General features: G+C 65.8%; 106 protein-coding genes and 1 rRNA gene (1 of these 107 only partly in view). 27 read left to right on the forward strand and 80 right to left on the reverse strand.

What is annotated here, in order from left to right; translation table 11 throughout:
• The 7 genes from OIU93_RS11635 to argH all read right to left on the reverse strand — a co-directional run.
• Positions 1–96: ribosomal RNA gene (locus OIU93_RS11635) — 16S ribosomal RNA — on the reverse strand; the annotation flags it as partial.
• A gap of 604 nt (positions 97–700) precedes the next feature.
• Positions 701–2,017 carry a tyrosine--tRNA ligase gene (gene tyrS, locus OIU93_RS11640; RefSeq protein ID WP_302262505.1) on the reverse strand — a complete coding sequence of 439 codons (1,317 nt, stop codon included), beginning with the start codon at positions 2,015–2,017 and terminating at the stop codon, positions 701–703.
• A gap of 29 nt (positions 2,018–2,046) precedes the next feature.
• Positions 2,047–4,335, reverse strand: coding sequence for a UvrD-helicase domain-containing protein (locus OIU93_RS11645; RefSeq protein ID WP_264270246.1), 2,289 nt, complete (start codon positions 4,333–4,335; stop codon positions 2,047–2,049).
• A 112-nt stretch (positions 4,336–4,447) separates the two neighbouring features.
• The gene (locus OIU93_RS11650; RefSeq protein WP_264270247.1) at positions 4,448–4,984 is read right to left on the reverse strand and encodes an adenine phosphoribosyltransferase; all 537 of its coding nucleotides are present in this window, start codon (positions 4,982–4,984) and stop codon (positions 4,448–4,450) included.
• Between the two features lie 9 nt (positions 4,985–4,993).
• The gene (locus OIU93_RS11655; protein WP_264270248.1) at positions 4,994–5,647 is read right to left on the reverse strand and encodes a DNA-3-methyladenine glycosylase; all 654 of its coding nucleotides are present in this window, start codon (positions 5,645–5,647) and stop codon (positions 4,994–4,996) included.
• Between the two features lie 32 nt (positions 5,648–5,679).
• Positions 5,680–6,417, reverse strand: a complete 738-nt coding sequence (locus tag OIU93_RS11660; RefSeq protein WP_264270249.1) for a maleylpyruvate isomerase family mycothiol-dependent enzyme — start codon at positions 6,415–6,417, stop codon at positions 5,680–5,682.
• A 91-nt stretch (positions 6,418–6,508) separates the two neighbouring features.
• Positions 6,509–7,924 carry an argininosuccinate lyase gene (argH, locus tag OIU93_RS11665; RefSeq protein WP_264270250.1) on the reverse strand — a complete coding sequence of 472 codons (1,416 nt, stop codon included), beginning with the start codon at positions 7,922–7,924 and terminating at the stop codon, positions 6,509–6,511.
• A 193-nt stretch (positions 7,925–8,117) separates the two neighbouring features.
• On the opposite strand from argH, the gene OIU93_RS11670 reads away from it, so the two are divergent.
• Both OIU93_RS11670 and OIU93_RS11675 read left to right on the forward strand, forming a co-directional pair.
• Positions 8,118–8,528 carry an ankyrin repeat domain-containing protein gene (locus OIU93_RS11670; RefSeq protein ID WP_264270251.1) on the forward strand — a complete coding sequence of 137 codons (411 nt, stop codon included), beginning with the start codon at positions 8,118–8,120 and terminating at the stop codon, positions 8,526–8,528.
• Between the two features lie 238 nt (positions 8,529–8,766).
• Positions 8,767–9,327, forward strand: coding sequence for an O-acetyl-ADP-ribose deacetylase (locus tag OIU93_RS11675; protein WP_264270252.1), 561 nt, complete (start codon positions 8,767–8,769; stop codon positions 9,325–9,327).
• A gap of 145 nt (positions 9,328–9,472) precedes the next feature.
• On the opposite strand, the gene OIU93_RS11680 is transcribed toward OIU93_RS11675, so the two are convergent.
• From OIU93_RS11680 to argC, 9 genes are read right to left on the reverse strand one after another with little or no spacing between them, the layout of a single operon-like run.
• Positions 9,473–9,793, reverse strand: a complete 321-nt coding sequence (locus OIU93_RS11680; RefSeq protein ID WP_264270253.1) for a helix-turn-helix transcriptional regulator — start codon at positions 9,791–9,793, stop codon at positions 9,473–9,475.
• Positions 9,790–10,281, reverse strand: a complete 492-nt coding sequence (locus tag OIU93_RS11685) for an ATPase (RefSeq protein ID WP_264270254.1) — start codon at positions 10,279–10,281, stop codon at positions 9,790–9,792. The genes OIU93_RS11680 and OIU93_RS11685 overlap by 4 nt, the downstream gene beginning before the upstream one ends.
• Before the next feature lie 20 nt (positions 10,282–10,301).
• Positions 10,302–10,481: a hypothetical protein gene (locus tag OIU93_RS11690; protein WP_264270255.1), complete on the reverse strand. Its 180-nt coding sequence runs from the start codon at positions 10,479–10,481 to the stop codon at positions 10,302–10,304.
• A 45-nt stretch (positions 10,482–10,526) separates the two neighbouring features.
• On the reverse strand, positions 10,527–11,042 hold the full coding sequence (locus tag OIU93_RS11695) for an arginine repressor (protein WP_264270256.1): 516 nt from the start codon (positions 11,040–11,042) through the stop codon (positions 10,527–10,529).
• The gene (argF, locus tag OIU93_RS11700; RefSeq protein ID WP_264270257.1) at positions 11,039–12,007 is read right to left on the reverse strand and encodes an ornithine carbamoyltransferase; all 969 of its coding nucleotides are present in this window, start codon (positions 12,005–12,007) and stop codon (positions 11,039–11,041) included. Before argF ends, OIU93_RS11695 begins: the two co-directional genes overlap by 4 nt.
• Positions 12,008–12,019: 12 nt before the next feature.
• On the reverse strand, positions 12,020–13,264 hold the full coding sequence (locus OIU93_RS11705) for an acetylornithine transaminase (protein WP_264270258.1): 1,245 nt from the start codon (positions 13,262–13,264) through the stop codon (positions 12,020–12,022).
• Positions 13,261–14,193, reverse strand: a complete 933-nt coding sequence (argB, locus tag OIU93_RS11710; RefSeq protein WP_372342915.1) for an acetylglutamate kinase — start codon at positions 14,191–14,193, stop codon at positions 13,261–13,263. The genes OIU93_RS11705 and argB overlap by 4 nt, the downstream gene beginning before the upstream one ends.
• 51 nt (positions 14,194–14,244) lie before the next feature.
• Positions 14,245–15,408: a bifunctional glutamate N-acetyltransferase/amino-acid acetyltransferase ArgJ gene (argJ, locus tag OIU93_RS11715; protein WP_264270362.1), complete on the reverse strand. Its 1,164-nt coding sequence runs from the start codon at positions 15,406–15,408 to the stop codon at positions 14,245–14,247.
• A gap of 11 nt (positions 15,409–15,419) precedes the next feature.
• A complete protein-coding gene (argC, locus tag OIU93_RS11720; RefSeq protein WP_264270259.1) occupies positions 15,420–16,451 on the reverse strand; it encodes an N-acetyl-gamma-glutamyl-phosphate reductase in 1,032 nt (343 codons plus the stop codon).
• A 153-nt stretch (positions 16,452–16,604) separates the two neighbouring features.
• On the opposite strand from argC, the gene OIU93_RS11725 reads away from it, so the two are divergent.
• Positions 16,605–17,573, forward strand: coding sequence for a quinone oxidoreductase (locus tag OIU93_RS11725; RefSeq protein WP_264270260.1), 969 nt, complete (start codon positions 16,605–16,607; stop codon positions 17,571–17,573).
• A gap of 180 nt (positions 17,574–17,753) precedes the next feature.
• Here the strand turns inward: OIU93_RS11725 and OIU93_RS11730 are convergent, their stop codons facing one another.
• Entirely contained in the window at positions 17,754–18,227 is a 474-nt protein-coding gene (locus tag OIU93_RS11730; protein WP_264270261.1) for a DUF1990 family protein, read from the reverse strand.
• Positions 18,228–18,338: 111 nt separating this feature from the next.
• The gene (locus OIU93_RS11735) at positions 18,339–19,136 is read right to left on the reverse strand and encodes a 4'-phosphopantetheinyl transferase superfamily protein (RefSeq protein ID WP_264270262.1); all 798 of its coding nucleotides are present in this window, start codon (positions 19,134–19,136) and stop codon (positions 18,339–18,341) included.
• Positions 19,137–19,688: 552 nt separating this feature from the next.
• Between OIU93_RS11735 and OIU93_RS11740 the strand changes: the two genes are divergently transcribed.
• The 3 genes from OIU93_RS11740 to ppk2 all read left to right on the forward strand — a co-directional run bounded on the left by OIU93_RS11740 (position 19,689) and on the right by ppk2 (position 25,913).
• On the forward strand, positions 19,689–23,492 hold the full coding sequence (locus tag OIU93_RS11740) for a Pls/PosA family non-ribosomal peptide synthetase (protein WP_264270363.1): 3,804 nt from the start codon (positions 19,689–19,691) through the stop codon (positions 23,490–23,492).
• On the forward strand, positions 23,489–24,898 hold the full coding sequence (locus tag OIU93_RS11745; RefSeq protein WP_264270263.1) for a M1 family metallopeptidase: 1,410 nt from the start codon (positions 23,489–23,491) through the stop codon (positions 24,896–24,898). Before OIU93_RS11740 ends, OIU93_RS11745 begins: the two co-directional genes overlap by 4 nt.
• 127 nt (positions 24,899–25,025) lie before the next feature.
• Complete coding sequence (gene ppk2, locus OIU93_RS11750; RefSeq protein WP_264270264.1) at positions 25,026–25,913, forward strand: polyphosphate kinase 2; 888 nt, start codon at positions 25,026–25,028, stop codon at positions 25,911–25,913.
• Between the two features lie 205 nt (positions 25,914–26,118).
• Here the strand turns inward: ppk2 and OIU93_RS11755 are convergent, their stop codons facing one another.
• Together OIU93_RS11755 and OIU93_RS11760 are read right to left on the reverse strand one after the other, a co-directional pair.
• The gene (locus tag OIU93_RS11755; protein WP_264270265.1) at positions 26,119–26,820 is read right to left on the reverse strand and encodes a class I SAM-dependent methyltransferase; all 702 of its coding nucleotides are present in this window, start codon (positions 26,818–26,820) and stop codon (positions 26,119–26,121) included.
• Positions 26,821–27,169: 349 nt separating this feature from the next.
• Entirely contained in the window at positions 27,170–27,475 is a 306-nt protein-coding gene (locus tag OIU93_RS11760) for a hypothetical protein (protein ID WP_264270266.1), read from the reverse strand.
• 73 nt (positions 27,476–27,548) lie between these two features.
• Here OIU93_RS11760 and OIU93_RS11765 point away from each other — a divergent pair, with 73 nt between their 5' ends.
• The gene (locus tag OIU93_RS11765; protein ID WP_264270267.1) at positions 27,549–28,034 is read left to right on the forward strand and encodes a hypothetical protein; all 486 of its coding nucleotides are present in this window, start codon (positions 27,549–27,551) and stop codon (positions 28,032–28,034) included.
• Between the two features lie 263 nt (positions 28,035–28,297).
• Here the strand turns inward: OIU93_RS11765 and OIU93_RS11770 are convergent, their stop codons facing one another.
• On the reverse strand, positions 28,298–29,842 hold the full coding sequence (locus OIU93_RS11770) for a hypothetical protein (protein WP_264270268.1): 1,545 nt from the start codon (positions 29,840–29,842) through the stop codon (positions 28,298–28,300).
• 633 nt (positions 29,843–30,475) lie between these two features.
• Between OIU93_RS11770 and OIU93_RS11775 the strand changes: the two genes are divergently transcribed.
• Positions 30,476–30,997 carry a tetratricopeptide repeat protein gene (locus tag OIU93_RS11775; RefSeq protein ID WP_264270269.1) on the forward strand — a complete coding sequence of 174 codons (522 nt, stop codon included), beginning with the start codon at positions 30,476–30,478 and terminating at the stop codon, positions 30,995–30,997.
• 46 nt (positions 30,998–31,043) lie between these two features.
• On the opposite strand, the gene OIU93_RS11780 is transcribed toward OIU93_RS11775, so the two are convergent.
• From OIU93_RS11780 to OIU93_RS11805, 6 genes are all read right to left on the reverse strand, one after another.
• Positions 31,044–32,507, reverse strand: a complete 1,464-nt coding sequence (locus OIU93_RS11780) for an FAD-dependent monooxygenase (protein WP_264270270.1) — start codon at positions 32,505–32,507, stop codon at positions 31,044–31,046.
• Positions 32,508–32,762: 255 nt separating this feature from the next.
• Entirely contained in the window at positions 32,763–33,263 is a 501-nt protein-coding gene (locus OIU93_RS11785; RefSeq protein WP_264270271.1) for a hypothetical protein, read from the reverse strand.
• A 230-nt stretch (positions 33,264–33,493) separates the two neighbouring features.
• A complete protein-coding gene (locus OIU93_RS11790; RefSeq protein ID WP_264270272.1) occupies positions 33,494–34,192 on the reverse strand; it encodes an alpha/beta fold hydrolase in 699 nt (232 codons plus the stop codon).
• 89 nt (positions 34,193–34,281) lie between these two features.
• Positions 34,282–34,683 carry a VOC family protein gene (locus tag OIU93_RS11795; protein ID WP_264270273.1) on the reverse strand — a complete coding sequence of 134 codons (402 nt, stop codon included), beginning with the start codon at positions 34,681–34,683 and terminating at the stop codon, positions 34,282–34,284.
• A gap of 159 nt (positions 34,684–34,842) precedes the next feature.
• Positions 34,843–35,103 (reverse strand): hypothetical protein, encoded by a 261-nt coding sequence (locus OIU93_RS11800; RefSeq protein WP_264270274.1) that lies wholly within the window; start codon positions 35,101–35,103, stop codon positions 34,843–34,845.
• 57 nt (positions 35,104–35,160) lie between these two features.
• Positions 35,161–35,793 (reverse strand): MerR family transcriptional regulator, encoded by a 633-nt coding sequence (locus OIU93_RS11805; protein WP_264270275.1) that lies wholly within the window; start codon positions 35,791–35,793, stop codon positions 35,161–35,163.
• A gap of 84 nt (positions 35,794–35,877) precedes the next feature.
• On the opposite strand from OIU93_RS11805, the gene OIU93_RS11810 reads away from it, so the two are divergent.
• Together OIU93_RS11810 and OIU93_RS11815 are read left to right on the forward strand one after the other, a co-directional pair.
• Positions 35,878–36,294, forward strand: a complete 417-nt coding sequence (locus OIU93_RS11810; RefSeq protein WP_264270276.1) for a hypothetical protein — start codon at positions 35,878–35,880, stop codon at positions 36,292–36,294.
• Between the two features lie 173 nt (positions 36,295–36,467).
• Entirely contained in the window at positions 36,468–37,667 is a 1,200-nt protein-coding gene (locus OIU93_RS11815) for a hypothetical protein (protein WP_264270277.1), read from the forward strand.
• 19 nt (positions 37,668–37,686) lie between these two features.
• Here the strand turns inward: OIU93_RS11815 and pheT are convergent, their stop codons facing one another.
• The gene (gene pheT, locus OIU93_RS11820) at positions 37,687–40,227 is read right to left on the reverse strand and encodes a phenylalanine--tRNA ligase subunit beta (RefSeq protein ID WP_264270278.1); all 2,541 of its coding nucleotides are present in this window, start codon (positions 40,225–40,227) and stop codon (positions 37,687–37,689) included.
• Between the two features lie 3 nt (positions 40,228–40,230).
• The gene (pheS, locus tag OIU93_RS11825) at positions 40,231–41,319 is read right to left on the reverse strand and encodes a phenylalanine--tRNA ligase subunit alpha (RefSeq protein ID WP_264270279.1); all 1,089 of its coding nucleotides are present in this window, start codon (positions 41,317–41,319) and stop codon (positions 40,231–40,233) included.
• Positions 41,320–41,472: 153 nt separating this feature from the next.
• On the opposite strand from pheS, the gene OIU93_RS11830 reads away from it, so the two are divergent.
• Positions 41,473–43,377 carry a penicillin-binding transpeptidase domain-containing protein gene (locus tag OIU93_RS11830; protein WP_264270280.1) on the forward strand — a complete coding sequence of 635 codons (1,905 nt, stop codon included), beginning with the start codon at positions 41,473–41,475 and terminating at the stop codon, positions 43,375–43,377.
• Between the two features lie 118 nt (positions 43,378–43,495).
• Here OIU93_RS11830 and OIU93_RS11835 read toward each other — a convergent pair whose 3' ends face one another.
• Entirely contained in the window at positions 43,496–44,152 is a 657-nt protein-coding gene (locus OIU93_RS11835) for a hypothetical protein (protein WP_264270281.1), read from the reverse strand.
• A gap of 147 nt (positions 44,153–44,299) precedes the next feature.
• Here OIU93_RS11835 and OIU93_RS11840 point away from each other — a divergent pair, with 147 nt between their 5' ends.
• Both OIU93_RS11840 and OIU93_RS11845 read left to right on the forward strand, forming a co-directional pair.
• Positions 44,300–44,797 (forward strand): DUF4157 domain-containing protein, encoded by a 498-nt coding sequence (locus tag OIU93_RS11840; RefSeq protein WP_264270282.1) that lies wholly within the window; start codon positions 44,300–44,302, stop codon positions 44,795–44,797.
• Entirely contained in the window at positions 44,794–45,450 is a 657-nt protein-coding gene (locus OIU93_RS11845; protein ID WP_264270283.1) for an SIMPL domain-containing protein, read from the forward strand. Before OIU93_RS11840 ends, OIU93_RS11845 begins: the two co-directional genes overlap by 4 nt.
• On the opposite strand, the gene OIU93_RS11850 is transcribed toward OIU93_RS11845, so the two are convergent.
• The 6 genes from OIU93_RS11850 to infC form a co-directional block, all read right to left on the reverse strand.
• On the reverse strand, positions 45,447–46,079 hold the full coding sequence (locus OIU93_RS11850; protein ID WP_264270284.1) for a pyroglutamyl-peptidase I: 633 nt from the start codon (positions 46,077–46,079) through the stop codon (positions 45,447–45,449). The two genes, OIU93_RS11845 and OIU93_RS11850, sit on opposite strands and share 4 nt — an antisense overlap.
• Positions 46,076–46,510 (reverse strand): (deoxy)nucleoside triphosphate pyrophosphohydrolase, encoded by a 435-nt coding sequence (locus OIU93_RS11855; protein WP_264270285.1) that lies wholly within the window; start codon positions 46,508–46,510, stop codon positions 46,076–46,078. Before OIU93_RS11855 ends, OIU93_RS11850 begins: the two co-directional genes overlap by 4 nt.
• A gap of 127 nt (positions 46,511–46,637) precedes the next feature.
• The gene (locus tag OIU93_RS11860; protein WP_264270286.1) at positions 46,638–47,546 is read right to left on the reverse strand and encodes an RNA methyltransferase; all 909 of its coding nucleotides are present in this window, start codon (positions 47,544–47,546) and stop codon (positions 46,638–46,640) included.
• Positions 47,547–47,632: 86 nt separating this feature from the next.
• Positions 47,633–48,322 carry a 50S ribosomal protein L20 gene (gene rplT, locus OIU93_RS11865; RefSeq protein ID WP_264270287.1) on the reverse strand — a complete coding sequence of 230 codons (690 nt, stop codon included), beginning with the start codon at positions 48,320–48,322 and terminating at the stop codon, positions 47,633–47,635.
• 106 nt (positions 48,323–48,428) lie between these two features.
• Positions 48,429–48,623 (reverse strand): 50S ribosomal protein L35, encoded by a 195-nt coding sequence (gene rpmI, locus OIU93_RS11870; protein ID WP_217390565.1) that lies wholly within the window; start codon positions 48,621–48,623, stop codon positions 48,429–48,431.
• Positions 48,624–48,746: 123 nt separating this feature from the next.
• Positions 48,747–49,715 (reverse strand): translation initiation factor IF-3, encoded by a 969-nt coding sequence (gene infC, locus OIU93_RS11875; protein WP_372342916.1) that lies wholly within the window; start codon positions 49,713–49,715, stop codon positions 48,747–48,749.
• Between the two features lie 326 nt (positions 49,716–50,041).
• On the opposite strand from infC, the gene OIU93_RS11880 reads away from it, so the two are divergent.
• Entirely contained in the window at positions 50,042–50,407 is a 366-nt protein-coding gene (locus tag OIU93_RS11880; RefSeq protein ID WP_264270288.1) for a DUF1844 domain-containing protein, read from the forward strand.
• A 152-nt stretch (positions 50,408–50,559) separates the two neighbouring features.
• On the opposite strand, the gene OIU93_RS11885 is transcribed toward OIU93_RS11880, so the two are convergent.
• From OIU93_RS11885 to OIU93_RS11920, 8 genes are all read right to left on the reverse strand, one after another.
• Positions 50,560–51,903: an MFS transporter gene (locus OIU93_RS11885; protein ID WP_264270289.1), complete on the reverse strand. Its 1,344-nt coding sequence runs from the start codon at positions 51,901–51,903 to the stop codon at positions 50,560–50,562.
• Entirely contained in the window at positions 51,900–52,814 is a 915-nt protein-coding gene (locus tag OIU93_RS11890) for an SseB family protein (RefSeq protein WP_264270290.1), read from the reverse strand. Before OIU93_RS11890 ends, OIU93_RS11885 begins: the two co-directional genes overlap by 4 nt.
• A 215-nt stretch (positions 52,815–53,029) precedes the next feature.
• Positions 53,030–53,773 carry a bifunctional 1-(5-phosphoribosyl)-5-((5-phosphoribosylamino)methylideneamino)imidazole-4-carboxamide isomerase/phosphoribosylanthranilate isomerase PriA gene (gene priA / locus OIU93_RS11895; protein ID WP_264270291.1) on the reverse strand — a complete coding sequence of 248 codons (744 nt, stop codon included), beginning with the start codon at positions 53,771–53,773 and terminating at the stop codon, positions 53,030–53,032.
• Between the two features lie 92 nt (positions 53,774–53,865).
• A complete protein-coding gene (locus OIU93_RS11900) occupies positions 53,866–54,015 on the reverse strand; it encodes a hypothetical protein (protein ID WP_264270292.1) in 150 nt (49 codons plus the stop codon).
• 3 nt (positions 54,016–54,018) lie between these two features.
• The gene (gene hisH / locus OIU93_RS11905) at positions 54,019–54,654 is read right to left on the reverse strand and encodes an imidazole glycerol phosphate synthase subunit HisH (protein WP_264270293.1); all 636 of its coding nucleotides are present in this window, start codon (positions 54,652–54,654) and stop codon (positions 54,019–54,021) included.
• Complete coding sequence (gene hisB, locus OIU93_RS11910) at positions 54,655–55,275, reverse strand: imidazoleglycerol-phosphate dehydratase HisB (RefSeq protein WP_264270294.1); 621 nt, start codon at positions 55,273–55,275, stop codon at positions 54,655–54,657.
• A gap of 113 nt (positions 55,276–55,388) precedes the next feature.
• Positions 55,389–56,510, reverse strand: a complete 1,122-nt coding sequence (locus OIU93_RS11915; RefSeq protein WP_264270295.1) for a histidinol-phosphate transaminase — start codon at positions 56,508–56,510, stop codon at positions 55,389–55,391.
• Positions 56,511–56,622: 112 nt separating this feature from the next.
• Complete coding sequence (locus tag OIU93_RS11920) at positions 56,623–57,009, reverse strand: LysM peptidoglycan-binding domain-containing protein (RefSeq protein WP_264270296.1); 387 nt, start codon at positions 57,007–57,009, stop codon at positions 56,623–56,625.
• Between the two features lie 288 nt (positions 57,010–57,297).
• Here OIU93_RS11920 and lexA point away from each other — a divergent pair, with 288 nt between their 5' ends.
• Entirely contained in the window at positions 57,298–58,017 is a 720-nt protein-coding gene (gene lexA / locus OIU93_RS11925) for a transcriptional repressor LexA (RefSeq protein WP_264270297.1), read from the forward strand.
• 117 nt (positions 58,018–58,134) lie between these two features.
• Here the strand turns inward: lexA and OIU93_RS11930 are convergent, their stop codons facing one another.
• Positions 58,135–60,141 carry an ATP-dependent DNA helicase gene (locus OIU93_RS11930; protein ID WP_264270298.1) on the reverse strand — a complete coding sequence of 669 codons (2,007 nt, stop codon included), beginning with the start codon at positions 60,139–60,141 and terminating at the stop codon, positions 58,135–58,137.
• Entirely contained in the window at positions 60,134–61,705 is a 1,572-nt protein-coding gene (gene hflX / locus OIU93_RS11935) for a GTPase HflX (RefSeq protein WP_264270299.1), read from the reverse strand. Before hflX ends, OIU93_RS11930 begins: the two co-directional genes overlap by 8 nt.
• 573 nt (positions 61,706–62,278) lie before the next feature.
• Between hflX and OIU93_RS11940 the strand changes: the two genes are divergently transcribed.
• A complete protein-coding gene (locus tag OIU93_RS11940; protein WP_264270300.1) occupies positions 62,279–62,896 on the forward strand; it encodes a class I SAM-dependent methyltransferase in 618 nt (205 codons plus the stop codon).
• A gap of 54 nt (positions 62,897–62,950) precedes the next feature.
• On the opposite strand, the gene dapF is transcribed toward OIU93_RS11940, so the two are convergent.
• The 16 genes from dapF to OIU93_RS12020 all read right to left on the reverse strand — a co-directional run bounded on the left by dapF (position 62,951) and on the right by OIU93_RS12020 (position 85,095).
• Positions 62,951–63,907 (reverse strand): diaminopimelate epimerase, encoded by a 957-nt coding sequence (gene dapF / locus OIU93_RS11945; RefSeq protein ID WP_264270301.1) that lies wholly within the window; start codon positions 63,905–63,907, stop codon positions 62,951–62,953.
• 67 nt (positions 63,908–63,974) lie between these two features.
• Positions 63,975–64,883 carry a tRNA (adenosine(37)-N6)-dimethylallyltransferase MiaA gene (miaA, locus tag OIU93_RS11950; RefSeq protein WP_264270302.1) on the reverse strand — a complete coding sequence of 303 codons (909 nt, stop codon included), beginning with the start codon at positions 64,881–64,883 and terminating at the stop codon, positions 63,975–63,977.
• A 4-nt stretch (positions 64,884–64,887) separates the two neighbouring features.
• On the reverse strand, positions 64,888–66,399 hold the full coding sequence (gene miaB / locus OIU93_RS11955) for a tRNA (N6-isopentenyl adenosine(37)-C2)-methylthiotransferase MiaB (RefSeq protein ID WP_264270365.1): 1,512 nt from the start codon (positions 66,397–66,399) through the stop codon (positions 64,888–64,890).
• 503 nt (positions 66,400–66,902) lie between these two features.
• Positions 66,903–68,969 (reverse strand): hypothetical protein, encoded by a 2,067-nt coding sequence (locus tag OIU93_RS11960; protein WP_264270303.1) that lies wholly within the window; start codon positions 68,967–68,969, stop codon positions 66,903–66,905.
• 186 nt (positions 68,970–69,155) lie between these two features.
• Positions 69,156–70,055: a hypothetical protein gene (locus OIU93_RS11965; RefSeq protein ID WP_264270304.1), complete on the reverse strand. Its 900-nt coding sequence runs from the start codon at positions 70,053–70,055 to the stop codon at positions 69,156–69,158.
• Complete coding sequence (locus OIU93_RS11970) at positions 70,052–75,520, reverse strand: DUF6531 domain-containing protein (RefSeq protein WP_264270305.1); 5,469 nt, start codon at positions 75,518–75,520, stop codon at positions 70,052–70,054. Before OIU93_RS11970 ends, OIU93_RS11965 begins: the two co-directional genes overlap by 4 nt.
• 145 nt (positions 75,521–75,665) lie before the next feature.
• A complete protein-coding gene (locus OIU93_RS11975; protein ID WP_264270307.1) occupies positions 75,666–75,947 on the reverse strand; it encodes a pyrophosphorylase in 282 nt (93 codons plus the stop codon).
• Between the two features lie 187 nt (positions 75,948–76,134).
• Positions 76,135–76,998, reverse strand: coding sequence for a regulatory protein RecX (locus OIU93_RS11980; protein WP_264270308.1), 864 nt, complete (start codon positions 76,996–76,998; stop codon positions 76,135–76,137).
• 4 nt (positions 76,999–77,002) lie between these two features.
• Entirely contained in the window at positions 77,003–78,049 is a 1,047-nt protein-coding gene (gene recA / locus OIU93_RS11985) for a recombinase RecA (RefSeq protein WP_217390544.1), read from the reverse strand.
• A 210-nt stretch (positions 78,050–78,259) separates the two neighbouring features.
• Positions 78,260–78,484: a DUF3046 domain-containing protein gene (locus OIU93_RS11990; protein WP_264270309.1), complete on the reverse strand. Its 225-nt coding sequence runs from the start codon at positions 78,482–78,484 to the stop codon at positions 78,260–78,262.
• A 137-nt stretch (positions 78,485–78,621) separates the two neighbouring features.
• Positions 78,622–79,047 (reverse strand): helix-turn-helix domain-containing protein, encoded by a 426-nt coding sequence (locus OIU93_RS11995; RefSeq protein WP_217390542.1) that lies wholly within the window; start codon positions 79,045–79,047, stop codon positions 78,622–78,624.
• Between the two features lie 219 nt (positions 79,048–79,266).
• On the reverse strand, positions 79,267–79,767 hold the full coding sequence (locus OIU93_RS12000) for a CinA family protein (protein ID WP_264270310.1): 501 nt from the start codon (positions 79,765–79,767) through the stop codon (positions 79,267–79,269).
• A 31-nt stretch (positions 79,768–79,798) separates the two neighbouring features.
• The gene (pgsA, locus tag OIU93_RS12005; protein ID WP_264270311.1) at positions 79,799–80,398 is read right to left on the reverse strand and encodes a CDP-diacylglycerol--glycerol-3-phosphate 3-phosphatidyltransferase; all 600 of its coding nucleotides are present in this window, start codon (positions 80,396–80,398) and stop codon (positions 79,799–79,801) included.
• Between the two features lie 9 nt (positions 80,399–80,407).
• Entirely contained in the window at positions 80,408–83,308 is a 2,901-nt protein-coding gene (locus tag OIU93_RS12010) for a DNA translocase FtsK (protein WP_264270312.1), read from the reverse strand.
• Between the two features lie 119 nt (positions 83,309–83,427).
• A complete protein-coding gene (locus OIU93_RS12015; RefSeq protein ID WP_264270313.1) occupies positions 83,428–83,769 on the reverse strand; it encodes a TM2 domain-containing protein in 342 nt (113 codons plus the stop codon).
• Between the two features lie 159 nt (positions 83,770–83,928).
• Positions 83,929–85,095 carry a CdaR family transcriptional regulator gene (locus tag OIU93_RS12020; protein WP_264270314.1) on the reverse strand — a complete coding sequence of 389 codons (1,167 nt, stop codon included), beginning with the start codon at positions 85,093–85,095 and terminating at the stop codon, positions 83,929–83,931.
• 163 nt (positions 85,096–85,258) lie between these two features.
• On the opposite strand from OIU93_RS12020, the gene OIU93_RS12025 reads away from it, so the two are divergent.
• A complete protein-coding gene (locus tag OIU93_RS12025; protein WP_264270315.1) occupies positions 85,259–86,482 on the forward strand; it encodes an FAD-dependent monooxygenase in 1,224 nt (407 codons plus the stop codon).
• Positions 86,483–86,857: 375 nt separating this feature from the next.
• On the opposite strand, the gene OIU93_RS12030 is transcribed toward OIU93_RS12025, so the two are convergent.
• The gene (locus OIU93_RS12030) at positions 86,858–87,799 is read right to left on the reverse strand and encodes a DMT family transporter (RefSeq protein ID WP_264270316.1); all 942 of its coding nucleotides are present in this window, start codon (positions 87,797–87,799) and stop codon (positions 86,858–86,860) included.
• On the reverse strand, positions 87,796–88,377 hold the full coding sequence (locus tag OIU93_RS12035; RefSeq protein ID WP_264270317.1) for a TetR/AcrR family transcriptional regulator: 582 nt from the start codon (positions 88,375–88,377) through the stop codon (positions 87,796–87,798). Before OIU93_RS12035 ends, OIU93_RS12030 begins: the two co-directional genes overlap by 4 nt.
• A 320-nt stretch (positions 88,378–88,697) precedes the next feature.
• Here OIU93_RS12035 and OIU93_RS12040 point away from each other — a divergent pair, with 320 nt between their 5' ends.
• Both OIU93_RS12040 and OIU93_RS12045 read left to right on the forward strand, forming a co-directional pair.
• Positions 88,698–89,513 (forward strand): hypothetical protein, encoded by an 816-nt coding sequence (locus tag OIU93_RS12040; RefSeq protein WP_264270318.1) that lies wholly within the window; start codon positions 88,698–88,700, stop codon positions 89,511–89,513.
• 553 nt (positions 89,514–90,066) lie between these two features.
• A complete protein-coding gene (locus OIU93_RS12045) occupies positions 90,067–91,362 on the forward strand; it encodes an MFS transporter (RefSeq protein ID WP_264270319.1) in 1,296 nt (431 codons plus the stop codon).
• A gap of 69 nt (positions 91,363–91,431) precedes the next feature.
• On the opposite strand, the gene OIU93_RS12050 is transcribed toward OIU93_RS12045, so the two are convergent.
• The 9 genes from OIU93_RS12050 to dapA all read right to left on the reverse strand — a co-directional run bounded on the left by OIU93_RS12050 (position 91,432) and on the right by dapA (position 101,678).
• Positions 91,432–92,223, reverse strand: a complete 792-nt coding sequence (locus OIU93_RS12050; RefSeq protein ID WP_264270320.1) for an ABC transporter ATP-binding protein — start codon at positions 92,221–92,223, stop codon at positions 91,432–91,434.
• Between the two features lie 28 nt (positions 92,224–92,251).
• Positions 92,252–93,382, reverse strand: a complete 1,131-nt coding sequence (locus OIU93_RS12055) for an iron ABC transporter permease (protein WP_264270321.1) — start codon at positions 93,380–93,382, stop codon at positions 92,252–92,254.
• Complete coding sequence (locus tag OIU93_RS12060; protein WP_264270322.1) at positions 93,379–94,614, reverse strand: MFS transporter; 1,236 nt, start codon at positions 94,612–94,614, stop codon at positions 93,379–93,381. Before OIU93_RS12060 ends, OIU93_RS12055 begins: the two co-directional genes overlap by 4 nt.
• The gene (locus tag OIU93_RS12065; protein ID WP_264270323.1) at positions 94,611–95,906 is read right to left on the reverse strand and encodes an opine metallophore biosynthesis dehydrogenase; all 1,296 of its coding nucleotides are present in this window, start codon (positions 95,904–95,906) and stop codon (positions 94,611–94,613) included. Before OIU93_RS12065 ends, OIU93_RS12060 begins: the two co-directional genes overlap by 4 nt.
• Before the next feature lie 3 nt (positions 95,907–95,909).
• Positions 95,910–96,755 carry a class I SAM-dependent methyltransferase gene (locus tag OIU93_RS12070; protein ID WP_264270324.1) on the reverse strand — a complete coding sequence of 282 codons (846 nt, stop codon included), beginning with the start codon at positions 96,753–96,755 and terminating at the stop codon, positions 95,910–95,912.
• Positions 96,748–97,674 (reverse strand): hypothetical protein, encoded by a 927-nt coding sequence (locus OIU93_RS12075; RefSeq protein ID WP_264270325.1) that lies wholly within the window; start codon positions 97,672–97,674, stop codon positions 96,748–96,750. Before OIU93_RS12075 ends, OIU93_RS12070 begins: the two co-directional genes overlap by 8 nt.
• Positions 97,671–98,693 (reverse strand): ABC transporter substrate-binding protein, encoded by a 1,023-nt coding sequence (locus OIU93_RS12080; RefSeq protein ID WP_264270326.1) that lies wholly within the window; start codon positions 98,691–98,693, stop codon positions 97,671–97,673. Before OIU93_RS12080 ends, OIU93_RS12075 begins: the two co-directional genes overlap by 4 nt.
• Before the next feature lie 345 nt (positions 98,694–99,038).
• Positions 99,039–100,745, reverse strand: a complete 1,707-nt coding sequence (locus OIU93_RS12085; protein WP_264270327.1) for a ribonuclease J — start codon at positions 100,743–100,745, stop codon at positions 99,039–99,041.
• Positions 100,746–100,760: 15 nt separating this feature from the next.
• The gene (gene dapA, locus OIU93_RS12090; protein WP_264270328.1) at positions 100,761–101,678 is read right to left on the reverse strand and encodes a 4-hydroxy-tetrahydrodipicolinate synthase; all 918 of its coding nucleotides are present in this window, start codon (positions 101,676–101,678) and stop codon (positions 100,761–100,763) included.
• Between the two features lie 64 nt (positions 101,679–101,742).
• Between dapA and OIU93_RS12095 the strand changes: the two genes are divergently transcribed.
• From OIU93_RS12095 to OIU93_RS12110, 4 genes are all read left to right on the forward strand, one after another.
• Positions 101,743–102,987, forward strand: coding sequence for a DUF1624 domain-containing protein (locus OIU93_RS12095; RefSeq protein WP_264270329.1), 1,245 nt, complete (start codon positions 101,743–101,745; stop codon positions 102,985–102,987).
• 85 nt (positions 102,988–103,072) lie between these two features.
• Complete coding sequence (locus tag OIU93_RS12100) at positions 103,073–103,645, forward strand: GNAT family N-acetyltransferase (protein WP_264270330.1); 573 nt, start codon at positions 103,073–103,075, stop codon at positions 103,643–103,645.
• Between the two features lie 114 nt (positions 103,646–103,759).
• Positions 103,760–104,227 carry a hypothetical protein gene (locus tag OIU93_RS12105; RefSeq protein WP_264270331.1) on the forward strand — a complete coding sequence of 156 codons (468 nt, stop codon included), beginning with the start codon at positions 103,760–103,762 and terminating at the stop codon, positions 104,225–104,227.
• Between the two features lie 122 nt (positions 104,228–104,349).
• Positions 104,350–104,733, forward strand: a complete 384-nt coding sequence (locus tag OIU93_RS12110; RefSeq protein WP_264270332.1) for a hypothetical protein — start codon at positions 104,350–104,352, stop codon at positions 104,731–104,733.
• Positions 104,734–104,858: 125 nt separating this feature from the next.
• Here OIU93_RS12110 and OIU93_RS12115 read toward each other — a convergent pair whose 3' ends face one another.
• The 7 genes from OIU93_RS12115 to OIU93_RS12145 all read right to left on the reverse strand — a co-directional run bounded on the left by OIU93_RS12115 (position 104,859) and on the right by OIU93_RS12145 (position 110,429).
• Positions 104,859–105,359 carry a GNAT family N-acetyltransferase gene (locus OIU93_RS12115; RefSeq protein WP_264270333.1) on the reverse strand — a complete coding sequence of 167 codons (501 nt, stop codon included), beginning with the start codon at positions 105,357–105,359 and terminating at the stop codon, positions 104,859–104,861.
• A 58-nt stretch (positions 105,360–105,417) separates the two neighbouring features.
• Positions 105,418–105,711, reverse strand: a complete 294-nt coding sequence (locus tag OIU93_RS12120) for a hypothetical protein (protein ID WP_264270334.1) — start codon at positions 105,709–105,711, stop codon at positions 105,418–105,420.
• Positions 105,708–106,088, reverse strand: coding sequence for a DUF952 domain-containing protein (locus tag OIU93_RS12125; protein WP_264270335.1), 381 nt, complete (start codon positions 106,086–106,088; stop codon positions 105,708–105,710). The genes OIU93_RS12120 and OIU93_RS12125 overlap by 4 nt, the downstream gene beginning before the upstream one ends.
• 100 nt (positions 106,089–106,188) lie before the next feature.
• Positions 106,189–108,108 carry an ExeM/NucH family extracellular endonuclease gene (locus OIU93_RS12130; protein WP_264270336.1) on the reverse strand — a complete coding sequence of 640 codons (1,920 nt, stop codon included), beginning with the start codon at positions 108,106–108,108 and terminating at the stop codon, positions 106,189–106,191.
• A gap of 256 nt (positions 108,109–108,364) precedes the next feature.
• Positions 108,365–108,811: a tetratricopeptide repeat protein gene (locus tag OIU93_RS12135; protein WP_264270337.1), complete on the reverse strand. Its 447-nt coding sequence runs from the start codon at positions 108,809–108,811 to the stop codon at positions 108,365–108,367.
• A 6-nt stretch (positions 108,812–108,817) separates the two neighbouring features.
• Positions 108,818–109,576: a 4-hydroxy-tetrahydrodipicolinate reductase gene (dapB, locus tag OIU93_RS12140; protein WP_264270338.1), complete on the reverse strand. Its 759-nt coding sequence runs from the start codon at positions 109,574–109,576 to the stop codon at positions 108,818–108,820.
• 88 nt (positions 109,577–109,664) lie between these two features.
• Positions 109,665–110,429 (reverse strand): GntR family transcriptional regulator, encoded by a 765-nt coding sequence (locus OIU93_RS12145; RefSeq protein WP_264270339.1) that lies wholly within the window; start codon positions 110,427–110,429, stop codon positions 109,665–109,667.
• Positions 110,430–110,818: 389 nt separating this feature from the next.
• Here OIU93_RS12145 and ehuB point away from each other — a divergent pair, with 389 nt between their 5' ends.
• From ehuB to ehuA, 4 genes are all read left to right on the forward strand, one after another.
• Positions 110,819–111,754, forward strand: coding sequence for an ectoine/hydroxyectoine ABC transporter substrate-binding protein EhuB (gene ehuB, locus OIU93_RS12150; RefSeq protein ID WP_264270340.1), 936 nt, complete (start codon positions 110,819–110,821; stop codon positions 111,752–111,754).
• A gap of 101 nt (positions 111,755–111,855) precedes the next feature.
• The gene (ehuC, locus tag OIU93_RS12155) at positions 111,856–112,584 is read left to right on the forward strand and encodes an ectoine/hydroxyectoine ABC transporter permease subunit EhuC (RefSeq protein ID WP_264270341.1); all 729 of its coding nucleotides are present in this window, start codon (positions 111,856–111,858) and stop codon (positions 112,582–112,584) included.
• Positions 112,581–113,249, forward strand: a complete 669-nt coding sequence (gene ehuD, locus OIU93_RS12160; protein ID WP_264270342.1) for an ectoine/hydroxyectoine ABC transporter permease subunit EhuD — start codon at positions 112,581–112,583, stop codon at positions 113,247–113,249. Before ehuC ends, ehuD begins: the two co-directional genes overlap by 4 nt.
• Positions 113,233–113,763, forward strand: the 5' portion of a protein-coding gene (gene ehuA, locus OIU93_RS12165) for an ectoine/hydroxyectoine ABC transporter ATP-binding protein EhuA (RefSeq protein ID WP_372342917.1). Its footprint extends 318 nt past the window's final position; the window shows 531 of its 849 coding nt (coding positions 1–531); the start codon lies at positions 113,233–113,235; its stop codon lies off the right edge, out of view. Before ehuD ends, ehuA begins: the two co-directional genes overlap by 17 nt.

Raw genomic sequence — 113,763 nt, forward strand, 5'->3', positions numbered from 1 at the left:
AATCATTCTGTGCAAGCACAAAAGTCATCGTTCGACTTGCATGTGTTAAGCACGCCGCCAGCGTTCATCCTGAGCCAGGATCAAACTCTCCGTAAAAAAATACAGACACAACCAACACGCCGACTGGAAAAAATCGACCGGGCTGCACCAAGCAAAACATCCTGGCAAATTGCCCCAGGCATCCACACGGGGGTGCGGACCCTGAAACCATTCACCAATAAAATAAATAAATTGGTATCAACAAACTTGGCACACTATTGAGTTCTCAAACAACAGACACTTCCAACACCCACAACCGGACTAACAATTCCTACCGGCGCTTCGCTCTGGAGCAACTTGAATAATTTATTACATGTTCTTCGCTTTGTCAAACCGGCTTATCGTCGATCTAATTTGCTAAAAACACATCTTTCCTTCAACGAATAAACGTTGTTAGAAGAATTCTTTTGTCATTCGCGGCTGGTAGCTTTTCGCTTGCCTTGGCCGCGGCGACTTAGAAAACAATACACACGTTTCCGCGTCCCGGCAAATCGACGGATCCTGCACACCATGACCCCGGATTCCCCCGAAACAACCGGGATTAGGCGCAAATCGGAGCCCAAAAGGCAAAAACCGGGGCGAGGTCGTCGCCGTGATTCACAGCACTCCCCCGCCCCGGTTCAAATTGCGTTGTCAGCAAGCCGGAAATTCATTTCCCTATTTAGGAGACCTCAACAACTGCCAGGTTCTTTTTCCCGCGGCGTACCAAAAGGTAGCGACCGTGCAATAGGTCCTCTCGGCTAACGACTGCTTCGTGGTCCGAGTACTTCACGTTGTTCACGTAGGCGCCGCCTTCACTGATCGTGCGCCGGGCGGCCGACTTCGATTCGGAAAGACCGGAAGCCATCAATACCGAGATAATATCCAGATCCTCCCCGGTAACAGTGGTGCTTTTTAGCTCCTGGGTCGCGGCCCTGAGCGTCGCTTCGTCCATATCGCCCAATTCGCCCTGGCCAAAAAGGGCGGCCGAAGCTGCGATGACCTTTTCCGTGGCATCCACACCGTGGACCAACGATGTCACGAGGTAAGCCAGTTCCTTCTGGGCCTTGCGGGCGAAGGGACGCTCGGCAACTTCTTTTTCGAGTGCCTCGATCTCTGCACGGGAAAGGAAAGTGAAGACCTTCAAGCGCGAAATGGCATCGGCATCCGCGGTGTTCAGCCAGAACTGGTAGAAGGTGTACGGGCTGCACATCTCTGCATCCAGCCAAATGGCGTTGCCCTCGGACTTGCCGAACTTGGTGCCGTCGGAGTTGGTGATCAACGGGGTTCCGTAGGCGTAGGCGCTCTTGCCCTCGGCCTTGCGGATCAAGTCGGTGCCGCTGGTGAGGTTGCCCCACTGGTCGGAGCCGCCGGTCTGCAGCGTGCAACCGTAAAGCTGGTGCAGCTTCAGGTAGTCGTAACCCTGCAGCACCTGGTAGCTGAACTCCGTGTAGCTGATGCCCTCGTCCGAGTTCAGACGGGCGGCAACGGTTTCTTTCTTGATCATGGTGCCCACCCGGAAGTACTTGCCAACCTCGCGCAGGAAATCGATGGCACTCAGGTTGGCGGTCCAGTCCAGGTTATTGACCATGCGGGCCGCGTTCTCGCCCTCAAAGGAGAGGAAGCGGGAAACCTGCGACTCGAGCTTGCCCACCCATTCGGCAACCGTTTCCTTGGTGTTCAGCACACGCTCGGCCGTCTGGCGCGGATCACCGATCAGGCCGGTGGAGCCGCCAACCAAGCCCAGGGGCTTGTGGCCGGCCAACTGCAGGCGGCGCATGTTCAACAGCTGTACCAGGTTGCCCAGGTGCAGGGACGGGGCGGTGGGATCGAAACCGCAGTAATACGTAATGCTCTCTCCGGAGAGGACCTTTTCCAGCTCGGTTTCCTCGGTGGACACGTGGACCAGGCCACGCCACTTCAGTTCCTGCCAGACGTTTTCAAAGGACGGATCATTACGTTGTCCCGACAGTGCGGGATTCTGCTCAATTTCAGACACCCTACTAAATTAGCAGTCTCGGCCCCGAATTACGCTTCCGAGTCAATGCCCGCAGGAATCGAGCCCTCGGCCAGGATTCGCAGGCGCTGCGTGGTGCGGGTCATCGCAACATACAGATCACCGACGCTGCCCTCGACTTCGTCGATCAACTCCTGCGGTTCCAAGACAACCACCACATCGAATTCCAGGCCCTTGGCCTCGCGTGCACCCAGCACCACGATGTCCTGGCTCAAGCCACCGGACCCGCTTCCCACACGGCGGCCGAATTGCTCGACCACGGCGGAGCGAACCTGGGCCAGACGCGGCTCGGGCACGATGACGGCCAACAGGCCGCCGTCGGCGATCGCGACTTCCCCGGGTAGAACCTCACGGAGCTTGGGCAGCAACTGCCCCGGTTCCAGCCGGTCCACCAGCGGCGGCCACTGGCCCTCGCGCACTGCCTTCGGCGTGGAGATCTTCAGTCCCGCGGCGTGGGCAACCCTGGTCGCGGCAGCGGCGATCTGCATGGGGGTGCGGTAGTTGACCGTTAGTTCCTCCAGGGTGAAGCGCTCGGCCACGAACGGCTTCATGGCCTGCGCCCAGCTGTTGGCGCCCGAGGCCGAGGAGGTCTGGGCGATGTCGCCGACCACCGTGAAGGACTTCAGGGGGCAGCGGCGCATCAGCAGTCGCCACTGCATCGGGGACAACTCCTGGGCCTCGTCGACCACCACGTGCCCGTAGGCCCAGTTGCGGTCGGCCACGGCACGCTCGGCTGCCGTCTGGCGTGCCTCGGTCTCCTGGTTCATATCTGCCAGGTCCTGGGCCTCGACGAGCCCGTCGATGCCGGCGTTGAAGAGCATCTCGTTGACGTTGCGCAGGGTCGCCTCGGCGTTTTCCAGGTCCCGCTTGAGCTGCGCCTCGACACCGGCGTCCTTGTTGCCCACGGCCTTGAAGTCGCCCAGCAGTTCGGCTGCCTCATCCAGCAGCGGCACATCGGACTCGGTCCAGGGCGCCCCGGGCTTCCGGTGCAGCGCCTTGAGCTCGCGGGCGTTCAGCTGCGGAGCGGCCGCGGCGAGCAGGTCTTCCTTGGCGAAGAGTTCCTCCAGCAGGGACTGCGGTGTCAGCGGCATCCAGCACAGGTTCAGGGCAATGCGGACATCGCGTGATTCGCGCACTTCCTGGACCAGGTAGCTGCGGTCCACGGCATTGCCGTTGCCCGAGGAATCTTCAAGGACCTGCTGCAGCTGCGTGGCCAACTCGCGCACCAGGATCTTGGTGAACACCTCGCGGGCCTCGTTGTGCGGCTTGCGGGAGGCCCGCGCCTTTTCACGCGCATGACGCACCTGGCCGCGGGTCAGCACCAGCCGGGTACCCTCGACCACGACGCGGCGGTCCTCGGCCAGCAGTCGCTGGCGGTTGGAAACCGCCTTGGCCACGACCTTTGCCATGAAGGCCTTGCCCTTGATGCGGGCGGCCTCCCGGCTGTGCTCGGGCACGGCACGCAGGCCCGGATACAGCTCGCCGACCGAGGACATGACCACGCCGGTCTCGCCCAGGGAGGGCAGCACGCGCTCGATGTAGCGCATGAACGATGATGAGGGGCCGACCAGCAACACGCCGGCGCTCTTGAGCCGCTCACGGTGTTCGTAGAGCAGGAAGGCGGCACGGTGCAGTGCCACCGCAGTCTTGCCGGTGCCAGGTCCACCCTGGACCACCAACACTCCGGCCAGCGGGGAGCGGATAATGCGGTCCTGCTCGGCCTGGATGGTGCCCACGATGTCGCCCATGCGCCCGGTGCGCTTCTGCGTCAGGGCGGCCATGAGAGCGCCCTCTCCCTGCAGGTTGTCGTTTTCGCCGAAGAGTTCGGTGTCCAGGACCTCGTCGTCGATGCCCAGCACGGTGCGCCCGCGCAGCATCAGGTGCCGGCGGCGGCGCACTCCCTGCCGGTGCAGCGCGGTGGCCTGGTAGAAGGCGGCGGCCTCCGGGGCGCGCCAGTCGACCATCAGGCGCGTCAGGTCCTCGTCGGTCATGCCGATGCGGCCGATGTAGCGCGGGGCGCCGGGTTCCTCCCCGGAACGGTTCATGTCATCGTCAAGGTCCAGCCGGCCGAACACCAAGCGGTCCTCAACGGCATTCAGCTGCGCCAGGCGGTCTTCGTACAGGGCGGCAAAGGAGTCGCGTTCGGACACGTTCTGGATGGATCCCTGCGCCCCGCCGCGGCGGGTGCGGGTGAGCTGCTCGAGCTTTTCGGCGCGCAGCTCATCCAAGCGGGTATAGAGCATCGAAACGTAGTTGCGTTCGGCGTCGAGCTCCGGTTGAACGGTCGTGGACTCTGACATTCAGCACTCCCTGATGGAACAAATCGTGGACAGACCAGTTTACGCTCTGCGGCACCGAGCATTTGACCGAACGCCTTGGGGCGACCGATGCGGATACGGCAGGCGGGTGTTGCTAGACGAGCTGGAGCGAATGGACGTGCAGGCCGGAGAGCTTTTCGCGCCCGCCCAGGCCCTGGAGCTCAAGGACCACGCCGACCCCGATGACCTGTGCGCCGACCATTTCCAGCAAACGGGCGGCGGAGCCGACCGTGCCGCCGGTGGCCAGCACGTCATCGAGAATCAGCACCCGGGTGCCGGGCGCGACATCGTCGCGGTGCAATTCCAGGGTCCCGGTCCCGTATTCCAGGGTGTATTCGTCGCGGTGCACCTCACGGGGAAGCTTTCCGGCCTTGCGCACCGTGACCATGCCGGTGCCCGTGGCGTAGGCGGCGGCCGCGGCCAGCACGAATCCGCGGGCCTCGAGCCCGGCAATGACGTCGAATTGGCCGGAAAAGGGGGCGACGATCTCATCGACCATGCGGCGCAGTCCCGCCGCGTCGGCAAAGGCCGGGGTCAAGTCCTTGAAGGAAATCCCTGCGCTGGGGTAATCGGGAACGATTTCGCACAGTCGGTCAAGGAGGTCGCTTATGGTTTCAGGCTCTGGATTCACCCGACAAGTCTAGTCCCTTCCGCCGCGCACCTTGCGCGGTGCCGCCTTCCGGTACGGCGAGACGCTGGGCTCGCCCGGGAGCCAGAACCGGTACGGGTATTCTTCCCCGCCGCCGTCCCCCGCCACCCCGGTGCGCGGACCGGCCAGGTAGCCGGCCGGGGCGATGGCCAGGTTCCCCAACGCCAGGTCGGGTCCCGGCGGCACGGCGGTGCCGTCGCGGAAGCGCGCCAGGTTGTGTTCCAGCGTCAGCCCCAGCCCCTGGGCCAACCGGGCAGGCCCGCTGAGTAGCTGTGCCTCGGGTCCTTTCGGGTTTCCCCGTCTGGCCAACACCGTGTCCAGGCCCGAAACGACTTCCCCGGCGCGCATCAGCACGGCCGAGGCTGTTCCCTCCTGCCCGCACACCACATTGGCGCAGAAGTGCATCCCGTAGGTGAAGTACACATACGCGGTGCCCGGTGGGCCGAAGAGCCCGGCATTGCGGGCGGTCTTGCCCCGGTAGGCATGGGAGCCGGGATCCTGGTGCCCGTCGTAGGCCTCGACCTCGGTCAGTCGCACCACGACCAGCCGCCCGCCGATGAAGGTGGAGACATGGGCGCCGAGCAGGTGCGGTGCCAGTTCCAGCGACGGCAGACCTAGCAACCCAACGCGGTCCGGGCTGTTCACGACGCCCCCCTCCTTCCGGATATCCCGGTTGCCTAGTTGTCGGCCTTCAGCTTGACGGCCCAGGGTCCGAGCTCGGGCAGGTCGGTGCCGTCGGCGGCGGCGGTGGCCTGGACCGGTCCCAGCGGCTGGCGGCCGGCGAGCCAGGCGGCCAGGTCGAAGGCGGTGCCGCTGAGCACCGTGGTCGCCTCGCCCTGTCCCAGGGTGATGCGCTGGGCACCGTGGGGCTGGAGGATGTAGCGGCGGGATTCGGGCACCCGGGCCTCGAGCGCGTCGAAGAGGTGCGCACAGAATTCCGGTTCCCAGTCGGCGACGGAGTTGCCCAGGGCAAGGTCCGAGGTGTGGATGACCAGCTCGCGCCAGATGGCATGGAAGAGGTCTTCCACACTGCCTCCCTCACGGAACCCTGTTGCCAGGGCCCACTCCGCCGGGCTGATGCCGCGGATGCTGGATTCCAGTGCGTCGAGGGACTCGGTGACGCGGGCCACCAGCGCCTCGGGGCGCATCAACGCGGTGATCTCGATGGAGTCGTCGCGGGCCTCCATTCCACCGTCGTACATGGGGAAGGGTTCCTGGGCACCAGCGGTGTCCAGCTGGCGCGCTGCGGCACGGCTGAACCCGTCCAGGTGGGCGAGCACGTGTGCACGGCTCCACCCGGGAAGGGCGCTCGGCTCGGCGGCGGCCGCATCGTCGACGGTGGCCATGGTCTCGCGAAGGGTCGACAAGGCGGAGAGGATCCGAGTCGTCAGGTCCTGTTGTGTGAGCTCACTCATACTGACCACCTTATCCGGCCCGGTAGCCGGAAATCACGCAGGCGGGGCCCCCCGAATGGTGGGCCCCGCCTGCGAGGGAACTGCGGGCTTGCTAGCCGGCGTACGTGCGCACCGGAACCAGCGCGTCCTTCAATGCGGCCAGCTGCGCCGCAACGGCCGAGGGTGCGGTTCCGCCCTGTGCCGAACGGGAGTTCAACGAGCCCTCGGTGGAGAGCACGGTGCGGACCTCAGGGGTCAGGTGCCCGGAAATCCCGGCGTATTCGGCGTCGGAGAGGTCCCAGAGCTCCACGCCCTTGGACTCGGCGAGCTTCACGGCCGCGCCGGAGAGCTCATGGGCCTCGCGGAACGGCACGCCCTGGCGGACGAGCCACTCGGCGATGTCGGTGGCCAGGGCGAAGCCCAGCGGTGCGAGCTCGGCCATGCGCTCGGTGTTGAACTTCAGCGTGGCGATCATGCCGGAGACCGCGGGGAGCAGCAGTTCGAGGGTGTCGGTCGCGTCGAAGACCGGCTCCTTGTCTTCCTGCAGGTCGCGGTTGTAGGCCAGCGGCAGTGCCTTGAGCGTGGCCAGCAGCCCGGTCAGGTTGCCGATCAGGCGCCCGGCCTTGCCGCGGGCCAGTTCGGCCACATCCGGGTTTTTCTTCTGCGGCATGATCGAGGAGCCGGTGGAGAAGGCGTCGTCGAGGGTGACGAAGGAGAATTCCTTGGTGGCCCAAAGAATGATTTCCTCCGAGACGCGGGAGAGGTCCACCCCGATCATGGCTGCCACCCAGGCGTATTCGGCGAACACGTCGCGGGCGGCGGTGCCGTCGATCGAGTTCCACGCGGCGGAGTCGAAGCCGAGTTCGGCGGCCACGGCGTTGGGGTCCAGGCCCAGCGAGGAACCGGCCAGGGCACCGGAGCCGTAGGGGGAAACAGCGGCGCGCTTGTCCCAGTCCGCCAGGCGCTGCACGTCGCGCAGCATCGCCCAGGCGTGGGCCAGCAAGTGGTGGGAGAGCAAGATGGGCTGGGCGTGCTGCAGGTGGGTGCGGCCGGGCATCGCGGCGTTGGGGTGTGCCTCGGCCTGTTCGATGAGCGCGTCGATGGTTGCGACCACACCGCGGGCAATGATGCGGGCGTGGTCGCGCAGGAACATGCGGCCGAGCGTCGCAATCTGGTCGTTGCGCGAGCGGCCGGCGCGCAGCTTGCCGCCCAGTGCGGTTCCGGCGCGCTCGATCAGCCCGCGCTCGAGGGAACCATGGACGTCCTCGTCGGAGTCGGAGGCGACGTAGGCACCGGAGACGACATCGGCCTCGAGGGTGTCCAGCGCCTTGATCATGCCGCCGAGTTCGGCTTCGTCCAAGAGTCCGGCGGTGTGCAGCACGCGGGCGTGGGCGCGGGATCCGGCAATGTCGTAGCGGGCAAGCCGCCAGTCAAAGTGCGTGGACTTGCTCAGCGCCGCCAGGGCGTCCGCCGGGCCTCCGGCAAATCGTCCGCCCCAGAGTGCACCTTCGTTTGTTGCCGATCCCATGTTCATCCTTCCGTGTACCCGTCCCGGGCACCGGTTCGAGAGGTGTCCAAATCCAGTGTCCATCCTAGTGCAGGGCGGTTCCCCGGCCCCGGACGCAACACCCGATATCTAATACTTATTCACTAGTCTACATAATTATTCATCTACGATGTCACCGCCATTCCCCTGGCGGCAGCCCGGTACGATTTGGGGTATGACCGATTCGAACACCCCCGACGCGCTTTCCGATGAAGAGCTCGCGTTCCTGCACTCCATTTTCGACCTGGCCCGCGAGGGAAAAACCGAGAAGCTGATGGCCATCCTCGACCAGGGAATCCCGGCGGACCTGACCGACGCCAAGGGCGACACCCTGATGATCCTGGCTGCCTACAACGGCCACGACGAGACCGTCTCCGGCCTTCTCGAGCGCGGCGCCGACATCAACCGCCTCAACGACAAGGGCCAGGGTGCCTTGACCTGCGCCGTGTTCCGCAAGAACGAACCACTGACCCGGATGCTGCTGGCCAACGGCGCGGACCCCCACTTAGGTGCCCAAAACGCCTTGGCCGTCGCCCAAATGTTCGACCTGCCCGAGTTCAAGGCAGTCATCGAGGAATATCTCTAGGACAGGTCCCGCGGACATTGCCTTTCCGGCTTCGGGCACCGCGCTGAGACGGATCTAGATTCCGTCCGCGCGGTTCCCGCCGGTGCCACACCAATCCCCCAAGCCCTTGCTTTTGGCCTCCTGATCAGCTTTGCGCTAGTCACGCCTGAGAATCCGCTGTATGCCCCTCCACAAGATCAGGACTGGCGCGTATCGTGGTGCTTATCAGGTGTTCTGGATCACTGACAGGAGCAAAGAAATGCATATCGACATCGTGCGTGGAGACATCACCGAACAAAAGGTCGATGCGATCGTCAATGCTGCAAATCCATCCCTGCTCGGTGGCGGTGGTGTCGACGATGCCATCCATGCGGCCGCTGGCCCCGCCTTGTTGGCCGAATGCCGGAAGCTCAGGGCCACGACCCACCCCGACGGCCTCGCCTCCGGCCTTGCCTTGGCCACCGGAGCCGGCGACCTACCCGCCCGCTGGGTCATCCATTCCCCCGGGCCAAACCGGCACGTCGGGCAGACCAACCCCAAGACGCTTTCGCAGTGCTTCACCAATTCCTTGTACGTTGCCTCGCGCCTCGGTGCCACCAGCGTGGCGTTTCCGGCCATTGGTGCCGGTGCATACGGCTGGGACCCGGAGGACGTTGCCTCGATCGCCGCCCACGCCATCCACGAATGGTTTGAGACGTACCTGCATTCGACATCGATCCACCGCGTCGTGCTGGTTGCCTACAACGACAAGGTTGAATCCGCATTCCGCAAGGCCTTCAACACGCCGCGCACCGATAGCGAACTGGTCCACGGGCCGTAGCATGCCGGCGCGCACGCCGCGCGCGATCCTGCATTCGGGGCACCCCGCGAATTTTGCGCGCGGTGCCCCGAATTTTGCGCGCGGTCCCAACAAGACCCAAGCACTCGGTGCCCTTACCGTGGCAAGAGAAGCGGCGGGTGCGGCCTCAGCCCGATTCTGACGCCTTGGCCGACATCCCGCCCACGCCGGCCTGCAATCCGCCGATGTAGTCGGTCGCCGGGCCCCATCCGCCCGGGACCAATTCGAAGACTATCTCCCTGCCGTCGCGGCGCCGTCTGGCGAGGCCGGCGTCCAGAAGGATCCCGAGATGCCTGGCCGCGGCCTGCCTGCTGATGCCCAACGGTTCACTGAGTCGCGACGCACTGCTCGCCTTCTCACCTAGTAGCACGAGCATCTCTCGCCGCGTAGGGTCGGAGAGCGCTGCAAAAATCAATTGGGTGGAAGCCGGTTCAGGCTGCCCGGTCATTTTCCGTCCAAATAACGCTGCGCCGCCAGCATCTCCGCTTTCCAGCCCTGGGTGTTGGCGCTGATGGCGTGAGCATGCTCATCGGCACCGAAGTCAGCGAATCCGCTTTCCATGACGCGCAACCTCACGGCTCCGGAATGTGTGGGTTCGATCCAGAATTCAACGAGGGTGTTGGGGACGGGATCGTCCCATGCATGACCCCCCAGGGAACGGAACGCGGCATAGCGGGGCGCCTCGAGGGTGATTGTCTCGAATTCGAATTTTCCATAGATCGCATCGTAAACGGTTGAGAATGCACCGTCGGTTTCGATCCGATGCGTCGTGATGGCACCGCCGTTGATGAACCATCCCGGTTCACTGATCAGTTCCCAGACGGATGCGCCCGTGGCATTGATGTCGATGGATGCCTCGATGGCATCCTGACGTTTGACGTCCATGTGTTTTCCCCTCAAAACGAGAAGCCCTTGTGCAACAGAATGGTTGCACAAGGGCTGTGGTTGCACAAGGGTTACCGGCCGGTAGTCGCAAGGCCCTCCGGCATTCCGCGACCGTCCGCGGAAAAGACCTCTCCGCCGCCGGGACCGGCGATCATGCCGCTTGTTCCGACGATGACACCGATGAGGATCGCCAGCAAGAGAAGCGTTACCAGGATTGCACCTAGCATCGCCGCCTTCTTGGAAGGACCCATTCCAGGCTCCTGGGACTCCTGCGACCGTGCGACTGGTCGACCTGGCTACTGCGGGTCGGCCAGAGCCAGGAAGCGCGCTGCAACCTCGGCCCCACCGTTGACGTCGCGGGTCACCAGCATGACGGTGTCGTCCCCGGCGATGCACCCCAGGATCTGCGGCATCGTGGAATGGTCGATGGACAGGGCCAGGAAATTTGCCGCACCTGGCGGGGTGCGCAAAACCACGATGTTGCCCGAGGCCTCGGCGGTAATCAGCAATTCAGCGCACTGCTTGGCCAGCTTGGCATCGTGCACCTCCGGGCTGACCCCAACCTGGGGGCTGCGGTCACCGCCCTCCTGGCGTACCGCATAGACCAGTCCCCCGTCGGCCCCGCGCACACGCACCGCGCCGAGCTCCACCAGGTCCCGCGACAACGTTGCCTGGGTGACGGCCATGCCTTCCTCAGCCAGCAGGACCACCAACTCGGCCTGCGAACGCACAGTGCGGGTGGACAGGATGGCACCCACCCGCGCCTGGCGCGCGATCTTTGTTGTGGGCTGGAACGAGGCGGGGGTGCTCATCGGTTCGAGTTCACTCCCGGCACCTCGGCCAGGTTGGACTTGGCCATCAACCAGCCCATGATGGCCTTCTGGGCGTGGACGCGGTTTTCGGCCTCGTCGAAGACCACCGACTGGGGTCCGTCAATGACATCGGCAGCGATTTCGTAGCCGCGGTAGGCCGGCAGGCAGTGCAGGACGATGGCGTCCTTGTCAGCGTGCGCCATGGCGGCCGAATCCACGGCGTAGTCGCGGAAGAGTTCCATGCGCTGCGCCTTCTCGTCTTCCTGGCCCATGGAAACCCAGGTGTCGGTGGCCACCACGTCGGCGCCGGCCAGTGCGGCAGCGGCATCGGTGGTGACAGTCACCGAACCGCCGGTTTCGGCCGCGCGCTTCTCGGCAGCCGCAATGATGTCAGCACTCGGCAGATAGCCCTCCGGTCCGCAGATGCGCACGTGCATCCCGGCGGTGACGCCGGCCAGCAGGTAGGAGTTGGCCATGTTGTTGGCCGAGTCGCCCAGGTAGGCCATGGACAGGCCGGCAAGCGTGCCCTTGTGCTCGCGCACGGTCAGCAGGTCCGCCAGCAGCTGGCAGGGGTGGTAGTCGTCTGAGAGGGCGTTGATGACCGGGACGTTGGAGTTCTCGGCCATTTCCTCCAGGCCGGCCTGTTCGTAGGTGCGCCACACGATGGTGGAGACCATGCGCTCAAGGACCTTGGCGGAATCGGATATGGACTCCTTGTGGCCCAACTGGGATTCGCCGGAGTTGATGATCAGCGGGGAACCGCCGAGCTCGGCAATGCCGGCGGCGAAGGACACCCGGGTGCGGGTGGAGGTCTTGTCGAAGAAGACGACAACCGTCTGCGGGCCGGCATACGGCTTGTATCCGTACTTGTCCTTCTTCATGGCCAGGGCCAGGTCAAGGACCTCGGTCTGTTCGGCCTGCGTGAGGTCAAGGTCGGTCAGGAAGTGGCGAACTGTGTTGGTCATGGTGCTGTGGTCCTATTCCTGGGTGCCGGCAACGGCCGCGGCATATATCGCGGGCAACGCTGCTACGAAGGTGTCGAGTTGTTCGGTGGTGATGATCAGGGGAGGTGCCAGGCGCAGCGTGTTGGGGCCCGGGGCGTTGATGATGAACCCCGCCGCCAATGCGGCGGTGACAACCGCCGGGGCCACGGCGGCCGCCAGGTCGAAACCGATGAGCAGCCCCTGGCCGCGGACAGCCGTGACGAAGTCGAGCGCGGCGAGCTTGGTCCGGATCTCCTGGCCCACGCTTCGCACCTGCGCCAGCAGGTCCTGGGATTCTATGACATGCAGGGTGGCCAGGGCCGCGGCGGTGGCCACGGGGTTGCCGCCGAACGTCGTTCCGTGCTGGCCCGGGGTGAGCAGCCCGGTGGCCTCGGTGCCGAAGACGACCATCGCGCCAATCGGGAATCCGCCGCCCAGGCCCTTGGCCAGTGTCATGGCGTCGGGGATGACCCCGGCGGAGGCGAACCAGTCGCCGGTGCGGCCGATGCCCGTCTGGACCTCGTCAAAGACCAGCAGCGCGCCGGCGGCCTCGGTGATCTCCCGTGCCTCACGCAGGTATCCGGTGCCGAATTCGATGACCCCGGCCTCCCCCTGGATGGGTTCGATGAAGACCGCGGCGGTGGTTTCATCCACCGCTGCGCGCAGCGCCTCGATGTCCCCGGCCGGGATCCATTCGACCCCGCCCGGAAGCGGCTCGAACGGCTCGCGGTAGGCCTGCTTCCAGGTCAGCGCGAGCGCGCCCATGGTGCGGCCGTGGAAGGCTTGCTCCAGGGCAATGATCTTGGTACGCGGTGCTTCGGGCGTGCCCGCGTTGCGGCGGGCCAGCTTGAAGGCAGCTTCATTGGCCTCTGTGCCGGAGTTGGTGAAGAACACCTTGGAGCCCTCCGGTGCCGAGCTGAGCTCCAGGAGCTTTTCCGCCAGCGCGATCTGCGTGGGGCTGGTGAAGAAGTTGGAGATGTGTCCCAGGGTGGCCAGCTGCGAGGAAATCACCGAGGTGAGCAGCGGGTGGGCGTGGCCCAGGGCGTTGACGGCGATCCCGGAGAGCAGGTCGAGGTATTCCTTGCCGTCGGCGTCCCACACGTGGCAGCCTGCCCCGCGCACCAGAACCTGTTGCGGGGTGCCGAAGACACCCAGCAACGAGTGGTTGTAGCGGGCGAGCAATTCGCTGCCCTGCAGGGCGCCCAGGGCGCCCGTTTCCTGTTCAATGATCTCGTTCATGCCTTGTCCTTGGGAATGACTTGGGTTCCGACGCCGGCGGAGGTAAAGACCTCCAGCAGCATGGAGTGTGGTTGGCGGCCGTCGACGATGTGGGCCTGGCCCACGCCCTCGTCCACGGCCTTGAGGCAGGCCGCCATCTTGGGGATCATCCCCGATTCGAGCTTGGGCATCAGGGCGCGCAGCTGCTCGGCGTCCATCGATGAGATCAGCGAGGACCTGTCCGGCCAGGCCGCGTACAGCCCCTCCACGTCGGTGAGGATCACCAACTTGGAGGCGCCCAGGGCGCTGGCCAGTGCCGCCGCGGCGGTGTCGGCGTTGACGTTGAGCACCTGTCCGGTGGGGTTGTCCTTCTCGTCGACCTCCGGGGCCACGGTGGAGACCACCGGAATCTTGCCGGCGGCCAGCAGGTCGAGGATCTGGTCGGGCTTGACCCCCGTCACCTCTCCCACCAGTCCAAGGTCCACGTGCTGCCCGGCAATGTAGGTCCCGGTGCGCACTGCCCGCAGCAGGGCTCCGTCCTCGCCGGAAAGTCCCACCGCGTAGGGTCCGTGGGAGTTGATCAGGCCGATCAGTTCGCGCTGCACCTGCCCGGTGAGCACCATGCGGACCACGTCCATGGCCTCGGGGGTGGTGACGCGCAGCCCGCCCTTGAATTCGGACTCGATGCCCAGGCGGCTGAGCATGGAGTTGATCTGCGGGCCTCCCCCGTGCACGACCACGGGGTTGATGCCCACGTGGCGCAGGAACACGATGTCTTCGGCAAAGGCGCGCCGCAGGTCCTCGTTGATCATGGCGTTGCCGCCGTACTTGATGACCATGGTGGTTCCGGCGAAGCGCTGGATCCAGGGCAGGGCCTCGATCAGGGCTTCGGCCTTGCGCTGTGCCACGTCCATGGGCGTTGGCGTTGGCGTGGGTTTGTTCTCAGACATGCTCTTAGGTGCTTCCTCACTGAAACGATTGAGCCGGGGCACTTGCGTCGCCTAGCTGCTGTAGGCCGAATTCTCGTGGACGTAGTCGTGGGTCAGGTCGTTGGTCCACAGGCTGGCTTCCTGCATGCCCGCGTTGAGGTCGATTTCCACCAGGACGTTGCGCCCGGAAAGGTCCACGAGGTTGCGGTCATCGCCCACCCCGCCCTTGCGGCATACCTGGACGCCGTTGATGGACACGTTCAGCTCGTCCGGCTCGAAGGCCGCCTTGGTCGTTCCCACCGCGGAGAGCACGCGTCCCCAGTTGGGGTCCTGGCCGAAGATCGCGGTCTTGAAGAGGTTGGACCGGGCCACGGTGCGCGAAACCTCGACGGCGTCGTCCTCGGTGGCGGCGTTGAAGGTGCGGATGGTGATTTCATGGGCGGCGCCCTCGGCATCGGAGATCAGCGCCTTGGCCAGCTCGACGCAGACCTCGGTGAGCCCGGCGGTGAATTCCGCGACGTCGGGCGTCGTTTCGCTGGCGCCGGAGGACATCAGGATCACGGTGTCGTTGGTCGACATGCAGCCGTCGGAATCCGCCCGGTCGAAGCTGACGCGGGTGGCCTCGCGCAGTGCGGCATCCAACTGCGCCGGTTCCAGCACCGCATCGGTGGTGATGACCACCAGCATCGTGGCCAGCCCGGGGGCGAGCATGCCTGCGCCCTTGGCCATGGCGCCGATGGAGTACCCGGATCCGGCGAACCCCGCCTGCTTGGACACCGTGTCGGTGGTCATGATGGCGGTGGCTGCAGCAGCTCCCCCGTCGAATTCATTGCCGGAGCCCAGTGCCGCGGCGGCCGCGTCCACGCCGGGCAGGATCTTGTCCATGGGCAGTTGCTCGCCGATCAGCCCGGTGGAGCAGACCAACACGTCCCCGCTGGAAACGCCCAGGACCGTGGCCACGTGTTCGGCGGTGGCGTGGGTGTTGGCGAAGCCCTCGGGGCCGGTGCAGGCGTTGGCGCCGCCGGAGTTCAGCACCACGGCGTCGGCCCGGCCGTCGGAGATCACCTGGCGCGACCAGTGCACCGGGGCCGCCGCCACGCGGTTGGAGGTGAACACGGCTGCCGCGTCAAAGCGCGGGCCGTTGTTGCGCACCAGGGCAAGGTCCGGGTTTCCCGAGGCCTTGAGCCCGGCGGTGATACCCGAGGCGCTGAAGCCGCCGGGGTAGGTGATTCCCATGGGTGCGTTGCTCACGGTGCTACTCCTTCAAGTGCCAGGCCGGCGGTTTCCTTCAGGCCCAGGGCGATGTTCATGGATTGGACGGCTCCGCCTGCGGTGCCCTTGGTGAGGTTGTCGATGACCGCGGAGACGATCACGCGGTTGGCGTGCGGGTCGAAGGCCAGCTGGATCTGCGCGTGGTTCGAGCCCATGACCGACGAGGTTGCGGGCCACTGGCCTTCGGGCAGCAAATGCACGAATGGTTCGTCCTGGTAGGCAGCCGTCCACGCAGCGCGCAGCATTGCCTCGTCCACACCGGGCTTGACCCTGGCGGTGGCGGTGGTGAGGATGCCGCGCGGCATCGGCGCCAGGGTCGGGGTGAAGGAGACAGTCACCGGGACGCCGGCGGCCTTGGAGAGACCTTGTTCCATTTCCGGGGTGTGGCGATGGGAGCCGCCCACGCCGTAGGGGTTCATGGAGCCCATCACCTCGGAGCCAATGAGGTTCACCTTGGCGCTCTTACCCGCTCCCGAGGTTCCGGAGGCGGAAACCACGACCACGTCCTCGGGTTCCAGCAGGTCGGCCGCGAAGCCAGGCACGAGGGCCAATTGGACCGAGGTCGGGTAGCATCCGGGCACCGCAATGCGCTTGGCGCCGACGAGCAGTTCCCGGGCTCCGGGCAGCTCCGGCAAGCCGTAGGGCCAGGTTCCGGCATGGGAGGAGCCGTAGAACTTTTCCCAGGCCTCCGGGGATTCCAGGCGGTGATCGGCCCCGGCGTCGATGACGAGGGTGTCGGCGGGTAGTTGGGCAGCGATCTCGGCGCTGGCGCCATGTGGCAGGGCCAGGAAGACGACGTCATGTCCGCGCAGTTGCTCGACCGTGGTTTCCACCAGGACCCTGTCGGCCAGCGAATGCAGGTGCGGGGCGAGCTCGCCCAGTCGCTGGCCGGCATTCGAGTGGGCGGTGATCGCACCGATGGTCACGTCGGGGTGGTTGGACAGCAGGCGCAGGACCTCGCCGCCGGCATACCCACTGGCTCCGGATACAGCTACTGAAATCGTCATAACCCAACCCTACTACGCATTTATGCATGATAGCTAATAAATATTCATTTGTTTGGTCCCGCAACGCAACATCGGGACCCTGGTCACGGGCCCCTGGGGGCCCGAACGCTATGGTGGAAACAAAGCCAAGCGCCGACCCAAGGAGTCCAGCACGTGAGTTCCCATGCAATTATCGCCCGTCAGGCCGGAGGACCCGAAGTATTCGACTATGTTGCGTCGCCGATGCCCTCCCCCGGGCCCGGACAACTGCTGGTCAAGGTCGCTGCCGTTGGCGTGAATTTCATTGAGACGTACCAGCGCTCGGGCGTCTACAACGTCAAGTATCCCTTCACCCCGGGCAGCGAGTGCGCCGGCACCGTCGAGGCCGTTGGCGCGGGCGTCACCGATTTCGCCGTCGGGGACCGGGTGGCCACCACTGAAGGCTCGCGCACCTATGCCACCCACACGCTGCTGGATGCCGAGAAGGCACTGCCCGTCCCGGAGAATGTGTCGCTGGAAACCGCCGGCGCGCTGCCGCTGCAGGGCATCACGGCCCACTACCTGGTCAATTCCAGCTACAACGTGCAGCAGGGCGACACCGTGCTCACCTATGCCGGCGCCGGTGGCGTCGGCCTGCTGTTGATCCAGCTGCTGAAGCTGCGCGGGGCCACCGTCATCACCACCACTTCGACTCCGGAAAAGGCGGAACTGGCGCGCGCCGCCGGCGCGGACCATGTCCTTTCCTACGACGAAGTGCCGGTGCGCGTCCGAGAAATCACCGGCGGCAAGGGCGTCGATGTCGTGTACGACGGCATCGGCAAGGACACCTTCGAAGGGTCACTCGAAGCCCTCAAGATCCGCGGCACCCTGGTGCTCTTTGGCGGAGCCTCGGGCCAGGTGCCGCCCTTTGACTTGCAGCGCCTCAACGCCCATGGTTCACTGACCGTGACCCGACCCAAGGTCGCCGACTTCCTGCTTGATGCCGAGGAGCGACGCTGGCGTTCCGGCGAGCTTTTTGAATTGGTCTCGCTCGGCAGGCTCGACGTCCGCATCGGGGCACGCTTCCCGCTGGCCGAGGCGGGCAACGCCCACACCGCCCTTGAATCCCGAGCGACCACCGGTAAAACCATCCTCATCCCGTAGCCACGATCCAATCGTTGCCGAACCACCACGGGCCGCCACCCCGGAGGACAGACTCCCACGTGGCGGCCCGCGCCGTGCTTACCCGGAATCAGCGGCCGCCCGCTGATGCCCGAGTGTGTTCAGGAATCGGTTTTCATCCTCTGGCTGTTGTGGCCGCACCGCGATGCCTTGCCGAAGTCGTCAGCGGAGTGCGCGCAGGTATCTCCGGCGTACGATTCGCTGCGCGACAAGAATCAACGGGTACAGCGCTCGCCACGGTTGCCGCGATGCCGCCCGGGTGAGGGATCGTACGGTGAGTCGCACGTCATCGCCGTGACGGCTCACGATAAATGCTTCCTCGCCGCAAACGGGGTGCCCCGGCAGCGTGCGATACGCAAACCCGACCCGATCCGGGCTATCCACGACTGCGACAACTTCCACGGGCTCAAGGACGGTGGCACCGAACAGGTGCACCGTGACGTCCACGCGGTCGCCCTGTCTCACCGGAGCAGCTGAACTCACCGTAAACCCGCTCGCTGTCTTCACCTTCCAGCGCAGCACGTCCGCGATGACGCGTTCCCACACCAGATCCCCGGTTCCAATGAACGACGAGAATTCCGCGCGACGATACTTACCGTCGCCCGGCGGCCAATGGGCAAGATCCGGACTGGTCACGCGCCACTCTCCTCACAATCCAAACAGATGCCGGGCAAGTTGGGTCTGGGTCCATTCCTACTACAGTCCCGTACCCAAAAGAAGCCGCCCGTGGACAATCCCAACAGCACATCAGGCGATTCCCACCGCCCCACCTACTCGATTTTCCCAGGCCTCCGGGCCAGGGGCCCAAACGAGGCTGCCCACCAAATGGGGAGGAAGCATGGCACCCAGGGAGTCGAGGCTTTCTGGATCAAGATCCAGCACGCGGAGTCCGGGGCTATGCAACAACGGGTGAACGTTTTTCCCGGCAACCACGGGAATGCCGGCCTCACCGGCCAGGCCCTCCCCGCTGGCCTTGGCGACCGCTTCCTTCAGGGCCCACCATCTGGCCCGAAGCCGCTGCCGTTCGGACTCCGGCAACAGTTCGAGTCGTTCTCGTTCTTCCCGCGCGTAGGCATAATCCTCGAGCATGCCGCCGTCTCCGGAGGAAAACGCCCTGTCGTCCAGGTCGGCCAGGTCAACGCCCAGCCGACTGTTCGCCGGGGCCAGCGCAAGCAGCAGCCAGCCAGCAGTCCGTGCGTAGGAGAGGGAAAAAGACTGCCCGGTCTTCGCCATCCGGAGCTTCGGGGTCCCGTGCGCCACCGACGCGCATTGCTGACAATACTGGGTGAGCTCCAGCTCGCCCGGACGAATCTCGCGACCCGAAGGCATCGCACGATTCAACAGGTCCGCCGCCAATACCCGGACAAGGATCCGTCCTGCCACAAAGTCGTCGCGTGGTCGCCCGGCAAGGTATCCGCCGGCACGGGCGAGTTCGTCGGGCAGCAATCGGACCTCGGGATGCGTCGCGGCCTCCGCCAACGGGGCGGCCGCCCACAAAGGGGCCGAGAGTCCCGCCTCAAGACTCTTGCCCGGTACGTCGTGCATTCGGATTGCGCTCCTTGTTCTGCCGGTTCGACTGCATCGAGTATCCCGCATCAGGGCTCGAAGCCGGAACCAATTCCGATACACACAGTGGGCACTGCGCCACATATTGGTTTGGGCTCCCGCGCCCGGCTTCAACCCGACCGGCGCTCCTGCCCAGGCCCGGGCATTGGCCCCGCTGGCAGGGATCGCCGGATTCCCAAGCGGGTGGACGGCAGCTCCCTCCAACCAAGTTGGTGAGGCATCACACGGCCCTGTGATTCCCGCCCCAAGACACCTCCCGTTAACCTCCCGGTCCACCTGCCGTTCACCTGCCGTGACTACGGTGGGCGCGTACGTGCCGGCCGGGCGGCGGCGGACGCCTTGTCGGCGTACCGCCGGAGCATGGTTGGGCTCCATCGTCCTGGTCCGTCCCCTACAGGGGGCTGGGCCGAGCACCACTTCCAGAAAGCCACAGTGGAAACGACTCCCAGCATTGCCGACAATGGATCCACCGCCCCCTTGTTCCTGCCGCAGTACCCGGGCAGCGAATTGGCACCGAAGCCCCGCACCCTCATGGACATCCTTGAGGCCAGCGCGGCGGCCCACCCCGAAGCCCCCGCACTTGATGACGGCGAGCGCTCGCTGACCTACGCGGAACTGCTCGTGGCCGTCGACGAGATGGCCGGGCGACTGCGCGCAGCCGGACTCGGCGCCGGGGACCACATCGGCATCCGCATCCCCTCGGGAACGCGCGAACTCTACATCGGCATCCTGGCCACGATGAGGATCGGCGCAGCCTACGTTCCCGTCGATGCCGACGATCCGGAGGAACGCGCCCAACTGGTCTTTTCCGAGGCCAAGGTCGCCGCCGTCGTGGGCGAAAAGGGCAAGATCGCTTCCCTGCGCGAGACGGCAAACCCGGCGCCGGCCCGGGACGCCGCGCTGGGCGACGACGCCTGGATCATCTTCACCTCCGGATCCACCGGGACTCCCAAGGGCGTTGCCATCACGCAGCGCTCGGCGGCCGCCTTCGTCGACGCCGAGGCCAGGATCTTCCTGACAAGTGAGCCCCTGGGCGCCGAGGACCGCGTGCTTGCCGGCCTGTCCGTGGCCTTCGATGCCTCCTGCGAGGAAATGTGGCTGGCCTGGCGCCATGCCGCCTGCCTGGTGCCGGCCCCGCGTGCCCTGGTTCGTTCGGGCATGGACCTGGGTCCCTGGCTGGTGACCCGCGGGGTCACCGTGGTCTCCACCGTCCCCACACTCGCAGCCCTCTGGCCGGCCGAGGCCCTGGAAAACGTGCGCCTGCTGATCTTCGGCGGCGAAGCCTGCCCGCCCGAGCTTGCCGCCCGCCTTGCGGTTCCGGGGCGCGAGGTCTGGAACACCTATGGTCCGACCGAGGCGACCGTTGTGGCCTGTGCCGCGCAGATGGACGGCACGGATCCGGTGCGCATCGGCTTGCCGCTCGATGGCTGGGACCTTGCCGTCGTCGACGCCTCGGGCTTCCCCGTGGCCCCCGGTCAGAGCGGGGAACTGATCATCGGCGGCGTCGGACTCGGTCGCTACCTGGACCCGGCCAAGGACGCCGAGAAATACGCGCCCTTCGAAACCCTGGGCTGGGAGCGCGCCTACCGCTCGGGTGACCTGGTGCAGGCCGACCCCGAGGGTCTGGTCTTCCTGGGCCGGATGGACGAACAGGTCAAGCTCGGCGGCCGACGCATCGAATTGGGCGAAATCGATGCCGCGCTCCAGTCCCTGCCCGAGGTCTCCGGCGCCGCGGCAGCGGTGAAGACCACCGCCGCCGGAAACCAGATCCTCGTCGGCTACCTGGCCGCCGATCCCGCCTACGACACCTCGGCTGCGCGCGGGCGGCTGGCGGACATGCTTCCGGCACCGCTGATCCCGCTGCTGGCAATCGTCGACACCTTGCCCACCAAGACCAGCGGCAAGGTCGACCGCAACGCGCTGCCCTGGCCGCTGCCCGGAGCCACCGCCACCGGGCCCGAAGGGGTGCTGCCGGATCTCGGCCAGGACGCTGCATGGGTGATCGAGCAGTGGACCCGCGTGCTGGGGACCCCTGTCGGCAGCCTTGACACAGATTTCTTCGTCTCCGGCGGCGGTTCGCTCTCGGCCGCCCAGCTGGTCTCCGCCCTGCGCGTGCGCTACCGCACCGTCACGGTGGCCGAGATCTATTCCCACCCGCGCATCGGGTCCCTGCTCGAGGCCCTGGGCACCAGTTCCGGCGCCGAACCCGAGACCCGAATCGTCGAGCGCACCACCCGGCGCGCCCAGGTCTTCCAGACGCTGATGGGCATCCCCACCTTCATCCTGGTGGGCATGCGCTGGCTCGTGTACCTGGCCGCCGGCAACAACGTGCTCGGCGCCCTGGGGGTCTTCACCGACGCACCCAGGCTCTCCTGGTGGGCGGTGGCCGCCCTTTGGCTTGTCTTCGTCTCCTCCCCGGGGCGCATGGCGCTTTCGGTCATCGCGGCCCGGATGCTGTTGCGCAATCTCAAGCCCGGGAACTACCCGCGCTCGGGCAAGGTGCACCTGCGGCTGTGGATGGCCCAGCAGATCGCCGATCTGGTTGATCCCGTCTCGCTCGGCAACGCGCACTGGATCCAGTTCTACGCCCGCGCCCTGGGCGCGAAGATCGGCGCCGACGTCCAGCTGCACTCGATCCCGCCGGTCACCGGCCTGCTCACCGTGGGCCGCGGCGCCAGCATCGAACCCGAGGTCGATCTCACCGGCTACTGGATCGACGGGGACCGTGTCCATGTGGGCACCGTCGAGGTCGGTGCCGAGGCCACGGTCGGGGCACGCAGCACGTTGATGCCCGGCTCCGTGGTCGCCGACGGGGTGGAGCTGGCAGCAGGCTCCGCCCTTGCCGGAAGCACCAAGGCCTTCTCCTCCTACTCCGGCTCCCCCGCAGAACGCAGCGGCAAGTCCAAGCCCTCCTGGCCGCGGGAGCCGTTGCGTACCCGCCGGGTGCGCAACGCGATGTTCGCCGTGGCCTCCTCGGCCCTGGGCGCAATTCCCCTGCTCTCCATCCTGGGAGCCATCATCGCCGCTGCCTTGCTGCTGCGCGGCCAGGCCTCGCTGCACGAATCCCTGCTCCGGCTCACGCTGGCCGTCCCGGTGGCGGCACTGGCGTGGTTCGGCCTGAACATGCTGCTGGTGCTGGTGGCCACGCGCCTGCTGGGAATTCGCCTGCGCGAGGGCTGGCACCGGGTCGACAGCAGGATCGGCTGGCAGGTCTGGGCCACCGAACGCCTGCTGGACATGGCCCGCGACCTCCTCTTCCCCATTTACGCCTCGCTCTTCACACCCGTGTGGCTGCGCCTGCTCGGCGCCAAGGTCGGACGCAACGTCGAGGCCTCCACGGTGCTGCTGATCCCCAAGATGACCACCATCGGTGCCGGGGCCTTCCTGGCCGACGACACCATGGTCGCCACCTACGAACTCGGCGGCGGCTGGATGAAGGTGGGCCGGGCCAAGATCGGCAAACGCGCCTTCCTGGGCAACTCCGGCATCGCCGGAGCCGGGCGCCGCGTGCCGCGCAACGGCCTGGTCGCGGTGCTCTCGGCCACCCCCGCCAAGGCCAAGGCCGGGACCTCCTGGCTGGGCAGCCCGCCGGTGCGCCTGCGCCGCACCGCGGTGTCCTCCGACGATTTGCTCACCTACGCGCCGCCGCTGCGCCTGAAGTTTGCCCGCGCCCTGTGGGAAATCTGCCGGATCGTGCCCGTCGTGGTCACCGTCGGCGTCGCCGCGCTGGTGCTGGCGCTGCTGGACTTCCTGGCCGCCGAATACGGCTATCTGGCCGCGGCACTGCTCAGCGGCGCGGTGATGCTTGCCGCAGGTGCCGTCGCGGCAACCTCCGCGGTCGTCGCCAAGTGGCTGCTGGTGGGCCCCATCCGCCCGGGCGAACACGCCCTGTGGAGCTCCTTCATCTGGCGCAACGAGGTAGTTGACACGTTCATCGAAATGGTCTGCGCCCCGTGGTTCGCCCACTCCGCCGCCGGCTCCCCGGCCCTGGTCTGGTGGCTGCGGGCCCTGGGCGCGAAGATCGGCCACGGCGTCTGGTGCGAAAGCTACTGGCTGCCCGAGGCCGACCTGGTCACCCTCGGGGACTCCTCGACCGTCAACCGCGGCACGGTGGTCCAGACCCACCTCTTCCACGACCGGGTCATGGCAATTGATACGGTGGAACTCTCCGCTGGATCCACGATGGGCCCGCACGGGGTCATCCTGCCGGCAGCATCCCTGTCGGAAGGCGCCACCGTGGGCCCCGGTTCGCTGGTGATGCGCGGAGAATCCGTTCCCCCTTCAAGCTACTGGATGGGCAACCCCGTCCAACCCTGGAGCCAGCCGCGCGCATGAGCCACACCCAACAGACCGACACCTCCGCCGCCACCGAGGCTTCCTTCATCCCGGATGCCTACGTGCCCCGCTCCGGCAGCGCCGACTACCGTGTCACGCACTACGACCTGGACCTGGACTGCAAGCTCGGGGGCAACCGGCTCGACGGCAGGGCCACCATCACCGCCGTGGCCCTGGTCGAGCTGCACCGCATCAGCCTGGACCTGTCCGGGCTGCGGGCCTCCCGCTGCCAGGTCAACGGTGCCAAGGTGGCCCGGTCCACGCAGAAGGCCGGCAAGCTGGAGCTCCACCTGGTGACCCCGGTGCCCGCCGGGGAGCAGTTCACCGTGGAGATCCGCTACGGCGGGGTCCCGAATGTGCGCGATGGCATCTGGGGCGAGGTCGGCTGGGAGGAACTCACCGACGGGGTGCTCGTGGCCGGACAGCCCAACGGGGCCCCCACCTGGTTCCCCTGCAACGACCACCCCAGCCAAAAGGCAAGCTACAGGATCTCCGTCAACACCGACGCCGGGTACCGCCCGGTCTGCAACGGAAAACTCGTTGACCGCCAGCGGCGCTCCAGCCGCGAACGTTGGACCTACGAGGTCCACGAGCCCATGGCCACCTACCTGGCGACCATGCAGATCGGCCGCTACGAGCTGCGCTCCCTGGCCGGCACCGAAGCCGGTGCCGCACCACTGGGCGGACGGCATGCAGGTGCCCCGGTCCCGGTGCCCCAGCTGGTTGCCTCGAACACCTCCCAGCTGCGCCGGGTCTCCTCCGCATTGGCCGACCAGCCGCGGATGATGGAAACCTTCATCGAGGCCTTCGGCCCCTACCCCTTCGAGGACTACACCGTGGTGGTCACGGAGGACGACCTGGAAATCCCGCTGGAGGCGCATGGGATTTCCATCCTGGGCAACAACCACCTGCTCCCGGGATGGGAGCAGCAGCGATTGATCGCCCACGAGCTGTCCCACCAGTGGTTCGGGAACTCGCTGACCGTCGGGTCGTGGGAGGACATCTGGCTGCATGAGGGCTTCGCCTGCTATGCCGAATGGATCTGGTCCGAGGCCTCCGGCGGCCCGAGCGCCGATTCACGCGCCAGGGACGCTTGGGCGATGATTGAATCCCTGGAGCAGGACATCACCATCGGGGCCCCCGGGCCCAAGGACATGTTCGACGACCGGGTCTACAAGCGCGGTGCGCTGACGCTGCACGCCCTGCGGCTGGCATCGGGCGATCGTGCGTTTTTCGCGATGTTGCGGGCCTGGACCGGGGCCCGGCGCCACGGGACGGTCACCTACCGGCTCTTCCGGGACCACGTGGACGCGCACCTGCCCACCGCACTCTCCGCCGAGGCGTTCCTGAAACCCTGGCTCTTTGAAAAGGCGTTGCCGGCACTGCCTGCCCCGGCGGCAAACTGACAGCGGAGGGGGCTCGGCCCCACCGCCGTCGCGGTGCTCTTTTCACCGTATAGAGCCTGGTCACAAACCCCCTTCCGGGCACCCAATGTTCATCTTCCGTTCAGGGCGCGCGGATACGGTCAACCCCATGCAATTGCTTGATTTGGCCGCCCACGGCTACTCCGTCCGCGACGACGATGATGATGACGACCCGGTCCTGTTGACCTCCACCGGCGAAGTCGTGGACACCTGGCGGGAGGGCTACCCGTACTCCTCGCGCATGGACCGTGCCCAGTACGACCTGGAAAAGCGGCTGTTGCAGATCGAGCTGCTCAAGCTGCAGGTCTGGGTCAAAGCCACCGGGCGCCGACTCGTGGTGCTCTTCGAGGGCCGCGACGCCGCCGGCAAGGGCGGGACCATCAAGAGGTTCACCGAGCATTTGAACCCGCGCGGGGCCCGCGTCGTGGCGTTGGAAAAGCCCAGTGAACGCGAATCCACCCAGTGGTTCTTCCAGCGCTACATCGCCCACCTGCCGGCCGCCGGGGAAATGGTCCTCTTCGACCGCTCCTGGTACAACCGTTCCGGCGTCGAACGCGTGATGCGCTTCTGCACCCGGGAGCAATTCGACAGGTTCATGCACCAGGCACCTGCCTTCGAGCGGCAGCTGGTTGATGACGGGATCGTTCTGGTGAAGTTCTGGTTCTCGGTTTCCCGCCGCGAACAGCTCACCCGCTTCACCATCCGCCAGATCGACCCGGTTCGGCAGTGGAAGCTTTCCCCCACCGACCTCGCCTCGCTGGACAAGTGGGACGCCTACACCGAGGCCAAGGAAGAGACCTTCCGCAGCACGGATACCGATTGGGCACCGTGGACCGTGGTGAAGTCCAATGACAAGAAGCGCGCCAGGCTCGAGGCAATGCGCCACGTGCTGAGCCTCTTCGACTACGAGGGCAAGGATCACGAGCTCGTGGGGACCCCCGACCCGCACATCGTCGGACCCGCCTCGGCAGTCGTCGCCGACGGTGAGGAATTCTAGGGTTCGGTTTCCCCCGCTGGGATGCGGCGCTGGCCTGCAATTCGTGTGCGGTAAGTAGCGCCCTCGGTGGTCCGGTCCCGCGTGACACCGTATTTTCCTGCGAATCAGAACTTCTTAAGTATCGGGGCCTTGAGGGTTCGGTTCCGTTATCCGAATCCCAAGGGAGTTCTTGGTTCCCACTTGCCGAAGCTTGAGAGAATCACCGTCATTTCGCACGCAGCACGAAGAAAATAAAGCTCAAGAACGATTCCCTGCCTTCGAATTGAGGCGGGACGAGTTCCGGGGGCGCATCGGCAGAGAACGGTGGTTCACTGACTACCTCGATCTGGAATCCGGCCTTGGCAAATGCGTCCGTCATTTCGTGCAATGGTCGATGCCAATATGTGAGGATCGCCGGTTGGCCATTGAACGTGTGCTCATCTGAATACTTCGTGAGCTTGAAGTAGTCGGAACCGGGGTTGGTCCATGGGTAGAGGATCGGATGGTTGACAGACATGATGAGTCGGCCTCCGGGTCGCAGTACTCGCCGTATCTCCTGTAGCGGACTCAGCCAGTCTTGCAAATAGTGAAAAACCAGCGAGGAAACCACGTCATCGAACGTTTCCTCGGCGAATGGCAGCGGCTGGCCGAGGTCGGCTGTCAGCAGATCTGCTTCCGCACCAAGTCTTTTCCGGGCAAGGCTGATCATTGCTTCACTGGAGTCAAATCCTGTCACGCTGGCGCCGCGATCACGGAGCGCCTTCGTCAGCGGCCCGGAACCGCAGCCAGCATCTAGAATTCGACGATTACGGACATCCCCTGCGAGTTTTATCATCGCCGGCCGTTCGTAGAATCCATTGATCAGACTGGTTTCATTTTCAGTCGAGTACGCTTCGGCAAAGCTGTCGTAATCGGTGTCCTGCGTCATAAACCAATTCCTCCGGACCTCAGAATGGGGGGCTCATTTATATGAGGCTAACAGCCTTCCCGCATTCCCACGGATAAAAATAGAAACGACACACTCACCTGAAATTAAGCTTTCGGGACGATCCTCTTTCAATATTCTGAAAGTCCAATTCCTCCCACTGGTTCCCGTTACAGGACGGCCATGGCGCATGACTGGGTTCCTTGCGACACCGTGATTGGGCGGATGGATCATGACACGACAGCAACGCCGTCGATTCCGGTTCGTCCCGGCCTGGTCAGTGATCCCCGATTCCGCCGGACCCTCCCCGTGCAAGTCGTCAATTCAATTTGCGAAGAGTCTCATCATCTCGTCAAGAGTTGCGCAGGAACCAGGAACGCCCACGCCGGAGGCCCTTGGCCAACCTGTCGACCGCGTGAGCCGACTCGGCCGACCCGACGTCGGAAAACGACCCCGTCCCGCCATACAAGCTGAAGGCTTTTGCAGTGGCCGCACGGAGATCGCGCCTGTCCGCGACGCCGACGAACAGCTCGTGGAGCCAGCCGGCAGCGTGGCTCCGCTGCTTGTCGCTTTCGGAGCGAGCAACGGTGCGGACTTCGGCGATTGCGGAGAGGATTTCATCGCGGACAGTTTCAACAGCCCATCGTTTGCTACTCATGGAACAATCCTACGGATCACACCGAGCTGGGATGCTACATTCGGCGTCGAAAACCACACGCTAGGGTGGTCACATGATGACAATCATTTCAGCCCCAGGGGATCTCATCGTGGCAACCAAGGATGGTGTCGACGTGCGGTTCGCCGGGGTTGAGTCGATTGCCGACGCTCCGTTTTCCGCAACTGAATGGTTGGGAAAACAGGGAATAAGACTCCACCTCGAAGGGATCCGCAGTCCCGAAACCCAGCGCCGCGACGAACACCACGTCAAGGAAATATCGCAGTGGGCAAACCTGAGGGAACGTGATGGGGCGGAAGCAGCCGGAGACGCACCGGCGATGCCCGGTCAGCTAGTTCTTGGCCCTGTTGGAGCGGATATCTCGGATGATTTAGGAACCATCTATCGATGGTCTGCCGGACAAGTCGCAGGAAGCGGGTCCGATTGGGATGCCACCTGGGTGTATCTTCCGGAACCTCCTGCTGCTGCCCGATTCCTACGCATTGAGTTCACTCTCGATGGAGAACCAACGGGAAAAATATGCAAGGTGCAGCTTGGTTAACGTCCAAAAATCTTTCGACAAGTGTTCCTGGCGTCGACGCCAAAGGCAACCAGACAAATAGGATTCGCTGTGCTGGCGGGGTGCTTTCTCGCAGCATTCTGCCTTGGTGCGGCCCTGTTGATTTCGGGTTTGGCGGTCGCCGTTGTTGGTGTCATTGCTTTTTGCTTCGCCCCCCGAATACATTCGAAGCTGGCGGGCAGGGACTGGAAATGCCATCCGAAACTTTTCTCTGGAAGGCCCCCCTCCGGGTGTGATCGTACGGCCTACTGGTAGGAAACGAACCACGGCTTCGGATCTATGTCGAAGGTCTGCTTCGGTGTGAACGTCGGGGAGTCCTCGTCGATGAAGTTCTTCCACGCCATCCTGATGCCGTCGGGCAGGTCACGGCGCAGGCTCTTCCACGTCTCCATCTTCATCCCCGGCGTGCCGTTGCCGTCTGCATGCAAGACCATCGCAAGTTCGGGGTGCGAAGTATCCAGTGCGGATCGGTTGCGGATCATGCTCAACTTGAACTGGTGCAGGATGACGACCTTCTGCGGCAGGTGGTGCTTGCGCGTCAGCGCAGCCAACCAATCGTTGGTGCGGTTGAGCTCAGCGGCATCCACGGAACCGATTTGGACCATGTGACGCTGGCCGGGCTTGAGCCGCCACTCGGGGTCGTAGGCAATGCCGACGTTGGGGTAGACCAGCAACTTTTCATAGTGCTTGGCCTGGGTCAGGAAGTCGTTGCGACCAGGTTGCAGGTCAAGAACCACATATACCCCTGCCTTCTCGGCCGCCTTCACCCATGACTCGAGTCGTTCGAGGGGAACGTAGCTGGAGTACTTCCCGTCCTTGCCCGCGGACGCCGCGGCGACGGTCGAGATGATCTCGAAGGCCGGCACGACCTTCTCCTTGCTAAAGGGCTGGTACTCCGCGGCGTACTTTTTGGCGAGCTTGATGGCCCCATCGACGTCCTGTTCGCCGAGCAGACCCAGTGAAGCCGTCCCGGGCGTCCCGTACAGCGCGACCATGCGCCGGTCCGGAAACACGATCTGCCCGCCGCCTGGAAGTTGCATTCCTCCGGCAGCCGTTGCCGCCAGGGCAGAGAATTCCGCGGCTTTCCCGAAGCCGACGCCGATCGCGTACAGCTCCGAGTCCGCGTGTTCCTGGAAAAATTTCTGGTTCTTCGCAGCCCGTGGGTCAGGCGAGGCCATGGTGTGGAGCTCGGCCCCCGCGGCTTGGGCCGTGACCAGTGCCGGACCTGCCGCTTCCGCGGCTTCTTCCCCCGAGCGAACGACGACGGCGAAGCCGGAATCCGTGTTTCCCTCGACCGGGTCAATGTCTGGCAGATCGGCATCGGGTGCCGCCCCGTCGACAACTTCCAGACTCCCCGCCAGTGAATCCGGCACAGTTCCGTGGGCAATGAGGGTACGTGCGCCCAGACGCTCCAGCTCGGCGGAGAAATCTTGCCGCTCCGTTGCTTCGTCCGGTGCGTCGCCAGGTGCCACGAGCAGCGGGACGCCGAGTGCGCGGGCCTGACCGGCGGCGGCTTCCTGCCCGCCGTCATTGCCCAGCACGACGACTGCGGGTGCCTTTTCGAAGAACACCTCGCTGGCTTTCAGCGCCATCTCCGCGGGGTTGCCGCCGATCTGGCCGATGCCAGCCTCGGCCCCGGCCAACACCACGCTGTCTTGGTTCTCCTGAGCCTTGGCACCGACAGCGCCGGCGTCGTCCCCCGGATCCGCTGCGGTGCACCCGGCCGCGACCAGGGCAAGAACCAGCCCGGAAGCAACCGCAGCGAGGCGTCCCCTTGCCCGAATCGTCATATTTTTACCCCCGCGTCGATCATCAGCCAAAGATTTTCACCGGCATCGTTTTATCGTTCCTTCAACAGAAAGCGCCCTCGAAACCGTTGGAGAGGCTTCAACGACGACAACCACTAAAGGAGAACGATCACCATTAATGACACTAGCAACAACTTCCGTTGTTACCCCAACGAGCTGGCTGGCACAAGATCCGGTAAAACTTGAGCCGGTGGATAGGAGGCCTTGGCCATGCTCTTACGCCGAGGGTGGGACGACTGACTCTCTGGAGCGCGGGCTGGACGGGGCCATCGCGAATCAGGACTCGGCGTCCGCCGCGTCAAAGGAATTGTTCTTGAGGATGGGTAACGTCCCGTGTAACAAGGGGACAAGCAGTTCCATATTGGCCAACATAGATTGAAGGCCCGGCCAATGGGCCAGCGGGCATCCTGCCACCGCACCGAGTCGCATGGCGATTCTGTCCCGCTCCCACGAGATGCTTTCCATTTGAGGCTCGCGTCACGCGGTGGGTTTTGTCCTGCAGAAGGTTCCGCTATCGGAATTCCACAATCTATAGATCCCGGCGTCTCCCGGTCGCCAAGGGGTGATTCGGTCGCCCACAGACCAGCGGATGCTGCATGTGCAAGACTGAGCGGCATGACTTTAGACAAGAAGCTGGACAGGATCTTCGCTGCCCGAGACCGGGCGAACATGCAGCCGACCATCGATGCGTTGCTTCCCCTGCTTGCTTCGAATCCCGGGAATGCGCGAGTGCTCTACGAAGTCGGAGGGGCATATGACACTGCTGGCAAGGAAGAAACAGCCCTTGGATTTTACGAGAACGCCCTCGCTGCTGGCCTCAAGGGCGATCTGCTCCGCCGTTGCTATGTCCAATACGGGTCAACCTTGCGAAACGTGGGACAGTACGCAAAGTCCAGCGCGGTCTTCGCGACAGCTCGCACTGAGTTTCCCGGGTCCCCATCGCTGGGGGTGTTCGAAGCAATCACCCTCCACGCAGCAGGCCGACCAGATGAAGCCATTGCTTCGCTGCTTGATGTGGTGGTGGACTTCGTTCGCTCTCCGGACATCGATAGATACAAGTCGGCGATCAGTGGGAACGCGGCCTATCTCCGCTCGCTGGATGGACGAGGTACACCCCCGGTAGTTGAGTCCCGCTGAAGGATCCCGAGGGCAAACTCGCGCTACCTGGTCCGTGAAACGATCGTTAGCGCGCTGGCAGCCCAGGGCCGAACCAGCGGCATAGCGCGTCCGTCAGGTCCTGGGCAGTTCCTTGCCCAACCCAGGCAACATATCCGTCCGGGCGGATGAGCACGGCGGTAGGAGGCCTCACGTCACCCAGGAGGGGCAGTCGCCACGGGCCGGTATACCGGGCCTCGACCTGTTGGACGTGATCGGCCCAGGGTTCGATCTCGAAGTGGCTCAGACCGTCGAGTGTTAGCAGGACCGGCTTTGCATCGTGGAGCAGCGTGAAGACACGGGTCGGACCGTTTGCCGTATCGAGATCAAGATCCGGCATGCGGCGTCCGAGAAGCGGGTGCCCCTCCCCTAAGTCGTAGGTGATGTCGAGTCCGTGGATCAGTGCGGCAACGTGCCGCCGAGGCTCATCCATCGACATGAGTTCCTCGACGGTCTCGGCGAGCGCCGCGGTTCGGGCATCGGCGCGTTGCAGGGCTGTTTGCGCCATCGAATGCTTGAGCGCGCGACCACCGACGGGGTGTCGCTCCGCGTGGTAAGTGTCCAGAAGGGACTCGGGTGAGAGGCCATTGACCACCTGTGCGAGCTTCCACCCAAGGTTGACTGCGTCCTGCAAGCCCAAGCCGATCCCCTGGCCGCCTGCGGGATAGTGAACGTGAGCGGCGTCCCCGACCAGCAGCACCCGGCCCTTGCGATAGGTCGCGGCCTGCCGTGTGGCGTCGGTGAATCTGGAGATAGAGGTCGGTGTATGCACTCCGAAGTCTGTTCCATACGCCCAGGTCAGGGAATCGCTCAGGTCACCCAGGGTGGGATCCTGCCGCGAACCGACCTGTCGCTCCGTCGTGATGACACGATAGGTACGCCCGTCCGGCATCAAACTAAAGCCGTGGACCCCGGACTCATCCAAGTGCGTACCGGAGGGTACTTCATCGGTTGCTTCCACTTCGGCGATCAGGTTGCTCCGGGTCGCGTCCCAGCCGGGGAAGTCGATACCGGCGCACTTGCGGACCACGCTGCGGCCACCGTCCGCGCCGACAAGAAACGCGGCCCGGATCTTTGCGCCGTCGGCGGTCTCGACTTCGACGCCGGTCTCGTCCTGGATGAAGCCAACCACCTCATGACGGCGATGGACGGGCACCCCGAGCTCCTTGATCCAGTCTTCGAGGATTGGTTGGATGCGGCTCTGCCACAGGCCGAGCCCGTAAGGGTGCCGCGTCGGAAAGTCGCTGATATCCAGAACCGACTTTCCGAATCGGGCCGTCTGCACGGTCGTGCCCTCGTCCAGGAATCGACCGGCGATGCCCCGCTGGTCAAGGATCTCAATGGTGCGACAGTGAAAGCCGCCCGCACGGGATTCCGTCAAGGCCCCTGTCGGAAGCCGCTCCATGATCGCCCCGTCAATACCAGCCAGTGCCAACTCACCAGCCAGCATCATGCCGGCCGGTCCACTTCCCACGATGATTACGTCTGCCATCCCATCCTCTTCTCGTGATGCTGTGCTGACGGGCACGCCCGAGCAGTGTATTCCACAGCACGGGTCTTGCTGCAAGACCCCCTCGCGGCGCTATCTTGAAGGCGGGAGGGGTTGCTACCCTTCCTGGAAAACTGTCGTCGCATTTCCAAAATTGCCTTTGCAGATCCTCGCCGAGCGGGGCAGGGTCTTCCCTTGCGGGCGGACCAATGCGGACGCGAACGTTTTGCCGTGCGCGGCATTCAGCGGAGACGCGTTTTAGGCGCGGGCCTGGACGAGATTGGCGAACGGCAACCTACCGTGCAATTGGCGGAACTCGGCATGGTAGTTCGCCTGGGCCGCATTGAGCTCCTCCGCAGGTAGCTCCTTCCATGCCATGAGAAGGGCTCCTGTTTCCGCCAACTGCCAGATCAGCCGGCCGTCCCAGTGTCCCGGCGGCTTTCCATTTCCAAAGTCCAAAAATTCTTGGATCTGGCGTCGAAGCCCGCGGTTGCCCTTACTGCCGGGGCTGGCCTTGCCAATGAAGAGGACATCTGCGTCCTCAACCCATTCAGCGGTGAGCCCGGCCATGGGCAGGGATGGATTCTTCTTCTTGAAAATTCCGGCCGTGCTTTTGGTGAGGAACCGCGGCTCAAACCCCTCGGGCCGCAACACAACGAATATCCCCTGACGCTGCGGAATCCGATTGATTTCAAGGTCTGTGATGGGGCGGAATCCGGTGAATCCGTCGTCTTTGAGCGTTTTTTTGTTGAACGGCATCGGATTCCTTGGATCTTGGCGGCGGGAATGTTGCGGGGCACTCTCCCGGAGGTGCCATGATTCGCACCTCCGATGCTACCCGGCCGGGCAATGAACGCGTTTCCCCGATGCCACGCGGGAGGTGTTCGTCCCGATCTTGCAGGGCGCCGCGTCCGGGGGCCTCCCCCGCGGAAAATGGTTTGCACATCCGCTGGATGTCGGTGAAAGGGCAGCGTCCGTGGGATAGCAACCTACACGGCCGGCCCGTGGTTCGGGAAAATGGTGCCCTTCAACCACCGCAGGACAGTGTCGGCAAATTCGCTCGGACGCGTCTCGTGAACGTTGTGACCAGTGGGTATGGTGACGAGAGTGCACTCGGGGATGAGCCCTGCGACCTCCACGAGTAGGTCCTGTGGAACAGGGCTGGTGGGACCGCCTCCGATGAGCAACGTGGGAGATGTGATATCGGGCAGTCGCCTCCACCAGCGGCGAGTGGGGTCGTTAACCTGTTCAACGATGGCCGGCACGACCGCCCAATCGAACCCCAGGACTCCCTCGGGGCGTTCGGGAACCGGCCGTGTCCGGGGGAACGGCGGCGGGACATCCTCGACCACGAGCCGCGCGATGCGACCAGGCTGCGCTTGGGCAACCATATATGCGACAGCGCCGCCCATCGAGTGGCCGATCAGCACCACGTCGCGCAGATCCATGATGTCAAGGACCTCGATGACGTCCTCGCGCATGAGTTCGAACGAGTAGGCGCCCGGCCGATCGCTGTCGCCATGCCCGCGCAAATCCAGATTGACTACTCGAAACAGCGAAGCGAACCGCGTCTCGACCCCGGACCAACTCGCTGCTTGTTCCCCGAGCGCGTGCAACAGGACCATCGGCGGCCCACCGGCGGGGCCGGAAATGCGGCAGCCGATTCGGATTCCGCTGCCGAGATCCACCAACCGCTTTTCCACCTGCGAACCGCGGCCGCGGCGCCATGAATATTCGTGGCCGCCCGGAGAGGGATTGCTCGTTGAGTGTTGGTCCCTCACGAATCCGGCTCGTATCCGATGAGCCAGTGCAGCCCGTGGCGGTCGATGACCTGGCCGTCGGAGGCTCCCCAGGGTTTGGGGGAAAGTGGGTCCAGCACCGTCCCGCCAACTGCGAGTTTGTCGAACCACTCGTGGAGGACGGACGGTCCGGCGGTCCCCAGCAACGAGAGCATGAGTCCTTCGAACCTGACGCTCTTTCCTCCCGGGGCAGCATCCGATCCGGCCAATGCCACTACGCCGTCGAGAACGCCATGGGCGATGGATTCCGGCGGACCGTCCTTTCGGCCAAATTCTTCATAGGTGTACAAGGAGAGTTTTCCGCCGAAGACGTCCGCATAGAAGCCGAGCGCTTCACGCGCCGTGCCGGGGAAACTGACATAGATCTGGGGAGCAGCCATGGGCATAGCCTACGAAAACTGTTCTCCTTCCGCTACAGGTCGATCGGGGCCAGGGGCGCGAGCGGGGCCACGGCCCCGGCCCAGGATCGGTGCCGGTGAACCGATCGATCGTGGCCGGCCTCGGGGTTGGCCCGCCGAACCGAGCCCAGGCGGTCGTTCTCACAGCGGCCGCCCGTAGGGATAATCAACCCAGGCCCCGGTGCCCTCCTTCGGACATGCCTTTTCGGCGCCCTTCCGGGTGCTCCACGCATCCGCTGGATAGCTTGCACCCTGGAGCACCTTGTCCAAACTCTCGACTTGTTCCTCACGCCCGTCGGCGTATCTGACGTCGAATCGAAAAGAGCGATATGGAATCTTCAGCCAGCGGGACTTGGTCCACACGGACGTGGCACGGGCGGCAACCGGGATTTCTGCGCTCATTCCCCCATCTTGGCACGAACGAATGTGCGCCGGCGCTTCGAACCCGGCCACCGATGCCTACCGGGTCTGGTCCCCCGCGCTTCCGCCCAGCATCCGACTTGCCAGGTCCTGGTGGGCCAGGCGCCGCATCGCGGCAAAGATCGGATCGTAGAGCGCCGTTCCGAGCACCGAGTACTCCACGGCCCGCGATGTGTCGGCTCCGGGCAGTTCCGCCATGTCGATCTCGGCGATCGCCATGATGTGCCGTGCGTAGCCGTGCAGCCGTTCGCGCCCCATGGGCAGGCCGGCCGCTTCGGCGGCGGCCAAGGCGCGTTCGAGCTGGGCGACGGCCGCGTAGCCGGGGTCGCAGAGCTGGCCGATCTCCGCCAACGCCGCCCGGGCCCGCGGATAGTCACCGTGTGCGTCCGCCTCCACGGCCGGCGGCAGCACGGCGATCGCTCGTCCCAAAGTACTGTAACGGTCGGCCTGCGGTTCGTCGATGAGTCCAACGATGGTGCGCACCCCTGCCAGCGGCAGTCCCACGACCTCGGTGAGCGCGCGGATCAGCGCCAGCCGGCGCACATGCTCTTCGCCGTAGTCGGCCATTGTTGCACCGACCGACTCTCCGGGGGCCAGCAGGCCCTCGCGCAGGTAGTATTTCACGGTCGCCAGCGGCATCCCGGAGCGCTTGAGAAGTTCGGACATTCGCATGCGGCAACCCCTTGTGTTGGATAGTTAAGGTATCTATGTTGGATAGTACAGCTATCCAAGCGGGTTCGAAAGGAAACACCCCCCATGGAACCGAGCACGTTGGTCCTCGCCGGAATTCTGCTTCTGGCCCTCATCACTGTCGAATCAGGCGGCGCCTTCCTCGTCCGCGTCGCCGCCGGCGGGGTTCCCGCCAACGACCTGCAGAAGTCTTGGTACCGGGCAGGGCACGCCCATGCAGCGGTCCTGCTGGTTCTGTCCTTGGCGATCCTAGCCTTCGCCGACCACCTCGACGTCCCGACCTGGGTCGACTGGATCGCCCGCTCAGGCGTCCCGGTCGCCGCTATCTTGATGCCCGCCGGCTTCTTTCTCTCGGTGCTCGGGAAAAACCCCGAGAAGCCCAACCGACTGTCGCTGCTGATCGGCCTCGGCGCCGCCTCACTTACCGCGGGGCTGTTGGCCGCGGGGATCGGGGCGATCGCCACCGGGGCCGGGAGCGCCTGAGGATACGCCGCAGGCCGGCAACACGCCCCCAGTTCGCGGGGGTGCGGGCGGTTTGTTCCCGGGGCTTCGACCGGGCGGATTGGCGACTTTTCCACAGCCCTGCAGGCCACGGGTCCACCAACCCGCGGATCGGTCCATGCTGGGATTCCCGCACCGAATCCCCAAGGATGGCCATGACCACGACGAGCAAGCAATTGCGCCGAAAACACCGCAAATCACCGAAAGCACGGCGACCCGGCCCCCACCCGTCGCGCGCCTCGGGAATCGAACGGCTCCACGGGCTGGAACCTGCCTACATCGCCTGGAGATCCCGCACCGTGACGCACGGCCAGGCCCACGACGACTGGGACGGGCTGCTTGTCCTCCTGGAGTCCTACGCCAATGTCTGGCCATTCAACGCACCCGACGCGTTGGCCCCGCGATCAGTCGCCACCATGATCAAGTCCATCCGCCGGCTGCCCGGTGATGCCGCCTGCCAGGCCCTGAACCGTCTGGATGGCTACCTGCATTTCCTGCAAGACAACGGCCGTTGGACGGCCGGAAGCGAGGACTTCGACCTGTTGCACCTGCTGGTGCTGATGCGCATTCCTGGCTCTGCCCATCGACGAACCCCCCGCGAATGCCCGATCGACATCCCCGCCAGGCACGGCCACGGCATAGCGCTCGTGCAGTGGGCCGCCTATCTCCTGGACGAGATGATTGAGGGGAAATTCATCCCGAATTCCACCGAATCGCTGGCGCTTCCGGTCACGGATCCTGCGGGCCCCATCCTGCTGGCCCCGGGACTCTACCCGCTTCCGCTCACGATCTTCATGGACCTTTTCACCGCCATGGACGAAGCGGAGCTCTTCGAAACCGCTGGAGACGAATGCACCTGGGACGAGGACGAATATGTCGGGGAAGTTTCGGAGAACAGCGGCGAGCTCTATCCCACGCATGCGGGGATTGCCTTGCTGGATGACGGGCATCCACGAAACCAGGATGCCATCCGCAGCCTGCTGGCCGCCTACCTCAAGATCAAGATCTGGGCCGAGGCCAAGCCCGCGGTCGGCTTGGCAGGCCTTCGACGGGCCGAGGAGCGCTTGGCCCTCCTTGCTGACGTCTCCAAGCAACCATCCGTTGAACGGGCCACCACGGAAACGAACATGTTGACCCTCGGCGAAGACATCCAGGACCGGCTAGCGGAACGGTATGGCGAATTATCCGCCTCCATCTTTGTTTGGCTGGAAGCCGGGGTCTTGGAATACACCGCCGGAACCCTCGTCGCGCAGCCTATTGTCCGCGAGGCCATCAAGGATCTACACGACGAATACAACGAACGCCGAAGGCCGGCCACCGCCCGCGATTTCGCGGGAGGTGGCCGGCCTTCGTAGTCCGTGTTGCCGGCGGGCGTTAGCGCTGCACGGCTCCGAACCGCTCGGCGGCAAGTGCCACCGCGGCGGCACGCGCCTCGGAAGCTTCGTCGGCTGTCAGCGTGCGGTCCGCGGCACGGAAGCGCAGGCCGAAGGCCAGCGACTTCTTGCCTTCCGGAATCCCGGTGCCCGAGTACACGTCGAAGAGTGCAAGGTCCTCGAGCAGTTCCCCGGCGCCTTCGCGCAGGGTCTCGAGCACCTCTGCCGCCACCACGTGCGCATCAACCACCAGGGCCACGTCCTGGGTGGAGATCGGGAAGGTGGAGATCTCCTTGGCCACGATCACGTCGGCAGCGGCCTCGAAGAGCTCGTCCGCGTTGATTTCCATCGCGACGGTGCGCTCGGGCAAGTCCAGCTCGGCCAACAGCTTCGGGTGCAGTTCGCCGGCGTAGCCGACGTGCGTGCCGTTGCGAAGCGCCAGGGCCGCGGTGCGTCCCGGGTGGAATGCCTGGTGCGAACCCTGCGAGACGACGACCTCGACGCCCAGCACGTCACCGACCAGCTTGGCGGTGTCCAGCGCATCGGCCCAGTCGTAGACGCGCGGGACGTGTGCGGCGGCAACCGGCGAATCGTGTCCGGTGAGCACCGCGGCAATGTGCGTCGGCTGGTGCGGCAGGCCGTTGTACAGCGCCTCGAGTTCCTCCTCGGAGGGGCGCTCCCCCAGCGGCGGGATCGTGGCGGTGCCCAGGGTCTCGCCGGGCAGGAAGACCTGGCCGGCCTCGTACAGCGCCAGGTCGCGGAAGCCGCGGCCGTGGTTGCGGCGGGCAATGCCCAGCAGGCCCGGCAGGATCGAGGTGCGCATGAACCCGAACTCGCTGGACATCGGGTTGTTCAGCTTCACGGCCGCAACCTCCCCGGCCTCGGGGGCACCGAAGGTGTTGTTCTGCACCTTGGTGACGAACGGGTAGGAAAGCACCTCGGTCAGGCCCGCGTCGGCCAGTGCCGCCACGACGCGGCGGCGCTGGCCCTGCACGCGGGAGAAGCCGCGGCCCGGAGGGGCCGTGGGCAGCGTCGCCGGGATCAGGTGGTAGCCGACCAGGCGGGCGATTTCCTCCACCAGGTCCTGCTTGGTGGCCAGGTCGGGGCGCCATGACGGCGCGGTGACGCGGTAGCCTGACTCGACGTTCTGAATCTCCGCGCCGATCTCGCCCAGCGCCCAGGTGATCTGCTCCTCGGTGTAGTCGATGCCGATCAATGCCGAGGCGAACCCGGCGGGCAGGTCGATGACCACGGCTTCGGGCGCGGTGCCCTCGTCGGTGATCTCGGTGGTGGCGGTGCCGCCGGCCAGCTGGACCAGCAGGTCCACGGCGCGCTGGGCGGCCACGTCGGCGATGTTCCAGTCCACGCCGCGCTCGAAGCGCTTCGAGGCCTCGGAGGGCAGCTTGTGGCGGCGGCGCGAACGCGCAATCGAGATCGGCTCGAAGTGCGCCGCCTCGATGAGCACCGTGGACGTCGCGTCGGAGACCTCGGTGGCCGACCCGCCCATGACCCCGGCAACGCCGATGGCCCCGGATTCGTCGGTGATCAACAGGTCCTCGGCGTGCAGCTTGCGCTCCTTGCCGTCGAGGGTCTTCAGCGTCTCATCCGGGTTCGCGCGGCGCACGGTGATGGTGCCGGTGAGCTTGTCCGCGTCGTAGAAGTGCAGCGGCTGGCCAAGCTCCAGCATCACGTAGTTGGAAATGTCGACGACCAGCGAGATCGAGCGCATCCCTGCCAGATTGAGACGGCTGGCCATCCACGGCGGGGTGGGCAGTGCCGGATTCACGCCGGTGACCTTGCGGGTGAGGAACCTGTCGCAGCCGTCCTTGCCGTAGATGCCGGCGGCATCGGCAAGCTTGACCGGGTGGCCCGGTGCGGTGGCAGCATCCACCGTGACCAGCGAGGCAGGGTCGGTGTAGGGGGTGCCCGTGGCATGTGCGTATTCGCGGGCCACCCCGCGGATGGAGAACGCGTAGGAGCGGTCCGGGGTGACGTTGATTTCCGCCGCCTGGTCGTAGAGACCCAGCAGTCCCATCGCGTCGGTGCCGGTCTCCGGATCAAGGCCAAGGCGAGAGAGCACGATGATGCCGTCGTGGTCGTCCCCGATGCCCAGCTCGCGGGAGGAGGCGATCATCCCGGCCGAGACGTGGCCGTAGGTTTTGCGCGGGGTGATCCGGAAATCGCCCGGAAGCACGGCGCCGGGCAGGGTCACCACGACCTTGTCGCCCTCGACGAAGTTGTGGGCGCCGCAAATGATGCCCTGCACACCCGAGGGGTCGATGCCCTCGTTCGTCAGGGTCTGAGTGGCACCTTCGGGCACCACGCGGACCTGGCACCAGTTGATGGTCTTGCCGTTGGTCTGCTCCTCCTTGACGATGGACAGGACCTGGCCCACCACGATGGGGCCGGAGATCTCGTCGGTGGGACGGTGCACGTCTTCTTCCTCGAGGCCTACCTTGACCAGCTCGGCCATGACGTCTTCGGCCGAGGCATCGGCCGGTACCTGCGCGTATTCGCGCAGCCATGAAAGTGGAATACGCATGTCTTAGATCTCCATCCCGAAGTGCTCGCTGAACCGAATGTCGCCCTCGATCATGTCGTGCATGTCGGGGACCTCGTTGCGGAACATCAGGGTCCGCTCCACGCCCATGCCGAAGGCGAACCCGGAGTATTCCTCCGGGTCGATGCCAGCGGCACGCAGCACGTTGGGGTTGACCATGCCGCAGCCGCCCCACTCGATCCAGCGCGGGCCGCCCTTGGCACCCGGGTGCCAGATGTCCAGCTCGGCCGAGGGTTCGGTGAACGGGAAGAAGTTCGGGCGCAGGCGGATGGAGGCGTCCTCGCCGAACATCTGCCGGGCGAAGTGCTCCAGGGTGCCGCGCAGATCGGCCATGGTCAGGTTTTTGTCGATGGCCAGGCCCTCGAACTGGTGGAAGACAGGGGTGTGCGTGGCATCCAGCTCGTCGGTGCGGTAGACCCGTCCCGGGCACAGCACGTAGATTGGCAGCTCGCGCTCGAGCATCGAACGCACCTGGACCGGTGAGGTGTGGGTGCGCAGCAGGAGGTGCGAATCGGCGGGTTCGATGAAGAAGGTGTCCTGCATTTCGCGGGCCGGGTGGTCCGGGGCGAAGTTCAGCGCGTCGAAGTTGAACCACTCGGATTCGATCTCCGGGCCTTCGGCGATTTCCCAGCCCATGCCCACGAAGATGTCGGACACGCGGTCCTGCAGCGTGGAGAGCGGGTGGCGGGCACCTGCACGGCGGCGGCGCGGGGCGGCGGTGACGTCAACCGTCTCCTCGACGAGGATGCGGGCGGCGTCCTCGGCTTCCAGCACGGCGGTGCGTCCGGCCAGGGCCTTGTTGACGCGGCCGCGGGAAGCGCCCAGGAGCTTGCCTGCGACTGCCTTTTCGCTCTTGTCGAGGCGGCCGATTTCCCGGTTGGCCAAGGACAGCGGGGACTTCTCCCCGGTGTGTGCCAGGCGTGCCGCCTTCAGCTCGTCCAGGTTCTTCGCGGCGGCAAAGGCGGCCAGCGCGGCTTGCACAGCAATGTCGATGCCGGCCTCGTCGGTGGGATGCGGGACAACCGGCGCGTGGCTGTCAATGACATCCACTTCCGGGCTCGTGGGTTCAGACATGGGGTTCTACGGCCCTTTTCACTGTTGATGGTGTCTCTGGTTCTGCATCCCATTCTAGGTGCTAGCCCCGATGGGTTTGGAATCGCAACTGGCTCCCCCCCTTCCGGGCGCGGTTGTGGACATCCAAGGGAAGGTTGGGCAATAGTTAGTCCCATGTCCCGAGTAATTCGAACCCTTGCCCTGCCTGCCGCCGCCCTGCTGATGATCGGCTCCCTCGGGGCGTGTTCCGCGCCACCCGCGCCCAATGCCACCGCCGAACTCCTGGCCGGTTCGCTGGCGGACCTGGACCTCGCCTCGGTCCCGCTGGCGGGCAGCGACGCAGCCACCGCGAGCGCCGAGCTGGCGGAATCGCTCAAGCCGCTCGAATCGATCCCCCGCACAGTCACCCTCGCCTCTGTCACCGAGGACGAGGGCTCTGATGCGCCCAAGACCGCCACGGCCGTGTACAACACCGTGTGGGACGTCGATGCCTCCGACACCGACTGGACCTACCAGACGCAGGCAACGCTGGAACTCGATGACGAAACCAAGACCTGGGCGGTGCGCTACTCCCCCTCGATGGCCGTGCCCGGGCTGGAATCCGGTCAGTACGTCGCCAAGCGCAACTCCCCGGCCAAGCGCGGGGAGATCCTGGGCAACAACGCCCAAACCCTGGTGACGGACCGCCCGGTGCTCCGCATCGGGATCAACAAGGAGGCCATCGGGGAGACGGAATGGGAGGTCTCGGCCACCAAGCTCGCCAAGGTATTGGAGATCGATGCCGAACCGTATGCCGAGAGGGTTGCAGCTTCCGGCCCGCGGGCGTTCGTCCAGGCCATCACCCTGCGCGACGATGCCGACCGCACCGTCACCGATCAGCAATTGAAGGCGATCCCCGGCGTGCTGGCGCAGCCCGATACCCAGCCGCTGGCCCCGAGCCGGAGTTTTGCCCGGGCCATCCTCGGGTCGGTGGGCGAGGCCACGGCGGAAATCGTCGCAGATTCCAAGGGCAGCGTTGCCTCCGGGGACCGGGTCGGACTGTCGGGCCTGCAAAAGGCCTACCAGGACGAGTTGGCGGGCACCCGGGGCTACAGCATCAACATCTACAACCAGGACAAGGCCGAAGTCTCAACCCCGGTGACGCGGGAAGCGGTGGACGGCAAGGATCTGAAAACCACGCTGGACCGGAACCTGCAGGAACTTGCCGAGTCGTTGATCGCCGACTCGGACAGCGACGCCGCGCTGGTCGCGGTGCGTCCCTCCGACGGGGCCATCCTGGCCGCCGCCGCCGGGCCCGCCGACAACGCCCAGAACACCGCGTTGTTGGGCAAGTACGCCCCGGGCTCCACCTTCAAGGTCATCACAGCACTGGCCATGCTCCGTTCCGGAGATACCCCGACAACGAGCGTGGATTGCCCGGCGACCATGAGCGTGGACGGCAAGGCGTTCAAGAACTACGACGGCTACCCCTCCAGCGCGCTGGGAAGCATCCCGCTCTCCGAGGCCGTGGCGCAATCGTGCAACACCGTCTTCCTTGAGGGCGCCTCCAAGGTCAAGGCACCTGCCCTCGCCGACGCTGCGGCCTCCCTGGGCCTGAACTTGAGCCCCGCCACGGGCGCTGCATCCTTCCTTGGGTCGGTGCCGGAGGACTCCACGGGCACCGAGCTGGCTGCCAACGGCATCGGCCAGGGAGTGGTCCAGGCCTCGGCGCTGGGCATGGCCACGGTGGCAGCCTCGGTCCAAAACGGCGCCACCGTCAGCCCCCGCCTGGTGGTAGACCCCAAGCCGGATGCCGCCGCCAAGCCCAAGAACCCGTTGACGGCTGCCGAGGCCAAGGCGCTTTCGGGCATGATGGCCCAGGTCGTCGACCACGGCACGCTGAAGGACCTCAAGTCCGTCCCCGGCCCCGCGATCATCGGCAAGAGCGGCACGGCGGAATACGATGCCGAACGCAATGCCCACGCATGGTCCATCGCCGCGCAGGGAGATCTCGCGGTGGCCGTGTTTGTGGGCGACGGCAGCGGCGGGGCGCAGACGGCCGGCCCCATCCTTGCCGAATTCCTGACCGACGCCCAGTAGGCGCCGCTCCGCCGCACACCCCAGGCATGACAAAGGGACCGACAAACCCGGTTTTTTCCGGACTGTCGGTCCCCTTGGCGTTCAGCGGCCGAACCCCGAAGTTCGGCGTTGCGCGGTATTAGGCGTGCACGTCTTCGGTGCGCTCGGGGCGGCGCATCGTGCCGACGGCGACTACGGCACCCAGCAGGGCCAGGGCGCCGAAACCGAGAGACAGGTAGATCGGAGTGTTGTCCTTGGGCTTGGCCACGGCTGTCATCTCGCCGGTGGCTTCGCGCATGTCGAAGCTCACGGTGTTGCCCTCGATGTGTGCCCCGGCGCTGGCGGAGGTGACCTCCCCCGGGAAGGTGACGGTCATCGTGGACTCGCTCAGGCTCGAGGTGTCGGTCCCGGCAAGTCCCCGGGCGGAGAAGTGGTACAGGTCGTCGCGGTATTCGATGTTGACCTTCGGGCCAAGCCTGCCGGAAAGGTCGCCCAACTTGGTCAGCGATTGGTTCTCGATGCTGAAGACGTAGCCCTTGAAGTTTTCCTCGTCGTATGGCGCCTTCTGTGCCTCCGCGGGGATGCCCAGGAAGAATTCCTCCTCGGTGGTACCCATCTGGGTCATGAGCTCCTCGACCGAGATGTCGCCGGCAACGCGCTTGTCGAATGCCACCACCATGTCGAGGCTGGCCTCTTCCGGACTCGAGACGACCAGATCCACATCCATCTTTATGCACCCGGTCAGGCTCAACATCAGCGCCACCATGATTCCAATGACGGATACGATCTTCTTCATGTATTCTCCTCCACGTTCGGGGCATTGATCTGCAACGATGCTCCCGGTTCAATAGTCAACACTAATGGTTGGATTGCCTTGGCCGAGAATTGCCTCATGGGCTCCCCACCCGCCTTTGCGTAGGCTCCGGGATTACACTGGGGAACCATGGACACCTGGGAGCGCACACGCGAGGTCGCCAACTGGCTGAACCTGAGCACCATCAGCGGCCTGCTGCTGGCCGCCGGCACCGGATGCAACATCGAAGGCGGTGCGCGGGGAATCCTCTATGCGCGCAACTACACTCCGGTGCTTCCCAAGGCGGGAGCCTTCACCGTGGGCAACGTGGTATTTTTCCGCCCTTCCCTTGGCACGCCGGCCCAGCGCCCCGCGTTGCTGTCCCACGAGGAAACACATGCCACCCAATACGCCTTGTGCCTGGGGCTTCCCTTCATCCCCCTGTACTTTGCGGCGGCCGGCTATTCCTGGCTGCGCACCTCGGATCCGGCATCGCGGAACATCTTTGAACGCGCCGCCGATCTGCAGGCCGGCGGCTATCGTGAACGGCCGGTACGCAAGCTGCTCCCCGTGGTGGCAGCCGGCCTGCGACGGGGTCTTCGCCTCGCAACGGCAACTGCACGCACGACCAGGGGAACTTCGGCATGAGGCGCACACCGGCCGTCACGGTGCGCGGGACAGCCTCCGCGACTGCAGTACCCGACGTCATGGGCATCTCCCTCACCGTCCAGGTTCACCATGCGCAAGCTGCGGAGGCCTTCGGGCTTGCCTCGGAGCGTGCCAGGGACGTCATCGAGGCAGTGTTGGTTGCCGCCCCGGGGGCAAACCTGGCAACCACGGGAATCGCACTGGCCGCCCGCAACTCCTGGCGCAACGAGGAATCCGTGCTGGATGGCTACGATGCCGAAACCAACATCGAGGCCTCCGACCTGACGACGGACAACGTGACCTGGGTGTTGGCGGCCGCCGTGGCCGCCGGCGGGGACGCGTTGCGGATCCACTCGATGAATGCCGAGGTTTCCGACGCCGCCGACGCCCTGCGGGCCGCCAGGGAATCGGCTTTCGCCGATGCCCGTTCCAAGGCAGAGCACCTGGCCTCGCTCGCCGGAGCACGGCTCGGGCCCGTGCTACTGGTCCGAGAGGTCGCCGGCGAACCAGTGCTGCCGCTACAACGCACCAAGTCCACCCAATTTGCGGCGGAGTCCATGCCGGTGGTTGCCGGCCGGCGGCAGCTCTCGGTGACGCTCGAAATCCGCTGGGAACTCAGCGCCGATGACCCATCGCCGGACTCGGGTGCCTAATACTCCGTGCCGGCGCCAAGCCTTGGTTCGGTGGCACCGGCCAAGGCCAGCTGTGCCACGCATGCCACGGCCCGGGCATGGATCGCGATCCGGGGGGAGGCGGGATCCATCCAGGGAACATGGATGAACCCTGCGCGGAGCCCCGGCGCCCTTCCGGCGTGGTGCATCAGGGAATAGAACACCTGGTTGCAGACAAAGGTCCCGGCGGAATAGGAGATCTCGGCCTCGACGTCGCCGAGTTCGATGGACGGGTCCCGCAGTGCCTGAAGGGCGGCTTTCAGCGGAAGGCCCGAGAAGTACGCGACCGGCCCTCCCGCCAACACCGGCAGGTCGATGGGTTGGTCCCCGGCGTTGTCTGCGATCCGGGCGTCCAGGTGGTTGATGGCGACCTTTTCCAGACCCAGTGCTCCGCGGCCCTCGGCGAGCCCGAGGCTGATCACCACGCGTGGCTGCCAGGTGGCCAACAGCTCTTCGAGCATCGCCGGGGCCGTGGCAAACACGCAGGGCAGTTCCGCGGCAATGGTCGCAATCCCCTGCTGCTCCAGAATGCCCGCGGCTTGGCGTGCGATGGACATCGAGGGGTTTGAGTCCCTGCCGCCGAAGGGTTCAAAACCGGTGAACAGGATCACCGGGTGGCACCTGCCAGGGTGTCGGCCAGGACCGCGCGGACGATGGGAAGGTCTGCAGGTATCCATTTCAGGGCCTCGAGTGCCTCGTGTTCCAATGCGACCCAGGCCAGCTGGTCGTGGTCCTCGAGCGTGTCCGGGGTTCCGGCGGTGACCTCGGCAAACCAGACGCGCATCGCTGCACGTTCGCTGAGCACCCATCCCTCGGGGACCGGACCGAAGACCTCGCTGCCCAGGGCCACTTCGATGCCGAGCTCCTCGGCCAGTTCGCGCTTCACCCCGTCTTCACAGGTCTCATCGGGTTCGAGCTTGCCTCCGGGAAATTCCCACATTCCCGCCAGCTCCGGCGGCGCGGTGCGTCGCGCGGCCAGCAGCCGGCTCGGGGTCACGAGCGAGTCCAGGATCGCGGCGGCGACTATCTGTTTGTAGGCCATGGTCTTTATCCTTCGTTGGGAAGCGTCGCGGAAGCCCGGGGATGTCGGGTTCGATGTGAATCACGCACGGGAGCGGAACGGCGCTCGGATGCGTGTTTCGCCGTAGCGCAGTTGCGCGGCCGGCGACCTAGCCGCGTCGTTGCGCCCGTGCCGAGGCATAGAGGCACATCGTCGCAGCGGTTCCCACGTTGAGCGATTCGGCGATCCCGTACAGCGGCACAGCCACGCGGTGGTCGGCACCTGCAAGTTCGGCTTCGTCCAGGCCCTGGCCCTCGTTTCCGAAAAGCCACACCGTCTGGTCTTCCAGCGCCGGTTCCCCTTCGGGCGCGGCTGCCCCGGCCCCGGCGCGCCGTGCGGCGCTGGCATCCTGGAGCGCATCCAAATCAGCGGCAGCGTAGCCGTCGGCTGCAAGAACGGTGCTGCCCTGGCCCTTGAACGCGGCAAGGATTTCACCCAAATCGACATTGGTGACGATAGGCAGGTGGAAGACGGAACCGACGGTGGAACGCACGGCCTTGGGGTTGTAGATATCCACGCTTCCCCCGGTCAGCACCACTGCGTCGGCGCCCGCTGCGTCCGCTGCCCGGATGATCGTGCCGGCGTTGCCCGGATCCTGCACGCGGCACAATACGGCCACGAGGCGGGGCTTGCCGGCAGCTACCTCCTGCAGGCTGGTTTCGGGGATGATGCACACGGCCACGATTCCCTGTGGTGTCACGGTGTCGGCCATCGCCGCCAAGACTTCCTGGCTGACCAGTCGAGTATGGATGCCATCGGCCTTGTTGGACATGACCTCGAGTTCCGGATAGCGGTCCAGGCAGTCTTCGGTGGCATAGACGGCCCGAACAACGGGTGCCCGGCCATGTTCGGCATTTTCAAGGTGGAGTCGCAAGGCCTCGCGGACGGCCTGTGGGCCTTCGGTCAGGAACTCGCCGCTGCGGGCGCGTCCCGTGCGGGTGGCCAGTCGGGCCACTTCGCGAACCTTTTCGGCACGAACATTGGTCATGGTCACTTCGTTGTCTCCGGCAAGATTCATGGGAATGACTTTACCGGGGATACGCCAAAGGGACGGAATCGCAAACGATTCCGTCCCTTTGGACTAGAGCTTTATGAGCTCAAGGACTAGGCGTCCTTGATCTGCTGGCGGGATTCGCCGCCTGCAGGCTCGAAGCCGGCTGCCTTGGCAGACTCAATGCTGTTGAACCAGTATTCGGCAACAGTCTGGTCGAACCAGGTCGAACCCGGGACGTGGTACTTGTTGGAACCGGCGTTGCCCTTGATGATGAATCCGGCCGGAGCCTCTTCACCCTCGACACCCTTGACGGCACCGGCGGCCTCGGCCTTTTCGGCCGGGGTACCCTCTGCTGCCGGGGCTGCAACGGCAACCTTCTTGGCCGGAGCCTTCTTGGCCGGTGCAACCGGAGCTGCGGCGGCGGCCTTGGGGGCGTTGACATCGGCCGGGAGGGCCTGCTTGGCAACTGCAACCAGTACGGCGAAAGCCTTGGCATCCGAAACGGCCAGCTCGGCCAGCATGCGGCGGTCAACCTCGACCGACGCAGCCTTCAGGCCCTGGATCAGGCGGTTGTAGGTCAGGTCGTTGGCGCGGGATGCAGCGTTGATGCGCTGGATCCAGAGGCGACGGAAGTCACCCTTGCGCTTGCGGCGGTCGCCGTAGCTGTAAACGAACGAGTGGAGCAGCTGCTCCTTGGCCTTGCGGTACAAGCGCGAACGCTGACCGCGGTAGCCCTTGGCGCGTTCAAGAATGACGCGACGCTTCTTATGGGCGTTTACTGCCCGCTTCACACGTGCCACGTGTGTACTCCTTTGTTTCTGTTCCGCCTGGCCTCAAATATTGGGCCGGCAAAAAATCTTTATGTGGTCGGGAATCCAGGATCAGGATTCCCAAGACGGACTGGTGTTAGAGACCGAGCATCCGCTTGATGGTCTTGACGTCCGCCTTGGCGACCAACTGGTCAGATGCCAGGCGACGGGTGATGCGGGAGGACTTGTGCTCCAGGTAGTGGCGGCGGTTGGCCTGCTGGCGCACGAGCTTGCCGCTACCGGTGAGCTTGAAGCGCTTCTTGGCGCCACTGTGGGTCTTGAACTTCGGCATATCCGCCGTTCTCCTTACTTGCTCCCGGGATCCTTTCGGACCGGGGGATCGTGCGGACTCCCGCGTTTGGGGGAATCCGTGGTTCTGGTGTTGCTCTTGCGAGCTGCCCTGCTCGGGGCGACCTTACTTGGTCGTCCCGGGCTTGGGCGCGCGGGTTGCGGGCTTCGGACCCGGCTTGCCCGCAGGCTTTGGTGGCATGGCCATTGGCTTGGGAACGGCCATTGGCTTCGGTGCCGCTGCCGGCTTGGCTGCGACGGCTGGCTTGGGGGCCGCTGCCGCTGCCGGCTTGCTGACCGCCGGACGTGCTGCTGCCGGTGCCTTTGAGGCTGCCGGACGGCTGGAAGCCTCGCGGGCGGGTGCCGACCTGACAGGGGCCTTGGCCGCTGCTGGGGCTGTCCTGACCGGGGCGACCTTTGGTGCCGCGGCTGCTGCGGCCTCTTCAGCCGCTGCCTCCGCACGTACCTTGGCAAGCTTTTCCATGATGTCCGACTCGATGACATCGGCAACGGAGCCGCCGATCTCGCCCTGGGGCTCCGAGGTGTCCATCTTGGCCTTCGGGTTGGCTGCCTTGGCCTTGTCGGCATCGCGCTGTTCCAAGCGACGGGCTTCGGCCTTGGCCTCTGCCTTGTTCTTGAGAGGCCCGACAACCATGACCATGTTTCGGCCATCGATACGTGGCGTCGACTCAACCAAGCCAACCTCGGCAACTGCCTCGGCAAACTTGTTCAACAGACGAATGCCCATTTCCGGACGCTGCTGTTCGCGGCCACGGAACTGGATCATGGCCTTGACCTTGTCACCGGCGCCCAGGAAGCGAAGGGCGTGTCCGACCTTGGTTTCGTAGTCGTGCGTGTCGATCTTCAGACGGAAACGAATTTCCTTCAGCACGGTGTTCGTCTGGTTCTTGCGCGTTTCACGTGCCTTGACTGCAGCCTCGTACTTGTACTTTCCGAAGTCCATCAACTTGCACACGGGAGGCTTGGCGGTAGGCGCCACCTCCACGAGATCAAGGTCGGACTCGACGGCAAGACGAAGTGCATCCTCAATACGGACAATGCCAACCTGTTCACCGGCAGGGCCGACAAGCCGCACCTCTGGGACGCGGATTCGATCATTAATGCGTGGATCGCTAATGTGTTGCTCCTGAGTAGTTCGAAGTTCGAGGCCACCGCAGCAAAAGGAAAGGCCCTCGGCTGCATGTGCAGGCGAAGGCCCCAGATTCGATCGATGAAAATTCATCCAGCCAACGAACCCCGCGGGGTCATCGGCACCGAACTTACCCGGCCGCCTGATTCGGCTGCTGCGGGTGGGAGTGGCCTCCACTTGCGTACTGGTTCCATGGCTCCTTGGTCACATCCACCCGGTGGGCGGCGCATCCAAGTACACGGATTCAGTCGGTCTATGGAAAGCTTAGCAGTATGAGCACCCCTGAAACCAATCCGGACTCCAACAACGCCACCAACGAGATCCGCGACATCGCCGAGGTGGCAGCCGTTGAAATCATCACCACCGCCGCCGTCCACCTCATGAGCGCCGCCGCCGTCAAATGCGGACTGGCCGAGGGCAACGACGCCGAAGAGCTGAAGGACCTTGACGAGGCCCGCAAGCTCATCACCGCCCTTGCAGGTTTGGTCGTCTCCGCATCCCCGGAAATCGGCTCCCAGCACGCCGGTCCGTTGCGCGACGGCCTGCGTTCGCTGCAGCTTGCCTTCCGCGAAGCCTCGACCTTCCCGGACGAGCCGGGCAAGGGCCCGGGCGAAAAGCTCACCGGCCCGGTGAACTAACACCCGCGTAACACTGCAAGATTTTGGCGGCTTGCGGTCGAGAGGTTGATCACAGAGCGGTTCCGGGCAGCCGGCACCGACTTGTTCCTCCCGGCCGCAGTGCCGAAAAATGCCCCGCTTCACGGCGGGGCATTTTTTGTTTGTCCCCCGGCTTATGCGTCTTGGATGAGAGTGCGTGCCCGGGTCGTGGCCCGGCGCCGGCGCACCTGCTGTGCCACCAAGGCCACCGCGCACACCACGGCGGCAATGGCACCGACCACGATGAATCCCGCGTTTGCACCGAACGAGTCCACGGTGGCACCGGTGATGGGCGAACCCAGTGCCGTGCCGGTGGTCAATGCCGAGCCGTACCAGCCCATGGCCTCCCCGCGCCGCTTTTCCGCCACCAGGTCGGTCAACCATTCCGAGGCCGCCGAGAGCACCGGCGCGCACAGCATGCCGGGCAGGATCGAGAGCAGGGCCAGTGACCAGGTGCCGGTGGCGAACGCCATCGGGACGGTGAGCACCGCCATGGCCAGCAGCAGCACAATCGGTGAGATGCGCCGGTTCTGGCTGCCGTAGATGAGCCCGCCCACCAGCGAGGCGCCGCACCAGAACAGGAAAACGATTCCCAGCTGGCCCTCGCTGTGCTGCGCGTCGAGCAGCGAAATGATGCCGACCTCGGTGCCCGAGAGCAGCAGCCCCGCGCCTGAGGCTGCAATGAACACCGCGATCACGGAGGCACTGACCCATCCGAACTTGTGACGGAAGCCGCGTCCGCGGGCGGAGATGCGCGCCCGCGTCGACTTGGCCCCGGCCAGGATCAACTCGCCCTCGACCTCTGCCAGGCCGCCGGGTCCGGCGGCGATCAGCGAGGCCTCGGCCCCGAGACGTTCCTCGTGCGGGTTGGCCTGGGTGGCCACGGCTCCGGGCTGGCCGGACCGGGTGGGCGGATTCAGGATCATCAGCGCCACGCCGCTGAGCGATGCCGCAGCGGCGATCCCGATCATCCCAACGGTGGTGTCCAGTGATGTGGCCACGATCCCCGCTGTTGCCGGTCCGACGATGAAAACCAGTTCGGTGCCCATCGCATCCAAGGCGAATGCCGACCGCCGGGTCTCCCCCGTGGTCATCACGCCCAGGGCGGTGCGGACCACTGAGAAGACCGGCAGGGAAAAGAGCCCGCCGAGGAACACGAGTGGCAGCACCCAGGTGAAAGAGACCTGGGGAACGATGCTCCACACCACGGCTTCGGCGATGATGGAGGGAATCAGCGCCCGACGCAGCCCGTACATGTCCACCACGTGTCCGCGCCAAGGTGCGCCCAGGGCGATGCCAATGGTCATCAGACCGACCACGAGACCGGCCGGGCCCCAGTCAAGTCCCAGTTCGTTGACCAGGTGCAGCAACAGGAGCAGGCCGACCGTGGCGTGCGGAAGCCGGGCCACCATGCCGATCAGCAGCAGCGGAGCCACACCCGGTTGCCGCAGCAACTGGCCGTAGCGACCGAATTTCATGCCGGCGTACCGGGATCCGAGGTTGGTCCTGCCTTCAGGGCAACCTCGAGCGAATCGACATTGTGGGCAAAGTCCGAGTTGGCCGACAACCGCGCGTGGATCCGCGAGACGCACTCGCGGGCCCCTGCCTCGTCGATACCCGGGCGGAAGGTGAATTCAAGGCGCAGTTCCGGTCCGGACCCCCCACCGGGCACGGACGTGCCTGCGGCGGTGCGCGAGCCCACCCCGCGTCCCGGTGCCATGTGGATCGCGGCGAGTGCCGCTTCGCTCGCTGCCTGTTCGGCAACCACGGCTGCCAGCTCCTCGCTGAGGTAGCTGGGGGTCCAGTCCTCTTGCCGGGCAAGGGCCCACATGCCCGGACGGCGCAGCACGAAGGTGAAGTCGGCGCCGGGGTCCAGGACCAGCATTTGGGCTTCCTCGCTCACGGCCGAAAGTGCAGCCCGCGGGGCGTAGACGGCCACGGGGCGCGCCTCGGCATGCCAGGCCTGGAGGTTCTCGACACTGCTGAACACCGGCAGGGCCTTCCGGCCGTCGGGAGCCGTGAGGGTGACCAGGGCCATGTCGGCTTCCTTGTCCTCGGCAAAGCCGTGTTCCCCCATGCCGCCTTCGGCCAGCTGGGCCACGACGGCGATGTAGACGCGGGCCCCTGCAAGGGCGGCATGGACCTGTTGCTCGGTGCCGCTTCCGGCGATGAGGCCCTCGAGGGCCGCCTTGAGCTGCGCGTCGATCAGGCCGTTGTCGTTGTCGAAGTTGTGCAGCGGGTTTCCCTCGCCGCCGAGGTCCCGGCCTTCCCAGCTTTGCCCCGCGGAATCTCCGGACCCGCCGGCGCGTGCCAGGGCGGCGGCGATATGTCCGGGCAGGTGGCGCTCTGCGCCTTGTCCGGCGGGGGAAGAAGGAGAATTCGTGCTCATATGCACATGCTATCTTGCGCCCACGTCAGGGGTGGATCGCGGGATTCGGTGCCTGTGGCCCGGGCGCCCATGTGCCGGGCCGATTCGTTGGGTGCCGGCGCCCCGGCGGTGTGGTGAAGCTCGCTCGGAGACACGGATGGGGGCAGTGCCGCAACGCGGCAGTGCCCCCATCCGATCGATGCCTGTTGCCGCCCGAAAGCGGCGGCCGCTGGATCCTAGCGGCGGCCTGCCACGTCCAGTGCTTCGGCCATGGTGAACTTGCCGGCGTACAGCGCCTTGCCCACGATCGCGCCTTCAACGCCGTTGGGGACCAGTTCGCGCAAAACGCGCAGGTCCTCAAGGCTGGAGATGCCGCCGGAAGCGATGACCGGCTTGTCGGTGCGCTTGCACATTTCGGCGAGCAGTTCGACGTTGGGTCCGCGCAGCGTTCCGTCCTTGGTCACGTCGGTGACCACGTAACGGGCGCATCCGGCATCTTCGAGGCGAGCCAGGACCTCCCAGATGTCCCCGCCCTCCTTGGTCCAGCCGCGGCCGGACAGCGTGGTTCCGCGCACGTCCAGGCCCACGGCGATCTTGTCGCCGTGGCGGGCGATGGCCCGTGCGGTCCACTCCGGGTTTTCCAGGGCGGCGGTGCCCAGATTGACACGGGTGGCGCCGAATTCCAGGGCGCGGTCGAGGGACTCGTCGTCGCGGATGCCGCCGGAGAGCTCGACCTTGATGGTCAGTTCCTTGGCAATGCGGCCCAGGATCTCGGTGTTGTGGCCGCGGCCGAAGGCAGCGTCCAGGTCCACCAGGTGCACCCATTCGGCTCCTGCGTTCTGCCACGCAAGTGCTGCCTCAAGCGGGTCGCCGTATCCGGTTTCGGATCCGGCCTCGCCCTGGACCAGGCGCACGGCCTGGCCGTCGGCCACGTCCACGGCGGGCAGCAATTCCAGGATGTTGTTTTGGTTCTCGATCATGATCATTCCTTGGTTTTTCCGGGCCGGCGCATTGGGGCCGGGTGATGCGAGGCGGGGCCGGCAACGATCGTGCCGGCCGGTGGGGGTGCCGGTTAAAGCGTCAGGGCGTAGGCTGCGAAGAGCGCCATCCCGGCCAGCACCCAGGCGGCGATGATCCAGGAGATATGGGCGCGTTGCTGGCGCAGCGAGAGCGCTCCGCCGGCCAGCAGGCCGGCGACCGCCATGAGGATGATGGACCACATGGTCTAGAGGGTCCCCAACCAGTTGCGCAGCAATTTGGCCCCGGCCTCGCCGGACTTCTCCGGGTGGAATTGCAGGGCGCACAGGGGCCCGTTCTCGATCCCGGCAATGAAGGGAACGCCGTGTTCGGCCCAGGTGACTTGCGGCGGGACCATCTTGGGCTGGGCGACGTCGAAGTTCCATTCCTGCACCGCGTAGGAGTGCACGAAGTAGAAGCGCTCGTCCTCGATACCGGCAAAGAGCTTGCTTCCGGCCGGCGGGGTAACGGTGTTCCATCCCATGTGCGGGACGACCGGGGCCTTGAGCAGCTCCACGGTGCCGGGCCATTCGGCCAGTCCCGGGGTGCGGATCCCGTGTTCCACTCCCTCGTCGAAGAAGACCTGGTGTCCGACGCAGACGCCGAGCACCGGGCGACCGCCGGCGATGCGGCGTCCGATCCAGCGGATGGCACCGACGTCCTTCAGTGCCTGCATGACGGCGGCAAAGGCACCGACCCCGGGAACGAAGAGCCCGTCGCATTCCAGGATGTCCTCGGGCTTGGCCGAGAGCTTGACCTCGGCGCCGGCTGCCTCAAGGGCCCTGACGGCCGAGCGGACGTTGCCGGAACCGTAGTCAAGGACGGTGACTGTCTTGGCCGCCATCTACAGCGCACCCTTCGTGGACGGGATGGCGTCGCCGATGCGGGCATCGGGTTGCACGGCTTCGCGCAGGGCGCGGGCAAATGCCTTGAACTGGGCCTCGACGATGTGGTGCGGGTCGCGTCCGGAAAGCACCTCGATGTGGGCGCAGATCTGGGCGTGGAAGGTCAGCGCCTCGAAGACGTGCCGGGTCATCGACCCCGTGAAGTGGCCGCCGATCAGGTGGTATTCCTGGCCTGCGGGCTCGCCGCCGTGGACCAGGTAGGGGCGCCCGGAGATGTCGACAACGGCGCGTGCCAGAGCCTCGTCCAGCGGGGCATAGGCGGTGCCGAAGCGGGTGATGCCCGCCTTGTTTCCCAGGGCGGTGCGCAGCACCTCGCCAATGGTGATGGCGGTGTCTTCGACGGTGTGGTGCACGTCGATGTGGATGTCTCCGGTGGCGCGCACCGTCAGGTCGATCAGCGAATGCTTCGAAAGCGCGGTCAGCATGTGGTCGTAGAACGGGACGCCGGTGCTGATTTCCGAGCGGCCGGTGCCGTCCAGATCAAGTTCGACAAAGACGGAGGACTCGCTGGTGATGCGTTCGAGGCGAGCGCGACGACCCGTGAGTTTTTCGGCAGACATGCACATTCCTTTAGATCAGGCGTTGAGACGAGGATGTGGTGCGGCGGCTGGCTCGTGCGCGACCGGGCATTTCGTGAAATTCGCCCGCCGCGTCCAGCGCCACCCCACCAAGTTTAGCGTGAGTGCGTGTGAGGACCCTGATCGAGCAGTTCCTCGAGACGGACAAGGAATGCGGTGGTTTCGTCCTCGGTGCCCGCGGTGACCCGAAGGTGGCCGGGAATCCCGACATCCCTGATGATCACTCCGGCCTCCAGCAGGCCCTCCCAGATGGCCTTGGTGTCCTTGACTCCCCCGAAGAACACGAAGTTCGAATCGCTGGAGGCAGGGCGCAGCCCCATGCGCGTGAGCTCGTTGACGATCCGGTCCCGCTGGACCTTGATGGCCTCGACGTTGGCCAGCAGGATGTCAGAGTGCTTCAACGCCGCATTCGCGGTCGCCTGGGTGACCGCCGAAAGGTGGTACGGCAGGCGCACCAGGCGGATCGCGTCGGTGACCTCCGGGGCCGCGGCAAGGTAGCCGAGGCGTGCTCCGGCCAAGGCGAAGGCCTTGGACATGGTGCGCGAGACAATGAGCCGCTCGCGATCGGGCAGCAGGGACAACGCCGAAGGCGTCCCGGTGTGGGCAAACTCCGCGTAGGCCTCGTCAACGATCACGATGGCGTTGCTGGCCCGGCCGGCTTCGTAGACGGCTTCGACGACGTCGAGTCCCAACGCGGTACCGGTGGGATTGTTGGGCGAACACAGGATGACAATGTTCGGCGCGGCCTCACGAACCTGTGCCGCCGCATCCTCCGCCGAAAGTCCATAGTCCTCGGAACGGATTCCCGCAACGTAGGTGGTGTCGGTCCCGGCTGCCAGCAGCGGATACATGGAGTAGGTGGGAGGGAAACTCAGGACGGTGCGGCCCGGCCCGCCGAAGGCCTGCAGGATTTGCTGGAGCACTTCGTTGGATCCGTTGGCTGCCCAGATGTTGTCCGCTTCGAGCCCGTGGCCCAGGAACGCGGCAAGACGTTCACGCAATTCGGTGAATTCACGGTCGGGATAACGGTTCAATCCCACGGCGGCCGCGGAGACTTCTTCGACAATGGCGCGATGCACTTCCGCGGGTAGCGGGTGGGTGTTTTCATTGACGTTCAACTGAATCGGTACGTCAATTTGGGGAGCACCGTAGGGTTCGAGACCTTGAAGATTTTCTCGCAGGGGCAGATTTGCCAGGCGATTTAGCCGTTCATTCACGGGCCAAGTCTACGGCGGTGGCAGGTGGGGCCAAGAATCTTCGCCGGCGCAGAGGGTAATAATCGGTTCGCAATGCCTTGTATCGGCGCCCATGGGAGCGCCGGTGCGGGGGCTAGCTTCCGGTGGGAACGAAGAGTTCGGCACCGGGGTGCAGCACCGAGCTGTTGAGGTTGTTGAGGTCGCCGATCTGTTGAACCGCATCGCGGGGCTCGAGCTGCGGAGCGAACTCGCGGGCAATCCCCCACAGCGTGTCCCCTTCGATGACGGTGACGCTGACCGCGTCAACGCCCAGGGGCACTTCCGCCGATGCGTTGGCCGGGGAAAGGAACAGGCCCAGGAGCATCAGTGCTGCGGCACTCACCACGAAGATGGGAAGCCCGATCAACACGAACTTTCCGCGACGGGTGAGCCGCAGGGGTGCCAGCGTTGGCTGGGATTCGGGCAGATAGTCGTTGGATGTTACAAGGTGGAGCGGGGCCGAGAAAGCAGTGTTTGCCACGTCTTTGCCTTTCCTCTGAATTCACGTGGTCGGCCGGGACCCTCGGGCGCCGAGTCGAACACGTGACGATTATTCGAACGCATCTTTCGAACATGTGTTCGTAGTGCGTATCTTATTTCTAGCACTTTTCGACGACACGTGTCCAGATCTGTTCGAACAAATCTTTGAAAGCAGTGACTTTGTCTACTAGGATGTCGGTTGTGAAGCGATGTATTTACTACATCAACCCACACCGACAATTTGCGGCACGCGCGGGCAACCGGCGACGATCGGGATGAGGCATTGACAATGACGACCGAACAACGAACCCCTCGACGCGACGCGAAGAGCCTGACCATTCGCCAGAAGAAGGTCCTGGAGACCATCCAGCGCTCCGTGAGCAGCAACGGCTACCCGCCGTCGATGCGTGAAATCGGGGACGCCGTGGGACTTGCCAGCCTCTCGAGCGTGACCCACCAGCTCAGCCAGCTCGAGAAACTTGGCTACATCAGGCGCGATCCGCGCCGCCCGCGCGCCATGGAGATCCTGCTGCCGTTGCAGCTCAAGAGCGAGGCCAAGCTCGAGGTGGTAGAGGGCCAGTCGGATCTCAGGGCAGCCAACGGCATGAACGTCTCGGAACTGACAACCTCCGCGGACACCGCCATGGTCCCCCTGGTGGGGCGCATTGCCGCCGGCGGACCGATCCTGGCCGACCAGGCGATCGAGGACGTTTTCGCCTTGCCGCGCCAGCTGGTGGGGCATGGCGAGCTCTTCATGCTCAAGGTCAGCGGCGACTCCATGATCGATGCCGCCATCTGCGACGGCGACTGGGTTGTCGTGAGACGCCAGCCGACGGCGAACAACGGCGACATCGTCGCCGCTTTGCTCGAGGACGAAGCCACGGTGAAGACCTTCCGCCAGCGCGATGGCCACACCTGGCTTTTGCCGCAGAACTCCCGATACGAACCGATCCTTGGTGACGCCGCAACCGTCATGGGCAAGGTCGTATCGGTCATGCGCTCCGTCTAGGTCCGCAGCCACTACTCATCCCGCAACACAGCGAGGGCCGATCATCGGATCGGCCCTCGCTGTTGTTTGCGCACCCTGCACATCTCCCGCGACCGGGATGCCGTCAAGGCAACGTACTCAGCCCTCGCTGAGCCTTTCGAGCGCGGAAATAACGGTGGCCTTGTTCGGTGTTGCCCACAGCGGTGGCAGGGATGCCCGCAGGAACGTTCCGTAGCGTTCGGTGGCCAGGCGCGAGTCGAGCACCGCGACCACGCCCTTGTCGTTGACCGAGCGGATCAGGCGGCCCGCACCCTGTGCCAGACGCACCGCCGCATGGCTTGCGGCCACGGCCATGAAACCGTTTCCGCCGTGCTTGGCGACATCGCGGCTGCGTGCCGAGGAGAGCGGATCATCCGGACGCGGGAACGGGATCTTGTCGATGATGACCAAGCGGCAGGCGTTGCCCGGCACATCGACGCCCTGCCACAGCGTCATCGTCCCAAAGAGGCAGGTATCGGGCTCCGCCGAGAACTGGTCGACCAGCGCCTTCATGCTGGACTCGCCCTGGCACAGGATGGGGATGTCCAGGCGTGCGCGCAGGATCTCCGCAGCGTCCTCGGCCGCGCGGCGGGAGGTAAACAGCGCCAGCGCCCCGCCGTTGGAGGCCTTGATGAGATCCTCGATCTCTGCCAGCGTCTCCTGGGACATTTGGCGCCCGGGCTTGGGCAGGTGCTTGGCAACGTAGAGGATGCCCTGCTTGGGATAGTCGAAGGGACTGCCGACGTCGACGCCGTTCCAGGTCGGCGCCCCGTCCCCCACGAGGCCCAGGGATCCTGCCACGGGCTCGAAGGCTGCACCGATGGCCAGGGTTGCGCTCGTGAGGATGACGGTGCGGCCGTCGAAGAGCCCTTCCCTGAGCTTTCCCGCCACCGAGAGCGGTGCAACCATCAAAGTCGGCTGGCTTGACTCGTCCGGTTGGACATAGCCCTCCCCGGGGCTGAAGTGGCCGGGCCGAGAGGCCCAGATCACCTCGCGCTCCTCGGTCATTTCAAGCATCTTGGTGCATTGCTCCACCAGGTACATGACCTGGGAACGGGCCATCTGGCGTCCCCCGTCCGCAGGGGCGTTGGCCTCGGGCTTGGAGTCGGAGAGCACCACGCGTGCGGCTTCGGCGATCTGGTTGATCGCGGCTTCCTGGTCCTCGTTCAGGCCGCGGGCCATGAGCCCGGTGGGCACTCCCTCCAGCGCACGCTGCAGGGCCTTGGCGCCCTGGTTCAGCGCGTCCACGCTCACCGAGCAGTGCTTGCGGGCAGCCGAAGCGGCGGTCTGGACCATGTTGACCGACAGCGGCCGCGTCACCGAGCTGGTCACGCGGTCCTGCAGTTCGTGGGCCTCGTCAATGATGACGGTGTCGAAGTCCGGCAGCACGGCCAGGCCCTCGAAGGCCGAGACGGCCAGCATGGCGTGGTTGGTGATCACCACGTCGGCGTCGGCCGCTCGGGCGCGTGCCAGTTCGCTGAAACATTCGGCGGCCATGGGGCACTTTTGCGCGCCCAGGCAGTCCATCGCGCTGACCGAAACCTGGCGCCAGGCCTTGTCGCTGACCCCCGGGGTCAGGTCGTCGCGGTCACCGCTGTCGGTTCGTTCGGCCCACTGCCGCAGGCGCACCACTTCCTGGCCCAGGGCAGAGCCGGGGCCCTCGGAGGAACCACCGAGAACGGGGGTGCCGGATTCCATGGAAAACAGGGCGCCCTCGTCGTCGTCCGGGTATCCGCCGCTGAGCTTGTACTGGCACACGTAGTTGGAGCGGCCCTTGACCAGGGCCACTTCCATCTCGCGTGGCAGCTTGTCCTTCAGGGACGTCAACAGGCGCGGCACATCGCGCCCGACGATCTGTGCCTGCAGCGCGAGGGTTGCGGTGGAAATCACCACAGGTTTTTCGGATCCCAGCGCGTGCGCCAGCGCCGGAACCAGATAGGCCATGGACTTGCCGGTTCCGGTTCCTGCCTGCACCAGCAGGTGTTCACCGGTTTCCATGGCGCGCACGACCTGGCGTGTCATCTCGTGCTGGCCCGGACGGCTTTGCCCGCCCATGCTGGACACTGCTTCGTCCAACAGGGCGATGACCTCTGATTCCTCAGCCATGAATACTAAATTGCTCCACTTCTGCGGCCATGCTTTCGCGGACCTTGACCATCATGCGGGTTCCCGTTTCGGTGTGTTCGACGGCCAGGATCTCGGCCTCGGCGCCGTGGAGCTTGTTGACCACGTCGCCTCGATCATAGGGAATCATCAATTCTAGTTGGACATTGGGCCTCGGGATTGCGGCGCTGATCCGGGCCTGCAATTCGTCGATGCCTTCGCCGGTGCGCGCCGAGACGATGACGTGGTTCGGCTCGCGCTGGCGCAGGCGCTCGACCACGAACGGGTCGGCGACATCCGCCTTGTTCAAGACGATGATCTCCGGGATGTTGCGCGCGTCGACGTCGTTGAGCACCTCGCGCACGGCCTGGATCTGTCCTTCCGGGTCCGGGTGCGACGCATCCACGACGTGCAGGATCAAATCGGCGTCGGCCACTTCCTCCAAGGTGGAGCGGAAGGCCTCGATCAGCTGGGTGGGCAGCGACTTCACGAAGCCGACGGTGTCAGCGAGCGTATAGGTCAGCCCGTCGCTGGTTTCGGCCTGGCGGACCGTGGGATCCAGCGTTGCGAACAAGGCGTTTTCGACCAGTGCCCCGGCATCCGTGAGCCGGTTGAGCAACGAGGACTTGCCGGCATTGGTGTACCCGGCAATGGCCACCGACGGCACCGCATTGCGCTTGCGGTTCGCGCGCTTGGACTCGCGGGCCGGGAGCATTCCCTTGATCTCCTTGCGGAGCTTTGCCATGCGGTCGCGAATGCGCCGGCGGTCCAGTTCGATCTTGGTTTCACCCGGGCCGCGGGATCCGATGCCGCCGCCTGCAGCACCCACGCGGCCACCGGCCTGGCGGGACATCGAGTCGCCCCAGCCGCGCAGGCGCGGCAGGAGGTATTCGAGCTGGGCGAGTTCGACCTGGGCGCGGCCCTCGTGGCTTTTGGCATGCTGGGCAAAGATGTCCAGGATCAAGGCGGTGCGGTCAATGACCTTGACCTTGACAACGTCTTCCAGGGCGCGGCGCTGCGACGGGGCGAGTTCGGTGTCGATGATGACGGTGTCGGCACCGGTGGCCGCCACGATTTCGCGCAATTCCAAGGCCTTGCCCGATCCCAGGTACGTGCCGGGATCCGGCTTTGCACGGCGCTGCACCATTCCGTCGAGTACTTCCGAACCCGCGGTCTCGGCCAGTGCCGCCAACTCGCGCAGCGAGTTTTCCGCATCCTGGGCAGTCCCCTCGTTCCAAATGCCGGCCAGCACGACGCGCTCGAGGCGCAGCTGGCGGTATTCGACCTCGGTGACGTCCTCGAGTTCGGTTGAAAGGCTGGCGCCGCGCCTCAGGGCTCGGCGTTCGGCCAACTCCTGCTGGTCGCCGTCGGAGGAGGAATGCTCGCCGGTGAGCTTGCTCAGGGCCTGGGCCCGTCCGGAGAGCACGCCCTCGTCTTCGGGTGCGCCGAAGTGGCTGCTCTTGCTGGCCGCGGCCTTGTCGCTGGCGAGGATCCGTTCGATGGCGGCTTGGAGCTTGGCCTCGTCCATCTCGTTGTCCTGCGGGCCGGAAGTTTGTGGATTGGTCATGTTCCCCTTAGTTTGCTGTATTCCAGAATAGTGCCCCGCACCCACAGAAGCGGCGTTGTGCGTGGATTGGTTGCTTGGATGTCCGGGTTCGGTGAATGGATGCATGGTTTGCTCCTTGGGCTGGATGCCGCGCGCGGGTCGGCAAGCGCCGAATTTGGTGTCAGTGTCAGTGGCACGATCGAGTCGGAGTCTCGCTCGTGCTGGGAATGGCGATTGCGTGGGGCCGGCGCCTGCCTAGGCGGCGCGGGCCATGTCGATCGCGAAAAGTGATGCGCCCTCGCGCGAACAGGATCTTGGAAACGTTGTGGTTTCGAAGGTTCGCCTCGGCGGAATGACTTTTCGGCGCGACAGCCAATCGCCCTCAGGGGGCCGCCTTCCAGCCAATGAGCCTGCAGCTCTAGTGGGGGAAGGACCCGGGGTCGATGGTGTGCTTGATGCGTCTTACAGGAAAGTCATAGGGAAAACTCTATCACTTGCCCCGGCTTGGCGCATTGAGGCATCTCACACACTTCCAGCGCCCGAATTCGTGCCTCGGGTTTGGGTTTGCCGCCCCCGGGCGGTTAACCTGCCAAGATGAGCCCGGAACATTATTTCAGCGCCCAGCCTTCCACCCCAGAGAAGCGGCGCCACATCAGCGTCGAGTTGCGCGGCGCCGTGCACAAGGTGCAAACCTCCGGCGGCATCTTCAGCCCGGACAGAATCGACAAGGGAACCGCCATTCTCCTGGACGGCGTTCCCGATCCCTCGGTCAGCGGAAACCTCCTGGACATCGGCTGCGGCTGGGGACCGATTGCGCTCTCGATGGCCATGGCCTCCCCGGAGGCGACGGTGTACGGGATTGATGTGAATGAGCGAAGCCTCGGCCTGACCCGTGACAATGCCGCAGCCCTGGGATTGAAAAACGTGGTCGTGGCGCTTCCCGAAGCAATCGACCCGGATCTGACATTCGACACGATGTGGTCGAATCCTCCGATCCGCATCGGCAAAGAGGCCCTGCACGAGCTTTTGCTGCTGTGGCTTCCGCGACTGGCCCCGGGCGGGATCGCCTGGATGGTGGTCCAGAAGAACCTCGGCGCCGATTCCCTGCAGAAGTGGCTGGGCACTGTCCTGCCCCAGGACTGGGACATCGAGCGGGTCTCGACGGACAAGGCCTTCCGCATCCTGCGCGTGGCGCGCCCCGAGGCCTCCTAGCCCTCTTTACGCCAATGGCCGGATTCCCCTTGAGGGAATCCGGCCATTGCTGTCTCAGATCTCGGTGATCCGGCCGCGGGAGACCAGGACTGCGGGCCCGCTGAGCACCACGTGTTCGCGTCCCGTGGCTCCCCGGGTGAACTCGATGCCCACCTCGCCGCCGGGCACCTGGACCTTCCAGTTTCGGGTGTCCTGGGCCTGGGCCCAGTGTCGGGTGGCAGCGGCGGCGGCGCAGGCCCCGGTGCCGCACGACAGGGTCTCCCCCACGCCGCGTTCGTGCACGCGCATGCGCAAGGACCCGACACCGTCTTGGACCACCGGGTCTGCGGCAAGGACGTATTCGACGTTGGTGCCGTGCGGGGGCAGCGGCTGCACCTCGGGGATCGCAAAGAGCTCCAGGTTTTCCAATTCACCGGCGTTGGCCAGTGCCACGACGGTGTGGGGGTTGCCCATGGAAATGCTCAGGGCACCGCGGGCATTGCCCAGTCCGGCGGTGGAAACCTTCGAATCCAGCCCGTTTTGCTTGGCTGCCTGCTCGAAGATGAACTCCCAGGGACCCATGTCCACGGCATATCCGTCCTCAAGGCGGGTCACCAGCTTCACTCCGGCCCGCGTGCCAATGGCCAGCTGCTCCCCCACCGGAAGCTCCACCAGCTTTTCGCTCAGCAGGAAATGGACGAACACGCGCACGCCATTGCCGCACATCTCCGACACGGAGCCGTCCCCGTTGCGGTAGTCCATGAACCAATAGGCCTCGGGGCTCGTTTCCAGGACTGCCCTGCCCTCCGCCAGCGCGCTGGAGGGAACCGCGCGGATCAAGCCGTCGGCGCCAATGCCGCGGTGCCTGTCACAAAGCGCGGCGACCTGTTCGGCCTCGAGCCGGTGATCATCCGCCGGGTCGGAAATGAGGACGAAATCGTTTCCGGTTCCGTGTCCCTTGGCATAGCTCAGGCCACCCACGATGGACTGCAGGGTTGGCGTGGTCGTCATGGCGGGTTTGCTCGCACTCATGCCTCCAAGGATACGGGGATCCAGGCCGCGGCACCTATTTCCGGCCAGCCCCCGCCAAGGCCGCGGATCAAGGTTTCCGGATAGTCTCCAGGACCCTCGGCAGCATGTGGGGATCCGTCGGGTCAAACCAGTTCACCCGGTCATCGGCCCCGAACCAGGTGACCTGCCGGCGCGCAAATTGGCGCGTGGCAATCACCGTCTTTTCCGTGGCTTCCTTCACCGACATGGTGCCGTCGAGCACCGCCAGGAACTGGGCGTAGCCGATGGCCCGCGAGGCGGTCTTCCCATCCCGAAGCCCCTGGGCATCAAGCCGGCGCACCTCCTCCAGCAGACCGAGCTCGACCATCTTGCCCACCCGTGCCGCCAACCGATCGTGCAACAGGGCACGGTCGAGGTTCAGTCCGATCTGGAGCGCAGGGACGTGGTACTGCCGCCGGGGCATGAAGGAGCTGAACGGCTTGCCGCTGATTTCGTGGACTTCCAGGGCCCGGATCAGTCGCCGGTCATCAAGGTTCCTGGCGGCTGACTCGGGATCGACCTCAGCCAGGCGTGCTGCCAACGGGGCAATGCCCGCCTGCGCCGCCTCGGATTCCAGCCGCCGGCGAACGTCCGGGTCGGTCGGCGGGAAATCAATCTCGTCCAGGGCAGCACGTACATACAGGCCGGACCCGCCGACCAGGATGGGCACCAACCCGCGGGCGCGGATCTCGCCGAAGACCTGGCGTGCCTCGGCCTGGAAACGTGCCACGCTGGCCTCTTGGCGGACATCCATGATGTCGAGCAGGTGGTGCGGTACCCCGCCGCGTTCGGCCGGCGGAAGCTTGGCGGTGCCGATGTCCATCCCGCGGTAGAACTGCAGGGCATCGGCGTTGACTATTTCCCCGCCCAGTTCCTTGGCAAGGGCGATCGCCAGATCGGACTTTCCCGTCCCGGTGGGGCCAACGACCGCCAGGACCGGCAACTGCTCGGAGGCCATGCCCCTAGCCGCGGACCATCAGGGAGGGCATGCCCAGGTTGGTCTTGCTCCCGGTCGGGCCCGAACCGGGGGTGGGAACCCCGCAGCTTTCGGCTTGGGCGCGGTCCCACGCGTCGCCGGCGCGCGAGCGGCGCAGCGAGTACTGGTCGGTGGTCGGGTCGGAGACCAGGTGGAAGGCTGCGGCCCCGGTGACCGGCACAGTGACCAAGTCGCCCGGACGCGGTGCCTCGGCGCCGGCCGGCACGGAGAAGTGCACCAGGCGCTGGTCGGTGGTCCTGCCGGAGAGACGGTGGGTTTCCCCGGCCTTGCGGCCGGACTGCTCGGTCACCAACACCTCGACGGTGCGCCCGACCTGCTTGGCGTTCTCTTCCTTGGCGATGCGGTCCTGCAACGCAGTGAGCCGTTCGTAGCGTTCCTGCACCACGGCCTTGGGCAGCTGGTCCGGCAGGTCGGCGGCCGGGGTGCCAGGGCGCTTGGAGTACTGGAAGGTGAAGGCGGTGGAGAAGCGGGAGGCCTCGACCACGTCCAAGGTCCCTTGGAAGTCCTCTTCGGTCTCGCCCGGGAACCCGACGATGATGTCGGTGGTGATGGCAGCGTGCGGGATGCGCTCACGCACCTTGTCCAGGATGCCCAGGAACTTCTTCGAGCGGTAGGAGCGGCGCATGTCCTTGAGGACCTTGTCCGAGCCGGACTGCAACGGCATGTGCAGCTGCGGCATCACGTTGGGGGTCTCGGCCATGGCGTCGATGACGTCGTCGGTGAAGGCGGCCGGGTGCGGGCTGGTGAAGCGCACGCGCTCCAGGCCCTCGATCTGTCCGCAGGCGCGCAGCAGTTTTCCGAAGGCGAGCTTGTCGCCGAATTCGACGCCGTAGGAGTTCACGTTCTGACCCAGCAGGGTGACCTCGATCGCGCCGTCCGCCACCAGCGCCTCGATCTCTGCGAGGATCTCGCCGGGTCGGCGGTCCCTCTCCTTGCCGCGCAGCGAGGGCACGATGCAGAAGGTACAGGTGTTGTTGCAGCCCACGGAGATCGACACCCAGCCGGCGTACACCGACTCGCGGCGCGTGGGCAGGGTCGAGGGGAAGACGTCCAGGGACTCAAGGATCTCCAGCTCGGCCTGCTTGTTGTGGCGCGAGCGGGCGAGCAGGGTGGGCAGCGAACCGATGTTGTGGGTGCCAAAGACAACGTCGACCCAGGGGGCCTTCTTCAGGATGGTGTCGCGGTCCTTCTGGGCCAGGCACCCGCCGACGGCGATCTGCATGTTCGGGCGTTCGCGCTTCAGCGGTGCAAGCATGCCCAGGTTGCCGTAGAGCTTGTTGTCAGCGTTCTCTCGCACGGCGCAGGTGTTGAACACGACCACGTCGGCGACCTCGCCGGTCAAGGCTGCGTCCTTGCGCTCCAGCCCGGCGTCCTCCAGCAGGCCGGAGAGGCGTTCGGAATCATGCACGTTCATCTGGCAGCCGTAGGTGCGCACCTCGTAGGTGCGGGGCAGCTCTTCGCCGTCAATCTGGGTCATCGGTTCGCGCTCAGTCACCGTTCAAGGTTACCCAAAGTTTCGGGGAGCAACATCTTGGGTCATGGGCAGCTCCTGGGAATGGCGGGTTCCCGCTCTCTGCCCCCTCATTCGCCGGTGTACCTTCGGTGGCGGAACGGCGAGTTCCCGGACGGTGCCGGGAAAAACGAAGCCCAACGGTACCGGATCCCGTCGTCCACCCGAACCCTGCAGCGCTTCGATCGGCGGGGCGCCGAACGCCACGAACGCCAAGGTGCCGTCAAGGACCAAGGCAGCAAGTATCGTTCCGAACAGTTGCACCATGTCCTGTTGCCCTCCCAAGAGGAGGCCGACGACTGCGATCACCAGCACCATGGGAAGCACAATGCAGCGAGCCATGACATCCGAACGGCTTAATGGCGCATACTGCTAGGCCGATTCAGGCCTCATAATCATTGAAAAGATCCAAGAAATATCCGGTTCGACACCGACAACGGCACCTGGGAGCGCGGGCGCCCCCGGTCGAGTCAGTCCCGATACTGTTCGGGCACCTTCCCATAGCTGTACCAGACCACTGCGTCCCCGGCCGCGTTGTCGTAAGCCAGACGGGGCACGTCGAGCGACTGGCCCTGGTAGACCAGGTTGCCGATGGCGCATTCGCCGGGTTGCAGGGCCTGTTCACGCAGCTGGTTCCCGCTGTCGACCAGACGTGCCTCGAGGTAGTCGTCGTTGAGCATCCCGAAGTCCTTCGGGGATACCCGGCGCTGGGCATCGGGTGCCAGGTCGCCGATCCGGGTGTCCCCGCCGGCACAGAAATTCACTTCCACGTTGACCACGTATTCGCTTTGGTCGATCGTCGGGTGCTGGATGTCGAACCGCGTGGCCGTGATCGTGGTCCCGTTGTCCAGCGTGGCCGTTTCGGAAATGTTGATCCAGTCGCGAATTGGCTCCGCCCTATCGCCCTGCACCACCGCCATCGCGACCAGGCCTCCCAAGAGCGCCGCCACGAGGCCCGTCGCAATGCCGACCGAGCGGCGCCGACGCCGACGCCACTCGGCCACATCGGATGCCGTGCGCTTGGACTTCATCCTCAGTCGCGGCGCTCCGGCCAGGCGCTGGTCCAACGCCCTGCGCAGGGCCTTGGACCTGAAGTACAGGTCCGGGTAGATCATGGCCATGCGCAGCTTGTCGTCCAGCACAAAGAGGTTGCCCAGGCCGTCTTCGAGGACCGCCAGCAGGTTGTTCGCATCGGCAGCGTGTCCGGCAGTGGCCCCCGGCACCCGCAACTGCTGCCACTGCTCGATGAAGATGGCTTCCCGGCCAATGACCAGTGCCGGGATGACGGGCTGGGGAGCGCCTTGAAAACCTCGGGGCGCCCAGGACTTGTATCTGCGGCTGTAGCCTCCGATGGGCAGCCTGAGTTCGTTGATGGCCGCCGTGTTGGTCCCTGCCGACCGCTCGTTGGCCCGCTGCCTGCCTCTGGCACCCGGAGCCACCGGATCGACGGCCAGGTGCAGGCTGGAGGATGAGCGCGCCACGGCGGCCCGGATGTCGGCGACATCGGGTGCGGGGTCGGCACCGAGCCCCACGAGGGCACGCTCGCGTTGCAGCCGATCGGATCCCCCGGTGCCGGCGTACGCCAAGATGTCGCCAATCCAGGCGTCGGGAATCTGCGTCATCGACGTGGCGAAGTCTTCGAGCAGGAGCCGCCGTTCCCGCTCCGGCAGCATCTCCTCGCTCAGGAAAACGGCACAAAACTCGGCGCCTGCACCGATGAATTCCACCCCGGATTTGAAGGTTCCGCTGACGATGCCGCCGCGTCGGTGCGCCAGCTGGCGATTGAGCAACTGCGCGGCCAGGAATCCCGCCGAGGAGCGCGGCACCATGACCGAAAGCAACACCGGGATGTTGTTCCCCAGCACCACGCCCGGGGCGTTGTCCACGGCAGTAGTGGACAACGGATCCGTGGCTGCCGGCCCTGTGTGGAAACCGTGCATCGCAGAGCGTTTGGGGGTGCCGTCGGCCCATGTCTCGGCCAAGGGTGCGCCGTCGTTCTGCTTCACCGGGTACACGTGCCCGATCAGCGACTGGTCGTTGGTGAAGAACACCGCGCGGGTTCGACCGGCGGAAGGATCCAGCTGCGCGAGGACGGTTCGGGCCCGATCATGCAGATTTTCGGGATACACGTAGAAGGACGTGAACGCGGCCGCATTCGAACCGGTGCGTTGCACCAGGTCGGCGGGCCAGAACGATTCCTCGACATGGATGGGGTCGGTGTTCTCGGGGATGCTCCCGGACCTGAACAGTGCCGGGAGCCGGTTCCAGGACGCGGCCACTGCAGCGGTCGTCCCGCGGACGGTCACGGTTGCGGTATCACTCCCCAGCAGTGCCGTGACCTCGGGAAGTGCCACCTGCCCCGGGCTCAATTCGACGGGTCGGGCCAGTTCGGTGCGCAGTGCCGCCAGCGCTGCGGACAGCGTCCCCGCCGCCTCGACCTGCTCATCGAGCAGCCCCATCCCGAAGCTCACGCCAAGGCACGCCTGGGTGTCCTCGCCATTGACCAGTTGCCAATTGCATCCACTCCAAACGGGCATGCTGCTCCTAACGTGTGACCGGCTGGATTCATTCTCGATGAGAACGGGACCGCCCGGTGTTTGCCTGACTCCGGGACTGAGACCGGCGTGGGTGAGATGGTGGACTGCAGAAACTACCCGGATGTGCCCTCAGGCTCAACGAGCCCCCTTGAGCTAGTGTCTGCTCTCATGCATGCCAGCAGACCGTCAGATATTGTCCTGGGGAAATAGGGAGATCCATCTGGGTTCCTCGTTAAACCGGTCATCAGCCATTTGAATATTTACTTCACTGCCGAATTCCCGGCCGAGCAACGACTCGATAAGGGCACTGCTTTTGTCCACCGTCCTCGTCCACTCCGGAACGGACGTCCCTCGGGGCGTGAACTCAATTTCACACAAGCGTTGCTTTACGGTCTGGGGTGCACCCAGCCACCGAACCCGTACGCGGGGAACATCCACGAGTTCCGCCCACGACCAGGCCCGGTCATCGCTCGGGACCAGACCCTCGACTGGCCCAAGAAGGTCCTTGTTCATGCCCGCCCGGTCGGCCAAACGCCTCATCGCCTCGAGATACCTGCGTGGAACCGCGATTTCTTCATCGACAGCCGCCGTGGCCAGTGCCTGAATCGCATCCTGTGGCCGCCCTTCGGCAACCAATGCGTAAACCCGTTGCGTGACCGGTGCCGAGACGAGATGGCTGAACCACTCGGCAACCCATTGCGCCGCCATGAGTAGGCTGCGCTCCGGCCCTTCAGGCACTGGCGACACCACGGACGGTGCCCTGTCATGAGTGGCCACCCAGGGTGAGGTGCGTTCACTCCTGGGCAAGAGGTGGCTTGATGGAACAGACGCTGCCTGCCCTCGACGAAGCAGGTCCTGGGCGGCTTGCTCGTCCAGCTGGTTGCCCTTTCCCAGCAAAACAGCCGGCCAGCTGTTTCCGGTCATGAATGCCACAGGGAAGGGCGTGCGAACGCTGAAGGCCGCAACTTCGGCCCCTTGCGGCACTCCGGCAATTTCAAATAATCTGATCGACCTGAACAGCCTTCGCGGAAGCACGATCTCCCGCAGTGCATAGGCCACGCCATGGTCCGCCCGCAGCTGACTCAATTTCCGCCCCTCAGGTCAACCGCCGGAAGATAGTTCTCCTCATACCTTGGATATCCCGAAACCATTTGGGTCTCGAGATTGTAGAAGTCGCTGTCAGTACTCGGTTGACCGATATCCACAATCCTCTTGCCCTGTTTCATCTGGTGCGCGATCCATAGTTTATTGAACTGCAAGTCGACGCTATCGGTAAATTCCTTGGAACCATGCTCCAGCAAATAATTGTGGAGGCGTTCGGGCGTCGCATTGTAGTAACCGTATTCGTTTGCATTTGCGAAGGGCTTGACACGCCCCTCCATCCAACGGCCCATCACGACGGTGTCGGCCTGTGGACGGGTAGTCAGCGGTGCAAGGAGCCGCCCGGTGATCTTCTGGCCAACGCCGCCACCGGCCCCGCCCATGATTCCGCCGCCGAGGGTACCCAGCGTGGTGGATTGCAGGAAGCCTCCCGGCGTATGCGGGCCCGGCCCGCTTGCATAGGTGTACGCGCTTCCGGCACCGCCGGACGCCGCACCGGAGGCAACCCCCTCTGCGACCGCCGCCCTCATGCCGGTTACGCCGGCAGCACCGAGGCGTCCAACCGCCATGGCACCGCCCAGGCCGCCGGTGACAGCCATGACCGCGGTCTGCCCCCAGTTCACGTCGCCCGTGGTCGCTTTCTGGATAATGACGTCGGCACCGGCACCGATAAGCGCCATGCCCACGGGACCGCCCACACCGGTGGCCATCAGCACGCCGCCGGCCACGACCATGGCCCCGCCGGCAAAGTATTCCCAGTGCTCGCCCATCCAGTCCCCGGCCGCGGCCAGGGCGCCGTTGTTCGATTCCCGGTAGGCCGTCAGCTCGGCCTCGGTCACCGGGCGCAGGCCCAAGGGGTCGATGGCGTGCAGCGGGTCGTTGCCCGCGTAGGAGTAGGGGTTGGATGCCCAGCCTGCGCCGGCCACCGGATCCAGCGGATCCACGGAGAGGAACCCGCGCGTGGATGGGTCGTAGGCGCGGGCGCCGAGCCAGTCAAGGCCCGCCACCTGCACCCCGCCGTTGGCCCCGATGCCCAGGCCCTCTGGCAGGCCCGGCACGGTGCCGGCGGCCATGGCCCAGGGGGTTGTCGCCTCGGTCGGGTGCGCGCCGCGCCACCCGGCACCCAGCAGGGTGCCGTCCACCGCGGCCAGGCCGCCTGGCAGGGCGGTGACCGAGCGGTCGCCGACGGAGACCACGCGCGGGGCGTATTCCGCGGTATCCCACCAAAGCGCGGTGCCATCCACCTCGGCCAGTTCGCCCAGTGCATCCACCCACAGCGTGTGCAGCGTTCCGGGGCCCTGCGGACCGGTGTGCTCCACCGTGCGCAGGGTGCCCAGGCCGGACCACCCATATCGGGTGGTGCCTTCCGGTCCCGTGCCGGCGGTGCGCCGGCCCGAGGCGTCATAGGTGTATTCGGTCGTCCCCGCGTCGGTGGCGGTGGCCAACAGCTGGCCGGCCGCGTCGTAGGTGGAGGCGGTGGTGCGCCCGTTGACGGTCTCGGCGGCAAGCCGGCCCGCCGCGTCGTAGCGCCACGTGGTCACGGTTCCGTCGGCGCCCTGCATGCGTTCCAGCTGGCAGGCGCCGTCATAGGCGTAGCGCGTCTCGGTCCCGCCGGCGCGGATCGCGGCGATGCGCCCGTCCGCATCGCGCACCAGCTCGGTTGCCTCGACCCCGTCGGGGGTGGTCACCGTGTGGCGCACCAGCGCGCCGGCCTCGTAGTCCCAGCCCTGCAGGATCTCCCCGGCACTGGCGCCCAGGAGCTTCCCGGCCGAGTCGTAGGCGTAGGTGATGGTGCCGAACACGGGATGGTCGACGGCCGCCAGGCGGCCCGCGGCGTCGTGCCGGTACCCGGTGCGTGCGCCCTGCGGATCCAACAGTGCGGTGCGCCGCCCGTCAGCGTCGTATTCCCAGGCCACGCCGGCACCGTCGCGGGTGCGGGCGACCAGCTGGCCTCGCCGGTTGAAGCGCAGCTCGTGCAGGGCGGCCGTTCCGTTGGGGCGGGTGCTGTCGGTGATGCGCACGCTGCGCTCGCGCGCATCGCGCTCGATCCGGACCAGGGTTCGCCCGTCCAGCGAAGTGGTGGCAAGCCGCCCCGCCGCGTCGTAACCCCACGCGATGCGCTGTCCGTCGGGGGCCTGCTGCCAGAGCGGCCGGCCGGCCGCGTCGTAGCCGGCCGTCGTGGTGCGGCCCAGCGGGTCGGTTTCGGACACGACCCGGTCCCCCTGGTCGTAGGCGCGGCGCACCACCGATCCCAGCGGGTCGGTGGTGGATACCAGGCGGCCGCGTTCGTCGTAGTCGTATCTGGTCACCCCGCCGAGCCCGTTCACGGCCTCGGTGAGCTGGCCCGCGGCGTCGTAACGGAAGCGGCGGAGACCGAACACCGCGTCGGCGGCCCCGATGAGCCGGCCTGCCTTGTCGTAGTCGTAGCGGGCGGTGCCGCGCGAGGGCAGGCTGCGGGAGATGACCCGGCCCATCGCGTCGTAGCGGATCCGCTCGGCCTGCCCGTCGGGGAAGGTGCGGGCGATGATGCGGGAATCAGCGTCATAGGCCAGGGTGGTGCGCGCCCCGGAGGCGTCGATGTTGGCGCACGCGCGTCCGGCAGCGTCGTATTCGATGCGGGTCACTGCCCCGGTCGGTGACACCTGTGCCGTCACCCGGCCGGCTGCGTCGCGTTCGAGCCGGGTGAGCCCGCCCTCGCCGTCGACGAGCTCGACCACGCGTCCGCACATGTCATAGGTGGCCAGCTCGCTGCTGCCGTCGGCTTGCTCGGAGGCGACCGGGCGGCCGTATTCGTCGCAGCGCAGCGTGCCGCGCTCAAATTCGTCGGCCACGCTGAACGCGCCGGCGGCCGGGTCCGCGGAGAACTCCTGGCGCACCCCGGTGGGATCGAGAACCGCGGCCAGCTCCCCGTTCACCCCGTACTCGCGTGCCCAGGTGTTGCCCTCCGGGTCGGTGATCCCGGTCAGCCGGGAGAGCGTGTCGTGGGCGAACCGCCATTCGGCGCCGTCGGAAAGCGCCAGGGAGGCCACTCTGCCCAGGTCGTCGAACCGGCGGGTGACCGCCCGGCCCAGCGGATCCACGGTGCGTTCCAGCGCGCCGTGGGCACCGTGCTCCATCACCGTGCGTCCCCCCAGCGGGTCGGTGATGACGGCCAGGGCGCCGCCGGGCGCGTACTCGAAGCGCCACAGCGCACCGTCCGCGTCGCGACGCGACGTCAGCCGCCCGGAGCCGTCATAGAGGTAAGAGGTGCGGGCACCGCCCGGGGAGACGGCCTCGGTGACCCGGCCGGCCTCATCGCGGTGCAGCCGTGCGGTGTTTCCGAAGGCGTTGGTGATGCCCTTCAGGTCCCCGAATCGGTCGTGGGCGAAGTCCAACATGACCCCGGTCGGGTCGGTGATGCGCACCAGCAGCCCGTCGCGCCAGTCGAGCTCGGTGCGCCCGCCCTCCGGGTCGATGACCGCGTTCGGGTTGCGCGCGGGGTCATCCGCATATTCGTACGTCACGACCGCGCCGGTGCCGCTGACCACGGTCAGGGGCCGGTCCGCGGCATCGTAGCCAAAGTTGAATTCCGCCCCGGTCGGGGTCAGGGTGCGGATGCGCCGGCCGCGCTCGTCATAGGCGTGCACGCTCAGGCTGCCGTCGCGTTCGGTGGCGGAAACCAGGTTCCCCCACCGGTCATAAGCCATCGACTGGCGTTTGTCCTGCCCGTCGATGACCCCGACGAGCCGGCCCTTGGCATCGGCAATCCAGGTGTTGGAGCGGCTTCCGTCTTGGTCCGAGACCACTGTCAGCCGGCCGGGCAAGTAGGCAAAGCGGGTGGTGCGCCCGAAGGCCGAGACCTGGGTGAGCACCCGGCGCCGGGCGTCGTAGGTGTTCACGGCCTCGGCTACCCCGGCGGCATCGATGACGGCTTCGATCAGCCCGGCTTCGTTCCACCGGTAGGTGCGGGTTCCGCCCGGGCCGGCCGCGGCGACCAATTTCCCGGAGGCGTCGTAGGAGAAGTCCACACGGCGTCCATCCGAGGCCTCGAGCTGGATGATCCGCCCGCCGGCATCCGGCTCGCCGGAGTAATCGGCACGGACCCAGCGGCCGCGTTCATGCTCAAGCCCCGTGACGCGTCCATGGGCGTCGTGGTGTGCGGTGATGCCGGTGCCCGGACCGCGGTCCGTGGACAGCCAGGTGCCGGAGGCGGTGAATACCCATCGGCCCCCTGCATTGTCCGAGGCAACCAGTACTCCGGCCGGCTCCACGTGTTGGGTTTCGGTGCCCTCATTGGCCGGAGCGCCGGAGGTGGCCCAAGCTTGGCGTTGGAGCCACCAGTTCTCCCCGTCCGCCCGGTCCCAGCCCTCGCCCAGCCGCGGAAAACGCACCTCGCGCCCGTCGGGCAGGACCAAGGAGGCACCCTCGTCGCCAAGGTCCAGGCGCACCTCGAAGATCGAGGCCCAGCCCGGGCCGAAGACGCCGGTGGCCTCGGAGAGGGAGTTGTACATCCGGGACGCGGCCAGGCTTGACGCCGCCCCGGCGAAACCGAGGTCCACCTCGGGTTCCAGGAAGTTGCCGGTCGAGGTGTTGACCGGATCGTTCGAATAGCCGGTCGTCGGCGGACCGCCGTAGGCCTGCGCCGGAGTGATGGTCAGGTCTTGGCGGGACGCGCCGACCCCTTGGGAAGCCAGCGCCGCCAACAGCGAGGCGTCCGACAGCTGCGAGACGTTGCCTTCCCCGCCCGCGGCGGCAAACGCGTTGGCGATGGTGCGCGCCCACAACACGTCCTGCTCGTTGGCGTCAAGCCACTTTTCGAATCCGCGAACCACCGGACCGGCGCTGAGCCGGCCGTATGAGCAGCGGGCCGAGAAGTCGGCCAGGTGCCCGCGCAGGGAGCCGGGCAGGCCGGCCAGGTTCGAGTTCAGGTTCGCTGATCCGGTGGCGAAGGACCGCAGGTCGCTGGGCCGGGCTGCCGAGGTTCCGCCACCGCCTCCGCCGCCGTTGCCCGGATTCGGGTTTTGGCGCACTCCAGTCTGCGGCTCGGATGCCCGTACCGAGACCGGGGCGGACGGCGGGCCGACCGGTGGATCTTCCTCCCCGAAGACCGCGTCCACGGCGTTGAAGAAGATATTGGCGTCGCGTTCATCCTTCCGCTGTTTCCATTCCCTGGCCAGGCGCCGGCGCTCGTTTTCGCTGCTTGCCTGCTCTTTCAGCTGCTTCGCACCATCGGCGGCCTCCCGGAGCCGCGCAGCCAGTTCGATCGCGTCGGATGAGGCAACGCTGGCATTGTCTGCAAACAACTGGGAGAAATGGCCCTTGAAGTCCGTGCGTGCCGTGGCCACCAGAGATGACCGCGATCCGGCCTGCCCCTCGATCTTCGACGCCGCGGCTCGGAACGCGCCAATCAACGCATCGGCGGTACCGAAATCAAATGCAACGTCATGCTCAAAGGCCCCCAGATCGGCCACGTAAAACTCCCTCATCAGCCCGCGGGACCAGGCAGTCCCCCGAAAACACTACCCGAGGCACCATCGATACCCCGGAAAAATATTGAATACGCCCCCGTCGTCAATGCGGCACTGCCGGTGACAACGGGGGCGAAGGAAAACCAGGCTAGTTGCCGCCACCTGCGGTGAAGATGTTCGTCGAGATCTGGTTCAGCTGACCACGCAGCTCCTCGAGTTCAGTCCGGGCCTTGTCCAGCGCGGCCTTTGTCTCCGGCCACGTGGCACCTCGGAATTGGGCTGCCAGCGGGCCATCCCACACGTTTGGATCCGAGAGGAGGCGTCCCTGGGCATCCAGCTGGCTGATCTGGTCGGTAAAGCCGCCGTTGATGATCGCCTGGATCTGCTGAATGGCGGTTTTTGCCTGCTCTGTTGATAGGACACGCGACATGAAATCCTCCAAGGATTCGTGGGGGTCAGTAATTCCGGCGCCGTGGCCGGGGACTCGAACGTGAATAACTCTAACAAGATGACAAGGGATTTTCCAAGGATTGCAGGCCGTGGGAACCGCCTTGGGCCAAACGCGACAGACGCGAGACAGTGGCCTTCCTGCCGAGGCACCGGAGAAAGTCCGTGTACTAGCCCTGCTCTTCGAAGCGGACGTCCCATTCCTCGCGCGCGATGCGGAATGCCATCGAACCGCCGTAGCCCTTGCGCGCAAGCATCCCCACGAGTCGGCGCAGCGCCTTGTCGCGGTCAGCGCCCATCGATTCGGGACGGAGCTTGGTGCGCACCAATTCCCGGGCACGTTCTTCCTCGTCGCCGTCGTCGATCTGCTCCAGGGCCTGCTGGGCTGTCTCGTCGTCCACGCCCTTTTCCCGCAGCTCGCGCTTGATCGCCCCGCGGGCCAGGCCGCGATTGCGCGCGCGGGAGCGCACCCAGCCGTCGGCAAAGGCCTCGTCGTCAACGAGCTGGATCTCCTCGAAACGATCCAAGAGGTCCTCGGAGATGTTCTCGGGGATCTCCTTTTCCAGCAGCTTGGTTTTCAGCTGAGCCCGGCTCTTGGCCGAGCCGGTGAGCTGCCGCAAAAGGATGGCGCGCCCCTTGGTGGCATATTGCTCGTCCGTGAGCTCGGCGGGTTCCGAGGCATCCGCGGGCCGCTTCTCCCGGGTCCGGGGTGTCCGGGTCGAGGCGCGCTTGGAACCGGAGTTGGCCGATCGTCCGCCGCCCCACGATCCCGTGCCGCCGGCGCCGCGCTTGGAGGTGCGCGCCGAGCTGCGACCGGCATATCCGGCTCGCTCCCCGAAGGCGGGCTTCACCTCGGGGGGTCCGGGTGCCTCCTCGGGCGGCGGGGCCGCCGAGGCCGCCTCGCTATGCGCCCAGGCGGGGATCTCGGACACGTCGCCCCAGTCGGAATTGCCGTCGGCCGGGAACGACCAAAGCGGCCGTTCGGCTCCCTGTGGGAAGCCGGACGAACCGCCTTGGTGTTTGGTGGTGCCCACGGAACTAGGACTCCTTGACCACGCGCAAGGTCTCGCCGTCCTTGTCCTCGGCGGCCTGGCCAATGCCAAGCTTCTCGAGGATCTGGCGTTCGAGTTCGTTGGCGAGGTCCGGGTTGTCGCGCAGGAACTTGCGCGCGTTTTCCTTGCCCTGGCCCAGCTGGTCCCCGTCGTAGGTGAACCAGGCGCCAGATTTCTTCACGAAGCCCTGGTCCACGCCGATGTCGATGAGACTGCCTTCGCGGGAGATGCCCTGGCCGTAGATGATGTCGAACTCGGCCTGCTTGAACGGCGGGGCCATCTTGTTCTTCACGATCTTGGCACGCGTGCGGTTGCCGACCGGGACGGTGCCTTCCTTGAGCGTTTCGATGCGGCGGACGTCAATGCGGATGGACGCATAGAACTTCAGCGCCTTGCCACCGGTGGTGGTTTCCGGGCTGCCGAACATCACACCGATCTTTTCACGCAGCTGGTTGATGAAAATGGCAGTGGTGCGTGTCTGGCTGAGGCGCCCGGTGATCTTGCGCAGCGCCTGGCTCATCAGGCGGGCCTGCAGGCCAACGTGGCTGTCGCCCATCTCGCCTTCAATTTCGGCCCGGGGCACGAGTGCCGCCACGGAGTCGATCACGACGATGTCGACGGATCCGGAGCCCACGAGCATGTCCATGATTTCCAGGGCTTGCTCGCCGGTGTCCGGCTGGGAAACCAGAAGTGCGTCGGTGTCGACGCCCAGCTTCTTGGCGTATTCGGGATCCAGCGCGTGCTCTGCGTCGATGAAGGCGGCAATGCCGCCCATGCGCTGTGCACTGGCCACGGCGTGAAGGGCAACCGTGGTCTTGCCGGAGGATTCCGGACCGTAGATTTCCACCACGCGGCCGCGCGGCAGGCCGCCAATGCCCAGGGCGATGTCCAGGGCCACCGACCCGGTGGGGATGGCGGCAATCGGCGCAACGGTCTTGTCGCCCAGTCGCATGACCGAACCCTTGCCGTATTGCTTGTCGATCTGTGCAAGTGCAGCTTCGAGTGCCTTCTCGCGATCTTTACCAACGGCCATTGTTCACCTCGGTTGTTAGGGCCATCCGATGAGGGGTCTGGCCGGTACTCTTTGTCTATCCACGAGCGTACGACGGTTGGCCGACACTTTGGTTTCGAGGTGTAGTTGCTGTGGAAAAACCAGCCACGTTCACCTCGACGAACTCTCATTGAGAACTCTACACTCTTCCGAACAGATATTCGAAGATGGTGGGTGTGTCCCTCGAATATTCTACTTCTCCTTGATCGGTTGGTCCCTGCCCAACCGGCGCTCGGGCGGCACGTCCTGCATCTCGCATACCGCCAGCCACACCTCCCGCGGAGCGACCCCTTTGGCCAGCGCTTCTTGCGCAGTCACCCCGCCCACGGCAGCGAGCACCAGGGAAGAAGCCAATGTGCGGGAATAGCCCGCACCGAACTCGTCGTCCATCAGACGCCAAAAATCACTCAATCGCACCCTCGCAATTGTGCCACGGGATGCTTGGCGCTTAAGCAAAAAACCCCCGCACCGGAGTCCTGTTCATCATGAACGGACACCCGCACGGGGGTCATGGCCGCGGAACCGGGTACACCACCGGGACCGCGTCTGGATGATTAGTGGCTCGGGGCCAGTCGCTTGCCGAGTTCAACCGGATATTCGCCGGCGAATTCGCTGGTGAGGTCCACGGGGACCGTATCCGGAATGGTGATGCCCTCTGCGATGGCAACGCGGTCGCTGACCTCGCGGAGCATCAGTGAAAGCGGAACCTCGAGGGCGCCACAGATTGAGGAGAGAAGCTCGGATGAAGCTTCCTTCTGTCCACGCTCGACCTCGGAAAGGTATCCCAAGGAGACGCGGGCGCTGTGGGAGACTTCGCGCAAGGTGCGACCTTGGCGTTGGCGGACATCGCGGAGGACGTCGCCGATTTCGTGTCGAAGGACTACCATTTTGCGCTCCTCTTTGTCGCGGCGGACCTCGCTCTGTAGGCCCACATCACGCCAACGGACCACACCGTTTACCGATACTGGTTGCTTGACCATGTGCATTGCCCTTTGTTCTCCGGTCCTATTGCCTTGTGGGGCGATCGGTGCGGGTCACTTTTTTGTGCCCGTCATGGGTAATAACTGCCGGGAGTCGGTTTTTGTTCCCCGCCACCCACCTTAGCGACTGCTGTGTGTGATTATCCACAACACCCGCAAATCATTCCGCATTGCTGTCACAAAACGATTCATAGCCACCTTGCCCCATTAAGCTGTGCGCTAGCTGGGCGGCAGATGGGCGGAAAACAATTCGAGTGCCGCCAGGGTGCTTGAAAGTCGGATCCGTGCCCTGTCACCGGCAAAATGGTGCTCGACGAAACCACTGCCCGACGCCGTGGCATAGCCAAGGAAAACTGTGCCCACGCCTTTGCCGTCGTGGGCATCCGGACCGGCCACGCCCGTGGCGGAGACCGCCAGGTCGGCATCGCAGGCCCGCCTGGCGCCCTCTGCCATTTGCCTGGCAACGTCCCCGTCGACGGATCCGCGCTCGGCCAGCAGCCGGGGATCGACCCCCAGCACCTTGGCCTTGACGCCGCCGGAGTAACTCACCACCCCGCCCTGCAGCACCGCCGAGGCGCCCGGCACCTCGGCAAGCGTTGCCGCAATCATGCCGGCGGTCAGCGACTCGGCCGTGGCCAGGGTAGTCCCTGACGCGATGGCCGCGGCGATCACCCGGCCGGCCAGCTCGGAGCCGGGGCTTGCATCCAGGGGCACTGTCATGTCCATCGGTCCTCGGAGGTTGGCGTTTCGGTTAGTCGCGGGTGGCTGCTGCGCGCAGCTGCCAGGCCTTCAGGAGGTAGTCAAGGCCCGTCACCACGGTGACCGCCAGGGCCAGCAGCATCACGATGAACGCCACAACTCCCAGCCAGTCAAGCGTGTGGGTCCAGGGCAGGAGGTACAGCACGATGGCCACCGTCTGCATCACGGTCTTGAGCTTGCCGCCCCGCGAGGCAGCCATCACCCCGTAACGGATGACCACGAAGCGGATGAGCGTGATGCCCCATTCGCGCACCAGGATCACGATGGTGATCCACCAGGGCAGCTCGGCGAGGATCGAGAACATCACCAGCGCGGAGCCGGTGAGCAGCTTGTCTGCGATCGGGTCGGCGATCTTGCCGAAGTTGGTGATCAACCCGCGGCTGCGGGCCAGGTCCCCGTCGAGCTTGTCGGTGTACATGGCCACCGCGAAAAGCGCCACCGCCACCCAGCGCATGAGCCCGTATTCCTTCTCGTCGGCCACCAGGGCCCAGATGAAGAACGGGACCATGAGGATGCGCAGGGTGGTGAGCACATTGGCGATGTTCAGGGTCGGCACGTGGGCCGGTTGCGGGTTCGCTGGGGTTTCAGTCACTCTTCTAGGCTACCGTCCGGTCAGGTTCCAGGCGTCTTCCGAGCCCTCGTCGTCAGCGCCGTCGTGGTAGTCAACGGCCTGTTCGAAGCCGTCGAGGTCCTCGGCGACCAGGTCCGTGCCGTAGTGGTTGGCGTTGGCATTCTCCGCCAGCGCGGCCTCGGTCGCGGTGGGAACCACGTCCTGGGCGGAGCCCTCGTCCCCGCGCATCGCGGCCAGCACCTCGGGCAGGTCGTCGGGCTTGACCAGCACGTCGCGGGCCTTGGAGCCCTCGGAGGGGCCGACCACGCCGCGGGACTCCAGCAGGTCCATGAGCCGGCCGGCCTTGGCGAAGCCCACTCGCAGCTTGCGCTGCAGCATCGAGGTGGAACCGAACTGCGTGGTGACGACCAACTCGGTGGCCTGCAGCAACAGCTCCAGGTCGTCCCCGATGTCGTCGTCGATCTGCTTCTTGGGCGCCTCGACGGCGACGTCGTTGCGGTATTCGGCCTTCAGCTGGCCCTTGACGTGCTCGACGACCGAGTGGATCTCGGATTCGGTGACCCAGGCACCCTGCACGCGCATGGGCTTGGAGGTGCCCATCGGCAGGAAGAGCGCGTCGCCCTGGCCCAGCAGTTTCTCGGCGCCCGGCTGGTCCAGGACCACGCGGGAGTCGGTGACCGATGAGGTCGCGAACGCCATGCGCGAGGGCACGTTGGCCTTGATCAGGCCGGTGACGACGTCCACGGACGGGCGCTGGGTGGCCAGCACCAGGTGGATGCCGGCGGCGCGCGCGAGCTGGGTGATGCGCACGATCGAGTCCTCGACGTCGCGCGGGGCGACCATCATCAGGTCGGCGAGCTCATCGACGATGACCAGCAGGTACGGGTAGGGCTTCAGGATGCGCTTGGAGCCTTCGGGCACCACGACCTTGCCGTTGCGCACCGCCTTGTTGAAGTCGTCCACGTGCTTGAAGCCGAAGTTCGCCAGGTCGTCGTAGCGGGTGTCCATTTCCTTCACCACCCACTGCAGTGCCTCGGCGGCCTTCTTCGGGTTGGTGATGATGGGGGTGATCAGGTGGGGTACGCCCTCGTAGGCGGTGAGCTCCACGCGCTTGGGGTCGACCATGACCATGCGGACCTCGTCCGGGGTGGCGCGCATCAGGATCGAGGTGATCATCGAGTTCACGAACGAGGACTTGCCCGCTCCGGTGGCACCGGCCACCAGCAGGTGCGGCATCTTGGCGAGGTTCGCCACGACGAAGCCGCCCTCGACGTCCTTGCCCACGCCCATGACCATGGGGTGCTCGGTCTTGCGGGCGTTGTGGCTGCGCAGCACGTCGCCCAGCACGACGATTTCCTTGTCGGCGTTGGGGATCTCGATGCCGATCGCGGACTTGCCGGGGATCGGCGAGAGGATGCGCACGTCCGAGGAGGCCACGGCGTAGGAGATGTTCTTGGACAGGGCGGTGACCTTCTCCACCTTGGTGCCCGGGGCCAGCTCGATCTCATAGCGGGTGACCGTGGGGCCGCGGGAGAAGCCGGTGACCTTCGCGTCGACCTTGAACTGCTGCAGCGTGTTGGTCAGCGCCGCGACCACCGCGTCGTTGGCCTCGGAGCGTTCCTTGGACGGCGGGCCGGCAGGCAGGAAGTCGGAGGACGGCAGCGTGTAGGCCACGTCCCCGGAGAGCTGGAGCTGTTCGGTGCGTGCGGGGATCGGCGGCAGCGGGGCCGCGGAGGGCCGCGAGGGGACCTGCGGAATCGCGGAGGTGGCGGCGTCCTCGGTGTCGTAGGAGGTGAGGTCGATGGCGCTCATGGCCTGGGTGTCGGCCTCGGGTTCCCTGCCCAGTCCGACGGCGTCCATGATCGCGGCGCGCTCGCGTTCATCCTTGGTGGGGCGGCGCACGCCCGGGCGAATGGCCGGTTCCTCGTGCGCTGCGTCGACCGCCTCGTCGTAGAGGTCCACCGGGTTGGACCCGGGTGCGATGGTGTGGTCGTAGGCGTCGGTGATGACCGCCTGGTCGTAGGCGCCCTCGCCGGAGTTGCCCAGCAGGTCCTCGGCGGCAATGGCCTCGGCGTCCTTGTCCTTGCCGAAGAGCCGCATCTTCTTGCGCGGCTTTTTCTCCGGTTGCTCGTCGTAGAGGTAGGACTGGTCGTGCTCGTCGCCCGTCAGTTCCGTGTGGCTTGCGCGGCGGGCGGATTCCGGGTGCTGGCCCATGAGTTTTTCATAGCCCTCGCGGAAGCGCGCCGGTATGTGCCTGAAGGGGGTGGCGGTGAGGATCATCAGGCTCAGCAGCCCGAGTGCGATCATCACGGCCATGGCGCCGGGACCGGAAATGAGCCCCGCCAGCGGGACCGAAACCAGGGCGCCGAGCATGCCGCCGGCCGCCCAGAGTTCGTCGAAGGGCGCGGAGACCGGGGGCAGTCCCCCGACCACGTGGGAGATCCCGGAACCGGCCAGCGACAGCAGGGCCAGGCCGATGCCCACGCGGTTGTTGGCGCGGTGCTCCTCGGGCCAGCGGAAGAGCCTGATGGCCCCGATGAGCAGGATCGGGGGCATGAGCACTGCCATGAACCCGAAGGTTCCGCCGGCCACCGCATGCACGAACCCGCCGTAGCCGCCCGTCCCGCGCAGCCCCCACCACTCCACCGAGGCAACGACGATGGCGATGATGACCAGGAAAAGGCCGGTGCCGTCGCGGCGCACCTCGTAGGGAGGGTGCACGTCGCGGCCGATCTTGCGGAAGGCGCCGCCGGTGACCCGCGCGATGCCCATCCAGAAGGAGCGCACCATGCGCACCGGCAGCGGGAAGTCGTGTTCAACCGGTGCGGGTGTGCTCTTGGAGCTTCTGGTCGTCTTGGCAGAGGAGCTCGACGCACGCGGTTTGCGCGTGGTCGTTTTCCCCTCGCCTTGCGAAGAGGTACGTGGGGCCATGGCTCTAGGGTATCGCCCAAGGGCGCCCGTGCCCCGTATGTACACGGTCCGTCGGGGAACCGGTGCCGTGGAGAACCATCACAGCCGGTGCGGGCAAAGGCAGGAAGGCCGGGAGCAGATCAGTACCGGATGGCGGCTGTCCGATGGTTGGCCGCGGCGACGGCCCCGGGAATCGTGAACAAATCGATGACCAGCATCATCCAAAGGACCGCCAGGATGGCCCAGCCGATGAACAAGACGGTGGTGGCCCAGCCGACGATGCCCAACAGCAGGTAGGTGATGCCCATGCCGGTCTTGTTCAGGTAGAACTTGTGGATGCCCAGCTGTCCCAGGAAGAACCAGAGCAAGTAGGCCACCGCCATGCTCTTCTGTTGGACGATGACGACATGGTTGGTGATGTGGACCGGCTGCCCGGAATGCTGCGGCGGTGTTGTACCCGGTGTGGTGTTTTCCTCGGTCATGGGGTCCCCCTGAAGGTGTCAACGCGTCCAGGACGCGAGGTGGGCGTGGTGTGGAACCTCCCAATCTACCCGAGCCCGGGGACGGTTCTCCTGGCTCGATGGCTGCCTGACATGGGCCATGCCGGTTCCCGTCACCCGTCATGGCTCCTAACCGGCTGGTTACTCGAGGAACCCTGCCAGCCGGGCAAGCCTGAGGCCGAGGTGCAGGTCGCGCTGGACGGTGCCCAGCCGCAGGTCAACGCCGGCGACTTCGGTGAGTCTCTCCAGCCGGTAGTAGATGGTGGAGCGGTGCACGTTGAGCACCTGGGCGGTGGCCTGGATATCTCCCGCGTTCTCGAGGAAGGCCTCCAGCGTTTTCGCCCAGTGCCGGGTCTTGCGCTCCTGCAGGATGCGCCTTACCGGGGAGGGCAGGTCCGCCACCCCAAGGCCGTCCAACGGCAAGGTGGCCAGTATGCCGTCGGCACCGGTGTCGGCCCAGTGCACCGCCACCGGGTGGTCGGCCGGCGCCAGGCTGGTGGCACGAAGGGCCCAGCCCGCCCGCCGATAGGAAAAATGCAGTCCGTCCAGGGGCGCCAGCGGACCGATGCCCGCCCGGGCCGGGGCGAGTTGGGGACGGGTGAGAATTCGTGCCAGGCGAGGGGCAACCACCGGGCGGGGGAAAATCAGCACACCGTTGCCTTCCTCGGCAACGCCGCCAATCACGCTGGCCGTCGAGGTGTCGTTGACGAAGCGGATGGTTTGCGCGACGGCCTGTTCCACCCGGCCCTTGGCAGCCGCGTCGGCATCCACTGCCCCGGGCCCGACCGCGACCGCGCAATAGTGCTCGGAGGCCCCGAAAATCCCCTCGCCGAGCAGGGTTGCCGCCGCGCTCTCCCGCCGTTCGTCCTCGTGGGAGACCAGGTCCAGGGCCAGTGCACCCGAGCGGTCCAGCAGTGCCCGAAGACCGGCGTCCCGCGACTCCAGAAGCCGGCTGATGCGATCGAGCGAGTGCCCGGCGACGACGTCCCCCAAAGGGTCGGCAGCAGTGCCCTCGGCAGGAGTCAGCAGCAGGTGCCCGACGAAATGCCGGTCGGCGCCCAGCAGCCGGTGCATCACGACGGACCCGATGCCTTCCAGGTCGTGGACGGCACTCCCCTGGTTCATTGTGGCCGGCGCCTCCCACGAATCGCTGTGGGCCAGGATGCGGGAGAGGCTCAGACGGTCCTGGGGGGACTCGTGGATTGAATAGGCGATGACCCGCATGGTGCGATCCAGCACGACCAGTCGCCGGCCCATTGCCTCGGAGAGGTCCTGGATGGCGTCGTGGAGTTCCGGCATGCGGTTCATCCGCCCATGGTAGGCCGCAGACTGCGGTCAAAACCAATAAATTGCGACATTGTGTCGCAAATGCGGAACCCAAACTGCAACCGCATGCCGATGTGGTCGGCATCACCCGCTACGTAGGGTGGACGGGACGCACAAGCACCGTTTCCACCAGAAGGATTTTTCCATGCACACCACCATCAACCAGCCACGCGGCCGCCGCATTGCCATCCTCGGTGCCGGCATCAGCGGGCTGACCCTGGCCATCGAACTGCGCCGCCGCGGCCTGGAACCACTGGTCTTCGACCGGGTGGCGGAGTTGCGGGAGGTGGGCGCGGCCGTTGCCCTCTCCGCCAATGCGACCCGCTACCTGATTGAGCGAACCGGCATCGGCGCCGGTCTGGCTACGGCGGCTGCCAGCGTGGACGGCCTGGTGTTCCGCGACGGCCGCGACGGCCGGGTCATCGGCAGGGTTTCCTCCCGCGAGGAATACCAAGCCACGTGCGGCGCGCCGTACTACGGCATCCACCGGGCAGACTTGCAGAAGCTGCTGGTGGACCGCCTGGGCGGTGAAGGCCTGCACGTTTCCAAGGCCTGCGAGCGGATCGAGGAAACCGCCGACGCCGTGCGCCTGCACTTCACCGACGGCGACGTCGTCGAGGCCGACCTCGTGATCGGCGCGGACGGCGCCCGCTCGACGCTGCGCCGCCATGTCGTCGGATACGACGATGCCCAGTTCTCCGGCTGTTCCGGTTGGCGCGGGATCGTCTCCCCCGAGGCCCTGGCGGACCTGCCGGATCCCGAGGCCATCCAGTTCTGGATGGGCCCCGGCGGCCACCTCCTGCACTACCCGATCGGCAGCGGAGAGCAGAACTACTTGTTGGTCCGCCGGCACGACGGACCGTGGGAAGGCCCTGCCTGGGCCACCGCAGATGAAGAGGGAGCCCACCTCAAGGCCTTCGAGGGCTGGCACCCTGCGGTGCAGCAGATGATCGGCGCAGCGCCGACCGGAGACCGCTGGGCACTGTTCCAGCGTCCGCCGCTGCACCAGTGGAGCCGCGGGCGGGTGACCCTCATGGGAGATGCCGCCCACGCTCTGGTGCCCCACCATGGGCAGGGCGCCAACCAGTCCATCGAGGATGCCATCGTTTTGGCGGACTGCCTCATCCAGTCACTGGAAGACGGCTCTGGCTGGGACGCGGCACGCCAGCGCTACCAGGACGTGCGGATCGAGCGCACCCGAAAGGTTCAGATCGCCTCTGCGACGACCGCCGATGTCCTGCACCTGCCCGACGGGGAACGCGCCGATGCGCGGAATGCCCGGCTTGCAGCGCCTGATGCGTGGGAACGCCACCTGGGCTGGATCCATGAATTCCAGGCAGCACGTTCCCTTCAGTCTGCCTCGGCCTAGTGGGTTCCCGCGCGGTCTGGAACCATACGCATCGGCAGCTGGAAGCCGTGATCGAACAGACGCGTCCGTGCTCGACAGCGGTTGCCCCGCTTCCCCGAAGCTAAATCGGGCTTGTGCTGGTGTTCCGTTTCGCGCCCCGTCACCGGACGTTTCACCGGACAGGTCTTACGGAACACCCGACTTTCCTGTGAATCCGAGAAACTTCGAACATTCAGGTCAGGCCCTGGTGCGTTCCGGTAGCCCACCCCCTTGCGGAACGCCTCCGAACGCCTACCCGGACAATCCCCTTGCGGGACCGTGAGACCCTTCCCCACCGGGAATTGGTTCCTGTGCAAGGCAGGTGGACTCGTAGCAGTGGGGTTCCATTTTCGACCGCTACCCCACTGCCTGCATTTTGCCTTGGTTGCCGATCTTTGTTGCGGCACTTCCCGTATTGATAGGTGCGATTGCCAGGACGGCCAGGGCCATGGCGATAATCCCCAGACCCGTCCAACCTAGGCCGCTGAGGCGTTCACCGACAATGACCACAGCCAGGACCGCCGCGATGGCCGGTTCACTTAGGGTGATGGTGGTTGCCGTACTGGCGCTGAGTCTGGAGAGGCCGTATCCAAAAAGCAGGTATCCCAGGAACATGGGGACCAACGCCATGTACGCAGCGACGGTGAACGCCTGGGGAGTGGCGAGAAGCGGGGCACCTGTTAGGAATAGCACTGGCATGAGGAAAGCGCCGCCGGTCCCGAATACTGCACCCATCGAGGCGGAGCGACTAACGCCCTGGCCCATGAGCCGTTGTGCACACCAGGAATAGGTAGCATACGTGGCTCCGGCGACGAGGCCGAGGGCGATGCCGGCAAGTGTAGTTCCTACATCTGCGGGGTCGTGGGTCATTTTGGAAAGGCACAGCAGGGCGCTGCCGCTGACGCCCAGTCCGGCGGCGAGCATCCACCACCGACTCAGCGGGGCACCCTCCACAAAACGCTCCAGCACGCCGGAAGCCAAGGGGGCAGACGCCAGGGAAACCACTGATCCAAGCGCCACCCCGGCCAGATGCATCGAGCTGTAAAAAGCCAACGGATAGATCGCCACAGCCACCGCCCCCAAAGCTATCGAGGGAACATTGGCACGCAACTGTGTGCGGCTGGCGCGCAGCGCTGGGACGGCGATGAGGGCTTGCAGGATGCCGCCGATCCCTAGAGCGGCGGCGCCAATCGCCAACGGCCCCGCGTTTGGCGCGAATGTTGCAGCGGTACCCGTGGTGCCCCACAGGATTGAAGTGATGGTAATTGCCCCGAAGGCCAGCAGCCTCTGGCGCTTCACACCGCGTCCACCAGCGAGGCGGCGATCGCCCGGGCGTGGACCAACCGCTCTGCCGAACCCTCAAGCCCGGCGCGTGCTACCGCGCCTTCGAGCACGAACGCCAGCTGCTCCGCGAGGTCGGCGGCCCGGTCCGGGGCGAAGACCTTGGCCAATCCGGCGCTCAGGATCGACTCAACCTGTTCCTTGTGCTCCCGCACTGCCACACGACCGGGGGCTCCGGCAGGTAGCTCGGCGGCCGCGTTAAGCAACCCGCACCCGCGGAACCCGTGGACGTAGGCGGCATTGGCATGGTCGATATACGCATCGAAAACAGCCAGCACCCGGTCGCTTGCAGATTCCGCTGTGCTGGCCCGCAGCTCGTACAAGTCCAGCCACTCCTGGTGCCGGTCCCGAATGTAGGCGAGCACCAGATCGTCCTTGGAGGCGAAATTGTTATAGAGACTCTTGCGCGCAACACCTGCCCTCTCGGTGATCGAATCTATCCCAGTCGCTGCGATCCCTTGCGCATAAAACAATTCCGCAGCGGCCTTCATTAAGCGACCACGCGCCGGACGTTCCCGGCCAAGACTCTGATTCATCGCACCCAACTTCCAGTAAGTAGACCAGTCTACCTACTGTGTCGGGATTTCACCAGACACCATCAGGTCCGGATCACCCATTACAGCCCACGTGCCTAAAAGGTCGATTTGCGGACGGCAACAAGTCACCCTGTTCACACGTCGACCCTCGCGAACAGTGACTCGAAGTGTCCCGCGGTGCCTTCGGCTTACTGGCGGCGCTGAGATAGTCGACACCCCACCTGGGCTCAATGACTTTGTCTCGGTGCCCGGGAGGAGCGTGCGTAATCTGTAGGATCGACTAGGGTCGCCACCGGCCCAGAACTGGGGACAAACAGGCGATGATGACCGAAACCGACGCTAACTACGAGACCCGGTCGATTCGCGTCGTACGCGGCATGGAACCTCGCACGATCAAAAAGTGGGAGGACGACGGCTGGGAAATCGTGTCCCAGTCGCCAGGGAAGCTCCGCACAGAGATTACGCTTCGGCGCCCGAAGGCGAAGTCTCGTCGTCTGCTAAGGGCCGTCGGCGCTGTCGTCTTTGCTACCGTCCTGACGGTCATCATCACTATCGGTGTGATCAGCGAGCGGAGCGCAACGCCCGATGTGGTTGAGTCTCCGGCGTCAACTGCAACAGCTCCTGCGAGAACTAGCGAAGAAAGCTCCCCGACTCCGACGCCCAGTGTGAACGCGACCACCGACTGTTCTATGTTGGGGGCCTCGGCGGATTGCACGTTTGGGCAGACCGTGAACTACACCGACACCACGCGCGAGGGAGCCGTTGCACTCGAAATCACCGTGCTGGATCCGGTTGAGTTCACGCCGAGTGTCAGCGCGACCTTCTGGAATAGCCGAGCCCACGAGATGCCCCGGCTGCCCGTAAACATCTACTTTCCCGTGACAATCAAGAACGTCTCAGGCCAAGCTCGCGACAGTAGCTTCATCTTTACTCATGCAACGAATACTACGGAGGGGGAAAGTGATGTCCTCTCTGTGAGCGACGACACCGTGAGCGATGGTTTGAGCTTTGACACGCTTGCACCTGGGGAGACTTACGAATTCAAGGATGGGTGGAGTATGTCGAACTTGGGTGGCGTCGAGTTCGAGATCAGTATCGACGGGCTGTCCGGCGGCAGGGTGACCTTTACGAAGTAGAAGATGCTGGCGCGGCTGTCCGGTGAGCGTTCCCCAAACGACCACGCAATCGCCGTGCAAACGACTTCTGACATTCCGTGCAGTCGACTCGTGAAAGTAACGGCAGCCGGTCTACTGAGCAATTGAGACCGCCCAGTCGAACGGTCCCGGTCACGGTCCTCCAGTAGGCACTAATTTTTTGCCTGTAACCGAAGTTTGATGCCATAAGTCCCGGGAATACAATGTCGAAGCACACAAATGGAGCTTCCAAGGGGGAAGCACCATTTTTTGTTCAGGGCCGAGTTGTGGTCCTACTTGCTCCTACGCAACCGCAAAATCTCCCGGATGCCAGCGATGCCGAGTGCAATCCCACCCCCAGCGAGGAGGAGGGTGTAAAGAATCTGACCTGTCATTTGAAGCACGCATTCCTAATCGATGTGACGCCTTTGATGTCAGCGCCAAGAGCCATACGTCTTTGGGACGCGATGATCTTGAGTGTCGAGAAACTTCCCACCCCTAACACTGGCATACTCGGTGACCTATGACACCAAGCCACGAGTGGAGCCGTTGAACCGTGAATAGCGTCAGAGAAGCCTCGGCTGTTCTGCACCACCGACAGTTTCGATCCTTTTGGGTCGGACGAGTAGTTTCCTCGATCGGTTCGGCCGCGGCCCCGATAGCTGTCGCGTTTGCGGCCCTTGAGGCAGGTGGCGGGGTCGAATGGTTGGGCTTCATCCTCGCCCTTAACATCGCTCCACAAGTGTTCCTGCTTCTCGTCGGTGGCGTGCTGGGAGACAGGGTCCGGCGTGACCGAGTGATGGTCATTGCGAACACCGTTTCCGGAGTCGTGCAGTTGGCAATAGCCATCCTGATTCTGACCGGCGTGGCTGAGCTATGGATGCTGGTCGCCTCCGTCTTTCTCTTGGGTGTGGCCTCGGCTTTCTTCCAACCAGCTTCTCAGGGATCAATCGTCCAGTTGGTCCCCGCGGAACTACGGGTGGCTGCGAACGCGGTACTTCGTCTTCCCTTGAACGTCGCGAAGGTGCTCGGTCCGGCACTCGGTGGTCTGGTTGTCGCGCTGATCGGCCCGGCGTGGGCACTGGCATTCAATGCTTCCACTTTTCTCTTGTCAGTATTCTTTCTCGCTTCGATCCAATTGCCCCAGCCAATCAAGAGCAAGACCTCTGCCCTATCAGCCTTCCGAACCGGCTGGAAAGAATTCAGTGCTAGGCGTTGGTACGTCATCATGGTGGCGCAGTCCGCCGTCACGGTCTTGATGTGGCTGGTGGGATTCCAGCTTTTCGGACCAGTCGTTTCCCACTCATCACTGGGAGGTGCGTTCGCTTGGGGATTGATCAGCGGCGGCTTCGCTTTCGGACTGGTCGGAGGCTCACTGGTCGCCGTTGCGGTCCGGCCCCGACGAGTGGGCATCACGGTATCTCTCTGCTTGGCTACCCAAGCGCTGCCGCTTGTGGCCCTGGCTTTTGTCGCCCCGCTCGGGGTGATCGTCGGTGCCGCCGTCCTGGCGGGCATTGCCCTGGATATCTCGATCGTGTCCTGGTCGGCATACTTCCAAGAGCAAATTCCAGAAGGTTTGCAGTCACGCCTGTCTTCGATCAGTACGTTCGGGCAGCTTCTCCCCGTCCCAATCGGTTACGTATTGTTCGGGTTGCTCAGCGAGTACTTCAGCAACACCATCATGGTGAGCCTCATGTCGGGAATGCTCGTCGTCGCGGCATTGCTGCCACTCCTACTGCCTTCCATTCGCCAATTGCGGCTTGGACAGATCGTCGATGAGTCCATTGCTGGAGAGAATGACGATCTGCTTCCCGACTTGCTTGCGAAGGGAGTCAAAGGTGAAGCCACCTAAGCGCCCGGCCTCGGCTCCCCTTCCGCTGCGGGCCGGCGCACGCCATCAAGACGTCGGCGCAAGGGTCGTTTAGCCAGCTGCCCCCGACTGCGCCATGGCCGGATCATCCGCCATGCTGAAGACCAGCTGCAGGCAGCCGCGCACGGAGACCGGTTCGACGTGGATCCCGTACACCCGCAGCAGCATCTCGGGGGTCAGCACCTCCTCGGGCGTTCCGCTGGCCACCGCCTGGCCATCCTCGAGCATGACCAGCTTGGTGCAGTAGCGGGCTGCCAGGTTCAGGTCGTGCAGCACGACCACGGTGGTGACGCCCAGCTGCCCGACCATGCGCAGCAGCTCGTGCTGGTAACGGATGTCCAGATGGTTGGTCGGTTCGTCCAGCAGCAGGTGATCCGCCTGCTGGGCCAGAGTGCGGGCCACCAGCACGCGCTGCTTCTCCCCTCCCGAGAGCGTGGAGTAGGGGCGGTCGGCCAGGTCACGGGCGCCGACCCGGCTCAGCGCGGCGGCCACCGCCTGGTGGTCCTCGCGGGTGAAGGCAGCCAGCGCCTTGCGGTGCGGCGCGCGGCCGAGCAACACCATGTCCGCGACGCTTACCGGCAGGTCGGTGGGAGTTTCCTGGGCGACGACGGCCACCCGCCGGGCCAGCTCGGTGCCGCGCAGCGCCGTGACCGGCTGCCCGTCGAGGACGACCAGCCCGGCCCGCGGGCGCAGGGCCGCGTACAGGGTGCGCAGGAAGGTGGACTTGCCGCTGCCGTTCGGGCCGATCAGCCCGACGACCTCCCCCGGTCCGGCGTGCAGCCCGACGGATTTCACTACCAGCTTCCCGCCGTAGCCGACGGAAACATCGGTGGCTGTGATCATGCTTTGGGCCCCCTTGGGCTGTTGGTTGTCATTGGGTCGGGTTCAGCTTGCGCACCAGCACGAAGAGTAGCGGGGCGCCGAGCAGGGCGGTGACGATGCCCAGCGGCAGCTCCTGCGGGGCCAGGGCCGTCCGGGCGAGCACGTCGGCCCAGACCAGGAAGATCGCCCCGAGCAGCGCCGCCACCGGCAACAGCTTGCGGTGCGTGGAGCCCACGCAGAGCCGCGCGATGTGCGGGATGATCAGCCCGACGAATCCGATGCCGCCGGAGGCCGCGACCAGCGCGCCCACGCACAGCGCGGTCACCACCATCACCGCCGCGCGCAGCTTTGCCGGGGAGATCCCCATCGTCCGGGCCGTGCTGTCGCCGATGGCCAACGCGTCCAGCGGGCGGGACCAGAGCAGCAGCAGCGCGGCGGTGCCCAGCACCACCGCCCAGGTGACCAGCGCGGACTGGCCGGTGGCCTGGGTCAGCGAGCCGAGCGTCCAGAAGAGCACCGAACGGCCCGCGTTCGGGTCATCGGAAGCGAAGATCAGCAGCGAGGTGAGCGCGTGCAGCACGTAGCCCACTGACACCCCGGCGAGCACCAGCCGGGTGGAGGTCATCTGCGAACCGACCCGGGCGAGCAGGAAGACAGCTATCCCGGCGGCCAGCGCCCCGGCGAAGGCGCTGCCGGCCAGCGAGGCCGAGCCGATGCTCACCGAGGCCCCGAAGAGGATCGAGGCCGCCGACAGGGTCGAGGCCCCGGAGGTCACGCCCAGCAGGTAGGGTTCGGCCAGGATGTTGCGCGTCAAGGCCTGCAGGGCCACCCCGGCCAGTGCCAGCCCGGCGCCGACGGCGGCGCCCAGCAGCACCCGGGGCACGCGCAGCAGCAACACGATGGATTCCTCGGAGTTGGTCCAGCTGCCGAGCGGCTCGCCGCCAAACAGGTGCCCGCGCAGGATTTGGAGCACCGTGCCCGCTTCGATGGCCACCGGACCGAGGCCCACGGCCACCGGCAGGGTGATCAGCAGCGCGGCCAGCAGAGCGGCGAGCCACAGTGCGGTGTGCCGGGTGCGCTGATCGTGCTCCAGGTCGTCGCCGGAGAAGACCAGCGGCGCCGGTGGTGGTGGTGGTGTGCTGCGCGGTTCGCGAAGCACGGGGTCCAGCTGGGTCATCATGGCCTCTTTATCGATGGGTCGTCGGTTGCGGTGCGCAGGGTGAGCGCGGCACCGAGGGCAAGCAGGGTGAATCCGCCGAGCACCGCGGCCGCGGCCAGGTAGCCCGCCGTGCCCAGTGCCGCCCCGGCGGCGCCCGCGCCGAGGAACAACCCCAGGGACATGCCCGCGGCGTTCAGGCTCAGCGCGGTGCCGCGCACCTGCCCGCAGCGGCGCACCAGCAGCGTCATCACCGCCGCGGATACCACCGCATGGCTGGCTGAGAGCACCGCGGTGCCCAGCATCGCCAGCGGCAGCACCGGGGAAAGGTACACCCCGAGCAGGGCCAGCAGGCCGGTGCCCAGGCAGATGGCCATCACGGCCCGGGTGCGCCCCTCGGAGTCCTCGGCGTTCAGCATCCGCCCGGCGAGCAGGTGCCCGAGGAAGAAGGAACCTCCGCTCAGGGACCAGACGAAGGCGAACCAGCCTGCTGTGAGCTGGAACTTCTCCGCATACAGCGGGGCAAGGAAGGCCAGGTGCCCCATCAGCGCGCCGGCCCGCCCGAAGGAGACCAGCAGCAGGGCGCGAGCCCCGGGGATGGCGGCCAGCGTGCGGAATGCGGCTACATATCCCAGCCGCGGGGCCGGCTCTCCCGCGCCGGGGTTGGCGCGGCCGTAGCGCACCAGTGCTGGTGCCAGCGCGAGGCAGAGCACGGCGATCGCGATGAGATTGCCCTGCCAGCCCCACCACAGTGCCGGCAGCACCAGCAGGGGCGCCCCCACGGTGGAGGCCAGGGTCTGGGCGGTCATCACCAGGGTGGCGGCACGGCCCGCGGCGGGAGTGGTCCCGAAGCGGTCCGCGGCGGCAGTGGACAACGCCGGGTAGAGCAGCGCGTTGGCCACACCGGTGGCCAGGCAAAAGGCCGCCAGCGCGGCCAGCCCGGAGAAGGTCCCGAACACCGCGGCGATGCCCAGCAGCACGAGGGCGGCGGCAGCCACGCGGCCCGGGGCGATGCGCCCGATCAGCGGGGCCAGCGCGACGCCGGTGAGCACCGCGCCGACCCCGGCCAGCCCGCGCAGGGAGCCGACCTCCGCAACGCCGGCCCCGGCCCAGTCGGCGATCGGCACCAGGAAGGTGCTCAGCACGGTGAAGGGCAGCAAGCCCACGGCCGAGGCCAGCAGGGCCGGCCAGATTTCGGCGATGATCCTCCGTTCACCGGGCAGCTTATCGGTGGCGTCCAGTTCGGTCTGACTCATGCCGCACTCCCGATCCCGGCGCGGATCATGCCCAGGTCCTCGTCGAAGTCCTGCACGGCGAAGGCCGCGGAGCGCGGCTGGCCGCCCAGTGCCTGCGCCGCCTGCGTGAGCGCGTCCTCGTAGGCGGCCAGCAGGCCATCGATCGTCGGGCAGGGAACAGCCAGGTGCCGGGCCACGCCCTGGATGATCTTGGTGCGGTAGTAGTCTTCCTTCGGCATCCGCGGCACGTCCCAGTGGCCCGCGTCGTTGCGGAAGATCGGCCGGATGGGGATGGCCGAGAAGTCGAAGTACCTCCCGTCCGCGTCGGGTTCGGAGAAGGGGTCCACCAGCAGCGAGGCGTAGCGCACGTAGATCAGGTACTCCTGGTGGATGGCCGGCAGCTGCTCGAACGCGGCCACATCGGCCGGGTCGATGCTCTGCGGGTGCACCGGGTAGCCGTCGTGGAGCATGAAGGAGAGCAGGTTGACTCCCCTCCCGCCCAGCGCGGCGACGATGGCCGAGAGCTCGCGCCACTGCTGAACCATGGTGCGGATCATCGACGGGGTGACGGGTCCCTCGGGATAGAGCTTGTAGACGTACTGCGTCGGCTGCGTCGCGGCGAACACGGCGCGCAGCGTGACCTCGTTCATGAACAGCGCCGGATGCACGTACAGGGAGATGTTCCGCGCCTCGGCCTCCGCCGGCAGGCCGAGAACCGTCATGTCGGTGCCTGCCGCTTTATGCACCGCGCGCAACCGCCGCACCGCGGGCGAAGCGCCGCGGCTGGATCCGGCGTAGATGCGGGCCTTGGCCCCGGCGGTCAGCACCGAGGCGCCCGGTGTGCCTTCCGGCCAGCGGGTGTCGCCCAGGTAGCTGGAGAAACTGATGACCTCCGGATCCGCGCCCTGCGCCCTGGCGTACTCGCGCACCAGGGCCCCGGAGCCCAGAGTGGGCGAGAGCAGCACGATGCGTTCGAATCCGGCCAGCACCTCGCTCGCCAGTTGGCGCAGCACCGGGAGGTAGGCGTCCGCGGTGACCGCCAGGACCAGAGTGTTCCATGTCCCGGCCACGGACCCGTATCCGCGGAACCGCTGCTCGATCCGGCACTCCCCCGCCAGCGCGGCATGGGTGGCGTTCTGCACCTCGGCCCGCACGATGCCCCCGTTGGCACCTAGCGCGGCGAAGAACACCGCCGAACGCTCGGATGCGCGCCCCGCGATGCCCAGTGCCCCGGGCAGCCGGCCGAGCAGCACGGCACTTTGCACCGCAACCGGTCCGGTCCCGGCAATAAGGATGTTTCCCAATTCGTCCATCTGCTAAACGTCTTTTCTGCTCGAGCGCTGCTTGACGTACAGCGCGATATCGAATACCTGGTCAGGCCGGCGGATGGTGTCGGCCAGGCGCCAGAGCGCGGGGTCGACCTCCTGCATCGGGTAGTTGAACAGCGATTTCAACCCGTCCCCGAAGCGCATGGCCACCACGACGTCCTGGCGGGTCAGGGAGTGCATCTGGTGCAACAAGTCGTATTTCACGGGCACCGTGGAGCTGAACACGATGTGGGTGGCCGCGGAAATGAACTCCAGTTCGTGGATCTCGCGTCCCTCCAGCGTGATGTCAAGGCCCTCGTCCAGCAGGGCCACGACCCGGCGCCCGAGCGCAATGGACTCGGCGTCGATGTCGATCCCGAGCGTGGATGCGCCGGTGAGCGAGGCGACGTTCAGCAGCGTCATCGGGAAGGACCCGGAGCCGACGAGCAGCAGCTTCGAATCCTTGGTCGGTGCCACGGCCCCGAATTCCTCGGCGATGCAGGATTCGATGTTGGCGAAGTAGCCTTCCGCTCCCGATTGCCCCTCCAGCAGGCGCAGCGCGCGGTACTTCTCGATGACCGCCACGCAGCGCGCCGACTGCGTGCGCAGCTCCTCCACCAGGTCGGTCGTGCCGCCAGCCGCGGCGAAAAGCGCAAAGGGGGCCTCGTTGCCCGGGTCGGTGACGAAGCGCGAGTAGTCGGCCAGCAGCTCTTCGAGCTCGCCGGCGTGCCGGGTCGAGCCGTCGTACCCGTTGGCGGCCGAGGTGAAGCGGCGCAGGTACTCGTGCAGCGTGCCCGGCAGGTCCGCAGCGGCTCCGCCAAGCGCCGGCGAAATGTCGATTGCTGATTCAGTCATGGATATATGCCGTCCCTTCGGCCACGATGGCAACCTGCCCGGTGACCCGCAGCCCGGTCACCTTTCCGGAGCCGTAGTCGGCGTGAACATGCATGGTGCCGCCGGGCTGCCGCACGGCGGCTCTCACCGGTGCCTGGGCCTTCGCGGCCAGGTAGGCGCCGAGCGAGGCGGTCCCCGAGCCGCAGCTTCCCTCCCACACCAAGCTGCCCAGTGCGGGGACGTTGACCAACGGGGCCAGCTCGCCACGCACCGGGTCGTAGAGCATCACCCCGACCACGGAGACGCCTTCGCTAATCCCCAGCTGCGTGGCCACCTGCTCGGCGCGCTCGCGCAGCACCGAATTGTGCCCGGAGCACTCGATGACCAGGTGCACCGCATCGGCGTACCGCACCATGGCGGCACCCGAGGGGGCGCCCGGGAACGGGTACGGATCGATCCGGATCGGCAGTGGACTGGCTAGCTGGCAGATGTAGCCCGAGTCCCGGCGTTCGACGCGGCAGTCCAGCAGGTCCGCGGCCCCCGAGGCCTCCAGGCGGAGCTCGACGGGACCGTCCAGGCCCTGCGTCGCGGCGTGGAGCGCGGCCAGCGCCATGGTGGCGTTGGCGCAGAACTCGTCCCCCGCCATGTGCAGGCGCGCCTGTGCCTCGGGCGATTCCACCGGCAGGATGAACCCGACCTGCTCAGCGTGCACATGCTCGGCGCGCAGCAGCTTCTCGGCGATGGCACGGTAGTGCCGCGCCGGGTGCCTGCTGGTGACCAGCAGGGTGGTGTTGCAGGTCGGGCTCAGCTTGACGAAGTCGACCTCGGTGGCGCCCCGGGACATGGCGTGGCGCGGCGTGCTCCGTGCGGGCACGGCGGGTGCGCGCCGGCGGCCGGCAGTGGGCGCAGGCCGGCGCAGCCGTGCCGGCTGGCTCATCATGGGGTGGCCAGCCGTTCGGCGAGCAGCTCGACCCCGTCAACGGCCAGCGGGCCGGGCGAGGAATAGTAGTAGTTCAGCGGCACCACGGCCGTGTCGTCGTTGACCGCGTCAAGTCCATCGAGCTCGGGCCTGGCGCGTAGCTCTTCGAGCACGTCCTGGTCGGTTTCCATCGCCGATGATCCGGTGGGCAGGTACATCGCGAAGACCTTGTCGGCCGCGCTGGCGACCAGCTCTTCCGTGGACGGCTCGAAGTAGCGCTTGGGCACCTCGCTGAACACGTTCTCCAGGCCCAACAGCGACATCTGCTCCGAGACCAGCGACTCGTGCCCGTAGGACCCAAGGGTGCCGGCGGTCGGCACGTACAGGGAGAGCGCGCTTTGCCCTGCCCCTTCGTCCACACGCTCCGCGGCAGCCGAGACGCGGTCCCGCATGTCCTGGACGGCTGCGGCCGCCTCCGGCTGGGTCCCGAAGAGACGGCCGTAGGACTCGACGTCCCGGTAGATCTGGTCAAACCCGCTCAAGCCGCCGGTGGAGCGATCCTCGAAACCGGCGCAGTAACCGCTGACCGTCAGCATCTGCACCCCGGCCTGGGCAAGGCGATCGGCGAGGGAATCGAGGTCGACCCCCGCCGCGATGTCGGTGCCGATGACCACGTCGGCTCCCGACCCGAGGATCATCTCGTAGGAGACGTCGTGCGAGTCTTCGGTAACCCGTTCGGCCCCTTCGACGACGGCCTTCGTCGCTGCGTCGAAGGGCACTTCCATGCTGCCCGCGTAGTGCGTCAGCTTGCCGCCCGCACCGGCGGCAACCAGCAACGCCGGCGCCTCCGAGCCGACCGCGAGCACCCGCTGCGGCTGCGCGTCAAACATGACCTCCCGACCGCAGCTGTCCAGGATGACCGGACCGGCTGTCGCGTCGCCCGGGGCGCTTTCCGCGGAGCCGGCCGGGGCACCGCACGCAGTCGCGACCGTCAGCACGAGGGCGGGCATGACAATCATCCAGGGATTGATTCTTCTCATTGACTAGGACTCCATTTTCGGTGGCCAGGGCTGCGACGCTCAGTCGCCGGGGGCACATCTGGCGGCACTCGGTAAACACTAATGAGAATCATTATCAGTTGTCAAAGTGAGGACGACACACGTTGGCGCGGGCCGGGCCCGCTCGCACGGGGCCGCGGGAGGAAGGGAACACGCGCCCTGACGCGGCAAACGCCGACCGATCGGCGCGGTGGCACGACGGGGGCCGGCAGCGGCGTGGGGCACGCCGGCGGCGGCCGTGCGAGGCCCAAGGCAGTGCCGCAAAGAGGCACTTAACCAGAAAATCCCCAGCCACCTTGCGGTGGCTGGGGATTTCTTGCTCGGGGCTTATGCCTCGAGCACGACCGGAACGATCATGGGCTTGCGGCGCAGCTTGCGCGACACCCACGAGCCGATGACGCGGCGGACGATCTGCTGCAGCTGCGCCGTGGTGTGCGTCGGGTTGTTGCGCACCGCATCCTCAAGGGCCTCGGCGATCTTCGGCTTGATCTCGTCAAACACATTGTCGTCCTCGGCCACGCCGCGGGCGTGGATCTCGGGTCCGGAGATCAGCTTGCCGGACTGGCGGTTGATCACCGAGATGATCGAGATGAAGCCCTCCTCGGCCAGCGTGACGCGGTCCTTGAGGTCCTCGTCGGTGATGGTGCCGACCTTGGAGCCGTCCACGTAGACGAACCCGCAGTCGACCTGGCCCACCAGCTTGGCCACGCCGTCCTTGAGGTCAACGACCGAGCCGTCCTCGGTGAGCAGCACGTTCTCCGCCGGCACGCCGGACTGGGCGGCCAGGCGGGCGTTGGCGATCAGGTGCCGGGTCTCGCCGTGCACCGGCATCACGTTCAGCGGCTGGACGATGTTGTAGCAGTACAGCAGCTCGCCGGCCGAGGCGTGGCCGGAGACGTGGATCTTGGCCATGCCCTTGTGGATCACGTCAGCGCCCAGGCGCATCAGCCCGTTGATCACGCGGAACACCGAGTTCTCGTTGCCCGGGATCAGCGAGGAGGCCAGGATGACGGTGTCGCCCGGGCCGACCTGGATGCGGTGGTCGCCGGTGGCCATGCGCGAGAGCGCGGCCATCGGCTCGCCCTGCGAACCGGTGGACATCAGCACGACCTTGTTGTCGGGCAGCTTGTCCACGTTCTTCATGTCCACCAGGATGCCGGCGGGGATGTGCAGGTAGCCCAGCTTCTCGGCAATGCCCATGTTGCGCACCATGGAGCGGCCGATGAAGGCGACCTTGCGCCCGTGGACCTCGGCGGCGTCGATGACCTGCTGCACGCGGTGCATGTGCGAGGAGAAGGAGGCGACGATGATGCGCTTGCGGGCGCGGCCGAAGAGGGCCTCGAGCACCGGGCCGATTTCCTTTTCCGCGGTGGTGAAGCCGGGGACGTCCGCGTTGGTGGAGTCGGTCATGAACAGGTCCACGCCCTCGTCGGCCAGGCGGGCAAAGTGGCGCAGGTCGGTGATGCGGCCATCGAGCGGCAGCTGGTCCATCTTGAAGTCGCCGGTGTGCAGCACGGAGCCGCCATCGGTGCGGATGAACACGGCCAAGGCGTCCGGGATGGAGTGGTTGACCGCGACGTATTCGGTCTCGAACGGGCCGAAGGTCTCCACGTCGCCCTCGGCAACCTGGCGCAGCACCGGCTTGATGCGGTGTTCCTCCAGCTTGGCCGAGATCAACGCGAGGGTGAGGCGCGAGCCGATCAGCGGGATGTCGTTGCGCAGGCGCAACAGGTACGGGACGGCACCGATGTGGTCCTCGTGGCCGTGGGTGAGCACGACGCCGACGACGTCGTCGAGGCGGTCCTTGATGTAGCTGAAATCGGGCAGGATGACGTCCACGCCCGGCTGGTGCTCCTCGGGGAAGAGCAGTCCGCAGTCGACGATCAGCAGCTTGCCGTCGATTTCGAAGACGGCCATGTTCCGCCCGATCTCACCCAGGCCACCGAGCGGCACAATGCGCAGGGTGCCCGGCTTGAGCTTGGGCGGAAGGTTGTGGAGCACCGTATCGGTGACCACGGATGAGGAATCGGTCATGAATAACTTACCTTTCTAGATCTCCCATCCGCCCTCGCGCAAATCGGTGCGGATGGTTTCGAGTTCCGTTTCCGACGGTGCCACAAGCGGCAGCCGGACCACGGTGTTCGGCAGGACTCCCTGCCAGTTAAGAATGTGTTTTGCCGCAACGGCGCCCTGGACGTGGCTCATCACCGCGCGCTGGATCGGGTCCAGCTCGAAGTGGGCCTTGCGGGCGGTCGCCAGGTCACCGGCGAGCATCGCGTCAACCAGGATGCGGTACTTGGCCGCGGCAATGTGGGCGGTGACCGAGACGACGCCGACGGCGCCTGCTGCCATCAGCGGCAGGGTCAGTCCGTCGTCGCCGGCGTAGACGTCGAGGTCGGTGTTCGCCAGCACCGTGGTGGTGGACTGGTAGTCGGCCTTTGCGTCCTTCAGGGCCACAACCAGCGGGTTCTTCGCCAGCTCGATGATGGTTTCCGGTGCCATGGCGATGCCGGCGCGTCCCGGGATGTCATAAAGCATCACCGGCAGCTGCGTCGCTGCAACGATGGCCTCGACGTGGGCAATGACGCCGGCCTGGGAAGGCTTGTTGTAATACGGGGCGGTCACCAGGATGCCGTGCACCCCGGTGTCCTTCGCAGCAAGCGAAAGCTTGATCGAGTGCGCGGTGTCATTGGTGGTGGATCCGGCCAGGACCTTGGCTCGGTGCCCCACGGCCTTGACAACGGCGGCAAACATGGCGATGTTTTCCTCATCGCGAAGCGTCGAGGTTTCCCCGGTGGTGCCGGTGACGACCAGGCCGTCGCAGCCCTCGTCCACGAGCTTGATGGCCAGTTTGGCGGTCGCATCGTAGTCGACCTCCCCGTTGTCCTTGAAAGGTGTCACCATGGCGGTGAGCACCGTTCCGAAGGTGTGGTTCTTGCCCGGGGTATGCAACACAGATTCAGCCATGATTCCAAGGTTACACTTTGCACGCACCAAGCCTTGATTCGGCGCATGCGTTTAGGCTGTAAACATGACGCAATTCTCCTCCCGCAGCACCCGCCACCGGGCTCCGGGCACCGGCACGGCCGGCACACGCGCCCGCATCGCGGGAGTCGACGCCGCCCGCGGACTGGCACTGCTGGGGATGGTCGCGGTGCACATCATGCCGCTGCGCGTACTTGATGCCGGCGGCTCCCCCGAAGCAACCTGGGCGGCCACGCTGTTCTCCGGCCGGGCTTCGGCGCTCTTCGTTGTGCTCGCCGGGGTGGGGCTCGCCCTGCTCTCCGGCGGTTCCGGAAACATCGGTGCGCCCAAGCTGGCGGGGGTGCGCCGCTCGGTGGCGGTGCGGGCGCTGTTGGTCTTCCTGCTGGGGCTGTGCCTGGGCATGCTGGACACCAATGTGGCAGTCATCCTGGTCCACTACGCGGTGCTGTTCCTGTGCGCGATCCCGTTCCTGGGGATGCGCGCCCGCAACTTGGGGTTCTGGGCCGCCGGTTGGCTGGCCATCTCCCCCTTCGCCCTGTACCTGGCCCGCCCCTGGGCCATGGAATGGCTCGACCCGCACCGGCTGGGTGCCTCCCCGCTGCCCGAGGACATGTTCTCCCCCGCGGTGTTCCTGGCCGACCTGCTGCTCACCGGCTACTACCCGTTGCTGGTCTGGTTCGGCTTCATCCTGGCGGGCCTGTGCGTCGGACGCCTGGCGCTGGAGAGGCCGCCGGTGGCCCTGTCGATCGGGGTTTTCGGCGCGGGCCTGGCGGTGGGGGCCAAGGCCCTCTCGGCCTGGCTGTTGGCCCAGCCAGGTGCGTTGGCCGCACTGGCCCGTGCCGCCAACCAAGAGTCCAGGGAGCTGTCGGTGGCGTTGGTGACGGGACAGCGCCTGGGCAATGCGGCGGACAGCGGCTGGTTCCTGGCGATCTCGGCTCCGCATTCGGGCGCCCCGCTGGATGTGCTGCACGTCGTCGGCTGCGCGCTGGCGGTGCTGGGGGCGGCGCAATTGGTGTGCATGGCCCTGTCCGCGCTCTTTGGGCAGGTCGGCGAGATACTGATCTGGCCGCTGACCGGAGCAGGTGCCGCAACGCTCACGCTCTATGCCACGCACTTGGTGGCCCTGGATCTTTTCAGCGACATTTCGGCGCCGCTGCCTCGCACCGGATTGTTCATCATCTACGCGGTGGGCTGTCTGCTGGCAGGGCTGGTGTTCAAGTTCCTGGGACGGCGCGGCCCGCTCGAGGCGCTGGTGCACACCGTGTCGCGGACGCTGGGCCGCAGCGGCTAAGGGGCAAGGGCCAAAGGGCAAGGGGGAAAGTCACCTTTCCGGAGCGGGTATTGCCGGTCCCGTTGGCCGGTGGCACTGTGGACGCATGGCGATCTCGGTGCGGGCGGCAACGGAATTCAACGACGTGAAGACGATGCTCGGACCCAAAAGGAACCCCGAGGCGAAGGCCTGCTGGTGTTTGGGCCACCGACTCGGCTCGGCAAGGAACCACGAGAGCCAGAAGCAGGGCGCCGAACTCGTGCGCGTGCTGTGCGCCGAGGATCCTCCGCCCGGGGTCCTGGCGTACGAAGGCGAGGACGTGGTCGGCTGGGCGGGGGTGCACGCGCGGGCAGACACGGCACTTGCGCACAGCCGCACGATTCCGCACGTTGACGATCTTGCGGTGTGGTCGGTGTGGTGCATCCGGGTACGGGCAGGACATCGGGGCCAGGGTATTTCCCACGCGCTGCTTACAGGGGCGGTGGAATTTGCCCGGGGCTACGGGGCGCCTGCCATCGAGGGGTACCCGTTGGACAACGCGGGCAGGAAAACCGATTCCACCATGGCATATGTCGGCACCCGTGCCCTCTTCGAACTGGCGGGTTTCACGAAGGCCGCCGACACCGATTCGATCATGGGCGGCTTCCGGCGCGTCTTGATGCGTCTGGACCTGCGCTGAGGAGGCAGCGGCGCGATCGCCTTCCAGCGGCCCGGAATCCCCCCCTGATCGACCAGACCTGTGGAGCGGTGTGTCGTCTTCCTCGGCGTGTAGTGGTGTGAAACCGTGAAGAACATGGAGACCCCACCACGGCCGGAAGAACGCCTGCCGCCGCTGAACGTCGGCGAGAAGTTCCTGCTTGGGTTCTGGGTGTTCTCCAACGTGGCGCTCGTTGCCGCGCCCCTGTTCGGTGGCTACGTCGGCGGGTGCCTGATCTACGGATTTGACGCGGTCCGCCCCGGGGTAGCACCTTGGGCGGCATTGATCATGGTGGGGATTCTGGTTGTCTGGCTGGTCATCAGCGATATTGTCGAGCTGATCCTGCGCAGGAACATGGCACAACGGCACGCGGTCCTCAGGGAGACGGTGTCCACGCTGAGTGGTGTCGTGATTCTGGCCGCGCTGTACGGCATCGTGTTCACCGAAGCGGTGCCGGCATTGGTGGCCGCCGTCTTCGCCAGCATTCTGCTGCTGGCATGCATTCCGCTGGTGAAGCTGCTCGAGAAACGGGCACCGGCCGAAGGTGCCCCGCCGGCCACCTAGACCTGTAAGGATGGGCCCCGCCGGCCACCTAGACCTGTAAGGATGGTTTGACGGCGGTGCATGCCCCCGAAGGCCGCCGGCTGAGGCGGCATGACGCAATCCACGACCGAAACCTAGGTGCGATGAAGAACTACCCGCGGCGAATGCCGGGCGACCCGCTGAGTCCCCACGAGCGCGCCCTGTTGGAGATCCTGTGCTCGGGGAAATGGCCCGGAACAACGGAGGCACGCGAACAGGCGGCCCATGCCCGCTGGGGCGGGCGGGAGTTCGACGAGTGCGAATGCTTTCTGGTCGATATTCCAGGGCACCTGAATCTTCCCAGGATTCCGAAGCGATCGGGCGGGCCGTTCGCGACCGTGGACGTCCATGATGGAGACGTTGCCCTGGGGCACCTGAACCTATGGGCCGTGGACGGGCTCCTGCACTCGGTGGACTACATGACGTTCGACGTTCCGGATGAGCGGCTCCCCGCCATGGAACAGCTCGGCGACGGACCGTTTAGCTGAGGGGTCCGTCCAAGACCGCGCCCGGTTCCGATCCTGGAGCCGCTCCCCGCACATGTGGTGCGGGTCGGCTCGTCGAGGCCCGGAGCTGTGGCCGCACCTGTACCGGGCACGGAGCGGGTGCAGGCTCAGAGGCGAAGGAGGAGGGTGCCCTCGTCGAAAGCCGGGCCGGCCGGGGCGAACCCGAGACGCTCATAGACCGATCGTGCGGGGTTTCCCGCTTCGACGCTGAGGCTGATCGCGGGCAGTGCCTGGGAACGTGCCTGTTCGAGGATTCCGGCAATCAGTCGGGTTCCAAGTCCCCGGCCGCGTTGCCCCTCGGCAACCCAGACGCAGAGTTCGGGGATCGACGCGGCGACAAAGCCGTAGCCCGGGTCCGTCGGGTCGAAATAGCGCAGCCAAACGACGCCAACGGCTTTTCCGTCCGGGTCTTCGGCCACCAGGCCGAAGTCGTCCTTGCCGGGCCACCGCGTGAAATAGTGGGCGATGGCAGGAATCTGCTCGATTTGCTCAAGCGTGAACCGTGGCCCCGGCCAGTTCATATTTCCCAAGGTGGCCCGCGCCAGCAATTCCTCCTCACTAAACCGGAGCACGCGAAGCGTGGACGTTTCTCCCCCAAAGTTCCTCATGTCTGCCACCCTACAGATTCGGGCCTGCCGCTTCCACGATATGTCGGCCCCCGTCGGCCTATGGGCCGGAGACGAGGGTGACGGTCTGCAACAGGCCCGGCACCAGCACCAGCCCCAGCAGGCCCGAGGCAATGGCCCAACCGAGCGACCCTGCGCGCCAGGCAAGCCAGGCACCCACGAGTCCCAGAAGCACTGGCGCGACCATGAACCACGCGGGCAGCAGGGCCCCGCTTCCGCCCCAGTCGGGCAACAGCAACGTGATGGCCACGGCAAGTGCCATGAGCATCCAGGTGGCAAGCAGCTTCCGGCCGCGGGGCGGAACGCGACTTTCCTGCGGTGATGGCGTGCTCACGTGATGCTCCCCGTCCGGCGTTCGAGGCCCGGGACCGACAATTCCCCGGCGACCATCGCCGCCCGGTGCGTCTTCCGCACCCAATCGGTCCTCAGCACGCCGTAGAGGTGGGGAAACAATGCCCCGTCACCGCCGTCCTCCAAGCGGATCTCTCTTCCCGCGGCGGCAATCGCTGCGGCGTCCAGCTCCAGCACCACCAGCTCGCCGGAGAAATCGGGGTAGATGTGGCCGGCGACCACCGGGAGCTGCCCCGGGGACGAGCAGTGGATGAAACCGACCTCGGCCAGCGTTGCGCCCCGGGTCGATTGTCGATACTCGCCGGCGGTCTGGGCGCGTTCCCATGAACTCAATTCGGTCAGGTGCAGGACGGTTTCCATGCTCCCAGCATAGGCAGAGGCGCGCGTTTGCCGGTGCACCCCTTAACGGAAAAACGCCCAGCGGACGGTCATTGTCCACCGGGCGCTTCCCAGGATCCTTCTACTTATCCAACTGCAGCCCCACAAGCACCGGATCATGGTCCGAGGAGCGGAACTGGTCCGGGGAGAACAGCTGCGCCACGTTGTAGTTGTAGCGGCTGTACTCGTACGCCACCGACTCGGTGGCGTTGATGTTCCAGATCGTTTCACCGGTGACCTGCTGCGCAACCTCGCGCGAACCCAAAATATGGTCCAGGGAGCCGGTCCGGCCCCCGAATAAGTAGGAACGGGTATCCGCGCCGGCTCCGAGATCCACGTATCCGGCCTCGGCCAGCACCTGGATCGGCTCCTCGGCGGAGTACGCGTTGAAGTCCCCGGCCAGCAGCACCTTGTTGGTGTTGCGTTCCTTCTTCAGTCCTTCGGCGAATTCCACCAGGGCCTTCGCCTGCTCAACGCGCGCAGCGTTCCAGGCCCCGGCCCCGTCGCCCTTGTCGGCGTTGTCCGAGCCGTCCTTCGGGTCCGAGCCCTTGGACTTGAAGTGGTTCGCCAGGACCAGGAAGCGGCTCTTGGCATTTCCGCCAACGCGCTGGAATGCCTGCGCCAGGGGGTCACGTGCATTGTCGAACGCCGCATCATCCAGGATGACCGACTCGTCAATGGGCTTCACCGCGCCGTCCTTGTAGATCATCGCGGTGCGAATGACATCTTCATCGGCCGGAACCGACTCGGGGCTTGGCACGAACTTCCACTGTGACTGGCCCGCAGACTGGTTCAACGCATCCACCAAGGTGGCGAGCGCTTCATCGCGCTCGAGCCCAAAACGGGCGGAGTTTTCAATCTCTTCCAAGACCACCACGTCGGCGTCGAACGTGTTCAGCGCCGAGACGATCTTGGCCTGCTGGCGCTCGAGGCTCTGGCCATTGGCGGCACCGCGTGCGTCGCAGCCTCCGCGCACGGTGACCGGCCGGCCTTCCCGATCGGTGTAGTAGGTGCACCCGGAAAGCTGGTCCCCGGTGGTGGTGAAGTAGTTCAGGACATTGGAGCTGCCGACGGTGACATTTCCGCCAACATCGGCCGGTCCCTCTGGGTTGATTTGTGCAAAGGTTGCCGGGATATCGGCATCCTCTGCCCCGATAACCTGCCCCTGCGGCTGCATCCGCCACAGGTCATAGCGGTAGTCCATGATCACCGGAGAGGTGAAGGTGGCCTGGGCACCGACGCTGACACGATGCCCCGCCGAAAGATACGGAAGCGGAACGGACTTGTTGGATCGCGCACCGAGGAAGTTCAAGGTGGCGCCGTCATCCAGCACCACGGCCCGCCGCTCATTCTCGGCTTCCAGGGCTTGGGCCTGGGCACTGCCCGGGGCAAAGGCATCGGTGGCCTGGCGCAGGGTGCGCTCGCCGGGAAGGATCTCGCTGGTGCCTTCGGCGAGGGTCATCTCGCCGAACTGGTTCAGCGAATAGTTGTCGGCCACCGTCCACTGTCCCTGCGGGTCGATGAGCATGGATTCAAAGCGCTCGCGATCGGCGTCCGAGGAGGGGATGTCGATGGCCAGCGGCTTGACGGCATCGGCCGGCTCGCTGAGCACCTCAATGCCGGAAGCCGAGGCACTGACCTGGGTCAGTCCAAAGTATTCGCCGACCGTCCCGGTGACCTGGACATGGTCGCCGACGGCGACCATGTCCACACCGCTTGGCGAGTAGACGAAGATCCCCGAACTGCCCTCGGGGGAAATGTCGCTTCCGCTGCCCGCACTCTGGACGTAGAAGCCGCGGATGCCGCCCTCGGCGTAGGCGCCGGTGACCACCGCGCGAACGGTGACCTGCTCCCCGACCATCCCGCTCGCGGCACCCGTGCCCTGGATCGTTTCAATGGACGTCGTTTCGTCGACCGCCGCCGTGGCCGGGGCAATTGCCCCCACGGCCATCGCGGCTGCCAAGGTGACGGTGGCGAACGCCGCCGTTGCGCTCTTCTTCATGGATTTCCCTCAGTCGTCTGTCTCTCCGTGACGCGGTGGCGCACAGTATGTAGCCCGATCAGATTCGATCACCGGGAAATGAATTCGGCATGAATGGCACTTGAACCGCGCCGACGCCCTTCACCGGGTGGCCATGAACCATCAAAGACGATGCGCAGCACCGCGTCCAGAGATGCGGCCCCCGGACATGGAAATGCCCCCTGATGCGGTTCGGGAAGAACCGCTCCAGGGGGCATCGATCAGGCCTCGGAGCTGCCTACTTGCCCTCGGCCAGGTAGAAGCCGATGGCCGTGCGCATCGACTCGCGGGCGCGGCGCCGGTCCCCCGCGGCGTCGTAGGCCAGGGCCAGGCGGTGCCAGGACTTCCAGGATTCGGGGTTGGCCTCGGCCTCTTCCTTGTACTGCACGAAGTCTTCGTCGGCGGCGGCCTTGACGATGCGTCCCGAGGGGGTGCGCGGCAGGGTGTCTTCGGGCAGCAGGCCCTCGCTGGCCAGGATCGAGGCCATCTTCTGCGTGCGGGAGCCGAAGAGCACCTCGCGAACCAGGATCCACACGCCGACCAGCGGGACCACCAGGGCGGCGACGCCGATGATCTTGGCGACCGGTTCGTCGGCGGCGATGAAGCGCACGGCCGAGCCGAACGCGGCGACCAGGTAGAACACGAAGAGCAGCAGGATGGCGCCGACCCAGATCTTGGTTTTCATGGTTTTCTAGCGTCCCAACTCGAGGTAGCCGTCAAGGCCGTAGGTCAGTTCCGGGCGCGAGGCGACGGTGCGCAGGCCCAGCAGCACGCCGGGCATGAAGGAAGCGCGGTCGTAGGAGTCGTGGCGCAGCGTCAGTTGCTCACCTTCCCCGCCCAGCAGGACCTCCTGGTGGGCAACCAGTCCGCGCAGGCGCACCGAGTGCACGTGGATGCCGTCCACCACGGCGCCGCGGGCGCCGTCCAACTGGGTTTCGGTGGCATCCGGGCTCGCTGCCACTCCCGCGGCGGCACGCTCGGCGGCGATCAGTTCCGCGGTGCGCACCGCGGTGCCCGAGGGGGCATCGACCTTGTTGGGGTGGTGCAGCTCGATGATTTCCACCGATTCGAAGTAGCGTGCCGCCGTGGCGGCGAAGGCCGAAGCCAGCACCGACCCGAGGGCGAAGTTCGGGGCAATGAGCACACCGGTGCCGGGGTTTTCGGCCAACAGGCTGGTGAGGGATTCGCGCTTGGCGTCGTCCCAGCCGGTGGTTCCGACCACGGCATGCAGGCCATGGGCGATCGCGAAGCGCACGTTTTCCTCGGTACTGGCCGGGACCGACAGGTCGACCACGTGCGTGGCCCCCGCCTCCAGGATGGTTTCCAGCTTGTCTCCGCGACCCAGCGCTGCAACAAGTTCCATGTCCGTGGCGGCGTCGACGGCCTTGACGGCCTCGGCCCCCATTCGTCCCGATGCGCCGAGGACGGCGACTTTCAGTGGTGCACTCATGACTTCTAGGGTATCGGGAATTCGGGGCCGCTCCCGCGTCGGTGACGGGCACGGACCGGATGAGGTAGAGGCCGGGGTTCGTCCGGCGTCAGGATCCGATGCGTCCCAGTTCATGCCCGGCCTCATCGAAGGAGACCCGCGCCGTGGCAACCGGCTTGCGCAGCACCCCGGTCAGTCGATCGACGGCGTCACGGAAATGACGTTTGAGCAGGTCCACGGCGCCCTCGCCGTCGCCCGCGAGCACCAGTTCCAGCCGTTCCCGGTGGGCCCGGTGCAGGTCCGTGCGAATGACGTAGCCGCCCGGGTTGCCGAGGCTGGCCAGTCGCGTCTCCACGACCAGGTTGGCCATGTACTTGACCAGGCGACGGTTCCCGGACGCCTGCACCATCTCGAAGTGGAAGTCCAGGTCCGCGTCGCCGATGGATCGTGGGGATTCGAGGGCTTGGGGGCTGGCGTCGAGACCCTCCAGGCGGGTCAGCACCGCCGATGCGGCATGGAGGCGAATCGCCCGCTCCCCTGCGTCCGGCAGTGCAGCGATGACGCGGATGGCAGCGCTCTCCACCACCAGGCGCGTTGCGTAGAGTTCCTCCAGGTCGGCCGGGCGAATGACGGCCACACTCAGTCCCTGCCCCGGGATGGAAACCAGCAGGCCGTCCTGGATGAGCCGCTGGGTGGACTCGCGCAGCGAGCCCCGGCTCACCCCGAGTTGTTTCGCCGCCTGGGCTTCCTGGATGGGGGTTCCGGGCATGAGCAGCCCCTCGTAAATGGCGTTGCGCAACTGGTTGGTTATCAAGTCGATCGTCGAGGATCGCTGCACCCGAACCATGCTTGTCGCCGAGGGCTGTTGACCCATGTCCACGGGTGCTCCGTTCTTCCTTCGCCGGTGTTGCCGCGACGGCTCCCAGCCTCTTTGCCCCACCGGCAGACCCAATCGTAACTTAATCGTGATTTATGCCCGCAGGTGCCGGATTCACGGCTAAACAAGCCCTACTGCCGCCTGGTTCCCTGACATCTGCCGGGATTCGAGCGCACCTCTTGCACGCTGCCATCTTTTGTCAACAATCCAACGCCCCGAACATCGGATTGTCAATCGATTCTTTTCTGGCTAACGTGATCAACACCATACTGAGCGTCACCACCCACCACGATCGGGTCGGGTCTGCCTCACACGGGTGCCGCAACCCCTTCACAGGATCCGGCGCACGGGGCGGCTTGGCCATCGCACCCCGAAAGAGGTTTCTCATGAAGCGCAGCATCACTCGCAGGCCGTTGCTGGCCACAGGCGTTGTCCTAGCCTCCCTGTCACTGGCCCTCAGCGGCTGTGCCGGATCAACCACCACCGAACAACCCGGCGGCTCCGCCGCCGCCCCCGCGGGCGAAGGCAAATTGCAGGCACTGAAGGACAAGGGCTCCATCACTGTCGCCATCGCCGGCGAGGCCCCGTATTCCTACGAGGAGAACGGCGAGCCCACCGGCGCCACGATCGCCCTGGCCAAGAAGATCTTCGGAGACATGGGAATCAAGGAGGTCAACACCGTCCTGGTCGACTGGAACGGCTTGATTCCCGGCCTGACCGCCAACCGCTCCGATGCCGTCAGCGCGGGGATGTCCATTCTCCCGGAGCGTTGCGCCAACGCCGACTTCTCCGACCCCGAGATCATGTACACCACTGCCCTGATGACCCAAAAGGGCAACCCGAAGGGCCTGAGCGACCTCGACTCCGTCAAGGAGAAGATGGATGCCGGGGAAGACATCAAGCTCGCGGTGCTGGCTGGCGGCATCGAGGCCGGCTACGCCGATTCCCTGGGCCTCGACGTGCAGTCGGTTCCGGATGCGCAGACGGGCATGGACACCGTGGACAACGGCCGTGCCGATGCGTTCGCCATGACCGCGATCTCGCTGAACTTCATGGCCGATGAGAACCCGGACGCCAATGTCGAGGTCACGGAGGCCTTCGTGCAGGAGATCGACGGGGTTCCGCAGATCGGCGCGGGAGCCACCGTCTTCGCCCAGGGCGACGACGAACTCCGCGAGGCCTACAACGAGGGCCTGGCCAAGATCACCGAGTCCGAGGAAACCTACCTTGCCGTCGTGGGCGAATACGGCTTCACGGCCGAGAACCTTCCGCCCAAGGACCTGACCACCGAAGAGCTCTGCGAAGGCACACCGACCCCGTAGCCGCACCGTAACCGGTGGCACCATGCGGCGATGGCGGAACGACTGCCCGTCTCCGGCCGGAGACACCGACGAGATCGATGACCCAAAGGAGTCCATCACCTGTGGACGAAAAATTTGCGGCGCTAGGGGAGGCCATGCCGCGGCTGCTGGACGGCATCCTGGTCACTGTCCAGCTCACCGTCCTGGGCGGGTTGGCGGCCTTCGCCCTGTCCGTGGCGCTGGGCCTCGCTGCCACCCATCCATCAAAAGCCGCGCGCATCCCCGCGCGCATCGTCATTGAGTTCTTCCGCGGCACCTCGCTGGTGGTGCAGCTCTTCTGGCTGTTCTACGTGCTTCCCTTGCTCGGCGTGGACCTGCACCCGCTGCTGGTCGGCGTGATCGGCCTGGGCCTGAACTACGGCGCCTACGGGGCAGAAGTCGTTCGCGGATCCATCAATTCGGTCTCCACCGGCCAGTGGGAAGCCACCACGGCGCTGAGCATGGGCGCCGCGCAGCGGATGTACCGCGTGATCTTCCCCCAGGCCTGGGCCCTGATGATCCCGTCCCTGAACAACCTGCTCATCCACCTGATGAAGGGAACGGCCATCGTCAGCTTCATCACGATTGCCGACTTCACCTACCACCTCGACCAGCTCAAGCGCGTCACCGATACCGTGTTTGCCTACGGGGTGGTCGGGCTGCTGAGCTACTTCATCATCGCGCTGGTCCTGACTTTCCTGATGAACACCCTGGAACGCCGCGCGAAGCGCAAGCTCGGCCAGGGCATCACGGTCAAGTCCATACTGAGTCCGGCACCCACTGTCGGCACTCCGGCGGGAGGAGCCATATGATTGCCGTCAACACCGCCCTGGAATGGCACTGGGACAGCACGTGGGAGGTGCTTCCGACGCTGCTCATGGCGTTCCTCAAGGTCACCTTGCTGGTCACGGTCCTCAGCACGCTGATTGCCGCGGTCCTTGGCCTGTTCATAGCAATGGCCATGCGGATGGCCCCGCGGCCGGTCGCCTCCACCATCAAGTGGATCGCCAACTTCATCCGGATGACGCCCATCGTGGTCCAGCTGCTGTTCGCCTACTACGCGTTCCTGTCGCTGGAGGGGGTGACCATCGGCATCATCGTCTTCGGCATCCACTATTCCACCTATATGTCGGAGGTCTACCGGGCCGGGATCGACTCGGTGCCCAAGGGCCAGTGGGAGGCCACCACCGCGCTGTCGATGTCCTCCCGACGCACCTGGACCGCCGTCGTCATTCCGCAAGCGCTGCGCGCCACCATCCCGGCCCTGGGCAACTACGCGGTCTCGATGTTCAAGGACACCCCGTTCCTGCTGGTCATCGGCGTGGTCGAACTCGTGAACGCCGGGCTGATCTTCGGCGGCAACGCCTTCCGCTACGTCGAACCGCTCACCCTGGTGGGAATCATCTTCCTCCTGGCCAGCTACCCGACCTCACTCCTGATTGGCAGATTGGAAAAGCGCCTTGCCTTCAACACCTGATTCCGCAACCAGCCCGGCGGCCGCCGGTTCCGCACCGTCGGCACCCGTGATCGAGTTCCGCGACGTCGAGAAGTCCTACGGCAGCAACGTGGTGCTGCACGAACTGAACTTTTCCGTCGCCAAGGGCGACCGCGTCACCCTGATCGGCCCCTCCGGGTCCGGCAAGACCACCATCCTGCGCCTGGTCATGACGTTGGAGGAGGCCACCGACGGCTACATCTTCATCGACGGCGAACCGCTGACCCACGAGGAACGCGGCGGCAAGCGGGTGGCCCGCAGCAAGAAGGACCAGAAACGGATCCGCCAGCGGATCGGCATGGTCTTCCAGCAGTTCAACCTCTTCCCGAACATGTCGGTGCTGGAGAACATCATCGAGGCCCCGGTCCACGTGCTGGGCCAGTCCAAGGCCGAGGCCACGGCCCGGGCCAAGGAGCTGCTGGAGAAGGTCGGTCTGGCCGACAAGGCCGAGCAGCACCCGACCTCGCTCTCCGGCGGGCAGCAGCAGCGCGTGGCC

It is taken from the genome of Paeniglutamicibacter sp. ZC-3, assembly GCF_025847175.2.
Taxonomy (GTDB): domain Bacteria; phylum Actinomycetota; class Actinomycetes; order Actinomycetales; family Micrococcaceae; genus Paeniglutamicibacter; species Paeniglutamicibacter sulfureus.

Excerpts from the sequence above, each read along its gene's own strand:
- hflX (WP_264270299.1), bottom strand. The coding sequence starts at position 61,705 with ATGACCAATCCACAAACTTCCGGCCCGCAGGACAACGAGATGGACGAG.
- OIU93_RS11880 (WP_264270288.1), top strand. The coding sequence starts at position 50,042 with ATGAGCACCCCTGAAACCAATCCGGACTCCAACAACGCCACCAACGAG.
- OIU93_RS11890 (WP_264270290.1), bottom strand. The coding sequence starts at position 52,814 with ATGAGCACGAATTCTCCTTCTTCCCCCGCCGGACAAGGCGCAGAGCGC.
- OIU93_RS11770 (WP_264270268.1), bottom strand. The coding sequence starts at position 29,842 with ATGACGATTCGGGCAAGGGGACGCCTCGCTGCGGTTGCTTCCGGGCTG.
- OIU93_RS12000 (WP_264270310.1), bottom strand. The coding sequence starts at position 79,767 with ATGACAGTGCCCCTGGATGCAAGCCCCGGCTCCGAGCTGGCCGGCCGG.
- OIU93_RS11960 (WP_264270303.1), bottom strand. The coding sequence starts at position 68,969 with ATGCCCGTTTGGAGTGGATGCAATTGGCAACTGGTCAATGGCGAGGAC.
- hisH (WP_264270293.1), bottom strand. The coding sequence starts at position 54,654 with ATGGCGGCCAAGACAGTCACCGTCCTTGACTACGGTTCCGGCAACGTC.
- OIU93_RS11735 (WP_264270262.1), bottom strand. The coding sequence starts at position 19,136 with ATGCACGACGTACCGGGCAAGAGTCTTGAGGCGGGACTCTCGGCCCCT.
- miaA (WP_264270302.1), bottom strand. The coding sequence starts at position 64,883 with ATGGCCTCCGAGCAGTTGCCGGTCCTGGCGGTCGTTGGCCCCACCGGG.
- rpmI (WP_217390565.1), bottom strand. The coding sequence starts at position 48,623 with ATGCCGAAGTTCAAGACCCACAGTGGCGCCAAGAAGCGCTTCAAGCTC.
- OIU93_RS12145 (WP_264270339.1), bottom strand. The coding sequence starts at position 110,429 with ATGGGTCAACAGCCCTCGGCGACAAGCATGGTTCGGGTGCAGCGATCC.
- OIU93_RS11695 (WP_264270256.1), bottom strand. The coding sequence starts at position 11,042 with ATGAGCACCCCCGCCTCGTTCCAGCCCACAACAAAGATCGCGCGCCAG.
- OIU93_RS12015 (WP_264270313.1), bottom strand. The coding sequence starts at position 83,769 with ATGACCGAGGAAAACACCACACCGGGTACAACACCGCCGCAGCATTCC.
- OIU93_RS11755 (WP_264270265.1), bottom strand. The coding sequence starts at position 26,820 with ATGACGCAGGACACCGATTACGACAGCTTTGCCGAAGCGTACTCGACT.
- ppk2 (WP_264270264.1), top strand. The coding sequence starts at position 25,026 with ATGCAATTGCTTGATTTGGCCGCCCACGGCTACTCCGTCCGCGACGAC.
- dapB (WP_264270338.1), bottom strand. The coding sequence starts at position 109,576 with ATGAGTGCACCACTGAAAGTCGCCGTCCTCGGCGCATCGGGACGAATG.
- OIU93_RS11900 (WP_264270292.1), bottom strand. The coding sequence starts at position 54,015 with ATGTGGTCCATCATCCTCATGGCGGTCGCCGGCCTGCTGGCCGGCGGA.
- OIU93_RS11995 (WP_217390542.1), bottom strand. The coding sequence starts at position 79,047 with ATGGTCAAGCAACCAGTATCGGTAAACGGTGTGGTCCGTTGGCGTGAT.
- OIU93_RS11885 (WP_264270289.1), bottom strand. The coding sequence starts at position 51,903 with ATGAAATTCGGTCGCTACGGCCAGTTGCTGCGGCAACCGGGTGTGGCT.
- OIU93_RS11940 (WP_264270300.1), top strand. The coding sequence starts at position 62,279 with ATGAGCCCGGAACATTATTTCAGCGCCCAGCCTTCCACCCCAGAGAAG.
- hisB (WP_264270294.1), bottom strand. The coding sequence starts at position 55,275 with ATGTCTGCCGAAAAACTCACGGGTCGTCGCGCTCGCCTCGAACGCATC.
- OIU93_RS11855 (WP_264270285.1), bottom strand. The coding sequence starts at position 46,510 with ATGGCCTACAAACAGATAGTCGCCGCCGCGATCCTGGACTCGCTCGTG.
- OIU93_RS12025 (WP_264270315.1), top strand. The coding sequence starts at position 85,259 with ATGCACACCACCATCAACCAGCCACGCGGCCGCCGCATTGCCATCCTC.
- OIU93_RS12100 (WP_264270330.1), top strand. The coding sequence starts at position 103,073 with ATGGCGATCTCGGTGCGGGCGGCAACGGAATTCAACGACGTGAAGACG.
- OIU93_RS11830 (WP_264270280.1), top strand. The coding sequence starts at position 41,473 with ATGTCCCGAGTAATTCGAACCCTTGCCCTGCCTGCCGCCGCCCTGCTG.
- OIU93_RS11795 (WP_264270273.1), bottom strand. The coding sequence starts at position 34,683 with ATGGCTGCTCCCCAGATCTATGTCAGTTTCCCCGGCACGGCGCGTGAA.
- recA (WP_217390544.1), bottom strand. The coding sequence starts at position 78,049 with ATGGCCGTTGGTAAAGATCGCGAGAAGGCACTCGAAGCTGCACTTGCA.
- OIU93_RS11645 (WP_264270246.1), bottom strand. The coding sequence starts at position 4,335 with ATGTCAGAGTCCACGACCGTTCAACCGGAGCTCGACGCCGAACGCAAC.
- OIU93_RS11765 (WP_264270267.1), top strand. The coding sequence starts at position 27,549 with ATGATGACAATCATTTCAGCCCCAGGGGATCTCATCGTGGCAACCAAG.
- argB (WP_372342915.1), bottom strand. The coding sequence starts at position 14,193 with ATGTCTGAGAACAAACCCACGCCAACGCCAACGCCCATGGACGTGGCA.
- OIU93_RS11775 (WP_264270269.1), top strand. The coding sequence starts at position 30,476 with ATGACTTTAGACAAGAAGCTGGACAGGATCTTCGCTGCCCGAGACCGG.
- OIU93_RS12110 (WP_264270332.1), top strand. The coding sequence starts at position 104,350 with ATGAAGAACTACCCGCGGCGAATGCCGGGCGACCCGCTGAGTCCCCAC.
- OIU93_RS11800 (WP_264270274.1), bottom strand. The coding sequence starts at position 35,103 with ATGAGCGCAGAAATCCCGGTTGCCGCCCGTGCCACGTCCGTGTGGACC.
- priA (WP_264270291.1), bottom strand. The coding sequence starts at position 53,773 with ATGATCGAGAACCAAAACAACATCCTGGAATTGCTGCCCGCCGTGGAC.
- ehuD (WP_264270342.1), top strand. The coding sequence starts at position 112,581 with ATGATTGCCGTCAACACCGCCCTGGAATGGCACTGGGACAGCACGTGG.
- OIU93_RS11675 (WP_264270252.1), top strand. The coding sequence starts at position 8,767 with ATGCATATCGACATCGTGCGTGGAGACATCACCGAACAAAAGGTCGAT.
- argJ (WP_264270362.1), bottom strand. The coding sequence starts at position 15,408 with ATGGGAATCACCTACCCCGGCGGCTTCAGCGCCTCGGGTATCACCGCC.
- OIU93_RS12060 (WP_264270322.1), bottom strand. The coding sequence starts at position 94,614 with ATGAGTCAGACCGAACTGGACGCCACCGATAAGCTGCCCGGTGAACGG.
- OIU93_RS12115 (WP_264270333.1), bottom strand. The coding sequence starts at position 105,359 with ATGAGGAACTTTGGGGGAGAAACGTCCACGCTTCGCGTGCTCCGGTTT.
- OIU93_RS12010 (WP_264270312.1), bottom strand. The coding sequence starts at position 83,308 with ATGGCCCCACGTACCTCTTCGCAAGGCGAGGGGAAAACGACCACGCGC.
- OIU93_RS11690 (WP_264270255.1), bottom strand. The coding sequence starts at position 10,481 with ATGGGTCCTTCCAAGAAGGCGGCGATGCTAGGTGCAATCCTGGTAACG.
- OIU93_RS11815 (WP_264270277.1), top strand. The coding sequence starts at position 36,468 with ATGACCACGACGAGCAAGCAATTGCGCCGAAAACACCGCAAATCACCG.
- OIU93_RS11680 (WP_264270253.1), bottom strand. The coding sequence starts at position 9,793 with ATGACCGGGCAGCCTGAACCGGCTTCCACCCAATTGATTTTTGCAGCG.
- OIU93_RS11740 (WP_264270363.1), top strand. The coding sequence starts at position 19,689 with ATGGACATCCTTGAGGCCAGCGCGGCGGCCCACCCCGAAGCCCCCGCA.
- miaB (WP_264270365.1), bottom strand. The coding sequence starts at position 66,399 with ATGACCCAGATTGACGGCGAAGAGCTGCCCCGCACCTACGAGGTGCGC.
- OIU93_RS12105 (WP_264270331.1), top strand. The coding sequence starts at position 103,760 with ATGGAGACCCCACCACGGCCGGAAGAACGCCTGCCGCCGCTGAACGTC.
- OIU93_RS11810 (WP_264270276.1), top strand. The coding sequence starts at position 35,878 with ATGGAACCGAGCACGTTGGTCCTCGCCGGAATTCTGCTTCTGGCCCTC.
- OIU93_RS11860 (WP_264270286.1), bottom strand. The coding sequence starts at position 47,546 with ATGAATCTTGCCGGAGACAACGAAGTGACCATGACCAATGTTCGTGCC.
- OIU93_RS12055 (WP_264270321.1), bottom strand. The coding sequence starts at position 93,382 with ATGATGACCCAGCTGGACCCCGTGCTTCGCGAACCGCGCAGCACACCA.
- OIU93_RS11975 (WP_264270307.1), bottom strand. The coding sequence starts at position 75,947 with ATGTCGCGTGTCCTATCAACAGAGCAGGCAAAAACCGCCATTCAGCAG.
- OIU93_RS12070 (WP_264270324.1), bottom strand. The coding sequence starts at position 96,755 with ATGACTGAATCAGCAATCGACATTTCGCCGGCGCTTGGCGGAGCCGCT.
- OIU93_RS12050 (WP_264270320.1), bottom strand. The coding sequence starts at position 92,223 with ATGATCACAGCCACCGATGTTTCCGTCGGCTACGGCGGGAAGCTGGTA.
- argC (WP_264270259.1), bottom strand. The coding sequence starts at position 16,451 with ATGACGATTTCAGTAGCTGTATCCGGAGCCAGTGGGTATGCCGGCGGC.
- OIU93_RS12125 (WP_264270335.1), bottom strand. The coding sequence starts at position 106,088 with ATGGAAACCGTCCTGCACCTGACCGAATTGAGTTCATGGGAACGCGCC.
- OIU93_RS12135 (WP_264270337.1), bottom strand. The coding sequence starts at position 108,811 with ATGAAAACCAAGATCTGGGTCGGCGCCATCCTGCTGCTCTTCGTGTTC.
- OIU93_RS11760 (WP_264270266.1), bottom strand. The coding sequence starts at position 27,475 with ATGAGTAGCAAACGATGGGCTGTTGAAACTGTCCGCGATGAAATCCTC.
- lexA (WP_264270297.1), top strand. The coding sequence starts at position 57,298 with ATGACGACCGAACAACGAACCCCTCGACGCGACGCGAAGAGCCTGACC.
- OIU93_RS11930 (WP_264270298.1), bottom strand. The coding sequence starts at position 60,141 with ATGGCTGAGGAATCAGAGGTCATCGCCCTGTTGGACGAAGCAGTGTCC.
- OIU93_RS11745 (WP_264270263.1), top strand. The coding sequence starts at position 23,489 with ATGAGCCACACCCAACAGACCGACACCTCCGCCGCCACCGAGGCTTCC.
- OIU93_RS12080 (WP_264270326.1), bottom strand. The coding sequence starts at position 98,693 with ATGAGAAGAATCAATCCCTGGATGATTGTCATGCCCGCCCTCGTGCTG.
- ehuB (WP_264270340.1), top strand. The coding sequence starts at position 110,819 with ATGAAGCGCAGCATCACTCGCAGGCCGTTGCTGGCCACAGGCGTTGTC.
- dapF (WP_264270301.1), bottom strand. The coding sequence starts at position 63,907 with ATGAGTGCGAGCAAACCCGCCATGACGACCACGCCAACCCTGCAGTCC.
- OIU93_RS12040 (WP_264270318.1), top strand. The coding sequence starts at position 88,698 with ATGATGACCGAAACCGACGCTAACTACGAGACCCGGTCGATTCGCGTC.
- argH (WP_264270250.1), bottom strand. The coding sequence starts at position 7,924 with ATGGGATCGGCAACAAACGAAGGTGCACTCTGGGGCGGACGATTTGCC.
- OIU93_RS12095 (WP_264270329.1), top strand. The coding sequence starts at position 101,743 with ATGACGCAATTCTCCTCCCGCAGCACCCGCCACCGGGCTCCGGGCACC.
- OIU93_RS12085 (WP_264270327.1), bottom strand. The coding sequence starts at position 100,745 with ATGACCGATTCCTCATCCGTGGTCACCGATACGGTGCTCCACAACCTT.
- pheT (WP_264270278.1), bottom strand. The coding sequence starts at position 40,227 with ATGCGTATTCCACTTTCATGGCTGCGCGAATACGCGCAGGTACCGGCC.
- OIU93_RS12035 (WP_264270317.1), bottom strand. The coding sequence starts at position 88,377 with ATGAATCAGAGTCTTGGCCGGGAACGTCCGGCGCGTGGTCGCTTAATG.
- OIU93_RS12130 (WP_264270336.1), bottom strand. The coding sequence starts at position 108,108 with ATGAAGAAGAGCGCAACGGCGGCGTTCGCCACCGTCACCTTGGCAGCC.
- OIU93_RS11835 (WP_264270281.1), bottom strand. The coding sequence starts at position 44,152 with ATGAAGAAGATCGTATCCGTCATTGGAATCATGGTGGCGCTGATGTTG.
- OIU93_RS11670 (WP_264270251.1), top strand. The coding sequence starts at position 8,118 with ATGACCGATTCGAACACCCCCGACGCGCTTTCCGATGAAGAGCTCGCG.
- argF (WP_264270257.1), bottom strand. The coding sequence starts at position 12,007 with ATGACCAACACAGTTCGCCACTTCCTGACCGACCTTGACCTCACGCAG.
- OIU93_RS11780 (WP_264270270.1), bottom strand. The coding sequence starts at position 32,507 with ATGGCAGACGTAATCATCGTGGGAAGTGGACCGGCCGGCATGATGCTG.
- OIU93_RS11785 (WP_264270271.1), bottom strand. The coding sequence starts at position 33,263 with ATGCCGTTCAACAAAAAAACGCTCAAAGACGACGGATTCACCGGATTC.
- dapA (WP_264270328.1), bottom strand. The coding sequence starts at position 101,678 with ATGGCTGAATCTGTGTTGCATACCCCGGGCAAGAACCACACCTTCGGA.
- OIU93_RS11805 (WP_264270275.1), bottom strand. The coding sequence starts at position 35,793 with ATGCGAATGTCCGAACTTCTCAAGCGCTCCGGGATGCCGCTGGCGACC.
- OIU93_RS12065 (WP_264270323.1), bottom strand. The coding sequence starts at position 95,906 with ATGGACGAATTGGGAAACATCCTTATTGCCGGGACCGGACCGGTTGCG.
- pheS (WP_264270279.1), bottom strand. The coding sequence starts at position 41,319 with ATGTCTGAACCCACGAGCCCGGAAGTGGATGTCATTGACAGCCACGCG.
- OIU93_RS11660 (WP_264270249.1), bottom strand. The coding sequence starts at position 6,417 with ATGAGTGAGCTCACACAACAGGACCTGACGACTCGGATCCTCTCCGCC.
- OIU93_RS11840 (WP_264270282.1), top strand. The coding sequence starts at position 44,300 with ATGGACACCTGGGAGCGCACACGCGAGGTCGCCAACTGGCTGAACCTG.
- OIU93_RS12075 (WP_264270325.1), bottom strand. The coding sequence starts at position 97,674 with ATGATGAGCCAGCCGGCACGGCTGCGCCGGCCTGCGCCCACTGCCGGC.
- OIU93_RS11845 (WP_264270283.1), top strand. The coding sequence starts at position 44,794 with ATGAGGCGCACACCGGCCGTCACGGTGCGCGGGACAGCCTCCGCGACT.
- OIU93_RS12020 (WP_264270314.1), bottom strand. The coding sequence starts at position 85,095 with ATGAACCGCATGCCGGAACTCCACGACGCCATCCAGGACCTCTCCGAG.
- OIU93_RS11705 (WP_264270258.1), bottom strand. The coding sequence starts at position 13,264 with ATGAACGAGATCATTGAACAGGAAACGGGCGCCCTGGGCGCCCTGCAG.